Origin of the sequence: Draconibacterium mangrovi, from assembly GCF_010586825.1 — a bacterium.
Classification (GTDB): Bacteria; Bacteroidota; Bacteroidia; order Bacteroidales; family Prolixibacteraceae; genus Draconibacterium; species Draconibacterium mangrovi.
Map to the genome: position 1 here is coordinate 57,672 of NZ_JAAAGB010000010.1, position 87,017 is coordinate 144,688.

Annotated in this window: 74 protein-coding genes (1 of these 74 only partly in view); 33 read left to right on the top strand and 41 right to left on the bottom strand. The window is 41.5% G+C overall.

The window, feature by feature from the left end:
* A protein-coding gene (gene sufC, locus G4420_RS19690; RefSeq protein ID WP_163325661.1) for a Fe-S cluster assembly ATPase SufC crosses the window boundary here: on the top strand, positions 1-369 show its end. 384 nt of this gene lie to the left of the window's left edge; 369 of the gene's 753 nt are visible here — the last part of the coding sequence; the start codon falls outside the window, past its left edge; its stop codon occupies positions 367-369.
* A gap of 1 nt (position 370) precedes the next feature.
* On the top strand, positions 371-1,738 hold the full coding sequence (sufD, locus tag G4420_RS19695) for a Fe-S cluster assembly protein SufD (RefSeq protein ID WP_163325662.1): 1,368 nt from the start codon (positions 371-373) through the stop codon (positions 1,736-1,738).
* A 42-nt stretch (positions 1,739-1,780) separates the two neighbouring features.
* Here the strand turns inward: sufD and G4420_RS19700 are convergent, their stop codons facing one another.
* Complete coding sequence (locus tag G4420_RS19700; protein WP_163325663.1) at positions 1,781-2,377, bottom strand: hypothetical protein; 597 nt, start codon at positions 2,375-2,377, stop codon at positions 1,781-1,783.
* A gap of 134 nt (positions 2,378-2,511) precedes the next feature.
* On the opposite strand from G4420_RS19700, the gene G4420_RS19705 reads away from it, so the two are divergent.
* Entirely contained in the window at positions 2,512-3,729 is a 1,218-nt protein-coding gene (locus G4420_RS19705) for an aminotransferase class V-fold PLP-dependent enzyme (protein ID WP_163325664.1), read from the top strand.
* Positions 3,730-3,820: 91 nt separating this feature from the next.
* Here G4420_RS19705 and rbr read toward each other — a convergent pair whose 3' ends face one another.
* Positions 3,821-4,396, bottom strand: a complete 576-nt coding sequence (rbr, locus tag G4420_RS19710; protein ID WP_163325665.1) for a rubrerythrin — start codon at positions 4,394-4,396, stop codon at positions 3,821-3,823.
* 165 nt (positions 4,397-4,561) lie between these two features.
* Between rbr and G4420_RS19715 the strand changes: the two genes are divergently transcribed.
* Positions 4,562-4,984: a SufE family protein gene (locus tag G4420_RS19715; protein ID WP_163325666.1), complete on the top strand. Its 423-nt coding sequence runs from the start codon at positions 4,562-4,564 to the stop codon at positions 4,982-4,984.
* Positions 4,985-4,996: 12 nt separating this feature from the next.
* The gene (locus G4420_RS19720; RefSeq protein ID WP_045031823.1) at positions 4,997-5,302 is read left to right on the top strand and encodes a metal-sulfur cluster assembly factor; all 306 of its coding nucleotides are present in this window, start codon (positions 4,997-4,999) and stop codon (positions 5,300-5,302) included.
* Between the two features lie 66 nt (positions 5,303-5,368).
* Here the strand turns inward: G4420_RS19720 and lon are convergent, their stop codons facing one another.
* The 6 genes from lon to G4420_RS19750 all read right to left on the bottom strand — a co-directional run bounded on the left by lon (position 5,369) and on the right by G4420_RS19750 (position 12,672).
* The gene (gene lon / locus G4420_RS19725) at positions 5,369-7,822 is read right to left on the bottom strand and encodes an endopeptidase La (RefSeq protein ID WP_163325667.1); all 2,454 of its coding nucleotides are present in this window, start codon (positions 7,820-7,822) and stop codon (positions 5,369-5,371) included.
* 264 nt (positions 7,823-8,086) lie between these two features.
* The gene (locus G4420_RS19730) at positions 8,087-8,350 is read right to left on the bottom strand and encodes a type B 50S ribosomal protein L31 (protein ID WP_045031818.1); all 264 of its coding nucleotides are present in this window, start codon (positions 8,348-8,350) and stop codon (positions 8,087-8,089) included.
* 156 nt (positions 8,351-8,506) lie between these two features.
* A complete protein-coding gene (locus G4420_RS19735) occupies positions 8,507-9,673 on the bottom strand; it encodes a GNAT family N-acetyltransferase (protein WP_163325668.1) in 1,167 nt (388 codons plus the stop codon).
* 50 nt (positions 9,674-9,723) lie between these two features.
* Positions 9,724-10,887 carry a GNAT family N-acetyltransferase gene (locus G4420_RS19740; protein WP_163325669.1) on the bottom strand — a complete coding sequence of 388 codons (1,164 nt, stop codon included), beginning with the start codon at positions 10,885-10,887 and terminating at the stop codon, positions 9,724-9,726.
* 126 nt (positions 10,888-11,013) lie between these two features.
* Entirely contained in the window at positions 11,014-11,784 is a 771-nt protein-coding gene (locus tag G4420_RS19745; RefSeq protein ID WP_163325670.1) for a Bax inhibitor-1/YccA family protein, read from the bottom strand.
* Positions 11,785-11,967: 183 nt separating this feature from the next.
* Positions 11,968-12,672 (bottom strand): DNA alkylation repair protein, encoded by a 705-nt coding sequence (locus G4420_RS19750; RefSeq protein ID WP_163325671.1) that lies wholly within the window; start codon positions 12,670-12,672, stop codon positions 11,968-11,970.
* Between the two features lie 137 nt (positions 12,673-12,809).
* Here G4420_RS19750 and G4420_RS19755 point away from each other — a divergent pair, with 137 nt between their 5' ends.
* From G4420_RS19755 to G4420_RS19835, 17 genes are all read left to right on the top strand, one after another.
* Positions 12,810-14,156, top strand: coding sequence for a lipopolysaccharide biosynthesis protein (locus G4420_RS19755; protein ID WP_163325672.1), 1,347 nt, complete (start codon positions 12,810-12,812; stop codon positions 14,154-14,156).
* Positions 14,157-14,158: 2 nt separating this feature from the next.
* The gene (locus G4420_RS19760; protein WP_163325673.1) at positions 14,159-15,709 is read left to right on the top strand and encodes an asparagine synthetase B family protein; all 1,551 of its coding nucleotides are present in this window, start codon (positions 14,159-14,161) and stop codon (positions 15,707-15,709) included.
* Positions 15,710-15,758: 49 nt separating this feature from the next.
* The gene (locus tag G4420_RS19765; protein WP_163325674.1) at positions 15,759-16,883 is read left to right on the top strand and encodes an AI-2E family transporter; all 1,125 of its coding nucleotides are present in this window, start codon (positions 15,759-15,761) and stop codon (positions 16,881-16,883) included.
* 194 nt (positions 16,884-17,077) lie between these two features.
* Positions 17,078-18,238 carry a cytochrome c3 family protein gene (locus tag G4420_RS19770; protein ID WP_163325675.1) on the top strand — a complete coding sequence of 387 codons (1,161 nt, stop codon included), beginning with the start codon at positions 17,078-17,080 and terminating at the stop codon, positions 18,236-18,238.
* 32 nt (positions 18,239-18,270) lie between these two features.
* Entirely contained in the window at positions 18,271-21,210 is a 2,940-nt protein-coding gene (locus G4420_RS19775; RefSeq protein ID WP_204273763.1) for a TAT-variant-translocated molybdopterin oxidoreductase, read from the top strand.
* A 6-nt stretch (positions 21,211-21,216) separates the two neighbouring features.
* Positions 21,217-22,602 carry an NrfD/PsrC family molybdoenzyme membrane anchor subunit gene (gene nrfD / locus G4420_RS19780; protein WP_163325676.1) on the top strand — a complete coding sequence of 462 codons (1,386 nt, stop codon included), beginning with the start codon at positions 21,217-21,219 and terminating at the stop codon, positions 22,600-22,602.
* Entirely contained in the window at positions 22,595-23,092 is a 498-nt protein-coding gene (locus tag G4420_RS19785; protein ID WP_163325677.1) for a DUF3341 domain-containing protein, read from the top strand. The genes nrfD and G4420_RS19785 overlap by 8 nt, the downstream gene beginning before the upstream one ends.
* Positions 23,093-23,094: 2 nt before the next feature.
* A complete protein-coding gene (locus G4420_RS19790) occupies positions 23,095-23,811 on the top strand; it encodes a c-type cytochrome (protein ID WP_163325678.1) in 717 nt (238 codons plus the stop codon).
* Positions 23,812-24,013: 202 nt separating this feature from the next.
* Positions 24,014-25,174: a quinol:cytochrome C oxidoreductase gene (locus G4420_RS19795; RefSeq protein ID WP_163325679.1), complete on the top strand. Its 1,161-nt coding sequence runs from the start codon at positions 24,014-24,016 to the stop codon at positions 25,172-25,174.
* A 678-nt stretch (positions 25,175-25,852) separates the two neighbouring features.
* On the top strand, positions 25,853-26,452 hold the full coding sequence (locus G4420_RS19800) for a hypothetical protein (protein ID WP_163325680.1): 600 nt from the start codon (positions 25,853-25,855) through the stop codon (positions 26,450-26,452).
* 21 nt (positions 26,453-26,473) lie between these two features.
* Positions 26,474-27,922 carry a flotillin family protein gene (locus tag G4420_RS19805; protein ID WP_163325681.1) on the top strand — a complete coding sequence of 483 codons (1,449 nt, stop codon included), beginning with the start codon at positions 26,474-26,476 and terminating at the stop codon, positions 27,920-27,922.
* A 130-nt stretch (positions 27,923-28,052) separates the two neighbouring features.
* A complete protein-coding gene (locus G4420_RS19810; RefSeq protein ID WP_163325682.1) occupies positions 28,053-28,976 on the top strand; it encodes an ABC transporter ATP-binding protein in 924 nt (307 codons plus the stop codon).
* A 10-nt stretch (positions 28,977-28,986) separates the two neighbouring features.
* Positions 28,987-30,330: an ABC transporter permease gene (locus G4420_RS19815; protein WP_163325683.1), complete on the top strand. Its 1,344-nt coding sequence runs from the start codon at positions 28,987-28,989 to the stop codon at positions 30,328-30,330.
* Positions 30,331-30,605: 275 nt separating this feature from the next.
* Positions 30,606-31,517: a cysteine synthase A gene (gene cysK / locus G4420_RS19820; protein ID WP_163325684.1), complete on the top strand. Its 912-nt coding sequence runs from the start codon at positions 30,606-30,608 to the stop codon at positions 31,515-31,517.
* Between the two features lie 233 nt (positions 31,518-31,750).
* Positions 31,751-32,221: a DUF302 domain-containing protein gene (locus G4420_RS19825; protein ID WP_163325685.1), complete on the top strand. Its 471-nt coding sequence runs from the start codon at positions 31,751-31,753 to the stop codon at positions 32,219-32,221.
* A 25-nt stretch (positions 32,222-32,246) separates the two neighbouring features.
* A complete protein-coding gene (locus tag G4420_RS19830; RefSeq protein WP_163325686.1) occupies positions 32,247-32,555 on the top strand; it encodes a heavy-metal-associated domain-containing protein in 309 nt (102 codons plus the stop codon).
* Positions 32,556-32,668: 113 nt separating this feature from the next.
* Positions 32,669-32,821 carry a hypothetical protein gene (locus G4420_RS19835; protein ID WP_163325687.1) on the top strand — a complete coding sequence of 51 codons (153 nt, stop codon included), beginning with the start codon at positions 32,669-32,671 and terminating at the stop codon, positions 32,819-32,821.
* A 54-nt stretch (positions 32,822-32,875) separates the two neighbouring features.
* On the opposite strand, the gene G4420_RS19840 is transcribed toward G4420_RS19835, so the two are convergent.
* From G4420_RS19840 to G4420_RS19915, 16 genes are all read right to left on the bottom strand, one after another.
* The gene (locus tag G4420_RS19840; protein ID WP_163325688.1) at positions 32,876-34,075 is read right to left on the bottom strand and encodes an ABC transporter permease; all 1,200 of its coding nucleotides are present in this window, start codon (positions 34,073-34,075) and stop codon (positions 32,876-32,878) included.
* A gap of 5 nt (positions 34,076-34,080) precedes the next feature.
* Entirely contained in the window at positions 34,081-35,262 is a 1,182-nt protein-coding gene (locus tag G4420_RS19845) for an ABC transporter permease (RefSeq protein WP_163325689.1), read from the bottom strand.
* 1 nt (position 35,263) lies between these two features.
* Complete coding sequence (locus G4420_RS19850) at positions 35,264-36,250, bottom strand: HlyD family secretion protein (protein WP_163325690.1); 987 nt, start codon at positions 36,248-36,250, stop codon at positions 35,264-35,266.
* A gap of 27 nt (positions 36,251-36,277) precedes the next feature.
* Complete coding sequence (locus G4420_RS19855) at positions 36,278-37,804, bottom strand: TolC family protein (protein ID WP_163325691.1); 1,527 nt, start codon at positions 37,802-37,804, stop codon at positions 36,278-36,280.
* Between the two features lie 60 nt (positions 37,805-37,864).
* Positions 37,865-38,443: a TetR/AcrR family transcriptional regulator gene (locus G4420_RS19860; RefSeq protein ID WP_163325692.1), complete on the bottom strand. Its 579-nt coding sequence runs from the start codon at positions 38,441-38,443 to the stop codon at positions 37,865-37,867.
* Positions 38,444-38,614: 171 nt separating this feature from the next.
* Complete coding sequence (locus G4420_RS19865; protein ID WP_163325693.1) at positions 38,615-39,553, bottom strand: sugar phosphate isomerase/epimerase family protein; 939 nt, start codon at positions 39,551-39,553, stop codon at positions 38,615-38,617.
* A gap of 212 nt (positions 39,554-39,765) precedes the next feature.
* The gene (locus G4420_RS19870; RefSeq protein ID WP_163325694.1) at positions 39,766-42,051 is read right to left on the bottom strand and encodes a patatin-like phospholipase family protein; all 2,286 of its coding nucleotides are present in this window, start codon (positions 42,049-42,051) and stop codon (positions 39,766-39,768) included.
* 90 nt (positions 42,052-42,141) lie between these two features.
* Positions 42,142-42,318 (bottom strand): hypothetical protein, encoded by a 177-nt coding sequence (locus tag G4420_RS19875; protein ID WP_163325695.1) that lies wholly within the window; start codon positions 42,316-42,318, stop codon positions 42,142-42,144.
* 60 nt (positions 42,319-42,378) lie between these two features.
* Positions 42,379-43,149, bottom strand: a complete 771-nt coding sequence (locus tag G4420_RS19880) for a LytR/AlgR family response regulator transcription factor (protein ID WP_163325696.1) — start codon at positions 43,147-43,149, stop codon at positions 42,379-42,381.
* Between the two features lie 92 nt (positions 43,150-43,241).
* Positions 43,242-44,312 carry a sensor histidine kinase gene (locus tag G4420_RS19885; protein ID WP_163325697.1) on the bottom strand — a complete coding sequence of 357 codons (1,071 nt, stop codon included), beginning with the start codon at positions 44,310-44,312 and terminating at the stop codon, positions 43,242-43,244.
* A gap of 16 nt (positions 44,313-44,328) precedes the next feature.
* On the bottom strand, positions 44,329-45,723 hold the full coding sequence (locus G4420_RS19890; RefSeq protein WP_163325698.1) for a TolC family protein: 1,395 nt from the start codon (positions 45,721-45,723) through the stop codon (positions 44,329-44,331).
* 155 nt (positions 45,724-45,878) lie between these two features.
* A complete protein-coding gene (locus G4420_RS19895; RefSeq protein ID WP_163325699.1) occupies positions 45,879-48,926 on the bottom strand; it encodes an efflux RND transporter permease subunit in 3,048 nt (1,015 codons plus the stop codon).
* A complete protein-coding gene (locus tag G4420_RS19900; RefSeq protein WP_163325700.1) occupies positions 48,926-49,999 on the bottom strand; it encodes an efflux RND transporter periplasmic adaptor subunit in 1,074 nt (357 codons plus the stop codon). Before G4420_RS19900 ends, G4420_RS19895 begins: the two co-directional genes overlap by 1 nt.
* A gap of 246 nt (positions 50,000-50,245) precedes the next feature.
* Positions 50,246-51,016, bottom strand: coding sequence for a glycosyltransferase family 2 protein (locus G4420_RS19905; RefSeq protein WP_163325701.1), 771 nt, complete (start codon positions 51,014-51,016; stop codon positions 50,246-50,248).
* 99 nt (positions 51,017-51,115) lie between these two features.
* The gene (locus tag G4420_RS19910; protein ID WP_163325702.1) at positions 51,116-52,237 is read right to left on the bottom strand and encodes an adenylate/guanylate cyclase domain-containing protein; all 1,122 of its coding nucleotides are present in this window, start codon (positions 52,235-52,237) and stop codon (positions 51,116-51,118) included.
* Between the two features lie 10 nt (positions 52,238-52,247).
* Positions 52,248-53,411 carry a Pycsar system effector family protein gene (locus G4420_RS19915; RefSeq protein ID WP_163325703.1) on the bottom strand — a complete coding sequence of 388 codons (1,164 nt, stop codon included), beginning with the start codon at positions 53,409-53,411 and terminating at the stop codon, positions 52,248-52,250.
* Between the two features lie 222 nt (positions 53,412-53,633).
* Here G4420_RS19915 and G4420_RS19920 point away from each other — a divergent pair, with 222 nt between their 5' ends.
* Genes G4420_RS19920 through G4420_RS19930 form a run of 3 tightly spaced genes read left to right on the top strand, consistent with a single transcriptional unit; the run spans position 53,634 to position 58,936 of the window.
* The gene (locus G4420_RS19920) at positions 53,634-57,242 is read left to right on the top strand and encodes a BamA/TamA family outer membrane protein (RefSeq protein WP_163325704.1); all 3,609 of its coding nucleotides are present in this window, start codon (positions 53,634-53,636) and stop codon (positions 57,240-57,242) included.
* Positions 57,239-57,865 (top strand): phosphoglycerate mutase family protein, encoded by a 627-nt coding sequence (locus G4420_RS19925; RefSeq protein ID WP_163325705.1) that lies wholly within the window; start codon positions 57,239-57,241, stop codon positions 57,863-57,865. Before G4420_RS19920 ends, G4420_RS19925 begins: the two co-directional genes overlap by 4 nt.
* A gap of 60 nt (positions 57,866-57,925) precedes the next feature.
* Positions 57,926-58,936 carry a DUF6268 family outer membrane beta-barrel protein gene (locus tag G4420_RS19930; protein ID WP_163325706.1) on the top strand — a complete coding sequence of 337 codons (1,011 nt, stop codon included), beginning with the start codon at positions 57,926-57,928 and terminating at the stop codon, positions 58,934-58,936.
* Between the two features lie 15 nt (positions 58,937-58,951).
* On the opposite strand, the gene G4420_RS19935 is transcribed toward G4420_RS19930, so the two are convergent.
* From G4420_RS19935 to rlmH, 4 genes are read right to left on the bottom strand one after another with little or no spacing between them, the layout of a single operon-like run.
* The gene (locus tag G4420_RS19935) at positions 58,952-59,422 is read right to left on the bottom strand and encodes a DUF6565 domain-containing protein (RefSeq protein WP_163325707.1); all 471 of its coding nucleotides are present in this window, start codon (positions 59,420-59,422) and stop codon (positions 58,952-58,954) included.
* Positions 59,423-59,445: 23 nt separating this feature from the next.
* Complete coding sequence (locus tag G4420_RS19940) at positions 59,446-59,844, bottom strand: phosphoribosyltransferase (RefSeq protein WP_163325708.1); 399 nt, start codon at positions 59,842-59,844, stop codon at positions 59,446-59,448.
* A gap of 15 nt (positions 59,845-59,859) precedes the next feature.
* The gene (locus tag G4420_RS19945; protein ID WP_163325709.1) at positions 59,860-63,543 is read right to left on the bottom strand and encodes an ATP-binding protein; all 3,684 of its coding nucleotides are present in this window, start codon (positions 63,541-63,543) and stop codon (positions 59,860-59,862) included.
* Positions 63,544-63,546: 3 nt separating this feature from the next.
* Complete coding sequence (gene rlmH / locus G4420_RS19950; RefSeq protein WP_163325710.1) at positions 63,547-64,020, bottom strand: 23S rRNA (pseudouridine(1915)-N(3))-methyltransferase RlmH; 474 nt, start codon at positions 64,018-64,020, stop codon at positions 63,547-63,549.
* Positions 64,021-64,264: 244 nt separating this feature from the next.
* Between rlmH and G4420_RS19955 the strand changes: the two genes are divergently transcribed.
* Together G4420_RS19955 and G4420_RS19960 are read left to right on the top strand one after the other, a co-directional pair.
* Positions 64,265-64,681 (top strand): DUF4783 domain-containing protein, encoded by a 417-nt coding sequence (locus tag G4420_RS19955; RefSeq protein WP_163325711.1) that lies wholly within the window; start codon positions 64,265-64,267, stop codon positions 64,679-64,681.
* Between the two features lie 8 nt (positions 64,682-64,689).
* Positions 64,690-65,613 (top strand): YihY/virulence factor BrkB family protein, encoded by a 924-nt coding sequence (locus G4420_RS19960; RefSeq protein WP_163325712.1) that lies wholly within the window; start codon positions 64,690-64,692, stop codon positions 65,611-65,613.
* Positions 65,614-65,716: 103 nt separating this feature from the next.
* On the opposite strand, the gene G4420_RS19965 is transcribed toward G4420_RS19960, so the two are convergent.
* The 12 genes from G4420_RS19965 to dapF all read right to left on the bottom strand — a co-directional run bounded on the left by G4420_RS19965 (position 65,717) and on the right by dapF (position 78,493).
* Positions 65,717-66,598 (bottom strand): rhomboid family protein, encoded by an 882-nt coding sequence (locus tag G4420_RS19965; RefSeq protein WP_163325713.1) that lies wholly within the window; start codon positions 66,596-66,598, stop codon positions 65,717-65,719.
* A 30-nt stretch (positions 66,599-66,628) separates the two neighbouring features.
* A complete protein-coding gene (locus G4420_RS19970; protein WP_163325714.1) occupies positions 66,629-67,357 on the bottom strand; it encodes a rhomboid family intramembrane serine protease in 729 nt (242 codons plus the stop codon).
* A gap of 171 nt (positions 67,358-67,528) precedes the next feature.
* Positions 67,529-69,424, bottom strand: coding sequence for a DNA mismatch repair endonuclease MutL (mutL, locus tag G4420_RS19975; protein ID WP_163325715.1), 1,896 nt, complete (start codon positions 69,422-69,424; stop codon positions 67,529-67,531).
* Positions 69,425-69,462: 38 nt separating this feature from the next.
* Positions 69,463-69,771, bottom strand: coding sequence for a hypothetical protein (locus G4420_RS19980; protein ID WP_163325716.1), 309 nt, complete (start codon positions 69,769-69,771; stop codon positions 69,463-69,465).
* A gap of 67 nt (positions 69,772-69,838) precedes the next feature.
* Positions 69,839-70,987: an iron-containing alcohol dehydrogenase gene (locus tag G4420_RS19985; RefSeq protein ID WP_163325717.1), complete on the bottom strand. Its 1,149-nt coding sequence runs from the start codon at positions 70,985-70,987 to the stop codon at positions 69,839-69,841.
* Between the two features lie 10 nt (positions 70,988-70,997).
* Positions 70,998-71,306 (bottom strand): putative quinol monooxygenase, encoded by a 309-nt coding sequence (locus tag G4420_RS19990; protein ID WP_163325718.1) that lies wholly within the window; start codon positions 71,304-71,306, stop codon positions 70,998-71,000.
* A 68-nt stretch (positions 71,307-71,374) separates the two neighbouring features.
* Positions 71,375-72,898, bottom strand: coding sequence for a carbon-nitrogen hydrolase family protein (locus G4420_RS19995; protein WP_163325719.1), 1,524 nt, complete (start codon positions 72,896-72,898; stop codon positions 71,375-71,377).
* A 125-nt stretch (positions 72,899-73,023) separates the two neighbouring features.
* Positions 73,024-74,088 (bottom strand): magnesium/cobalt transporter CorA, encoded by a 1,065-nt coding sequence (gene corA, locus G4420_RS20000; RefSeq protein ID WP_163325720.1) that lies wholly within the window; start codon positions 74,086-74,088, stop codon positions 73,024-73,026.
* Positions 74,089-74,310: 222 nt separating this feature from the next.
* Positions 74,311-75,621, bottom strand: a complete 1,311-nt coding sequence (der, locus tag G4420_RS20005) for a ribosome biogenesis GTPase Der (RefSeq protein WP_163325721.1) — start codon at positions 75,619-75,621, stop codon at positions 74,311-74,313.
* A 129-nt stretch (positions 75,622-75,750) separates the two neighbouring features.
* Complete coding sequence (gene era, locus G4420_RS20010) at positions 75,751-76,635, bottom strand: GTPase Era (protein WP_163325722.1); 885 nt, start codon at positions 76,633-76,635, stop codon at positions 75,751-75,753.
* A gap of 227 nt (positions 76,636-76,862) precedes the next feature.
* Positions 76,863-77,633: a polysaccharide deacetylase family protein gene (locus G4420_RS20015; protein WP_163325723.1), complete on the bottom strand. Its 771-nt coding sequence runs from the start codon at positions 77,631-77,633 to the stop codon at positions 76,863-76,865.
* Positions 77,630-78,493, bottom strand: a complete 864-nt coding sequence (gene dapF, locus G4420_RS20020; protein ID WP_163325724.1) for a diaminopimelate epimerase — start codon at positions 78,491-78,493, stop codon at positions 77,630-77,632. The genes G4420_RS20015 and dapF overlap by 4 nt, the downstream gene beginning before the upstream one ends.
* A 167-nt stretch (positions 78,494-78,660) precedes the next feature.
* On the opposite strand from dapF, the gene G4420_RS20025 reads away from it, so the two are divergent.
* Positions 78,661-79,890, top strand: a complete 1,230-nt coding sequence (locus G4420_RS20025) for an LL-diaminopimelate aminotransferase (protein WP_163325725.1) — start codon at positions 78,661-78,663, stop codon at positions 79,888-79,890.
* Positions 79,891-79,966: 76 nt separating this feature from the next.
* Here G4420_RS20025 and G4420_RS20030 read toward each other — a convergent pair whose 3' ends face one another.
* A complete protein-coding gene (locus tag G4420_RS20030; protein WP_163325726.1) occupies positions 79,967-81,169 on the bottom strand; it encodes a pyridoxal phosphate-dependent aminotransferase in 1,203 nt (400 codons plus the stop codon).
* Between the two features lie 235 nt (positions 81,170-81,404).
* Here G4420_RS20030 and ald point away from each other — a divergent pair, with 235 nt between their 5' ends.
* The 5 genes from ald (at position 81,405) to G4420_RS20055 (ending at position 86,857) form a co-directional block, all read left to right on the top strand.
* Positions 81,405-82,517 (top strand): alanine dehydrogenase, encoded by a 1,113-nt coding sequence (ald, locus tag G4420_RS20035; protein ID WP_163325727.1) that lies wholly within the window; start codon positions 81,405-81,407, stop codon positions 82,515-82,517.
* Between the two features lie 300 nt (positions 82,518-82,817).
* Entirely contained in the window at positions 82,818-83,621 is an 804-nt protein-coding gene (locus G4420_RS20040) for an ion transporter (RefSeq protein ID WP_163325728.1), read from the top strand.
* Between the two features lie 148 nt (positions 83,622-83,769).
* Complete coding sequence (locus tag G4420_RS20045; RefSeq protein WP_163325729.1) at positions 83,770-84,564, top strand: thymidylate synthase; 795 nt, start codon at positions 83,770-83,772, stop codon at positions 84,562-84,564.
* Positions 84,565-84,576: 12 nt separating this feature from the next.
* Positions 84,577-85,080 (top strand): dihydrofolate reductase, encoded by a 504-nt coding sequence (locus G4420_RS20050; protein ID WP_163325730.1) that lies wholly within the window; start codon positions 84,577-84,579, stop codon positions 85,078-85,080.
* 37 nt (positions 85,081-85,117) lie between these two features.
* Entirely contained in the window at positions 85,118-86,857 is a 1,740-nt protein-coding gene (locus G4420_RS20055; RefSeq protein WP_163325731.1) for a M14 family metallopeptidase, read from the top strand.
* The last annotated feature ends 160 nt before the right edge of the window (positions 86,858-87,017 follow it).

An 87,017-nucleotide genomic window follows, 5' to 3' on the forward strand; every position in this document is an offset into this window, starting at 1 on the left:
GATTTGGTTGACATGCATACCAAATTAACCAACCGCATGGTAAACGAAGGATTCTCGGGTGGTGAGAAAAAGAAAAACGAGATTTTCCAGATGGCACTGCTCGAGCCGAAATTAGCAATTCTTGATGAAACAGATTCAGGACTTGATATTGACGCACTGAAAACAGTAGCCAACGGAGTTAACGCGCTAAAATCGCCTGAAAGGTCGACAATTGTGGTAACCCACTACCAGCGCCTGCTCGATTATATTGTGCCTGATTATGTACATATTCTTTACCAGGGGAAAATTGTAAAAACTGCCGGAAAAGAACTGGCTTTACAACTGGAAGAAAAAGGGTACGACTGGATTAAATCAGAAAACGGAAATTAACATGAGCGTTTTAGTTGACAAAGCAGATTTATCGCTAAAATATACCGCGCATTACAACGAAGTAAAGGATGAGCTTTTTGCCAACTCGTCCGATATTTTGAACGCTCAACGAAATAAAGCGTTTCAGAACTTTGTTTTGCAGGGTATACCTACGCGACGAAATGAAAATTATAAATACACCAACCTGAATCCGGCGTTTATGCCCGATTTTAAATTCATCCACACAAAGGAAGAAAAGAAGGCAGATCTGGGCGAGGTATTTCGTTGCGATGTTCCGCAACTGAACACCAATCTTGCACTGGTTTTTAATGGTTGGTTCTACAAAAACGAAACAGAAAAAGGAGATCTTCCGGAAGGTGTTATCCTCGACAGCCTCGACAGTATTTCGAAAGAAAGACCGGAGTTGCTGGAAAAATATGCCAGCCTGGCAAATGTTGAAGAAGACCCGATGGTAGCGCTGAATACAGCTTTTGCCAAAGATGGTTTTTTCCTTTATGTTCCGAAAAATGTAGTGGTTGAAAGTCCGATCCAGATCATTAATTTGTTGCAGGACAAAAAAGATACATTCTCTACTCAACGGAATTTTATTCTTGTTGAAGATGGTGCTAAAGTTCAGGTGTTGTTATGTGATCATACACTGAATTTGAACCAATACCTGAATAACTCGGTAACCGAAATTTTTGCCGGCAATAATGCTGAGATTGAGTTTTACACCTTGCAAAACCAGCACAACAAAGCCACAAATATCAATTCGGTATTCATCGATCAGCAGCGCGATTCACGCGTTACTTCGCACACTGCGTCGTTACACGGTGGATTGATCCGTAACAACCTGCAATTTGCGTTGAACGGAGAAAATGCCGAGGCTCACATGTTTGGAATGGCTTTTATGGACAAGAAACAACATGTCGATAATTTTACTCAGGTTATTCATGCTGCGCCGCATTGCGAAAGTAATCAGATCTATAAAAACGTGCTCGACGAAAAATCAACCGGTGCTTTCTCCGGAAGAATACACGTGGTTCGCGATGCACAAAAAACAAATGCTTTCCAGCGCAACAACAACTTGTTGCTGACCGACGAAGCAACCATGCAAACAAAACCTCAGCTGATTATTGATGCTGACGATGTAAAATGTAGTCACGGTGCAACAGTTGGTCAGATTGATGAAGAAGCATTGTTTTACCTGCGTGCCCGCGGAATTAACGAAGATCAGGCACGTTTAATGATGATGAATGCTTTTGCCCACGAGGTTGTAAAAGAGATCAAACTGGAGCCACTGCGCGACCGTATTGACGAACTGGTTAACAAACGCCTGAAAGGCGAAGTTGCCCGTTGTCACGATTGCGCTTACCAGTGCGATTGCTAAATATAGGACGACTGAGCAGGTGACTTGAAGTCACCTGCTCAGTTAATCCTTCAACAATCCAAACTCCCGCGCCAACTCTCTATTTATCAGGTCACCATTTCTTTTCCCTGAATAATCCAAAAACGACGAAAATTCCCAATCATCCAAACGGCTTACTAGCTTTTCATTTATTGGATTCTCATGAATATAATCAAACAGAACTTGAGGATATTCTTTTTCGGGATCCGCGATATTTATGATAGTTCCATACTCCGATTGAAACCAAGCCGGAGTGTTGCTATTAATGTCTGTCACACAAATTGCTTTTGTTCTGTTTTGAAATAAACTACCTGTTCTACCTTCCTGAATATTTATGGCTCGCGTATATGAACGAAGAACAACAGCAAGAGAATCATTAAGATTCCTCTTTTTGGACAGTCTTGATTCCCTATGAACAAAATCAATTTCAAGCTTCTTCACATAAACCATCAAATGGAAATGATTGGGCATTAAACACCATGCCAAAATATCGCAATGCGGCAGCAAGTGAGTTCTAATCTTTTTTAAAAAGAAGAGATAATTCTTCCGCTGAAAGAAAATACGCTGCGAATTATTACCTCTGTTATAAATATGAAATATATGATCAGGCGCAAAGTTCATAAGCAAATTAAGAATCAGATAAATAGGTATGATATAAATGTTGATTCCATTAAAATTACAAAATCTTTTGCACCTTTGCATAACATCGACTGAGCAGGTGACTTTGAGTCACCTGCTCAGTAAACAATGATTCTATGAATTACGATATCGAAAAAATCAGATCATATTTCCCCATTCTTCAGCAGAAAGTATACAATAAGCCGCTTGTTTATCTCGACACGGCTGCATCGGCGCAAAAGCCGGTCCAGGTGCTAACAAAATTGGAGCAATTGCACAACGAGTACTATGGTAACATTCACCGTGGTGCGCACTATATGGCTGATAAAGCAACAGCTGAATATGAGGAAGTACGGGATAAAGTACAGGAGTTTATTAATGCTGCTTCGCGCAAAGAAATAATTTTCACAAAAGGAACTACCGAAAGTATTAACCTAGTGGCCAGCAGTTTTAGCGAAAAATATGTTTCGGAAGGCGACGAGATCATCGTTTCGGAAATGGAGCACCACTCCAACATTGTTCCGTGGCAAATTGCAGCCGGAAGACGAAATGCTAAAATCGTAAAACTTCCGTTTAACGACACCGGGTTGCTCGAGATAGAAAAGTTGCCGGAACTGATCACTTCGAAGACAAAGTTGATTGCAGTTAATCATGTATCCAATGTATTGGGGACAATAAATCCGATTGCAGAGATTATTGAAATAGCACACAAAAACAACGTGGCTGTTCTGGTTGACGGAGCACAAGCATCGGCACACATAAAAATTGATGTGCATAAACTCGATGTTGACTTTTATGCCTTTTCTGCACACAAAGTTTACGGACCAAACGGTGTGGGTGTATTATACGGAAAAGAAAAGTGGCTGGACGAAATGCCACCATACCAGGGTGGCGGACAAATGATATCGGAAGTGTCATTCGACGGTACAACGTTCAACGAGATCCCATACAAATTTGAGGCAGGTACGCCTAACATTTCTGGGCTGGCAGCTTTTGGAGCAGCAATTGATCTGGTAAACGAAATTGGCGTTGAAAATATTGGCCATTACGAACACGAGTTACTGGAATATGCCACCGAAAAACTAAAAGCCATCTATGGTTTGAAGATTTATGGTGAAGCGCCTCAGAAATCAGGAGTGATCTGTTTTAATATCGACGGAGTTCACTCTTATGATCTGGGAATACTGATCGATAAAATGGGTATTGCCATTCGCACCGGACATCATTGTGCTCATCCAATAATGCAGCATTTTGACATATCGGCCTGTGCGCGCATTTCATTCGGAATGTACAACACAAAAGAAGAGATTGACATTTTCATGGAGGCTCTGAATAAAGCAATTATGATGCTTTGATTTCAGCGCTCAGCTAAAAAGAAAATGCCATCCGGATTGAACAAGCAATCGGATGGCATTTTTCATATTGGAAATTCCACAAAAAGTAAGCTTAATAATTTGTTTCTTTAATTTCGAAATAGGCCTGTGAGTGCTGACAAGCCGGACATAATTTCGGAGCTGCAATTCCTTCGTGAATAAAACCACAATTACGGCATTTCCACACCACTTTATCACCACGTTTAAACACTTTCCCTTCTTCAAGATTATTGTACAAGGTACGGTAGCGGTTTTCATGTGCTTCTTCAACACGGGCAATCAGTTTAAATGCCATGGCAATTTCTTTAAAACCTTCCTCTTCTGCAACCTTTGCAAATTCGGGATAAAGTTCTGTCCACTCTTCGTTTTCACCGTCGGCCGAAGCTTTCAGGTTTTCCATGGTAGTACCGATTTTTCCGGCTGGGTAAGTGGCTGTAATTTCAACCATGTTGCCTTCTAAAAATTTAAAGAAACGCTTGGCATGCTCCTTTTCGTTCATCGCTGTTTCTTCAAAAATGGCGGCTATTTGTTCCAATCCTTCTTTTTTGGCTTGTTTTGCAAAATAATCATAACGCATACGTGCCTGAGACTCACCGGCAAATGCTTTTAATAAATTCTGTTCGGTTTTTGTACCTGCTAACTTTGTCATTCTTCTCTTGATTTTTTAGTTTTTCTGTTCAAAAGTTTAAAGATAATGATTTCGACATTTGTAAACTATACAAAAAGATAGTTTTGAATTAGTCTGAATAAACGGCTTCCAGCATTGTCATAAACAAGAAATTTACGATCTTTGCTAACTCTTAAAATGATATTTATGAGCATGGAAGAAATTCAGCAGGAGATAATTGAAGAGTTTTCGATGTACGAAGACTGGATGGACAAATATGGCTACCTGATTGAATTGGGGAACGATTTGGAAGAGCTTGACGCCAAAGATAAAAACGACCAGAACATTATAAAAGGATGTCAATCGCGGGTGTGGTTGGTAGCCGAATTGAAAGATGGTAAAATATATTTCAAAGGCGAGAGTGATGCCGTTATCGTTAAAGGTTTGGTGGCACTGCTTCTACGCGTTGTTTCGGGCCGTACACCACAAGAGCTGCTTGAAACAGAGCTGCACTTTATCGACGATCTGGGCCTGAAACAACACCTGTCGCCTACCCGTTCAAACGGTCTGCTTGCCATGGTAAAACAAATTCGTTTATACGCTGTTGCTTATAGCAAGATTGCAGGATAAGGAGGGAACGAAATGGATAAAAGAATAGATTTAATTATAAATAACCTGAAAGAGGTTTACGACCCGGAAATACCGGTAAACGTATACGACCTGGGACTGATTTACAACGTAGATATTGACGAAAATAACCAGGCTAATATTTTAATGACACTTACCGCACCGGGCTGCCCGGTGGTTGATGTGTTGGTTGATGACATTACCCAGGCCGCCCAATCGGTTGATGGTGTAGAAAAAGTTGATGTAGAATTAACGTTCGAACCGCCGTGGGATAAATCGATGATGAGCGAAGAAGCCCGACTTGAACTGGGATTTTTTTAACAATAAAAAAAAGGGCTGCAATTTTGTAATTGCAGCCCTTTTTTTTATAACTCGATTCAACCGTTCTTATTCAATCTTCATCGGCTTATCTACTTTAGCCTTTAAAAGTGCAATCTCAAGCACATCCATAATGGTATTTACAAAGTGGAACTTCAATCCTTTAATGTAAGCCTCTTTTATATCCTCAAGGTTTTTCTTGTTCTGCTCCGAAAGAATGATCTCAGTAATGCCGGCGCGTTTAGCGGCAAGAATTTTCTCCTTTATACCACCAACCGGGAGTACTTTCCCGCGCAGGGTGATCTCGCCTGTCATTGCCAGGTTTTTCTTCACTTTACGCTGCGTAAATGCCGATGCCAGCGATGTTACCATGGTCACCCCAGCCGAAGGACCATCTTTAGGAATAGCTCCTTCCGGAACGTGAACGTGTACATTCCACTTTTCGAATACTTCAGGATTCAGATCCAGCTCATCAGCGTGCGATTTCAGGTATTCGTGGGCCAGCATTGCCGACTCTTTCATAACATCGCCCAGGTTTCCGGTAAGTGTTAAAGCTCCTTTACCTTTACTCAGGCTGGTTTCCACAAACAGAATCTCGCCACCAACAGCAGTCCAGGCCAAACCTGTTACCACACCGGCAAATTCGTTACCCTGGTATTTTTCTTTTGAATACTCGGTAACACCTAAATATTCGCGCACATCAGCTTTGGTCAGTTTTTTATTGTACGATTCCTCGAAAGCAATTTTCTTGGCAACACGACGAATCAGTTTTGCCAGCTTTTTATCCAGCTCACGAACACCACTTTCGCGGGTGTATCCGTCAATAATCAACTCGATAATATCTTTTGGGAAAGTAATATCTGATTTCTTTAACCCATGATTCTCCAACTGTTTTGGAATCAGGTGACGTTTCGCAATCTCTACCTTTTCTTCTAACAGGTAACCGCTTACTTCAATGAGTTCCAAACGGTCGCGCAAAGGCGGTGCAATCGTACTCAGCGAGTTGGCCGTAGCAATAAACATCACTTTCGACAAGTCGTAATCATGCTCAATGTAGTTATCATGGAACTCGCTGTTTTGCTCCGGATCAAGTACTTCCAACAGTGCTGAAGCAGGGTCGCCATGAAAATGTTTCGACACCTTATCGATCTCATCCAGGATAAACACCGGATTCGATGATTTTGACTTTTTAATATTCTGAATGATACGACCCGGCATAGCACCGATGTATGTTTTTCGGTGTCCGCGAATCTCCGACTCATCATGCAAACCACCCAAACTCATTCGTGCATATTTGCGGCCAAGGGCGCGTGCTACCGATTTTCCTAACGACGTTTTTCCAACTCCCGGAGGGCCGTACAAACAAAGGATCGGCGCTTTCATATCGTTTTTCAGTTTCAACACGGCCAGGTGCTCCAACATACGTTCTTTCACTTTCTCCAGTCCGTAGTGGTCTTCATCCAGCACTTTGTTGGCGTGTTTCAAATCGAAATTATCCTCAGTATATTCATTCCAGGGCAAATCGAGCAAAGTCTGACAAAACGTGAACTGCACCGAATATTCGCCGGCGGCCGGGTTTAATCGTCCCAGTTTTTCCACCTCGCGATGGAAAAATTCATCCACATCTTTGGTCCACTTTTTCTCTTTCGCCTTTTCTTTTAGCGCATTAATTTCCTGCTCCACGGGGTTTCCACCCAGCTCATCCTGAATGGTTTTCATTTGCTGGTTTAACATGAACTCACGCTGTTGTTTGTCCATGTCGGTTTTCACCTTTTTCTGAATATCATGCTTCAACTCCAGCATCTGCACTTCTTTCACCAAAAAGCTAATGGCTTGCACACCACGGTCTTTCAGGCTTTCAATTTCCAGCAACTTTTGTTTGTCGTCAACATTTATATCGGTGTTCGAACAAATAAAGTTGATCAGGAAAGTTGAGTTTTCGATATTCTTAACGGCAAAAGTGGCTTCGGGTGGCACATTGGCCGAGAACTGCGCAACCTTAATCGACAGGTCTTTCAGCGAACCAACAATGGCGTTAAACTCATTGTCATCTTTCGATGTAATATCGGTTAAGGGTTCAACCGATGCTTTAAAATAAGGCTCTTCGCTAACAATCTCGTTTATTCTAAAACGGCGTTTCCCCTGAATGATAACAGAAGTTGATCCGTCGGGCATTTCCAGCACCTTCATAATTTCGGCCACTGTACCAATCTCGTACAAATCGCCTGCTTCGGGTTTGTCAACCGTATAATCTTTTTGGGCCACGGTACCCAGCAATTTGCTTCCCTGATTAACATCGCGAATGAGCTTCAACGATCGCTCGCGGCCAACGGTAATTGGCAAAACCACCCCCGGAAACAAAACAGTGTTACGCAGTGGCAAAATCGGAAGAACCGATGGTACTTCCACATTCTTTAAATCCTTGTCATCGCCATCGGCAATAATTGGAAGAAAGTCTGATTCGTTATCCATCATTCCCGATCCGAACATTGTTTGAAAAGCTGTATTTTTATATTTACCCATATTTCTTATTTATTATAATGACATTCTGTCGCTAAACAGACAGAACAGGCAAAACATTGCCGGTTTTATGTGCAGGGTACAATAACGCAATTGCCATGCCATTTAAGCAGACCGCTTACATTGTCGGTTTGTTCACCTGAATTCGGGAAATAACCCGACAAAATTGCATTAATACGTTTTGGGGAACGACATTTCTGAACGTATAGAAATAAAAAAAGCATTCATCAAAACGACGAATGCTCTTCTTTATATCGGTAAGAAATATTATTTCTTTCTGTTTTCCATGTGTTTACCGTAACGGCTCATGAATTTATCAACACGACCTGCAGTATCCACAAGTTTAGTTTTACCAGTGTAAAACGGGTGCGAAGTGTTAGAAATTTCCAGTTTGTAAACAGGGTATTCAACACCGTCGATAGTCTCAGTCTCTTTTGTATCAACAGTAGAGCGGGTAATAAAAGTATGTCCGTTCGACATATCTTTGAATGCTACCAATCTGTATTCCGTTGGATGAATGTCTTTTTTCATTTTGCTTTATTTTTTTATTGAATGGTTACACTCTCTTGTGCAATCCATTCGAAAATTTATATTTCTACTCTAAATTTCGGGCTGCAAAGATATATATTGTTTGCAACTTTCCAAAAACTTATTCTATTTATTTGCTTATTAAACAAGTTGTTAAAACTACGAAATCAACGGTGCTTTTACAACCTTCTTACTCCGGTCGAACATATAGCGCATGGTATAATGCGTTTTGGCCTTTTTAGCGCCTGTTGCTTCGTAAATTGCAATAATTTTCGGGTTAAAATCACCTGCCCACGACAGCTCAACTTTGGTGTAATGTTGGTGCGATTTCTTTTTCATAATCTGCTCCTGGTGCCAGAAAATTCCGGACTCGATTCCTGCGCGCTGGTATTTTGGGTCAACCCCCATCAGGAAGATTCGGGTTCGGTTCATCACCTTTTTCTTTTTGTAATAAAAGAACTTTAAAATACCGGGCAAATTCAGTTTTCCATTTAGTTTTATCAGCAGCTGATTAATGTCCGGAATCATCACAAACATAGCAATCGGCTTATCCTCAGCGTACGCAAACCAGATCATTTCAGGATCGAGAATTGCTTTCGACTCGGTCAGAAAATCATACAGATCATCCGGATCGAGCGGTTTGTAATGCTCGTGGAACGACCAGGCTGCATCGTAGATTTCGCAAAAATCTTTTACGAACTTATCGGTTTGTTTAAAATCGAAATGTTTGAACTGATATTGTGGTTTTTTAGCCACCCAACCGGCAATTTTCCAGAAACGTTCGGGAAACGGAACGGTATAATCGAGGTGGAAACAATACTGCTCAAAATACACTTCGAAACCAAATCCGCGAAACAGCTTTTCGTAATACTTTGGATTGTAAGGCATACCAAAACCTTGCGGCATAAAACCGTCAACCAGCAAACCCCAGTTTACGTAGTTCTCGCCAAAGTTTATCGGGCCGTCCATGGCTTCCATGCCATTTTCTTTGTTCCAGTCGGCAGCTGCTTTAAAAAGTGTATTGGCTGCTTCCTCATCGTCGATGCACTCGAAAAAACCACAGCCTCCGGTTGGTTGCTCGTAAGTTTTTGCCAGGTTGAAATTTATAAATGCAGCAATCCGGCCAATCAGTTTGCCATTATCGTCAAGCAAAATCCAACGAATAGCTTTTCCGTTCCTAAAAGTTTTGTTCTTTTTCGGATCAAATATACTCTCAACCATCCCCTGCAAAGGAGCGGCCCAGTTCGGATCATTCTTATAAATTATGTGCGGTAACTGGTGGAACTGTTTTTTCGTTTTCTTGTCAACGACTTCTAGTAACTGCATTTCTCAAATTTGTCGCAATAATAGTTTAAAAAAAACAATAAGTATAAATTTTATTCAATAATCGGTGCCCTTACAAATTCTTTATCCCGGTCGAACAAATAACGCATTGTACGGTGAGTTTGAGTACGGTCGGCACCAAACGATTTAAACAGGGCATTCATCTTTGGATTAAAATCTCCAATCCAGCTCATTTCCATATCATTGTACCATTTTTTTCGTAGCATTACTTTCTTTAAATGATGGAAAATTGCCGATTCAATTCCTTTTCCCTGATAGCCCGGTACCACACCCAAAACAATAACCCGGCAACGTGTAATGGTTTTACGTTTTTTGAGATAAAGCAACTTTAAGCCCTGCCATAAACTCAGCTTGCCGGTTTTTAATTTTTGTAGAATCTGGTTCAAATCAAGTATCTGCATAAAAAAAGCAATGGGTTTTCCGTTGTGATAGGCATACCAAATAAATTCCTCATCAAGAATAATTTTAGCCCCCGATAAAAGATCTTTCAGCAACTGAAATTTAATTGGTTTATAATTATCGTGATTCCCCCATGCTTTTTCATGAATTTCGATAAAATCGCGAATAAACTTGTCCTGGTTTTTAAATGAAAAATGCTCAAACGAATAACCAGGCTTTTTCGCCACCCATTCTGCAATTTTCCAGAACCGATCGGGCAAATCGGGATTGGTAATGTCGAGCGAATAACTGTATTGTTCGTAATAGGTTTTAAAACCATAGGCGGCAAATAAATCGTTGTAGTACGGAGGGTTGTAATTCATTCCAAACGTTTGTGGCCGAAATCCGTCCTTTAGCATTCCCCAGAAAAAGAAATTCTCATCGAAATTTACCGGGCCATCCATGGCTTCCATGCTTTGTTCTTTCAACCAATCGCGAGCTGTATCAAGTAGTTTAAATGCTGCTTCTTCATCATTAATACACTCAAAAAAACCACAACAGCCGGTGGGCTGATCGTAGCCCGAAGCATAATCCTCATCGTAAAATGCGGCAATTCGACCAACTAATTTTCCATCGTTTTTTAATACCCACCGCCGGGCATCGCCTTTTTTGAAACGGCCGTTTTTTGCCGGATCAAAAGTATTTTCGATCATCAGCCGAAGCTGGGGAATCCAATTGCGATCCTTCTTATAAATTATTTCCGGGACTTTATGAAACTCGTCTACCAGGTGTTTGCCGGTAACCTGAATAACCTCCATAGCCTTTCTGGTTTATGCTTGAACAATATTCGAAAATAATACTTCGGCAGTAAAAATGAAAAAGGACTTACCCTTTTCAAACAGAATAAGTCCTCTTTTAAAATTGAGTTGAGGTGTAAACTGGTATTAGTCGCGGCTGGCAATTTTCGACAGCAGACGCAAAATCTCGAGGTACAACCAGATAAGTGTTACCATTAATCCAAAAGCCCCGTACCACTCCATGTATTTTGGAGCACCCGATTCGGCTGCCCTTTGGATAAATGCAAAATCGAGTACCAGATTTAATGCTGCAATACCTACAACAAACAGGCTAATTCCGATACTGAGTGGTGAATTGCCGTATAAAAATGACATTTCGGCACCAAACATTCCAGCAATAAAGCTGACAAAATATACCAGTGCAATACCGGCCGTAGCCGCAAAAACACCCATCATAAATTTTTGTGTTACCTTAATTATTCCCGAGCGGTACAAAAACAGCATCACCATAAAAACGGCAAGTGTCAGCATAACGGCACGCATTACAATTCCGGAATACTGCATCTCAAATATGGCTGATATTCCGCCTAGGAACAGCCCTTCGAAAATAGCATAAATTGGTGCCGAAATACCCGAACTCTTCGGGCGAAAAACAGTTACCAAAACAGTAATAAAACCGCCAATAGCGCCAACAGCCAGCCACGGCCCCACTGCCGCCAAACCGGCTTCCGGGTTTGTGGAAACAGCTTCAAAAAACTTATTCCAGGTAAATACCGCACCGGCAATTACCAACAACAACATTAATGCTGTTTTATTTACAGTTCCGTTTACAGTCATTACATCCGACTGTGCTGTATAACCTGTGTTAAAAGTTTTTTCTTTTAAAACAGGATTTGAAGATTTTGTAAGATTCATCATTTTAATTCAATTAAACGTTCAATGCCCGGTTTTTAGCTTTTACCGAGACGTGACAAAAATAACAAACAACCTGCCACGAAGTTTCAGCATGACAGCTTTGCAGTTAAAGAAAGTTAATTCCCCAAGTTGCGAGACGCGAGTTGCGAGTTGTTAGCCTCCAGTATCTAAAATCCAGCATCCAGACTATTCCTGAAACTGTTCCTGAAAATACTCACTGGTTAATTCTTCAAACAAACTCTCGCCAAGTTTCACCGCATTTTCCGATCCGCTCAACTGAAATTCTTTCGCCAGCTCTATGCATTGTTCATTCAGCATTTTCGAGCGGGTTCCCATTCCAATTACCGAACGATAGATAGGCGTGTATAATTTTTTGTCTTTTGCCAGTGTTGTCAGTTCCTCGAAAAAAGGTTCAAACATTTCGTCGATGGCTTTTTTGTCAGCTATTGCCAATCGCCCAATCAGGTGAACTCCGGTAAAACGCACCAGGTGTTTTTTGCCACGGCACCACTCCAGCGCTTTCACAAAAGCAAACTTGCTTTTCACCCATAAATTAGTTGAGGACTGTTCGGCAATCTCGATATTCTCGAAACTTTTTGTCCAGAAATCCATCTGTTCTTCGCTTACTTCCTCCGGATTATCAATTAAGGTGGCCAGAATCATCGTTTCGCGCCATTGTTTGTTCCAAAGTTTTAGCGCCAGCAAATGATCGGCTTCGTATGATTGGGCAATTTCACGCAAATCGAGCAACGACACTCCCCAATTCATTTTATACGAAATCCCGCGTTCATTCATCGCTGCCGCAACTTCTCCGCTTTGCCGAAGTCGGATCACTTTAATCAGTTGCTGAAATTTCTTTTCCGTTTCGTGGTTATCGAGAATAAAATCCATTATTGCTATTTCCCATTTTACTATTCAACGAACAAAAATATAAAAAGCACCAGTATTTCTTTGTTTTCGCGAAAAAGCTTAATCAAAGCAATTATTTTTATGATATTTACATCAAATGAGACACCTGTTTTTAGTGCATGAACTTCTCCAGTTATTTCAGAAATAGTATTCGCCGGTTTAACCAAAGTGAGTTTTATAAAAACATTGCTTCGCTGTTTACCGGAATGGTGCTGGCACGTGCGGTTCCCTTTGTTTTTGCGCTGGCGATTGCACGGCTGTATGCACCCGAACAGTTTGGCGATTTTGTACTTTACCTCACCATTGCTTCGGTACTTTCTATCATATCCACCGGCAAATACGAAAAGGCAATTATACTGGTTGAAACATCAGCGGAACGCAAGCTTATCGGGAGTTTTGCACAGAAAATTAATGCCGCCGTTAACTTAACTGCGCTGGTAATAGTTGGCCTAATCATCCTGGTTTGGCAACCCGAGACAAGCCAAAAACTGCATATCCTACTTGTTCCGTTTTATGCCTATTTTTTTAGCGCCATTCAATTGATCCGGAATATTTATATCAGCAAAAAACAGTTTAACCGACTCTCGGTTTTAGAAATTACGAGAGCAATTTTAACCGGTGTTTTGCAATGCGCATTTTTTCTGTTTCCGGCAACAGGATTGTTTTTAGGTGCCGTTGTCGCTCAACTTTTTACATTTTTCATTTTCTCATTTCGGGTTGATGAAGCAAGTTTGTTCCGCCTCGGGAAATTTAAGTCGGAAGAAAAAGCACTGGCGCAGCGTTACATTAAATTTCCAAAGTTCTCGATCGTTTCGGAAGTAATGAATTTTGTAAGCAGCCAGCTGCCGGTCTTTCTTTTTAAACCATTTTTTGGCGACAAAATGCTGGGACTGTATTCTTTTTCGCACCGATACATCAGCGTGCCGGTTCAGCTGTTAAGCATTTCCATTTCCAGTGTTTATATACAGAACGCCAAAACGCTGGAGCAAACACCGGCCAAATTAAAAGAACTTACCTACTCACTCTTCCGAAAACAAGTGTTGCTCGGCATCATTCCATTTGCAGTACTTGGTTTTTGGGGGCAACAAATCTTCTCCATTTTATTTGGAGACGAATGGGCATTTTCCGGTTACCTGGCCCAGTTTATTGCACCCTGGCTTTATTTTGTAATGCTGGGTTCGCCACTTTCGGCCATCCTGATCGTTAAGGAAAAACAAAACGTATCGATGTGGTACAACATATTTTTACTGATTGCCCGGATTGCCAGTTTACTAGTTGGGGGATTAATTCTTAAAGATGTTGTGTCCACCGTGATTTTGTATAGTTTGTCGGGCGTGATATTTTTTGCATTTCTAACGATTTACTCCTTGCTTTTGGCAGGCGTAAATTTGAAACAAGCGGGAATCTACTTTTTTAAAATGGTACTTTTGATTATTCCAATTGCACTGCTTAAAATTTGGTTGTAAGAATGTTGTATCTCAAAAAATATAATTGGTCGACTGAAAAAAATGTCAGTGTTTCCGGCTTTGCCTGGCTGGGAGAAGATTATTTCTGCGGACAGGATTTTGTAGCGCAGATACAAAAACTTACTTCTGATTTAGGGCAATTTAAAGATTTTGTTTCCCGATTGAACGGACAATTCTCCATCGTTGTAAACAATGAAGAAGAAACATGGGCTAAGTGTTGCCACACCTGGAGTTTTCCGCTTTTCTATAAAATCGACAACGGTAATTTTTCCATCAGCGACCAACCTGAACAGCTGCAACGAACAGATGAAGACAAAGAAATTGATGCTTTTGCCTCCTCCTATTTTTTACAATTTGGCGTAACACCTTTTCAGCAAACGTTAAAAGCAACTATCGCACAAATTCAACCGGGTGAGATTGTCTGCTTCAAAAATAAATCAGGAAATGTAACTTCTGATTTTGTATTTCAACTTCAGCATAAACCAAATGCAGAACAAACTCCCCAGGATGTTGAAACACATTTCCGCAACGTTTTTAAAAAGTACTTCAAACAAATAAAAAATAAACAGATATTATTGCCGCTTACCCGGGGCTACGACTCGCGTTTACTGGCTTGCCTGTTAGCAGAATTCGGTCATAAAAATGTGCTGTGTGCCACATGGGGAAGAAAAAATAATACGGAGAAACAAACCGCCCAAAAAGTGGCCAAAAAACTGGGATTTCAATACCAATTTATTGAGTATAATGAGGAGCTGATCGATAATTTTAAAAGCGACCCGACATTTACCGACTATGCAAACTATTCCGGTCACTGGTCATCGATGCCGTATTTGCAGGATTATTTTGCAGTAAAATTGCTTAAAGAAAAGAAACTCATCAACGAAAAAGCAGTTGCACTTCCCGGTCATCCCGGCGATTTTTTAAGAGGGGCACATCTTAATAGTTCAATTCTTGATCTTAAAGCATCAGAGTTGGGAGCAACGCTTATAAAAACACTGGGAACTTCACTGCCGGCGAAACCTGATTTTAGAGCTGCATTGCAAAAATACCTCGAAGAAAATCGTTTCATACAGAAAAGTCTTACACCGGCTGAAGCATACGAAATCTGGGATTTACAAGAGCGGCAATGTAAATTTATCAGCAACTCGAACCAGGTTTATGCCTATTTCGGAGTTAATGTTTTAATGCCGCTTTTCGATAAACAAAGTCTTCAGTTTTTTGCCGGAATTGATGCCCGAAACAAAAACAGAGAACACCTTTACAACAAAACGCTCGAAGATTATTTTTTCAAAAAACACGGGGTTGATTTTGATTTGAAACAAATCTCAGATCAGAAAGACTCAAAATTTCAAAACCTAAAAACCCGGCTTATAAAAGCAGCTCCTCATCACTTAAAAACCTTGTACTACCCCATGAAAGACGGAATATTTTACCGCGAAATAACCGACCAACTGCGGCGAGATATAACAATGAAACATCCGCTAAAACCCCATTCGTTTAATGCCTACATAGTTCAGTGGTATTTGCATTTTCTGGCTTCTCAAGCCAAATAACAAATCCGTTCATCCCAAATTTGGTTATATTTGTTAAAAACGAACAAAAATGATTCAACTTAAAGGCTGGACACGCAATACGCTATTTATTGTCGGACTTCTTTTCATCATTTTTCTGTTGTGGTATTTTAGTGCCATCGTCACCTACATTCTTATTTCGGTGGTGCTGTCGTTTGTTGGCCGCCCGCTAACCCGCTGGCTAACAAAAATTAAATACAAACGTTTCAAAATTCCCAAAGGGCTGGCCGCTTTTGCAACCCTGGTAAGTTTATGGATTGTTTTTATTTCCTTTTTCAGATTCATTATCCCGCTCTTGCTAAGCGAGGTTGAAACCCTGTCGCAAATTGACTTTACGCTCGTTCTCGACTCCATTGAAGAACCCTTACTGAACCTGATGCACTTTTTCAGTAAGGACACCGTGAGTATCGAATCGAAGAATTTTATGGATATTGTAACAGAAAGTTTGGGAGCTGAAATCGATTTTTCACAAGTATCGAATTGGTTTGGGCTGGTTGCCGGAACCATTGGAGAATTGCTGATCGGTTTCTTTTCTGTTTCGTTTATCACCTTTTTCTTTTTGAAAGAAGAAACCATGTTTAGCACCTTCATTATATTGTTGGTTCCTACTCATTTAGAAGAAAAAGTAGCCCACATACTCAATTCTATTTCTTACCTGTTACGTCGGTATTTTATTGGCTTACTTTTAGAAGTTTTTATGGTAATGCTGCTCGATACCATTGGCCTTACCATCGTTGGAATGGAATTCAACCATGCGGTTGTAATTGGGTTGTTTTGCGGGATGTTTAACGTTATTCCGTACCTGGGTCCTTGGATGGGGGCAGCACTTGGTTTGCTCATCGGGGCTGCTTTACATATTAATCTCGATTTTATGAATGAAGTTTTGCCAACTTTAGGCTGGATGACAGTGGTTTTTCTTTCGGTTCAGGTAATCGACAATGTTCTTTTTCAGCCACTTATTTATTCCAGCAGCGTAAAAGCACACCCTCTCGAAATTTTTCTGGTAATTATAGCTGCCGGAAGTATGGCCGGAATTATCGGAATGATCCTGGCTATTCCGGTATACACCATTATTAGGGTAATTGCTGCTGAATTTTTCGAGAACATGAAACTGGTGAAAAAGCTTACCGAACACCTCGAAAAAGAGAAAAATTAAAACTAAAAACCCGTAACCAATCGATATTAAAAATCGAAACATCATTTCCCATAAATGTAACCAATCATATTTTTCAAACATTCTCAGCTATTTAACGTAAAAAATTTAATTCTTTCAGAACCTTAAGGTCTTTTTATTGTTAATAGGATAAGTCTGGATAAAAAGGCCTTTAATTTAATACTAAACTTAACAGAATGAGAGAACACTTCTTTTGGGGAGGTTTCATGAAAAAAACGCAAATTTTCATATCCCTGTTCGCATTTGTTACCTGTATTTTGCTTTCAACTAATCTGTATGCCGATTCATCCGAATCTGTTGTAACCGAAGGACATTCGCACGAAGATGTAAAACGTGGAGAACGTTTCTTCAAAGGATTATTACCCTTCGATCGGGAGTATTCGTCATGTGTTTCCTGTCACAATCTAAACCGGGTTGACACACTCAACTGGAATCCTTCGGCAATGGATATTGCAATTAAATATGTTGACAAGGATTTTGAATCGTTTCAAGCCTCGGTATTGAATCCAGTAGGTGTAAAAATGGAAGCTTCGCATGTTAATTTCGATATTTCGGAAGAAGATCTAAAAACAGTAAAAATTTATTTAGACAATTTGGCACACACCGGAGTTCCTCCGGCAAAACCAACGCATTACAATCTTATTCTATTTCTGTTTTTAGGTTTATTAATTACCTGGGCAGTTGTTGAACTGATTTTTATCCGAAAAATTAAACTGAAATTCATTCCTTTAATAATATTGCTTGGCGCTTTTGGCTGGCAGGTAAAAATGATTGTTACCGATGCCATTAAATTAGGCCGCCAGGAAAATTATGCGCCCGATCAACCCATAAAATTCTCGCATAAAGTACACGCCGGCGAAAACGGCATTGATTGTATGTATTGCCACACAACGGCAGAACAAAGTAAATCGGCAGGAATACCGGCAACCAACCTTTGTATGAATTGCCATATTCTGATTCGAGAAGGAACAAACAGCGGCAAGTTTGAAATTGCCAAAGTAGTGGATGCCGCAGAAAACGGGCACTCAATTGAGTGGAAACGAATTCATAACCTGCCCGACCATGTTTATTTCAGCCATGCCGTGCACGTTGGTTCAGGCAAACTCGACTGTATGCAATGCCACGGTCCGGTTGAGGAAATGGATATAATGGAACAACACAGCGACCTATCGATGGGCTGGTGCGTTAACTGCCACCGCGATACCGAAGTTGACTTTGGCAATAATGGCTATTACGAACATTACGTGAAGTTGCACGAAGAAATGAAATCGGGAGCGATCGACTCGGTAAAAGCAGCTAACATTGGCGCCAATGATTGTATGCGCTGCCACTATTAATCATTCAAGTTTAAAGCAGAATCAAACAAACTATGACAAAATATTGGAGAAGTTTAGACGAGTTGAATAATCCGGTTGAGTTTAAACAAAACGAAATTAAACTGGAACTGGATGCCAAGCGTGCTGTAATGAAAAAGGCGTCAGGCTCATCAAGACGCGATTTTCTTAAGACTTTTGGATTTAGCGTTGCAGCGGCAGCAGTTGTTGCCAGTTGTAAAAAGCCGGTAGACAAGGCGATTCCTTACCTGGTAAAACCTGAAGAAGTAACACCTGGAATGGCTAATTATTACGCCTCTAGCTATTTTGAAGCCAACGAATATTGTAGCGTTTTAGTGAAAGTGCGCGACGGACGCCCCATAAAAATTGAGGGTAACGACCTGTCGTCAGTTTCGCAAAAAGGTACTTCGGCACGTGTGCAGGCGTCGGTTTTGGATTTATATGACGACGCCCGTTTTAAAACACCATTAAAAAGAGGCGAAGCAACCAACTGGGAAGAAGTAGATAGCTATATCACAAAAAAGTTAGAGCAACTAAATAATGATAATAAAAAAGTTGTTCTACTCACGTCGAGCATAATTTCGCCAACAACAATAAAAGTAATTGCGAGCTTTCAGGAAAAATATCCGAATGTTGAGTGGGTAAAATACGATGCCGTTTCGGCAAGTGGAATATTGGAAGCCAACCAACAAAGTTTTGGAGCAGCACTCGTTCCTGACTACCGATTTGAACGTGCAAAAGTAATTGCCAGTTTTGACGCCGATTTTCTTGGTACCTGGCTTTCTTCAACCGAATACACAAAAGGTTATGCAGCCGGAAGAAAAGTGCTGGACAAAGGCGATGAAATGAGTCGTCATTATCAGTTCGAGTCGGGAATGACATTGACCGGATCGAATGCTGATGTTCGTGTACCGATAAAACCTTCGGAAGAAAAGACAATATTAACAGCGCTGTATTATCAATTATTGCAGGCAAAAGGCTTTATGACCATCGCAGCACCGGGCAGTCCGGTTGATGTAAAAGGATTGGCTGAGGACCTGCTGGCAAACGAAGGAAAATCTCTGGTAATTTCGGGAAGTAACGATGTAAATATCCAATTGATTGTAAATGCCATTAATAATCTTTTGGGAAATTATGGTTCAATCATTCTATTTGACAGACCATTAAATACACATCAGGCGATAGATGCCGATTTTGAAAAGGTAATCAGCGGATTAAAAAATAAAGAAATTGCAGGCATGCTTTGCTGGGGAGTAAACCCGGTTTACAATCATCCAAAAGGAAAAGAGATAAAAGCACTAATCTCAGGTGCGGAACTCTCGGTTTCGTTTTCCGACAGAAAAGATGAAACAACTGCCGCCTGCCATTGGGTGTGCCCTGCACCACATTACCTTGAAGCATGGAACGATGCCGAGCCGAAAAAAGGACTTTTCAGCTTGTCGCAACCTACTATTTCAAAACTCTTTGACAGCCGACAGATTCAGGAAACGCTGTTAAAATGGACCGGCAAAGAGCAGCCTAACTATTACGAAATTTTAAAAGCAAACTGGGAAGAGAATTTTTCCAGTTTACAATCAAAATATTCCGATTCCCGGTTATTCTGGAACGATACCTTGCAAAAAGGTGTTTTCGAAACAGAGCTAACTGCTGAAACACCTTTGTATAGCGAAATTGGATTAGAAAATGCTTTACAACTTGGCGGTGAGCTATCTCAGGGCTGGGAAGTTGTTTTCTACCAGAGTATGGCTTTGAAGGACGGAAGTGCTGCGAACAATCCGTGGTTACAGGAATTGCCCGATCCCGTTGCAAAGATCAGCTGGGATAACTTTGCCGCAGTTCCGGTAAAATGGGCCGAAGAAAATGGAGTTCAGAATGAATCGGTAATCACCATAAACGGAATTGAAATGCCCGTTTTTGTGCAGCCCGGACAAGCACCCGATACCATTTCAGTGGCTTTGGGTTACGGCCGCGAAGTTGCCGGAAAAGTTGGCGACGGTGTTGGTAAAAATATGTATGCACTGACATCGATACAAAACAATGCTAAACAGCTTTGGATTAGTGGTGCTGATGTGCAGACCACAACAAAAACTTTCGAACTGGCGCTGTCGCAAACGCACCATTCGATGGAAGGCCGTCCAATTGTTCGTGAAACCAATTTCGATAAATGGCAACTCGATCCGGCTTCGGGTAATGAAATTCGTCAGGAACATCTGGAACATCACGTTTCGATGTATCCCGAGCAGGAATTTAAAGGTCATCATTGGGCGATGGCAGTCGATCTGGGAAGTTGTGTGGGATGTGGAAACTGTTCCATCTCTTGCCAGGCTGAAAACAACGTGCAGGTAATCGGTAAAGAACAGGTTCGCAACCGCCGGATCATGCACTGGATTCGTGTTGACCGCTATTTCTCAAACGATGCAGAAAATCCGGATGTATATCATCAGCCGGTAATGTGTCAGCATTGCGACAATGCACCGTGTGAAAATGTTTGTCCGGTTTCGGCAACTCCACACAGCGAGGAAGGCTTAAACCAAATGGCCTACAACCGCTGCGTGGGAACAAAATATTGTGTGAACAACTGCCCGTACAAAGTGCGTCGTTTTAACTGGTTTCAGTATGTGCAAAATCCGGAATTCGATTACGCATCAAACAGCGATTTGGGACGTATGGTTCTTAATCCTGATGTTACCGTTCGCTCTAGAGGAGTGGTAGAAAAATGCTCGTTCTGTGTACAACGCATTCAGGAGAAAAAAGCGGAGGCAAAAGTTGCCGGCAGAATGCTAAAAGACGGCGAAGTACAACCGGCCTGTGTTCAATCTTGTCCGGCCGACGCACTGGTTTTTGGCGATCTGAACGATGAGAACAGCAAAATAAACAAGTTGTTTAAGAACGAGCGCAATTACCATTTACTGGAAGAGTTGCACACCCTGCCATCGGTAGGATATTTAACTAAAGTAAGAAACAAAAAAGCATAAACGCCTATGTATAATTCAGCCGTAAGGGGAAAGCTAATTGATGGCGAAAAGTCGTTCAGCCAGATCTCGAAGGAGATATTAGCACCCATCCACGCCAAAACGCCGCTGTGGTGGTATGCAGCCATGATGGTGAGTTTGGGCATGTTCGGATTTGGTTTGTATTGCAAATACATCACCGTTTCAACCGGAATTGGTACCTGGGGAGTAAACAACTCGGTAGCCTGGGGTTGGGCCATCATCAACTTTGTTTGGTGGATCGGAATCGGACATGCCGGAACAGCATTTTCCATTTTCCTGCTCATTTTACGGCAAAAATGGAGAACTGCCATTAACCGTGCAGCAGAAGCGATGACCGTTGTTGCCGTTTTCTGTGCAAGCCTTTTCCCGCTGTTACACATGGGGCGTCCGTGGTTGTTTTTCTTCATTTTCCCGTATCCGAATACGCGTGGTCCGCTTTGGGTGAATTTTAACTCACCGCTTTTCTGGGACTTTGTGGCCATTTCAGCTTACCTGCTTATTTCAGCAAGTTTCTGGTATTTCGGTATGGTACCTGATTTTGCAACGATCCGCGACACGGCAAAATCGAAAATTAAAAAAGCTGTTTACGGATTTTTTGCCTTCGGCTGGACAGGATCGAGCCGCGAGTGGCTGCGTTTTGAAGGCCTGAGTTTTGTACTTGGAGGAATTGCTGCTGTATTAGTTGTTTCGGTGCACTCGATTGTATCTACTGACTTTGCTGTTTCGGTTCAAGCCGGATGGCACACCACCATCTTCCCGCCATACTTTGTAATCGGAGCAATTTTCTCGGGATTTGCCATGGTGCTCACCCTTGTTATTACGATGCGTGGCTTATACAATATGAATGATTTTATTACCGACCGACACGTTGATGCGGTTTGCCGAATCCTGATATTTATTTCGCTGATTATGGGAACTGCCTATATGACCGAGATCTTTATTGCCTGGTATTCGGCTTCGGAATATGAGACTTATATGTTCTTTAAAAACCGTTTGTTTGGTGATTATGCGTTCCAGTTTTGGGCTATGTTTACGGCCAACGCTGTGATTCCGCAGTTGTTCTGGTTTAAAGCGGTGCGCAAACGCATGTGGATCGTATTCATCATTTCCATCATCATCAATATCGGTATGTGGTTCGAGCGCTTTAATATTGTGGTTACCACGCTTAGTCGCGATTACCTGCCGGCTGCTTGGGCCAACTACTCGCCCACCTATGTTGAAATAGGATTCTTTGTCGGTACACTCGGAATGTTTTTGGCCGGAGTACTGTTGTTCTTCCGCTACATTCCAATGATTGCCATCTCTGAATTAAAAAGTGTGGCAAAATTCGACAAACCAAATAACGGACAACTAAAAGCAAAAAGTCATGAGTAAAAAATATATCCTTGGCGTTTTTGACGACGAAGCAACTTTAGTTGATGCCTTTGAAAAACTAAAAGACAAAGGAGTAATGCCGGTTGAGGTTTACACGCCCTACCCGGTACACGAAATACTGGAAGGAATGCCCATAAAAACACGCATTACACATGCAGCATTCTTTTACGGATTGTTTGCAGCACTGGGTATCCTCGGATTCCTGACTTATGCAGCGGTAATCGACTGGCCCTTACGTTACGGAGGAAAACCGTTTAATGCCTTCCCGTCGTTTATTGTGGTAACTATTGTGGCAACTATCCTCTCAATAACCTTGCTTACGCTCTTTACCTTTTCGGCGCGGGCGAAAGTGTTTCCCGGCAAAAAAGCTGAGATCTTTCACGAGCGGGCCACCGACGATAAATTCGTTATGGTCTTCGACGAAGACGGTATTGCAAACGACAGCGAGTCGTTAAAAGCAATTCTAACTGAACATGGTAAAATTGAATAATTATGAACTCGATAAAATCCATTAGAAAATATTTTGCACCGTCCTTTAGGGCGGTGAACAAGCATGGACAGCAGCTTATTGGAACTTTGAAAATTGTTATTTTACAAGTTAACAATTTTCAAAGTTTCAATACCAAGAAGCCAAGCACTGTCCACACCGCCCTAAAGGACGGTGCAAAATTTGCCTTTTTACTTTTAACTTTTGCCTTGATTTCATCCTGTGATTACAACCGCCGAACAACAGGCTGGCAGTATTTCGATGATATGGTTACCTCGCCGGCTTACGAGAGCTACACGCCCAACCCGAATTTTGCCGACGGAAAAACCATGCAACCGCCTGTTCCGGGAACAATCCCTCGTGGAACGGTTCCTTATGCTTATCAAAAAACCGATGAAGACCGGGCACTGGCAGCAGCCACACTGGTAAACGAGTTAGAACCAAGCAAAGAGAACCTGCAACGCGGCGAAAAAATGTATGGTATTTACTGTATGCAATGCCATGGCGAAAAAGGCGACGGACAAGGCTCGTTGTATGTAAGCAAAAAGTACACCTACCCACCGGCCAGTTTGTTGAGCGATAAAATGATGGCCAGCCCTGAAGGAGATATTTACCATGTGATTACAGTAGGCTTTGGAATTATGGGCGAGCACGGTTCGATGATTAAACCAGACGACCGCTGGAAAATTTCGATGTACGTAAAAGAGGTATTACAGAATTGAAGAGTTTAAAATGAGAAATACTATACCATACCCCATTGGCTGTAGCCATTTCCCCTCACGAGGGGAAACATCTTTGAAGCAGGACAGAGCGTAACATGTTTCGCACCGGCTCAATTAAAAACATGCTCCCCTTTTGAGGGGAGCTCCCGACAGGGAGAGGGGTAAACTAGTAACAGATTGAAAAGAACAAAAAGAAACAGATATGGAAGACCGATTAACACTTTCCAATAAGTTTAAAATTCTCACCTACGCATTAATGGGTGTTGGTGTAGTTTCGTTTGCACTGGGTTTTGTTTTTGATGCCGAGCGCACCTGGGCAAACTACCTTTTAAACAACTACTATTTTGTGTCGCTGGCCATTGGTGCTGCCTTTTTTGCCGCCATCCAGTACATTACACAATCTGGCTGGTCGGCCATGTTTAAACGCGTGCCCGAAGCAATGGTAGCTTATCTTCCCTTTGCAGCGGTGTTCTTCCTGATTCTGTATTTTGGAATGCATTCGGTTTTTGAGTGGACCCACCACGAGGTTGTTTCGCACGATCATATTTTGCAGCACAAATCGCCATATTTGAATGTGCCGTTCTTTTTTGCACGCGTTGTTGTATTTTTTGCTGCGTGGATTATCCTGTCGAAAGTATTGCGCAAATTATCGCTAAAAGAAGATGAAGTTGGCGGCATGTATTATTTCCAAAAATCGGAGCTCTATTCCAAGATTTTCATTTTTGTGCTCGCGTTTACATTCAGCCTGTTTTCGGTTGATATGCTAATGTCGCTCGAACCACACTGGTTCAGCACCATGTTTGCCGGAAAAAGTTTTATGGCCGGAGTTCTGCACGCCTCATCTATAATTGCACTGATTGTAATTATACTGTCGAAACAAGGTAAATTCTCGCTACTCAACCACAGTCACCTGCACGATTTTACCCGCTATATTTTTATGTCGAGTATTGTTTGGGGTTACTTTAATTTTGCCGAATTCATGCTCATCTGGTACGGAAATATCCCGGAAGAAACATCGTATTTTGTGCACCGATGGCATGGCGTTTACAAAATCCTGTTCTTTGCCAATATCATTATCAACTGGGCAATCCCGTTTTTGGTGCTGATGCCACGCAAAAGCTCAAGGAGCAAATTGTTTATGATCCCGGTTATTCTGCTTCTGATTATCGGACAATACACCGAACTTTACTATATCATCTGGCCGGCAACGGTTCACGAAGTTAAGTTTGGCTTGCTCGAGATCGGTACTTTCCTGGGTTATGCCGGATTATTTTCGTGGGTAGTTGGCACAACACTTACCAAAGCCAGTTTGGTTCCGAAAAATCATCCTTATATGGAAGAAAGTATTCAGCACCATTTCTAAAATGCCTGTATCGCGCGTAGCTTAAGGCCTCCCTCAAATTACCGCTGCCCAATCCAAGGCCTTTTCCTTTGGTTTAAGGAAGAATTCTGCCCAATAACTGAGGCCGGAATATAATACTGTTAGCAATTCTGACCTTATAACAACAACTTTAAGAGATAAAGAAATCGAATTTGACCTTATATATCGGTTTCCTTTTGTATTCTGTGTGTGCGAATAAGTTATGCATTGTTTTCCAAATGCCCTTGTGCACGCCAAATGCTTTTGGAATTCATTTCCTGGTTTATTTCGATACATGAAATATATTTTGAATAATATGCATAAGCTTTTCTTACAATTGAAATAGGCTTCGCTAACACAAAACACGGTCTGTAAAACAGTAAATAAAGGAAAAGCTGTAAATAATTAGGTCACTTTAACTTAGCGATCGGTTGTAAATGCGTCATAAAAGGTCAGATTACAACATTAATACACCGCAAAAGAGAAACAACAGGGCAGTAAGGTGGGAAAAACATGCAGAAACAAGATCGGCAGGCGATAATCAGCAGAATAAGCGTTCCAGGAAACGATCACATTTAGAAATCGTCGTTTTGCCTATAAAAATCCCCCAGTCCCAAAATATTAACTTGGAATAATTGAGTTTATGTTTACTTTTAAAACATAAAACCAATAATTATTCCCATGTTATTAAACTCAATTCTCCCTAATTGGTCGGAAATCAGCGTATTCGAACAGGCTTTCTGGATCATCGCCATTCCGGCTACCGTTTTTTTTCTGCTGCTATTAGTTTTAACCATCTTCGGCGGAGATGCCGATGCAGACGTTGATGTTGATACGGATGTTGACGGTGACATAGCTGGCGATTCAATTCCATTCCAATTTATTTCATTAAAAAACATTGTTGCTTTTTTTACTGTATTCGGCTGGTCGGGCATTGGCTTTATCAGTATGGGCTTACCCCCCGGACAGGTTATTCTTTTCTCAACCTTATGTGGCCTTACAATGATGTTCCTAATGGCCTCACTGTTCTATTTTATGTCGAAACTGGCTGAAAACGGAACACTGCGTATGGGAAATGCCATCGGCAAATTAGGTGAAGTCTACCTGGTAATTCCGGCCAAACGAGGAGGAATGGGAAAAGTGCAACTGAATGTTCAGGGATCGATGCGTACACTCGATGCCATTACCGATGATGAAGAAACTATTCCTACTTCTTCAATAGTTCAGATACTAAATGTAATTGATGATCATATTCTCCTTGTTCAAAAACAAGGCAATTAATAACCCTTTTAATTAAATTTTATGAACGATTATTTTGTTATTCTTCTAAGCATTGCTGCTCTTTTTGTATTCATCATCATCGTAGCAATGATGCGGCGTTACAAACGCTGTCCTTCCGACCGTATTTTGGTTGTTTATGGTAAAGTTGGCAAAGGAGCAAACAGCGAAAGCCGCTCTGCCAAGTGTATTCACGGTGGTGCAGCCTTTATCTGGCCGATTATTCACTCTTATGCCTTTTTGGATTTAACACCAATTTCTATTGAAATCAATCTTAAAAATGCGCTAAGTAAACAAAACATCCGTGTTGATGTGCCCTCGCGTTTTACAGTAGGTATTTCTACCGAACCAAACATTATGAACAATGCCGCTGAACGACTGCTCGGACTTACGCAGGAGTCAATCAGCAACCTGGCAAAGGACATTATTTTTGGTCAGTTGCGTTTGGTTGTTGCCACAATGGATATTGAGGAAATAAACAGCAACCGCGACAAATTTCTTGCAGCTGTGTCATCGAATGTTGAGGCAGAACTCAAGAAAATTGGGTTGAAACTGATCAACGTGAATGTTACCGACATCAACGATGAATCAGGATATATTGAAGCTCTTGGTAAAGAAGCGGCAGCAAAAGCGATCAACGATGCTAAAAAGAGCGTAGCCGAGAAAAACCGCGATGGAGAGATCGGTCAGGCAGAAGCTCTGCAAGACCAGCGTGTACAAGTTGCAAGTGCTGATGCAACGGCTGTTGAAGGAGAAAACATTGCAAAAGTTACTATTGCAAATTCAGATGCCGACAGACGAGAAAAAGAAGCTGAGGCAAACCGACGGGCCGTAGCTGCCGAAAAGGTAACTGATGCAAAAGCATTGGAAGAAGCCTATGCAGCCGAAAAACTGGCAGAACAAGTTCGTGCCGAAAGGGACAAAGCTACCCAAATTGCCAACATTGTAATTCCTGCCGAGATTGATAAAGAAAAAGTTCAGATAGAAGCAGAAGCAGTGGCTGAACAAACGCGCAGAATTGCAAAAGGTGAAGCCGATGCCATTTATATGAAGATGGCTGCTGAAGGTAAAGGTATCTTTGAAATCCTGAGCAAACAAGCCGAAGGTTTCGAACAACTGGTGAAAGCCGCCGGCAACGATGCACAAAAAGCAGTACTAATGATGATTGCTGACAAATTACCGGAACTGGTTGCAACGCAGGTTGAAGCCATTAAGAACATTAAAATTGACAAAGTTACTGTTTGGGAAACCGGAAACGGAAAAGACGGAAAAACATCAACGGCTAACTTTATGCAAGGAATGCTGGGTTCCATACCTCCTCTCGACGATATTTTTAAATCGGCAGGCATGGAACTTCCCAACTATCTAAAAGGTGATACTAAACCTGAGGAACCTGTTACCGAGGAATCTGAAGTTTCAGCAAACAATGACGCTGATTTTGACGAACCGGAAGTAATCGACCCTGAAAAATAGACATTCATGTAAAGAATAGTTTGATTCACCGGTTTTCTTTGGGAAACCGGTTTTTTTATGCCTTTATTTATTTTTTAAAACCAAACCCGTAATTTGCAAGGGTTAAATCTTACTATTCAATAAAAACAATATGGAATTATTCGAAGCGCGCAATGTAAACAAGGTTTTTGCCAGCACTCAGGCATTAACCGATGTTAGCATTTCGGTGAAAGAACAAAGTATTTTTGGTTTGCTTGGCCCCAATGGCGCGGGCAAAACCACTCTCATCCGCATTATTAACCAGATTACCGCCCCCGACAGCGGTGAGATATTTCTGAACGGAAGAAAGATGAACAGGACAGATATCTCCCACATTGGCTACCTGCCTGAGGAACGCGGACTGTACAAAAAAATGAAGATTGGCGAGCAGGCAATTTACCTGGCTCAGCTAAAAGGCATGTCGTATCGTGATGCATCGAACAACCTGAAAAAGTGGTTCGAGAAATTTGATATCATGCCCTGGTGGAACAAAAAAGTGGAAGAGCTTTCGAAAGGAATGCAGCAAAAAGTGCAGTTTATCACCACCGTTGTTCATCAGCCCAAACTGTTGATTTTTGATGAGCCTTTTAGCGGTTTCGACCCGATAAATGCCAATCTGCTGAAAAAGGAAATTCTGAACCTGAAAGCAGAAGGTGCCACCATAATCTTTTCCACACACAACATGGGTTCGGTTGAAGAACTGTGCGATCACATTGCGCTGATCAATAAATCGAAAAAGATTGAAGACGGGCCAACCGACGAAATCCGAATGAAATACAAAACCAACATTTTCGACATAAAATACCGGGGCGAGTTCCGAGAAATCGATTTGGCTTTGGGCAACGATTACAAAATCATCAGTCACGATGAGTCGGATAAGGCAAACACCTTGAAAGTGCAATACATGAACGGAAAATCAAATAACGAATTGTTGTCGTCCATTATGCCGGCAGCCGAAATTCTGGCATTTGAAGAGCTTATTCCGAGTATGAACGATGTTTTTATTAAAGCCGTTGAAGAGTCGAACAAAAACTAAACAAACCGTCATGAACAACACATTGCTAATATTAAAACAAGAATACCTTAAACGGGTAAAAAAGAAATCGTTCATCATATTAACCATCCTGATGCCGTTTTTAATTGCCGGCGTTTACGGACTGGTCATCTATTTCTCGATAAAAGACGATACGGAAGAACGCACCATCGCGGTATACGATGCCACCAATTTATTTCTTGGCGAATTCAGCGAGGAAGGCACAACGAACTACCATTTTATTCCGAAAAATGAATATGAAACATTAAAAACCAATCTGAAAGGCAGTGGTTATTACGGCCTTCTGTTTATTCCATCAGATATTTATTCGAATAACCAGGCGCAACTTTTCTCCGAGAAACAGTTGCCGTTTGAATTGACTGAACAAATTGAGCGCAAACTCAGCCGTTTTATCGAAAATGATAAACGCCAAAAAGTAATCGAGGAATCGGGCATCCCCGATCTGGAAGAACGCCTGAGCAAAACACGAACCAGTGTAAACCTGAGCACGCTTAAGGTATCGCAATCGGGCGAAACCAAAAAAAGCTCATCAGTAGTGGCTTTTATTGCCAGTTATGCCATGGGGCTGCTCATTTATTTCTTTGTGTTTATGTACGGCGCCATGGTTATGCGCAGTGTAATGGAAGAAAAGAAAAGCCGTATTATAGAGGTGATCATCTCATCGGTAAAACCCAGCCAGCTGATGGCCGGCAAAATTATCGGAACCGCATTGGTTGGCCTCACACAGGTTGCTATCTGGCTTGTTTTAGGAGGCATTGGACTGGTAGTGGTACAGAGTCTCTTTTTCACGCCCGAAACGGCACAGCAAATGGGACAAAGTATTATGGAATCGCAGGGGCAAATGAACCCGGCAGCCATGCAGGCCGCCCAACCGAACCAGGTTAAGGAGGTTATGGAAATGATTGGCAACCTGAATCTGCCACTTATTTTGTTCGCTTTTGTGTTCTATTTCCTTGCCGGTTATTTATTGTACAGTGCTTTATTGGGTGCTGTTGGTGCCGCTGTCGACAACGACGAAGATTCGCAGCAAATGGTATTCCCGGTAACTTTCCCATTAATCCTTTCGATTATGCTGCTGTTTCCCATAGCAAAAAACCCGGAAGGCCCGCTGGCATTTTGGTGTTCCATAATTCCGTTCACTTCACCGGTGGCTATGATGGCGCGTGTTCCTTACGAAATACCTGTTTGGGAACTATTACTTTCGATGGGCCTATTGGTGCTGACAACCATCGTGTGCATTATGGCAGCTGCCAAAATTTACCGAATTGGGTTACTGATGTATGGTAAAAAGGTAAATATTAAAGAACTGATTAAGTGGCTTCGGTATAAAGGATAGCTACAGAAATAGTAGGTTTTCTTAACAAAGAAGTGAAAAACATGATTTTTTTCATATTTATTATTTAGAATAAATAAAAATTACATATATTGCACCCATTATGAAGAACACCGGTAACAATATGATGATGTGTTGTTGTTTCCTGAAAAACGGGAAAGGTGTTGTAGTGTTTTAACTTGAGCTAAATTGCAAGATTATACGAGGCCTTTCCGTGAACGGAAAGGCTTTTTTTTTGTTAAAAGAATATTTACCGAAATAACTCAATAATTAAAAAAATGAAAGCTAAGAACATTTTAGAGACCATTGGCAACACGCCACATGTGAAAATTAACCGCCTCTATCCGGAGGACTACGAAGTTTGGGTGAAAGTTGAAAAAACAAACCCGGGAGGAAGTATAAAAGACCGTATTGCACTAGCGATGGTAGAAGATGCGGAAAAGAAAGGGATATTAAAAGAAGGTTCGGTGATTATTGAACCTACATCAGGAAATACCGGAATCGGATTGGCATTGGTGGCAGCCGTAAAAGGTTACCGACTAATTCTTACCATGCCTGAATCAATGTCGTTGGAGAGAAGAAGAGCTTTGAAAGTATTTGGTGCCGAATTGGAACTAACACCAAAAGAAAAAGGAATGAAAGGTGCCATTGCCAGAGCTGAAGAACTGGCCAGTGAGCTGGACAATGCCTGGATTCCGCAACAGTTTAACAATCCGGCAAACGTGGCGGTACACCGCGATTTTACCGCACAGGAAATTCTAAATGATTTCCCTGAAGGTTTTGATTACCTCATTACCGGTGTTGGTACCGGAGGCCACATCAGTGGAGTTGCCGAAGTTTTAAAAGCAAAATTTCCGAACCTGAAAGTTTTTGCCGTTGAACCGGATTCAAGCCCGGTAATTGGCGGTAAAGATCCCGGTCCTCACGGAATTCAGGGAATTGGTGCAGGTTTTATTCCGAACAACCTGAATACCGAACTTCTTGACGGAACAATAGAAATCAGCAAAGACGAAGCTTTTGAATACGCACAAAAAGCAGCAAAACAAGAAGGTTTGTTTGTTGGTATTTCATCGGGTGCATCGTTGGCAGCAGTTGCCAAAAAGATTAAGGAGCTTCCGAAAGGATCGCGGATTCTTACCTTTTCGTACGATCATGGCGAACGTTACTTATCTATAGAAGGATTATATTAAAACTAACTTCAATATAAAACAAGGGGATCATTCGAAAGAGTGGTTCCCTTTTTATTTCCGAACATTTAAGCCCCATCAATCAAATCTATCAAACAAAAGTTTACTCTTGGTTGTTTTTTCTTAAATTAACAAAACTAATAATGAAACGAGCTATTAAAGTATCCCTTTAAAACACAGGGTTCTAACTAAGCGAGTTACATGAGTTACCTTAAAGAATAAACAATTATAAACGAATGAAAGGATTAACTATGTTTTTAACCGGATTGATAGTAGGAATACTCTTCACCATTATAATGATAGTGGTTATTTTACCCAAACAAATGTTTGTAGTAAACGAAAGTAAACTGGATTTTGACGAAACAGTTGCAGCCATTGAACAATCGGCGAAAGATAACAACTGGAGCATGCCGCATTTATACGATTTACAGGCAACTATGAAAAAACACGGTTTTGACGTAAAACCTGTTAAAGTTTTTTCGCTGTGTAAACCCGATCATGCTTACCAGATTTTAAGCAGCGATCAGGAACGTGTAGTTTCGGCGTTAATGCCATGCAGAGTGGCTGTTTACGAACGAAATGGTAAAACCTATGTTTCGATGCTGAACTCGGGCCTTTTCTCAAGATTTATGGGCAGCAAAGTAAAAACAGTTATGGGAGCCGCCAGCGAAGAAAATAAACAAATACTTGCCCCGGTTATTCAATAAGATCACATAAAAACTAAAAAATACCATGAAGAAACTATTTTATCTAATTGCCCTGATTGGGTTTGTTGCCTGTAATTCAGGAACACAAAAAAGTACCGAAGTAGCACCACCCGAACAACTGGTTGAAGCCACTATTGATATTGGCGGATTGCATTGCGATGCATGTGTGGCTTCGGTTGAAAAGGGAGTAAATACCCTAAATGGGATAGAAACTGTAAAAGTGACACTCGCAGATTCGACTGCAATTGTAAAATACAACGCTTCTGCTGTGTCTATCGAGGAAATTGAGAAAAGCATCGAAAAGCGCGGATACACTATAAAAGCTGTAAAATAAGCAACACGGAACAAGTAAAATGCTATTGTTCACAATGTTCGGGTGATAACTCACCTCCTTTTTCGGCATAATATTTGTAAAATTCCGTACATTGCATAAAAGCCTTAGAAACAATGAAAGACAATTTTAAGAACGGAAAACCGGAATTACAGGAAACAGGTGCGGTGTGGAATGTTAAAATCGACATCCCCTCTTCGGTTTCTACAAATTCCATTCGGCTTTATAAAAAAGCCAAAAAGCTGAAAATGAAAGTTATTCTGAATTAAATAAAAGCTTTGATCATTGAGGTCAAAGCTTTTTTTATTCTATTACTTCAGTTGTCACTTTTTAATTTTCCCAACATACAAACGAATATAGAAATAAGCAATTGTCAGAATGGCGTAACTCCCCGCCTGTAAATACAACTTTAGCACTTCTGTTTTAACCTCTGTAATTCCCACACCCATTGTACGCAAACGCAAGTAGGCAGGAACAGTAGTTGTTCCGGGCAGAATTTTGGAAAGACCTACTAACCAATCGGGCATGGCAGACACAGGCCACGAAATACCGCTTAAGAATAAAGCGATCGGCGACAAAAACATCATAAATACAATAGCCGACTCGCGATGTTTAAAGAAGGTCGACAATCCAATTCCGAAGAAGATTACCGCCAATAAAAACGGGAATAACAATATCAGTACATCAAACATATTGCCTTTATCGGGATAGTTAAACCAATCGTGAATAATGATCAATGCCAAGCAAATATTAAATGCAGAGATGAGCAAGTAAGCTCCAACTCTACCCAAAATCAATGGAATAATTTCGCGTCTGCGTTTGTTTTCCGGCAACCTGAACGGTGATCCTTTTGACTCGGAAAAGGTACCTCCCATAATTCCAATACCAATCAGTAATGTTTGCTGTATGATAATGATGATCAATCCCGGCATGATAAAACTACCGTACGAACCTGCCGGAATGTAAAGCATGTGCGTTTGAATACTCAGCGGACTGGCCGAAACTTTTGCCTGTCGCAACGATTTCCCTTCGGCAAGGTAATGTTGCACTCTTACTCCTGCCCCAAAATAAGCATTCACAGTTTGTGCCGCCGTGTAGAATGTTTTGTATTTTAACAGGTAACTACCATCGGCGTAAATAGCAACATTGGCCTGTTTTGTCGATAGAACATTTTTCTGAAATCCTTTCGGGATAAGCAGAACACCATCTATTTTATTGGCCATAAAAAGTTCTTCGGCCTCTTTCAAACTTTGCGGATTATAAGAAACCTCAACATCACGCGATGCATCCAACATATTTGTGTATTTCCGGCTGGTAGCTGTTTGATCTAAATCCACAACACCAATTGGCAAGTCGGTAAGCACTTCGTTAAAGTATCCGAAAGAATACAACAAAGGATAAATTAGCAAGGCACCAACCAAAATCAACACAGCCCCGCTATCTGAAAAAATAGCTTTCAGTTCATTTTTAAAATGAAAAGCCATTAATTCGAAGCTGTTTATTTTATTCTTGTCTTTCGTCATAATTCCTATTGTTTTCCCCAGTGTTTCGGATCGCTCAGGCTCTTCTTATACATTTTAAATACAGCCATTCCCGATAGCATAAATAGGAGAATGTAACACAAATACGGCAAGGCTTCTTTTATTGGTGCTCCGCGTAACGATTGTGAAATAAAAAGTTTCTCCCACCAGGTAAATGGGAAGATCGCCGTAATCATTTTTACAAAAGGTATCATTCCTTCTATCGGGAAAGTAAGTCCCGAGAATGTTATTCCCATCATTATGTAAGCACTGCCCACCGACAGCGACAATCGTAGATTTTTTGTTAAAGCAACGAATATTAATCCCAGCATTTGGTAGGCAAGAATTGTAATAAACTGACCGCAAAAAATGATTACAAAGCTGCCATTTAACGGCATGCCTTCAACCTCATAGAGCAGGTAAGCAATCAGCATTGCGATACCGGAATAAATTATGGTATAAGGAAACAGTTTCCCAACAATTGCCATACGCACGCTGTTGTTTCCTGCTTCTAGCAGACTTTGCCCGGTTCCACGTTTCAATTCATTTCCGAAGGTGTAAACCGAACTCATAAAAGCAAACAAAAACAAAGTAAAATAAAGCATTGCCGAGTTAAGGAAGTAGGCATAATTTGTATACGGATTGAACAAGACATGCTTTTGAATTTGCACAGGAACAACCCGCGCCATGGCTTTTTGAGCATTGTTGCCTTCAAGTGCCAGTTTTTTAATCTGAATTCCGGCCGACAAAGTATTCAACGTAGTTAAAACCGAACGTTGTACAACTCCTGCAACTGTTACGTTTGTACCGTTGATGTAAACCGGAACAGGTGCTTCCATTCCCTGAAATACTTTTTTCTCCAAATCATTGGGCAATACAACAATGGCCTGAACAACACCTTGTTTTAACCACTCCTGTGCCTGGTATATATCCGGTGCGCCGGCTACAATCTCCACATCGGGCGAGGCGTTTAAAGCATTTCCAACTTTTACGGAAAGTGATGAATTATCCTGATCGACCAAAGCAATAGGTAAACGTTTTGCCGCTCCTTGCTGAAAGATAAAAAAGAGCAGCAAAATACCCGTGATCGGCCCGATTAAGAGCAGAAACCGATAGGCTGGATTTTGCTGAATCCGCCTGACCTCACGAATCATTACTTCAAAAATAGGATGTCTCTTTTTCCCGTTCATTTTATTTCGTTTCGGGTAAAGTAACAACAGCTGTCATTCCGGGACGCAAACCTTCTATTTTATTCACCGGACGCGCCTCAACTTCAAACGATTTTAAATCGAACTCCCCCGAAGTTTTTGTTGCATTCCAACGGGCAAAATCAGCCGACGGGCTAATGTATTTTACTTTGAATTCGAACTCCTGCCCATCAAGACCGGGGATTTTAGCTTTAAACACACTTCCCATTTTAAAATGAGTCATATAATCTTCGCGGATGTATAGTGTAACCCAAATATCGTTTAAATCGAGTAGGGTTACTACCGGGAATCCTGTTGAAACCAACTCACCATCTTCAACATTCACTCCCGAAACCTCACCATCAGCAATGGCGTTAATTGTTGTTTCTTCCAGGTAAGCTTCCACCTCAGCAATGGCAGCATCGGCACGTTTTACCATTGCAGCTGCTGCGGTTTTATCTTCTTCGCGTGCTCCCTTTTCGGCTTTCTGCCAAATGGCTTTAGCGGCATTTGCAGTTTCGCGGGCGGCTTTCATCTGCGTTTCAACCTCATCGCGTTTTTGTGCCGGCACCACTCCTTCATCGTATAAATTCTGAATACGTGCAAATGTCTTTTCAGCAAACTGGGCAGCTGCTTCGGCTTTTACATAAGTGCTGTAAGCTGCAGTAATATCCTCCTGTTGTGCACCGTTTTGTGCTTTCCGGCTTTGAGCACTTGCAGCAGTGCGGGCGGCATTTGCATTGGCCAGTTTTGCATTTATCTCGGGGCTGTCGATAGAAAAAATAAAGTCGCCTTTTTTTACGATCTGTCCTCTGTCAACAGCAACTTTCTGTATTCTACCCGGAACTTTTGAGGCAATATTGTATTGCTGAGCCTCAACCTCTCCTTGCAGAATTACAGGCTCGGGTTTGGTTACAACAATAAATGTGTACACTATAAATGCTACGATAGCTACAAGTACAATTATTGAGCTTAACGTCTTCTTGTTCATGATCTATGTTTTTTGCTTTTGTTTTTCTTAAAGTGATTCGGTTACGGTATTTTCTCCACTTGAGAAATCGATGTATTGTTCGGGAACACCCGCTGTTTGAAGGAAATTTGCCAACCCAACATCATAATTATATAAAACACTCAGTCGTAATGTTTTTACCTGCAATACTTTTGTGTTCGCCTCCACCACATCGGTTGAAGTTGCTAGTCCCTCATTGAAGGCAGTCTCAGTACTTTGTCGGTATTCGTTAGCCAGCTCCAACGTTGTTTCCAATTCAGTTTTTTGCTCCATCTGCATTTGCAATTCGTTGTAGAGTTTTACCAAATAAGCTTCCAGATCGTTGTTGGCTTTTTGTTCCGCAAATTCTACCTGGTTGTGCAAAGTTTCGCTGGCCAGTATGTTGTTCTTGCGGCTCATGCCCTGAAACAAATTCCACTTCATTCCAATTCCAAGCTCCCATTCGGGCATGTATGGCGAAAAGTTTTTGTCGGCAATGTTGTAATTACCCATTGCTGCAATCGTTGGTAAATATTCGTTTTTTTCTATTCGGTGTTTTATCTCAACAAGTTCCTTTTTCCCCTGTATCTGTTTTAGTTGAGGGTTTAATTCTTTGGCACGATCTAACCATGCTGCCAGACCTGTTAATTCGGAATTGATAAACAAATTATTGGCGGGAATAACCCGCCCCAACGAGTCGGTAGCCAATGTTGCTCTTAAGCCGGTTCGCAATATTTCAACATTCCGAACGGCCTGTTTTGCTTCGCGTTCGGCCTCATTTTTTGCCACCTTGGCATGAAGCAATTCAACCTTGGCTATCATTCCGTTTTCGAATAATTTTTTTGCATCGTTGTAATGGTTCTCCATACTTTTCAGCATCTCTATACGAAGTTTTTCCACTTGTAAACCAAGGGCAAGACCATAGTAACGCGTAACCAGTTCGGTGAGTAAAACACCTTCGGTGTGGCGCAATTCCTGCTGACTAATCCCCAGATTCACTTCGGCAGCCTGGTTGGCGCCGTTTATTTTGCTTCCTGCATAAATTGGCATCGCGAAACTCGCTGTCAGTAAGGCAAAATTCTTGTCCTGAATAATTTCATCCCAGTCGTGTGCTTCAATGGCTTCACCTCCTTCAAGTAATTGCTGACGTACGATTTGGGTACTCATTTCGTCGCTTAAATAAGGATAAAGCGCATTGGTTGCCGGGTCAGGATTTGGAACGCCGCTAAAAACACCATAGTTGCCCAATGTTTGGTACACAGGTGAAATGGCTTCGCCCACAGGAGTTAGATCGAGATGCAAAGGATCGGACATGGCCATTGCCGTTGCATTTAACGAAACCTGTGGCAAACGCATACCTTTCTTCGATTTGATCTCGTATTCTTTTTGCCTGATCTGTTCTTTTTGGCGCAACAGGGCCGGATTTTGCTCCAGCATTATTTGCATAGCCTGATCGAATGACAACAATTGTTCGTGTGATTGCCCGTGAACCGTTATTCCCACGGCCAAAAGAACCAGTAATAATAAGACTGTTTTCTGTTGTTTAATTGTTTTCATTTCTATTCTGGTAAAATGTATTTTGTTGTATTCTTAGAAATTCAATTCTATTGTTTTTGCCTATTTCAAAAACTTAAAAATTAGTTTAAGCAAATGCTGAATATCCTCTTCTGCTATAATATCCCGATCGTTGTATTTGTATTTTTGATTGATAAACTGAATGGTGGTAATTACTAATATCAGGTACAAATCACTAACGATGAGCGTCTTGTCTAAATCGTTGCCTGATCGTCCCAGTTCCATCAATTTTTCAAGCAGCATTTGTGTATTTTCCTGAATATGTTTATCGATTACGAAATTATAATCGTTGGTAAGCACATACAAAAATTTCACCCGGATTGGCTCCTTGTTTGCCAATTCAACAAAATGGCGAATTATATTTTCGATGGTTTCATGAAAAGGGTTACCCTGCTCGATCAGTTTTTCGAACATGCCGAACACTTCGCTGTAAACCTCTTGTAAAATAGTGTTTACGAGTTCGTATTTCCCTTTGTAATGCATGTAGAAATAGCCCGAAGCCACTTGTGCATCCTTTGAAATAAGTGCTACCGAAGCGCCTCCAAAACCATTATCAACCACCATCTTCATGGTCGACTGTTTTAACCTTTTAATTTTTGTTTGATCTGTAATCCGTGCCATATCTTCGAATTACTAAATGAACGTTCATTCATTAATGCAAATGTAATTGCTTTTAAGAAATGACAGGTGGTTCTTTTACCGAAATGATGAAGTTTTAGGATGAAATAACATTTAGAGGCACAAAAAAACCGGATTCAAATGAACCCGGTCTTCAGATAAAATATTGTTCGTTTAAACAAAAAGCTTCGCATTAATATTATCGATACTTGCTTTCACACCTTCGAAAGGTTTACCATTACCCTGGTTGTCGTCTTCCACAAAGAAGTATTTCATACCTGCAGTTTCGCGTGCATCTAAAATACTCTTATAATCTGCAACACCAGCGCCAACAGAAACAATATCGTCTTTGTCAACGGTATAAAATGGTTCAACAACCTCGTCGCCCATACCTTTAAAGTGAAGCAATTGGAAACGTCCAGGATATTTGTTGAACATTTCCACAGGATCCTGACCCGCTTTCAATGCCCAGTAACAATCCAGCTCCATAGTAATCAGGTCTGCATCCATTTCTTTCAGGAATACATCATAATAAGGTACGATTCCGTCGGTTGGTTTAAACTCGAAATTATGGTTGTGGTAACCAAATTGAATACCTACATTTTTCATGATCTCGCCAACTTTATTCCATTCGGCAATCATTCTTTTGTAAGTTTCTATATTCCTGTCTTTTTCTTCAATCCAAGGCTGAACACAATATTCAACACCAATTTCGGCATGCGCATCGGCCATTATCTGGGCACTTGCAGTAGTAATACCTTCTGCTTCAACACTGGTATGGCTACTAACCACTTTCATACCATTGTCTTCCACCATTTTCTGGAATTCTTTTGGTGCTACGCCATAAAATTTACCATCGGCATACGAGGCCATTTCAACATATTTATATCCCATGTCGGCAATCTTCTTCAACGAACCAGCCGCATCAGCTGCCATGGCATCGCGAATAGTATAAAGCTGCAGGCCAACTCCCATTCCGGTTGCAGCCTTAACAACCTCTGCAGCCTGTTCAACAGGTTTTTTACCACCCGAGCCGCATGCATAGGTTCCGAGTGCCAAAACACCAACAGTACCTGCCGTAGAAATCCTTAGAAACTCTCTTCTATTCTTCATGATTTTTTGTTTTTAGTTAGTTATACTGATATTAATATTTATTCAAATTGAACGCTCAAAATAGTGAGTTAATTTTTGAAAGCGTCTAAAATTATAAAGATTTTGCAGAAAATACCAAAATCGGTTAAATATGTCGCTTTAACACAAAAGCAATTTAATACAGATCAGCGTACCTGTTTTGCGTTTATACTTTGGAAAAAGACGGATAGAAATTAAAACGGAAATCCCAGACTAAAATGAAAACGCGACTCGTTGTCCTGATTATTACCCGATATTAATAACTGCATCGGCCCCATAAGCGAATCGTACTTAAATCCGAAACTATAGCCCCAAATATTATCGCCAAATGGCTGTGTTGTCAGATGTTCGAACAAATCTTCGTAAGTACTCGCGGTGGCAGCTACATTAACTTTTGTAGTTACGTATAGTCCCGAAGCGATTTCCCAGCTTAATGATGATTTTGCAACCGCATAGTTGTAGGTGTAAATTTCAGCAAAATTAAAGCCTGCCAGGTCTTTAAACTGTAGCTTGCCGGGGCCAAACTGCGATCCGCCCAACATATAAATCCCGTTGGCACCTGAATCATCGGTGCTAAATCCTGCTCCCACCTCGAAATTATAGGTAAGCTTGCGGGCAAACGTTGTATACCAGTTATGATCGATCGTTAAAGTTGCATATGGATCATTAATTTCCCCGATTAAATAATCTCTCGGTTCTGCAGTATTTAAGTTCATTTTGCTGTTGGCCGACAAAATATGCTGAAATCCAATATTCAGTTTTATACCTCTTTTCGGGAAATAAAGATCGTCGGTGGTATTTACCTTGTAGTACAACTGATAACCCCAGTCGTGCGATTTCAGGTAATCGAAATCGGTTTCCGGATAAATCGATTGCAGATCGGCTCGTGGTGTTAAACGGTTGTATTTATAAAATGCATTGCCCCCTAATTGGTGATTCAAACCAAACAAATACTCCAGTCCGTACCCCCCGGCGAAATAACCCTTTTTGTAGTTACCAAGCCGATTGCCACCATCGTAAAACGGAAGTTTAAAGCTGTAGGTGTCCATAAAGAAATAGTCGGACAGGCGTTGTTTCTTGCCAACGAACTTATTCAACTTGATTTCCATACCCGGGTTTTCGGCAATATTAAAGGAGACTAACATGCGTGTTGCCGGAGCAATCATATTTCGCAATGTAAAATTGGTGGTAATCCCAACCCCCAGATCATCGTCGTAGCGTGGAGCGAGCTTCACCATTGCTCTTGGTCTTTCTTTTACATGAAAAACAAGAATATAACCTTCACTGTTCCAATCTCTTTTTAGCGAATAAGTCAGCTTCCCGAAATGCATGGAGCCATACATAAAATCAATGGCTTCCTTAATATCTTCTGCACTAATCCTATCACCAATTTCTATTCCCGATTTCGACAAAACAAAATTCCTGCTCAAATACTTCAACCCCGTTACTTCCATTCCTGTAATCCTGATCTTTTCAGGTTGCGGAATTCGATTTACAGCGTTGAATTTTAAGTCGTATTTATCGGCCAGTGCTTTTATTTCATTCCATTTTCCCCGGGCGGCATCTTCGCCAATCTGCTGAATTTCCTGTCCTTTCACAAAATCGGCAGCTGAATAATCATGCAGATCCGGGATGATCAATACATCGCATTTTGAAAACTGTTCTTTGGCGTCAACAATCCCACCAAGAGCTATCGACCGCTGCAGAATATCCGTCATCGACCTGATATCGTCAGCAGTAATATCTTCCTGAAAGCCGACATAAACCCCAATAATTATATCGGCGCCCATATATATGGCTTCCTGAACCGGAAAATTGCGGGTAACTCCTCCGTCAACCAAAAGCATCGAGTCCATTTGAACCGGTGAAAAAACGGTTGGGATAGACATGCTTGCACGAATCGATTTCACCAAATCGCCGGAGCTGTGTTCAATGGTTTCTCCCGATATCATATCAACCGACATACAATGAAATGGTACAGGCAGTTTGTTAAAATCTTCTTCTTCGGTAAGGGGCCAGAGCAGTTCGGAAAAATAAGCTTCAAGATGTTGCCCGTCAATAACACCGGCCGGCAGGTTGATCCTTTTTTCACGTATCGGAATATCGAAAAGGTATTTCTTTGTTTCTTCCTTTTCGTCCATGGCTACACTTAACAGCCTTTCTTTATCGGTTAACAACACATCCCAGTTGGCGTTTTTATTGATATCAGAAAGCTCATCCGCCGTATAACCAACAGCGTATAAACTGCCCATAATACTTCCCATGCTGGTTCCGGTAATAATATCGGGTCGTATTCCGGCTTCTTCAAGCACTTTTAGCACACCAATATGCGCCAAACCTTTTGCTCCTCCTCCGCTTAAAACCACAGCGACTTTGGGCTTTTCAACATTATTATCTTCTTGAGAATAAACAGGAAAAACAGCCAGTAGAAAAAATACAATGGCTACTAATTGATTAGTTGTGAGGATAGAATTTTTCATGCCCGAATGGCTTATTTAATTTCCTTTTTCCTGCGCTAAAATAAATACAGGCCCCGAAAACAGTTCAATACAATCCTGACCCGGTTTATATTAATCGCATGAATTTAAGAAATTAACCAATTCGTGCACATCTTTTTTCGACGAAAATGGATAACCACCATTGGTTTGCAGAGAGTAAATATTGTGATATAAAATACTCTCCTTCTGGGGTGTAGCATCTTCAATCATTGCAATCGCTTCCTGGTATAACTGGTCTCTGTACTTCATTCTATTTTGTGTTTAACTGACAAATATATTATTATCTGATAGATAGCACCGGGAATTTACTTATTTACCAACCCATTCCTTGAATTCGGTTGCCTTTAAACGGCTAATTGTAATGGGTTCGTCAAAAGGAGGAATGAGTCTCAGAATCAACTTCCCGCCAAAATGATTTTCGAATTTCCGGATGGCATTAATATGCACAATCGAACTTCGGTTGGTGCGAAAAAACAGATCAGGGTCGAGCTGTTCTTCCAGCTTTTCAATGGTTAAATCAATTACATGTTCTTTGCTCTGGAAAGTTACGGCTGTTGTTACGCGGTTTTCGGTGTAAAACCAGGCTACATCTTCCACATCGAGTTTAAAATACGATGTTGCCCCGCTAATGAGAAAACGCTTCCGGTATTTCTTTTCGCCTGATGTTATTGCCTGCAGCAGCTCTTTATAATCGGGAGCACTTTCCGACTTTTCGTTTGATACCAAAACCATGTGTTCGAGTTTCTCAACAGATAAACGAAGCTTGTCTTCTTTTATCGGTTTTAACAGATAATCGATACTGTTTACCTGGAAAGCGCGCAAAGCATATTCGTCGTAAGCCGTGGTAAATATTACCATACTGGTTACATTTACCTGGTCGAATATGGAGAAACTGATACCATCGGTTAGCTGAATATCCATAAAGATTAGGTCGGGTGCCGGATTATTTTTCAGCCAGGCAACCGTGCTCTTTACACTTTCAAACCATTCAACAATTTGCCAGTCGGGCCGCAGTTTTTCAACCATTCCCCTTAGCAAACGATAGTTGTGTAACTCATCTTCAACAATAATAACTCTCACACTCTGCTTTTTAATTATACTTTTCTTCGTTTATCGATTTTGCGGCTCAATATCTGAGTTAAATTTCAATTTATCTGTAACTCAAATCGCATTCACAATAACGGTACTTTCACTTCAAACCAGTTCTCATCGTACTGAACCACAATTTCTTTTTCTGTCAAAATCTCATAACGCCTTACCAGGTTCCTTAATCCTGTTTTAGTAGAATAAGAGGCCTCTCTCCGATTCAAACTATTGGAAACCACCAAATAATCACCCTCAAGGTATACCTTAATCCGAAGCGGTGTTTCCCGGCTTGTTATATTGTGTTTAATTGCATTTTCAATGAGCAACTGTCCCGTTAAAGGGGCAATTTCACGGTCCTTGTTATCGTTTTCCACATGGGTTGTCACATTTAAACCCTCACCTAACCTTTCTTTATGCAAGGCACAATAGGCTTTCATAAAATCGAGCTCCTCGCCTAACTTCACCAATCGTTTTTCTTTACTCTGCAAAACATACCTGTACACATCGGTAAAGTTTTCGGTAAACTCCACGGCCACATCCGGATTGTAAATAATCAGCGATTTTAACACACTCAGGTTATTGAAAAGAAAGTGCGGATTTAACTGGTCTTGCAACGAGTTGTAGTCCATGCGCAACTTTTCGCGTTTCATTTCAGCAATTTGCTCCTGCGTGTCGAACCATTTTTGAGTAAAACGGGCAATTGTAAGTGAATTGGCCACCATTTGCACAAAAACCAATCCGGTAACCATTCCCATAATTACCCCTGAGCGCGATTCGCCAATACCCAGTTTAGGATCGATGAAATACATTATCGCACGATGAGCAAAATAAAGGAATAATATTCCCACCGTAATCTGTAAGAAAAGCCGCAACTTTATCTTTTTTGGTACAGGCAGAAAACGCTCCAGAATATTATCGAGAATAATCTGCAACTCGGCCGCAACATTAAAAGCAAGAATTACTACCACATAAATTACAAGTGGTATTTTAATATCATCCTTGGCGGGAATATGTGTAACATAAGAAATAAAATGTAACACCAGTACAGCAATAATGCTAATGATAACAAAGCGCCCCAGAACACTGACGGGCTCGTAACTGGGCAACCTCATCACAAGGTTTTCCTTTTTCTTGCTATGTAGTTCTAAACACTTCATTTCTTTCTTAACGGTCCTAGTTTTCTTCTTCAGGCATATACAGGTTTCCGGTTACACTTTGCCACCTGGTTTTAAGCACCTCGAAACTGGCAATAGTTTGAGTTAGCTGCGCTTTAGCCTGAACCCACTGCGCCTGTGCATTCAACATATCGGTGGTTGTATTTATGCCCACCTCAAAACTGGCCTTGGTTTCGTTCATACTTTCCTCGGCCTCGGCAACACTTTTTTGCGCCAAAAGAATGGATTCGTAAGCTTCCTCAACCTGCACCTTTACCTGCATAACCTCAAGATTAATCAAATCATTTGTATGTTGCAAATCTGTTACGGCCTGTTGTACTTTTAATTGCGCCGCACGCTGTTTCTTTTTTCCTTGTCCCCACTGGAAAATCGGGATAGAAACCTGCGCCGCCAGCATTGGCTGAAAATCGATTTCCTCGTACAGATCTTTTACCCAGTAACTGGTATATTGTGCGCTAAGACCAACGGTTGGCAAATAATCGGCACGTGTAATTTTAGCATCCAACTCTGAAATTTCTTTTTGCTTTTCAAGAATTTTAAGCTCGTTTCGTTTATTACCAGCCTGTGTCAATCCATCTTCCAGATTAAACAATTTTACTTCGGGACTTGCATTGTGACTAATTTGAATTTCAGTATCAAGTGGCTGACCCAAAATCTGATTCAAATACATTTTGGCCACTTTTAAACCGTTTCGCGCTTTTATCAGGTTCAAATCGGCTTCGTTTTTCTGTACAGTTACCCGCAGTTTTTCACTTGCCGGCTGCAATCCAACTTCGTACATCGCCGTCATTTGCTCTTCAAGTTCGGTAAGCATCTTAATGTATTCGTCTGCAATTTTGATATTCTCTTCAACTGTTGCCACCTGCCAAAAAGCCTTGTCAGTTTGCTCAATAACTTCCGAATACTTCATATTCAACGCCATATCGGCAATAGAAACTCCGGCATCGGCCTGCTTATTCGAGAAGCGAATTTTTCCGCCGGCATAAATCGCCTGGTTAACTTCGAAACCACTATTTATCAATGTTAAACTTCCCAAATCGATATTCGTTCCGGGGCTCCACACATCGCTGGGTCCCGAGAAATTACCATTTATTGCATCTTCTTCGCTGTTGGCCGTTTGTAGAAAATGACCGGGTATACTTATCGGATCCATTCCCGGGCGGTGCATCAACGATGACGAAAAACCAACCGAAGGCAAATAAGCCGTTCTGGCGACTTCCTGGTTTACCTGCGCTTCGCGGTTTTGTAGGGCCGCATTTTTCAATTCCTTATTGAAAGCAATAGCTTGCTCGCGGCATTCTTCCAGTGTCATTACTTTTTGTGCAAAAGTGTTACCAAATACAGTTAGCAAAACGATAACTGTACTGGCTATATATTTAAGTAATTGATTCATTCCTATTTATACTTTTTTGATTGAATTCATTTTTCTTTTTTAGAAAAGTTGACCCCGATTTTTACCTAACCACAAGGATTAGAAATTGTCGTCCCCCATCGACATATAAAAAACGGGGCAACTTTTTCTATCTCTGTCTACATTCACAATCACAATTATGCTTTTGTCGTTAATTTACTTCCATCAACACGATACAAAACGGTGTAAAGCACCGGAACAACTACAAGGGTAATTATCGATCCAACTGCTAAACCGAACATGATAACGATGGCTGTTGAGTTAAACATCGAGTCGGTGATAAGCGGTGCCATACCCAAAATTGTTGTCAGCGAGGCCATCATTACCGGACGCAAACGCGATAACGCAGCATCGATAGTTGCTTTCAAGCGATCTTTTCCTCCCTTGATGTTCTGGTTTATTTCATCGAGCAGAACCACCGCATTTTTTATCATCATACCAATCAATCCCAAAGCACCGATGATTCCTGCAAAGGTGAGGTACACACCTGTAGTTGCCAGACCCAGAACAATACCTACAAATGCAAATGGCACCACCAGGAAAATGATTATTGGTTGTTTAAGATTATTAAATATGCCGATGATTATAATCGCCATTAAGCCGATTGCAAGCGGCAAGAACATAAACAGCGCCGAGTTGGCTTCGCCTGAACGGGCAGTAGCTCCTTCCCAGTGCAGTTCGTATCCTTCGGGCATATCAATTGCTTCAACTTTAGCTTGAAATTTCGCCTGAACTTCGGCAGCTGTGTATCCGTCGGCAGCGTCGCATTGTGCTTTAATTGCCCGTTTATTATCTAAACGATGTATCAATTCGTAGTCCCATGTTACTTTCATGGTATCAACAATTTGCGACAGTGGCACACTTTCACGGCTTTGCTGTCCCCAAACCGGGATATTCAGCAGTTGCTCTATATTATCAGCCACTTTGTTATCGGTGCGCAATACGATCGGCAGCATTTTATCGCCTTCGTAAATGGCTCCGATTGGTCGTCCGTCAGTGGCTACCAAAATGGAATTCCCCATATCTGCACGCGACAATCCAAGTGGTTGCGCACGTTCAACCGAATAAACAGGAACAATTTTTTTGGTTTGATTTTTCCAGTCGTCGGTAACATTTACAGCCGATGGCTCTTCTAAAAAAATACGTTTTGCCTGGTTGGCCAAATCCTTTAATACAGCAGGATCGGGGCCAATAAACTGCGCCTCAATATCGGCATCGGCAAAAGCTGCTCCGTATTCCATCACCCGAACAAATGCATTCGGATAATTCTCATTCAGGTAGTTTTCAATCTCAGGGATTAATGTTTCTACCCTGTCGGTATTGTTTGTTTCAACAATAAAATCGGCATAGTTTGCTCCACCTGTTTGCATATGACGCATTAACAGGTAACGCGCGGGCGGACGACCAACAGATCCGGTAACCGCATGCACACCATTCATGGCCAAAATATCTTCCTGAATTTGTTTTACATCGTCTTCAACAGAATCAATATCGGCTCCCTGTGGCAGGAAGTACTCAATAAAAAACTGGTCATAATCTATTTTCGACATAAAGTCGACTTTTACAAAACGGAACGACCAGAATGCAAAGATCAGGATTGCAAAAGAACTTAGTGCAAACATGTATTTATTGCGTACGGCCCATTTCAGGAATTTCCCAAAACTCTTGTACAAACCTTTATCGTAAGTTTCGGCATGTTCACCTTTCGGACGTTCTTTTCTGTAGAAATATTTTGCGTTAAACGGTGTCTGTATCATCGCAAAAATCCAGCTTAAAGTAAGCGAGATAATCAGCACGGTAAACAGTGACGATAGAAACTCACCGGCCTCGTTTGGTGACATGCGCAATGGCAGAAACGCCAGAATTGCAACTGCCGTAGCCCCCAACAATGGCAGCGCGGTCTTTTGTGCCGTATTTACAAAAGCTTTGCTTCGGTCCATGCCCGATTTCAGGTCGACCAGAATTCCATCAGCAACAACAATAGCATTGTCAACCAACATACCCATGGCCAAAATAATAGCTGCCAGCGTAACCCGGTGCAATGGTAGGCCTATGGCCAACATCACAATCAAAGTTCCCATGATGGTAAAAATCAAACCGCTTGAAATAAGCAGTCCTGACCGGTATCCCATGGCAAACATCAGCACTACAATTACAATACCTACCGACATGGCCAAGTTCAACATAAAGTCTTTTACTGCATCATCAACGCGGTCGGGCTGATAATACACCTGGTTGATTTCGAAACCAACCGGCAATTCTTTTTGTAATTCGGCCAGCTTTTCATCCAGTCGCTCCCCCAGTTTCACCACGTTAATTCCACTCTCATTCGATAAACCCAGCGTTAAACCGGCTTTATCTTTGTAGAAGAGTGCTGCGTTTTGTGGCTCGAGGAACGATCTTTCAATCGTCGCAATATCGCCCAAACGGAAGTTTCCTCCGCCGGGGACCTGAATCAATAGATTTTCAATTTCTTCAATCGAAGTTATTTTTTGCCCCACTCCTACACGGATCGATTCGTCGCCTGTAACAATCGATCCCGGGTTGATAATCGCCGTTTCGTTTTGAATAGCTGCAGCAATGAAGAGCGGGTTTACACTTAAGCCTGCCAGCTTTTCAGGAGAAAAAACAATGTCGATGGATTCGGTTTTTTCACCAAAAATCTGCGAGCGGCGAACACCATTAACGCTTAAAAGCTCGCGTTCGATGTATTCGGTGTATTTTACCAACTCATGATGCGAATATCCGTCGGCAGTTATGGCGTACAAAATTCCGTAAACATCGGCAAAGTCATCATTTACAATTGGATCCATAGCTCCGGCCGGCAACGAACCTTTTGCATCGTTAACTTTTCGTCTCAGGTGATCCCAAAGCTGCGGCAACTGCGGCGTTTTTACCGTTGGCTGAATGTAAACGGTAATGATCGACAAACCGGGGCGCGACACAGATTGTATCTCATCGATATTTTCCAGTTTCTGAATGGCTTTTTCCAGCGGATCGGTCACCTCCAATTCAACTTCGTGCGCGGTGGCTCCTTGGTAAACGGTAATTACCGTGGCTGCCTTAATCGGAATCTCGGCATCCTCCAGTTTCCCAATATTATTGTAAGCAATTATACCTCCCAGCAATACTGCTACCAGTATGGTGGAGATCATTGCTTTTTGATTCAGTAATTTTTCCAGCATTACAACAATCCTCCAATATTAGTTACCGATGGTGTTTTAATGGGTTGAACTTTTTGGCCTTCCACCAGGTAATGTACTCCGGCAGTAACAACCTGTTCGCCGTTGTTAACGCCCGATACAATATTTACACGTCCCTGGCTCCCGTCAAGCGAAATTTGAACTTCGCGCTTTTCAATTTTACTTGTTGACGGATTGAATACCCAAACGTAAGTGCTTGTTTTTTCGTGGAAAACTGCCGAAGCTGCCACCGATAACTGATTTTGCTCGGCCGTGTTATAAACGGTGACTTCCGCTGTCATTCCCGGAGCTACTGCCAAATCATTTTTATTCTCGAACGAAAATTTCACTTCGTACAAACCATCTTGCATCGCTTTTTCGCTAACGCTAAACAACTTTACCGGCAAATTGCTGATGCCCGCGTTGGCTACCGTCAGATAACTTTCTTTATCGCTTTTTACACGCTGAAGCTGACTTTCGGAAACCGATACCACGGCTTCAAGATGCGAATTGTCGATAATTGAAACAATCGGTGTTCCTGCTCCAACAGTTTGGAAATTCTCAACAAACTTTTCGTAGATATAACCTGAAAACGGGGCTTTCAGCTCGGTGTCGCGCAATTGGTTTTGTGCATTTTCGTAGGCTGTTTTTGTCATCAGGTACCCCGACTTGATCTTTTCAAAAGTATTTTCCGGAATTTTGTTTTGCTCAATCAGTTGTTTGTAACGCAGGTACTCACTTTCGGTCTGCTCAAACTGGGCTTTTGTGGTTTCCACCTGCAGTTTGTAATCGCGTTCATCGATTTCGGCAATAACCTCGCCTTGTTTTACGTAATCGCCTTGTTTTACATTTAGTTTTAACAACGGACCTCCAACACGAAAAGAAAGCGAAGTAAGACTTTTCTCCTTTATCTTACCGTTTAATGTAACCGAGTTCTGAGTTACCCCATCGGTAACGGTTTCGATCTTTACATTTTTAATGGTTTCGGCCACGGCCTCTTCTCCGGTGCTGCTTTTGCACCCGGTAAAAGCAACCAAAGCAGCCGCTAATACGAACACAATGTTTTTGAATTTCATCTGTATAATTTTTATTATTTTTCGATAATCTTAAAAATTAAAATTTGACAGATGGAACCGCTCCGTCTGTCGCTCTCACATAAAATTTGTTCATTCTTATTGTGTAATTTTTGAATGAAAAATTTCATGTTCGTTTCATACTATGCTTTTTGATATATAATCTAATCACGCGACAAAATTAATTTCCCTGATTTTTAAAGACTTACATTTTTGCACCGAATGATAAAATGCCTTCCTGAAATGCCTTTAAACAGGTTCAACACTTGTAATGCGTTCTCTCAGGTGCTTCATATACTTGTTCAACTGCAACTGAACACTTGAAATGGTTGATTGGGTGTAATTTTGTGATTTCTGGATATTGTTCTGCACACGCTTTATCATCAGGTCGAAATTGGAGATCATTGCATTGGCAATTTCTTTATCGCCCTCGTGCCTCTCCTTAACTTTTCCGCTGTCAGATTTGCGCACTGCCCGCTCCAATTCGTGTAGCGACTGATAGCTAACCCTTTTTCCCAAAGCCTGATAATAAATGGTTAAAAATGCTTCAACCCCAAAAAAGATTTCTTTCACATCTTTTAAAATGGGAAGTAAATCAGCTCTTAGCATGGCTTTTTCGCCCATGGCCGTTTCATACGGATTAGTGCCATAATTAATGGTAAAACTGGCGGGATTGCCAATAACCATGTCAGCCTCATAATTTTGAATCGGGGCTAACATGGCGGTGAAATGATCCTTGCGTAAATGAACCAAATTGGCATTGATAAACAGCACAATTTCGTTGCTGGCATACTCAACGCCACAGGCCATCGCATAACTCTTTCCATGGTTTTCAGGCAGCTTTAAATACTCGAAATGATAATGAGAAACCAGGGTTTTCAGAACATTCTCAGTTCCGTCGGTCGATCCGTCGTCAACTACAATCACCTCGGCTTCAGGGTTGTGTTTGCAACACGAAGCAACCACATTAAAAATGGTTTCCTCTTCGTTGTAGGTACAAACAATAATGCTTGTTTTCATCTGTTTTCTGTTTTCAGAAGCGAAGATAAAACGGATTACGGGGGGTATGCGAAAGGAAATTCGTGAAATGCTAAAACTAAGGACTGGAATGAAAACGACCTAGTTTTCAGCTTTATGTACCTCGTAAATCTTTATGGAATTTTTCTTACCAAAAAACTTAATCAGGTCGACGTATTCAATTTTATATTCTTTGGTGGTTTTAATCAGTTTTACAGCAAATTCGCTGGTTACCAATATCTTTTTCTTGTAGCGTTTACACTGTTTTTGAATGCGTGCGGCAGTGTTTAAAACATCGCCGTGAAAAGCCAGCTCGCGTTTTATCTCGCCCACCTCGGCGGCCATTACTTTCCCAACGTTTAACGATGCTGTAAAAACGGGCATCATTCCGTAATGGGTCTCAAAATACTCTCGGCGTTTACTCAAGGCTTTTTCGTACAGGTAATAAAAATCAACCGCACTTTTATACGAGGATTCCCGTTTGGTAGTCCACGACACCACCACCTCGTCGCCAACAAACTGATAAACACGTCCCCGGGTTGCCAACAACGAATTGGAGACACATTTAAAACAATCCTGAATAAAATAGCTGTATTTTTTGTGCCCTAATTTTTCGGCCACTGCAGTAGACGACTGCAAATCGAGAAACATAAAGATCAACTCCTCTTCGCGGGGTTTCTGGTAGTATCCCATCATAATTTTCCCGAGCGGCGCATAACCAACCTGCTGCAAAAGCGTGTTGATCAATTGATAAACGTAGCCTCCAACAAACAATACTATAAGAAAAAAGAGGATGGTTGAGTTGAATAAAAACCGTGGCAAATGCGATACTGACTCGATAAAACTCAGATCTTCGGATACACTGTAATGAACAATTCCTAAAAGAATGCTTATAACTAAAAAGATAAGAATGTCGAGAAAAACAACCCCCACCGCCAGCTTGCGCATTTTGAAGTTTCGAACCAGGTTCGGGTAAACCATATTAAGCGTAAACCAACTTAATGTAGCAAAGAGCGAAATCACTACTGATGACCACAAAATCTCATCAACCAAAAAGCTCATTCCTTTTGATAACATATCGCCCATATGGTCGTCGCGGGCACCCAGCATGCGCATAAAAATGGCAAAGCGGATGACCACATTCCAGTAAATCAAAGTAAAAACCAACAGTTGAAACTGATGTCGGCGTACCGAGCCTTTATATGTTCTTTCAAGTTTTGGCATTAAGCAGTTTTTACATGATTTTTGAGAGGTACTGCACTAAAAATGTAAGCACTGCCACCACAAAACTCACCATAAAAACGCGGTATGAATACCTCAACAGTTTATATTTTTTAGCCAACACTTTTCCCAGGTTATATTGGTCTTTGGTTAGTGTTCCGTACAAATAATCATAATCGCTCATCATTTCTTTAACGCCCTTTTTATATTTCTCGTAAGGCATATTTACAAAGTTGCCAAAAAACAGCAGGTTCAGTTTCCGCTTTTTCAGGTCTTCATCGCTGTATTGTCCCGATCCGTACTTTGGAATTACCGAAAGAATGGCAAATACCAGCGATATTAAACAGCCTACAATAAGTATAATTCCGGGAATGAGGAAATTATGCTCGCTGGTGCGCAAAGTCAGTGCGCTTGTACTCATTAGCACCGATACCAGCACAGCGTTAATGGTAAGCATTATATTGGCTTTATTATCGGCTATCGAGCTCAAATTAATTTGGTTGCGAGCCGTAAGCCTGAACATGGTTTCAATTCCACGAGCTGTACTTTTCTGGGTGTGTGTCGGTAATTCCGGAGCTTTGTCGGCCGACAGTTTTTTGATACGATTCTCAACTTTTTTGATATTCTTTAAGCGAACCGGCTCAAACGTATTCCTCGCATATTCGGTATGGAATTTTATGCCCAGAATAAAATCCAACGTTTGTTTCCAGTATTCCAGTTTCGAGCATTTTCGTTCAACAAAATTGCACATCTCTTTCCGCAGCAAATTCGAGATTTCCATAAAATTGTCCATTCCTGCATGCGCATGATCGGCGTCGCCAATAATTTCTTCGAGCAATGAATTTTTGGGCGCTCCCATTTTTGTCGCCCTAATGCACTTTTCCACTTCAACAATAAAAGCTTCATCCATGCCTTTTTCGGCAAGAAATTGTCGGGCAATTTTACAGCTTTCTTCCTCGTGGTCTTTTAACGAAACCGCGTGACCGATATCGTGAAACCAGGCTGCCACCACCACAATATCCTTTTCTCTTTCGCTCAGTCCCTCAGCATCGGCAATGGTTTCCGACACCTTTGCAACCAGCCGGGTGTGCTCAATAGAATGGTAATTCAACAAAGCCGAAACTTTCTCTTCGTAATATCGGGTAGCAAATTCCTTAACCTCTTCAACAATTTTCATCAGCTATCAATTTTAGTAATTTCTGAATATCCGGAAACGGCCACTTCACAAAGTATAGCTCCTATTTAATTTTACTGAAGTTAAAAATAACTACTTTTGAATCAATGTAAACAATATACACGGAACTTTTATTTTTTAAACTTTTTCTTAGCCGGGATTTTTGTCGGATTTTGCAACTATCCTCTGAGCTGCTTACTGCAAAGCATTAACAACTTTGTTCTGATGAAAAAAGACCTGATTAAAATTAGCATCGTTTTTTTTGCATTTATTGCAGGCTGTTATTCTCCTGCATTTGCACAAAACAATATAAGTTACAGCGTATTTCTGGCAGGAAATACATCTCCCGACGAAGCTGCCAAACCTGATGATTTCATTAATGAATTAACTAACGTTCCACAGCCACATGCTTTTGTTTACCTGGGAAATTACTCCGATTACAGCATCAACGGTGATGAAATGGAATTCAGCTTTTACCCGCAAATAAAAAATAAAAACACACCCTTACTTTTTGCGAACGGAATTAAGGAATGGTACAGCGGAAAAAAGCAGACTAAAAAGGTTACCAAAGCCATACACAATCATTTCCCGGATAACGAAGTATACACCAACGACTGGGGCTGCCCCGGCCCAACCGAAGTTGAGCTAACTGATCAGATAACTGTAATTCTTATCGATACCTACTGGTGGCTTACGGCACTCGACACGCGCTATGGAAAATGTGGGATCGAAGAAGATGAAGATGTTTTTATCTGGTTGCAGGATGCGCTGCGCAGAAACAAAAATAAAACGGTTATTGTGGCCGGGTTTCACCCGATAGAATCGGTTGGCCCGCACGGAGGTAATTTTTCAACCGCCGCGAGTGTTTTGGGATTTCCGTATGCTATTTACAAAAATACGCTGGGTGGCAGAAACGACCTGGTTCACCCCGATTACCGGAACCTGCGCCAGCAAATGCAAGCTGTTTTTCACGAATTCCCGAATGTAATTTATGCATCGGCGCTCGAAAACAGTCTGCAGTATATTAAAACCGACAACATCCACCAGGTAATCAGCGGATCGATGGTTAAACAATCGTACGTTAACAGTAACAAAGCAGATTTTGCAAGCAGCAGCGCCGGCATCTCACGCATCGATATTCATGAAGACGGCGATGTTACTCTTAACTTTTTTACAGTTGAAAATGGAACACAAACACCCGTTTTTAGTCGCCTGCTATACTCCTTAACACCAGAAACAGAGGAAGACTTAACCGCCAAACGACAAGAGCTTTTTAAAGATTCAACACACTCCTCTTACGCCAGCCTGCAATATCAGGCTACAAAAAGTTACGAAAAATGGATGGGTACGAATTACCGCCAGGTTTGGGAAACGCCTGTTGAAGCCCGAATTTTTGATATCAGCAAAGAAAAAGGTGGACTTACCGTTTTAAAACGGGGAGGTGGCCAACAAACCAAATCGCTGCGTTTGGAAACCGATGAAGGCCATCAATACGTGCTGCGTTCGCTGGAGAAATTTGCCGAAGGAGCACTCCCCAACGAAATGAAACCGACTTTTGCCAAAGATATTGTTCAGGATCAAATCTCTGCATCAAATCCCTACTCGGCAATGCCGGCAGCGGTTTTAGCTGAACATGCAGGCGTTTTCCACACCAATCCCGAGGTGGTTTATGTGCCGCAGGATCCGTTACTTAGACAATACAAAGAAGACATGCAAGGCGGCTTGTTTTTGTTTGAAGAACGACCGGCAAACGATAGAAGCGACCTGAAAAGTTTTGGCTACTCGGAAGACATTGTTGGTACCGACGATGTACTTGAAAAAATTATAGAAAGTGAAGATCACCAGGTGGATCAACAGGCTGTTTTGCGCGCCCGCCTGCTCGACATTTTTATTAACGACTGGGACCGTCACGACGACCAGTGGCGCTGGGCTTCGTTTGAAGAAGGCAGTAAAACCATCTATCAACCCATTCCGCGCGACCGTGATCAAACGTTTTTTGTAAACCAGGGAATTTTACCCGGATTTGCATCGCTACCCTTTATTTTGCCAAAGCTGCAGAACTTTCAGCCACGCACAAAAAATGTGATCGGATTAGGATTTAACGCCCGCTATTTCGACCGGACTTTTCTGAATCAGATGGAATGGGAAGACTGGCAAAAAGCCAACACCGAACTGATGAACCGTATGACGCCGGAAGCAATCGAAGAAGCGATGGCTACTTTCCCAAAAGAAGTACAGCCAATGGTAGCCGACTCTACGGCAAAAATTCTGCTCGAACGAAAAAAATACATGGAAGAGATGGCCCGCGAGTTGTATCTCTACCTGGCCAAACGAATAAATATTCCCGGAACGGATCGTAAAGATCTTTTCGAGATCAAACGAAAAAACGACAACGAAACCGAAATAAGTGTTTACCACATAAAAAAAGACGACAGCAAAGGGAAACTCATTTATCAGCGCACCATTAAAACCGATGAAACACACGAGGTGGTTTGTTACGGGCTCGATGACGAGGATCGTTTTGAGATCAGTGGAGAAGTAAACAAGGGCCCCATCATAAGAATTGTTGGTGGCCAGGATAAAGATGTGGTGGTAAACAATTCGAAAGTGAGCGGCATTAAAACGGAAACGCTGGTTTACGACCTGCTAAAAAGTACCGAAATTGAAGGAAACGGCAGAACGAATGCCAAACTCACCAACAACAAAATTATACACGAATACGATAGGAAATATTTTAAACGCGACGTGGGAATGCCATTGGCCAGCGGTGGTTACAATGCCGATGATGGTGTTTATATTGGCTATGGGCGGTCGTGGTATAAGCAGCGATTCAGGCGCGATACCAAAACATCGTTACTGGGTGAGTATTCCATTGCAAATACCTCTTTGAATTTGAATGCACAATACGAGTCATTGTCGACAAACAATGGTTTGGATGCTATTTTTGGCGTGGATGCAAGTACCGAAAATTACACCACTAATTTTTTCGGCTTCGGAAATAATTCGACATACACCAACAGTGGCTACGACGAGGATTATTATAAAGTAAAACAGCGCAGAATGGTTGCTCAGTTCGCTGTTCAGAAACGATTTGGCGAGTCGGTTTGGGCGCGTTACAACGAAGATGACGAAAATAAAGACCACCCGGTTAATGAGCACAAAATAGGACTAACGGCGCAGTGGCAACTAAACGATACCAAAGAAGAAGACGATAAATTTATTACCGACTTTGATGAAAACGGCCTTTCTCCGGAATACCTTAGCCAGATTCATTATGCTGTTTTAGGTGGCTATTACGGGTACCAAAACCTGAACAAAGATTTCAGGCCAACGCGGGGTTTTGTGGTGGATGCATCGGCCAACCGTTACATAAACTTACAGGGCGACGAACCCGATTTTAGCAAAATTAGCGGGTCGGCTGCTACCTTGCTGAGTTTTACCAAATATCCGCGTACTGTTTTTGCATTCCGAGTTGGTGGTGAGAAAATATTTGGCGATTACTTTTTTCACGACGCCGCAATTTTAGATGGCAAAACAAATCTTCGCGGTTACCGAAAAACCCGGTTTTACGGCGATGCAAGCGCCTATTTTAACTCTGAGCTGCGTTTTAAAGTCATCGATTTTAAAAACTACCTGCTTACCGGGGAACTAGGCGTACTATTATTCGACGATGTTGGCCGTGTGTGGTTTGATGGTGAAGAATCATCAAAATGGCACAACGGTTATGGCGGGGGAATTTGGGTGTCGCCGTTTAAAATGGCCATCATAACTGCCACCCTAAACAAAAGCCGTGAAGAAACGTTGGTTCAATTTAACTTTAGCTTTTTATTTTGAAGGCACTTACTCAATGCATAATCGTTCTGGTAATCCTTTTATGTGTGCAACAATCGGTGGCACAGGAAGTGATTTTGATTCGGCATGCTTCAGTAAAACTGGAACGACATGGCTGGATGGGTGCAAAAAAAGCTTCGAAAATGCGCGATGCTTACGACACGGCCCCGATCAGTCAGTTCGATCCGGATACGGTATTAAACAAAGTTCCAAAACGAATAACGGATACGGTTTATGTTAGTGGTCTGTCGCGTTCAATCGCAACGGGATTAAAACTTTTTGGCGATTCGGCAACAATTGTGTCTTTGCAAGAACTCAACGAATTTGAGATGCACATGGTTTGGCTCCCCCTGTATTTGCCCTTTAAAGTGTGGACTTCTATATCTAGAACAACGTGGTTAATGGGGCTGGAAAAACCGGGAACAGAATCGTTTCAGGAAGCCCGTGAGCGTGTAGATGATGTTTGTTCTTTTATTGAAAGAAAGGCAGAACAAAACAAACAGGTAATAATGGTAACACATGGATTTATAAACCGAAACATCGCGAAAGAGTTGGAAAAACGCGGTTGGCAGGTGGTACAAAACAATGGTAAAAAAAACCTGGGAGCCACCGTTTTAAGAAAATAATTGTATCAATTGTACGTTAATAGGCTTGTGAAATATTTTTTAGCATTCATCCTCAGTTTTATGTCGGTGGCAGGATTTGCGCAGGATTCACTTTCGCGCGAAGACTGGACGCCCTATTTTGAAAACAATTTGCCTACACGTTTTTTGTACCTTAAAATGGAAGGCCCTTTTCAGTACAATATTTCATCAACATCGGAACTACCAGAAATTGGAGATGGATCGGCAGAAATTACAGGGAACAGGACGGTTACTGCGCGTTTAAAATTCCCCATTCTGAATAAACAAAGGGTAAAACTAACCGGAGGATTTCGCTATGTAAACGAGCAGTTTTATTTTGAAGATATAAAACCCGGCGACTACCCCATGTACGTGGGACTTAATGACAGAGGCTTGCGACGTTTAGGTTTTGACATGAAAGGAATGTTTCATTTGCACGACAATCATTCACTTGTTGTGCAAACCGATTGGAGTCTGGCAGGCGATTTTCATATTCACAACAACAAATACTTTTCTTTTGGCGACTTGCTAAAATCCTCACTGGCGATTGGTTATGCCACCCGAAAAGACCTGAACACCTATTATGCTTTCGGAGCCTATTTTGGCTACACTTTTGGAGATCCTGCAATTTACCCGGTTTTTAATTACTCAAAACGCTTTGCAAATGGAATTGGACTGGATTTACTTCTGCCCCAAGGATTTAAGGCCTGGAAACAGATCAACGAAAGATTTTATGTAGTTTGCGATGCCGAGATATCGGGAACCAGTTACACCGTACGTGTCGACGATACCATATTAAATGAAACTGAAAGTATACAGCTACGCCAATCCACCATTGATGCAACGGTTGGAATAATTACTCAAATAAATAAATGGGTTGGTTTTGAGGCGAAATTTGGTTACTCAAACAACATTAACTTTAATATTACGGAATCGAACTTTAAACCTGGAAGCACTTTGCCGCGCCCGGATACCGACTATCTGATCAAATCCACTGTTTCCGGTGCTCCTTATGCAAGTGTGGCTTTGTTCTTGTCGGTTCCCAGAAACTTAATGGATCGATGTATTGAATAACACTCCTTTGCTGATTTAAAAGGATTCATCAAGCTCGCGCACAATATCTTCCATTACTTTAACGACAGAATCGCCAATTTCGGTAGCACCATCAATTATTTTATCCAGATCCTCGTCCAGATCTTCATCAATGTATTTCTGAACCTTATCGCCAATTTTATTTACGTCGTCCTTAAAAAGTTCACGCAGTATATCTCCAACACTTTCCTTGTTTTTTAAGGCATGATATTTAATGATCAATCCTTTAATTTTTATCTGATCTTCAACCGTAAAATCGTCGCGGTATTCGAGGTACCACTCCGAATTATACTTTTCGAATTTCTCATCGGCCCACTCCCAGTCTTTCCGGCCATATTTTTTGTGGTTGTTCTCTACCCGCTCAACAAAACGTTCAAACCGGTCGAGATAATCTTCTTTCGTTGTTGGAGCAGAACATGCAACCAAACAAACCAAACAACACACTATCAAATATTTTGAGTACTTCATTTACAGTTCTTATTTCAAATAAATTAGGGTTTCCAGGGCCATTTTACGCAATCTTTAATTTCGGGAAACAGCACATAGTCAGCTCTTCCTTTCATGGCACAGGTTTTTACATCTAAACCTTTTAACTGTTCAAGTGCTGCCTCCATGGTTTTCCCCGATACCGATACATCGTCGACCAACAAAATACGTTTCCCTTCCAAATCCCAGTTGGCTTTTTCCAGTACTTTAGGCTCGTTGTAGCGCGGATTATTTTCGTCATCGCGGTAATTCATTGTCATCACCAACAGTTCGGCATCAAGATGATAGGCCACCATTGTTGCTGCCGGAACACCGCCTGTGCCAATGCCAATTACCACATCAATTTTGGGAAATTCAATTAGTCGCAGTCGTTCTGTTATTTCTTTAAATGATAGTGAAACCATGTTTTTCTTTGTTTTCTAATTTTTCAATGTTTGCTCGTATACCGGAATTTCAAGAAAGAACGTTGTGCCTTTTCCCATCTCGGTTTCGAACCAGATTCTGCCGGCAAAATTCTCAACGATATTCTTTACAATCGAAAGTCCTAATCCCATTCCACTGGTTTTGGTCGTAAAACTTGGGCTAAACAACTTATCGCGCAACTCGGTATCAATTCCGGAACCGTTATCTTCCACCGAAATTACTGCCATGTGATGGCGTCGGTCCAGCCTGATTTTAATCCGTCCTTTTCGGCCCTCGGGAATGGCCTGAATGGCATTTCGAATCAGGTTTATAATTGCCCGCGACAACTGTTCCCTATCTGCATTTACTTCAAGATTTTCGTAGCCGTTCGAATCAAATTTAATGTCTATTTCACTGTGCGTTCCATACAGATCGATCGATTTTTTCAGCTGCTCGGATAAACAGAATACCTGGTTACGGGCCGTTGGAATTTTTGCAAAGTTCGAGAACTCGGTAGCAATATTCGAAAGGTTGTCAATCTGCTCGATAAGTGTTGAGGTCACCCGATCTAAAAACTCGTTATACTCTTCGTTTTTTCCTTTGGCGCGTTGCAAATACTGGATGTTCAGCTTCATCGGTGTTAGCGGATTTTTAATTTCGTGCGCAATTTGTTTTGCCATTTCGCGCCATGCCGATTCCCTTTCCGATCGTGCCAGCAAATCGGCACTCACTGCCAGCTCATCAACCTTTTTATTGTATTCCCGAACCAGGCTTCCAATTTCGTCTTTCCGGTTGTACTGAATAGGCTCGTTCCGTTTACCCAGCTGCATTTTTTGCAGGTTCTCCTGAATAACAACCAGAGGCCTTGTAATCTGGTTGGCTATAAAAACTGCTGCAATAATACTGGCCAAAAACAGTAATACGTATAGGTTGATGAACGCCACAATAAAGGTGGAAATCTCCTGGCTGTAGTTATCCTGCCTGATAAAATAAGGCAGGTTAATTACGCCCAGGTAATCGCCAAAATTATTGATAATTGGACGATACGCCGACAGGTACGACAGCTTTCCGATATTCTCGGGCTGGAAATAACTGATAGAGTAATTCTGATACACTTCGTAGTTGGCGCGGGCATTTATGCGCGACGATACCAGTCCGCGCTCAAAAATCTCGAAACGCGAAGAAGCGATAAGCGCCCCGTCAATTCCGTAAATATTAATATCAGTTCTGAAAATGTTGGAGAGTTTTGCCAGCTCCTCACGCATCCATTCTTCCAGTTCCGGCGTTATCTCGTGTTTGTCGGTCAGGCGCATATCAATTTCTTCCGAAATCGACTTCATTTTCTCATTCAAATCGTCCTGATGTTTCTGCCGGTATTCTTTTACATTGTAGAAAAGCGTAACCCCGGCAACAACCATTAACGAAATAAAAACAATGGAGATAATAGCCGCCTGTATTTTAAATTTCAGATCGAAAAATACCTTTCTTCCCCGAATCGACCGATTAAGGATCATTAAAACAACAAGCAGTGTAAGAAAATAAAATACAAACAAATAAGGAAAAGAAATGAGGTAATCGATAGGTGTTAGCAGCTCTCGCGAAACAACCACATAGTTCTGCTGGTTGGTACGATAAACCAGGTGTTCGTATTTTCCCTGACGAAGAAATGAAAACTCATCATCCGATTTCAAGTAAACGTGTCCGTTGTAGTTGTAGTTGTAATCGCCATACTTATCGGCAAGTTCTCCGGCATAATATTTTGCATAATTGAATTTTCGGTATTTCTCCGGACGAGTCATCGATTTATCAATCAGCAACTCGGGGAAACCAATGCCTTCGAACAATAAATCAGAATCCAGATCGATATAAATTGTTATGCCTTCACCTCCATCAACCAAAGGATAGTGCAAACGGCCGGTGTATGAAATCCTTCCGTTCATATTGTCCATAAAATAAAAGTTCGTACCGGGAATTTGAATTCCTTCCGATTCAATTTTGTCATTCAAATAAGGCATGCACGACACTTCATAATCATCAGGAGGAATAATCAAATTACTTGCCTCGCGACACACCAGAATATTTAAGAGGTACTTCCTGAAATAAGTGTTGAAATAAGATTGCCGGATGTGTTCAATTGCATCGCCATCCCTATTTTGAAGTAACAAAGTTGGTATATCCGGATCCTTTGTAATCTGCTCTTGTATTTCGGTCATAAATACTTCCGCAGCCGGATCGCGCTCAGCAACCAGTGTCACAGCCAATAGTTTCTGCTGTCCTTTATCCATTTTGCTGATAGTACGGTTAATTACAACCAACGAATAAACAGAAACCACCGCCACATAAATAATCAGATAACTTAAGGTAAAGGTTTGCAAATAATGCCGTGTTATCAGCGAAGAAAGTATTACGCAAATAATAAATAGCAACAGTGCGTAAATAGATACATTTTGTACAGCAATATATTGTACCCCTGCAAAAAATAAACTAATTACCAGCGTTAACAGAACCAGTTGGTAGAGTTTAAAATTTTTGAGTGTTTTTTCGTTCAGCCTGATGGTAAAAAATACAACTCCCAAAAGCAACAAACTGATCGAAAAAATGCCCAAAACACTTTGTGGCGAGATATCGATAATCTTATTCAGCGCAAATGAAACGGTTGAATTATAGATGAGTTCCTTTATCAAATTATCGACCAATAAATACAGGCTGGCATTAAAAATTAAGAGCAGGATTATGATTATTTTACGGGGTAAAACTGAGTTCCTCTGTAAATCACGAATATTCAGGTCGACCGCGAAATTGTAAATCCAAAACAGGAAAAATAAGGCCAGGAGAAAATAATCGCCCAGCGATGGCAACCACTCGTTTATGGCAAAATAATCGGGGCTAAAAAATCTTAGATGGAAGAATACTTTCGGGACCTGAAAAATGAGGTGAATCCAATACACCACAAACAACGCCACTCCCAGCGAAACCAGTTTCAGGAAAAACGGTGCATCGTTGTCTACAAATTCTTTTCGGAAATAAAAGAGCAGTAAAATAAGCCCTATAAAATAAATGGCCCCGGGAAAATACAGCTGATTGGTGGTACACAAATAATTTCCGTAGGGCAAAAGTGTAAACAGGTAATCGCCTTTCAGGTCGACAATATCGTAACCGTGATTGAATTTTTCTGTTCGTATAATATAATCGTTGGGAAGCTTGTAATTTTTAAAGAAATTATTTTGCAGGTACTTGTTTTCGTAGGTATAGTTGCGTTTTATTAAATGAAAAACCGCTGCCGTATACTCACCAACATTCATGGTATCAACCAGATAATATCCATTTGGCAATTTTGCCAGTCCACTGGTTTTTGGCAGATCATCCAGGCGGTCGTAAAAAGTAATTCCTCGGTCGGACCAAAAAAACAGTTCATTATTTTTAAAAACCATCGCAGCAAATCCGGTTTCGCGGATAAGTGTTTCATCCTGGCTAAAAAATTCGCTGATATCCTCATCCAGTTCGTCTTCAATCAGCACTTGTTTAATTTCCTGCAGCTTATGCTGAAGCTCTGCTTCGCTTGCCAACAGCTGAGTCTGAAAATCGTCGATAAGTTTGGTTTCAGGATTTCGCCGCAGCAAACCATTTTCAAGAATGGCTGCCACTACCAAAATACCGATGGCTAAAATGAGGAAAGTATATTTATTAAGTTTAACCAACATTAGCTATTCATGATGATATGGTTCGCCTTTCAAAATTGTCATTGCTCTGTATATTTGTTCTACGCACAACAATCGCACCATTTGATGCGAAAATGTTAAGCGCGACAGTGAAATTTTTGAACTGGCATGTTTATACACTTCTTCAGAGAAACCGTATGGGCCGCCCACTACAAGTATCAGCTCTTTTGGCCCGCTTATCATTTTTTTCTCTAAAAACTGCGAAAACTCCACCGACGAAAACATCTTCCCTTTTTCATCGAACAAATGCAACTCCTTGCCAGCCGTCAGCTTTGAAAGAATAATTTCGCCTTCTTTATTTTTTTGTATCTCCGGGTTGGTATTCTTTCCCTTTTTGATATCGGGGATAACTTCCATCTCGAAACTGATATAATGTTTCAGGCGTTTCAAATATTCGTTCATCCCATCGCGTAAATAGGCCGCATCAGTTTTACCAACAACCAGTAATGTAATCTTCATTTCACAAAAATCGTTTATATACAGAAGTTATCGTAGTTTGCCAGACTTTATCCAATTCTCAAACTTTCGGATAGACAAAATGGCGCCAACACATAATCCTCTGAAGGCGAATTAAATATAATTATGTTTCTACAACAATCGCCCAATTGATTTTTAATTTTATAAATTTACAGTAAAAATATGCGTATAAAAGTGTTTTTGCATAGTTTTTGCTTATTATGCAACACATATACTGAATTAAAATATGATGAGAAATTTTAAACATATATTTTCAATTATTCTGATATTTTGTAGTTTCCTTGCAGGAGCTGCTCATTTACCTCAGGATAAAAAGGTTCCGAACGAAATTAATGTTGGTTTGGCAACCGGAGATGCAAAAGTACTCTCCTCTTATTTTAACCAAAACGTAGAACTCGTAGTGCTTGATAACGACAATGTATACAGCAAAGCCCAGGCCCAACAAATTGTAACCAACTTTTTCAGTAAATTCCCCCCGATAGAAAAAAATGCTTTTAGCATTATTCACGACAGTGGAAAAGAGAATGCACAATACGTAATCGGGAAATTAAAAACAGAAAAAGGCGATTTCAGGGTTTACTTTTTGCTGAAACAAAACGATGGCAAACAATACATTCACCAACTACGAATTGAACAACAATAATGGCCGTTATGGCATCGGAAAAAATCACTTTTAAGCGAATTAAAAAGCTGAGCGAAAGAGCCGTTGAACACGCCAAACGTATTTCGCTCCCACTTTTTGATGGTGTGCCTGTTTACGATGTATTGTTATTTTTTTGGAGAAGCATTGTAGACGGGTCTATAACCACGCGTGCATCAGGTATTGCATTTTCCTTTTTTATTGCACTTTTTCCCGGTATCATTTTCCTTTTCACTCTTATTCCTCTCAGTGGATTTCAGGATGAGCTATTTGTAATTATTCAGGAGATAGTTCCGGTAAGTGTCTGGCCAACAATAGAAGAAACCATAACTGAGATAGTGATGCGCCCCCGTGGAGACTTGCTGTCGCTGAACTTTGTTATGGCACTAATTTTTGCCACCAATGGTTTTGTTTCGATGATGAGCGCTTTTGATGCTACCGTGCACAATATTAACCGCCGGAAATGGTGGAGCCAGTATATTGCAGCAGCTCTTATGCTCGTAGTTTTTACCTTAGCCCTTACTGTCGCCATTGCCCTGTTAACCGGAGGCCAGATGTTGATCAATTACCTCGACCGCATTGATATTATTCAAGACAAGTTTCTGGTGTATCTGTTGATTGTAGGTAAATGGATAATAACGATCACGATCTTCTTTTTTGCCTTTTCATTTCTCTATTACATGGCGCCGGCCAAAAAAACAAAATGGCGTTTTATCTCTGCAGGAGGAACACTGGCAACCGTACTTAGTATTGTTGGTTTTGCAGGCATGTCGTATTACCTCAATAATTTTAGCCAATACAATAAGCTCTACGGCTCTATCGGAACGCTGCTGGCAATCCTTTTTCTGATGTATGTAATGTCGTTGATTTTGCTGATCGGATTTGAGCTGAACGCGAGTATATACCAGGCACACACCTACCAAAATGAGGACTAGGAAAGGATGAAGGATTATTGCTTAAGGATGAAGGATAATGTAGAGCTTTTCTGAAATAACAATCAATCTTTTCAATCTGAAAACTAAAAACTGCGACTGCAAACTATTTCTTCCCTTGTTTAAAAAGCAGCTCCTTTTCTTTTTTGGTTAAACTCTCGTAACCCGATTTTGCAATTTTATCAAGAATACGATTGATCTCGTCTTGCTGCTGGTGTTTCTGACGGTTGTATTCATGATCGTCTCGCGGAGGTTTTCGGTAAGTAACTTTCATTTTACTTTTGTGCTTAAAAAGTCCGCCAAAAAACCCGCCAATTTTATTCACTAAATTAACCAGTCCCGCTCCCATATCTTTTCCTTTTCGCAATTGATAAATATAAAACCATCCCCAGAAAGCACCACCCAAATGCGCAATATTACCACCGGGATTTGTTGAAGAAATACCGATTACGGATAATAAAACGTAAAAAGCAGCTACATATTTCAATGGAAAACGACCGATAAAAAACAGGTGTATCTCGCGGTTGGGATCGTAAAAAGCAATGGCCACCAAAACAGCAAAAATGGATGCGGAAGCACCCAGTAATAAACCGTTAGTAGAACTAAATACAGGAAGAAGATTGTAAGCGATAACATACAAAAAGGCGCCCCAAAGTCCGCCCATAATATAAACGCCCAACAGTTTGCCTCCTTCGAAATGATAAAGAAACAACTGACCAAACCAGTACAGGCCAATCATATTAAAAAAGAGATGAATAAATCCCTGGTGTAAAAACATGTAAGTTATCGGTGTCCATGGGCGTTGCGCCAAAACTTCGGTAACCGAAGGAACTGATAACCACTGATACACCGGCAAACTTTGTCCGCTCAGGTAAAAAAATACCCCAATGATTTTCAGCAAAAGAAAAACACCAATATTTATGTAAATCAACCGGGTTAATACCGATCCTTCTTTAAATGTTCGTTTTATATCGCCTGCAATATCCACTCCCCTGGTTTTTAAAAATCTGTATATTCGTTAATAAAAACGGTTGGAATGTTTGTTCCAGTATTTGATCATAAAATAACCAAACAACATTCCGCCCAGGTGGGCAAAGTGAGCAACACTTCCCTGAATTCCGGATACGCCAAAGAACAATTCCAAAGCACCGTAACCAATTACAAAATATTTGGCTTTAATGGGTATTGGCGGAAAGAGCAACATCAGCTCGGTATTTGGGAACAGCATTCCGAAACCTAACAAAATGCCGAATACTGCCCCCGAAGCACCAACTGTTGGCGTATTCATAAATGTTGTGATCTTTTCTGAAACTGTACCGGGAATATATTTCCCCTGTGCTGCAATTTCTTTGAAATAAGCCAGCTGATCGGGTGCAACATGCGCAACAGCCACTTTATACTCAACATAAGTAACCAGCAGCTGTATAAGCGCTGCCCCTACTCCTGTAACCAAATAAAAAGTAAGGAAACGTTTGGCCCCCCAAACGCCTTCCAGCACACGTCCAAACATATACAACGCAAACATATTAAAGAAGATATGCCCAAATCCCGGCGTACTGTGCATAAACATGTAGGTGAAGATCTGGTATAACCTGAATTTTTCAGAAAGCGGGAAATACAAACCAAGAATGGAATACAGATCAGTTCCGGCTTGTTTTAAAACAATGGTGGCAATAAAAAACAACACGTTGGCAAGAATCAGGTTCTTTACCACTGGTGGCATATTTAAGGCTGGACGATAATTCATTCGTATATTTTTTAATATTTCAAAAGTAACTGATGAAAGCCGGAACTCAAAAGCCCGGAACTTGTACTGTTACTTTCTGAATTTAACATTCTTCGTTTGTTTATTGTTTTAAGGCAAGTGAGTTACAATGACCACGCCAATATTTTAAAACGTCAAATTAACGACAATCTGTCATTTTGAAAAACTTTTTTCGATATCATATGTCGAAATAATGGTCAACACCTTTTTCCCATCGGGCGAAAAGTTGGGTGTCGCACAGGCAAATAAATTGTCAATAAGGTGATCCACCTCTTCCTGTTTCAGGTCGGTGCCATAATCCATTGCCGAAGCTTTTGCCAGCGAAGCAGCAATTTGCTCCCTTGCTTTTGAGCGCGCATTTACAGGCGATGTTTTATATTCTTCCAATAACCTTTCTACCACCAGCTCTGGCGAAGAAACATCCAATACGCCCGGAGTCCCGTTGATAACGAAGGTATCTTTCCCAAACTCGCGAATATCAAATCCCAACGACAACAGATCCTCCAGAATCGATTTCAGCAAAGCCGAATCGGCAGGATTGAGTTCTATGGTTTGCGGAAACAACTGTTGCTGGCTGGCCACTGAATCCGTTTTTAGTACCTCCATAAATTTTTCGTACAGGATGCGTTCGTGTGCGCGTTTCTGGTCGATAACCATCAAACCCGATTTTACAGGTGTTAATACATAACGCTGTTTCAGCTGCAAAACCTTTTTACCACTGAATTGCCCCGGTGCATTGGCATACAAATCATCAGTTCTCAATGCACTTTCGCGATATTCCGGCTCGGGTTTTAATTTCAATTGCGCTCCCTGGTAAAGATCTTCCCAGTTATCCAGGTTTTTCTTTTCCCTTCCTGCGCCGGGCGAAGCGCTTCGTCCCTGGCCGGCAGAATCCTTCTCGAACGGCGAGTAACCGCGTTCGGCAAACTGTTTTTCGTTGTCAAAAGGGTTGTAATCGGGATTGATTTGAATCTCCGGGAAACGCACTCCTTCACCATCCTTTTTCGGAACAGGAATATCGATGCTTCCGCTTTGGTCGAAATCAATTGACGGCACAACATTGTGTTTTCCTAACGATTCGCGTATCGACGCATGAATAATCGGCCAGATATCGCGTTCGTTTTCAAATTTTATCTCAGTTTTTGTTGGATGCACATTAATGTCGATCGCTTCCGGATCGAGCTCCAGAAACAAAAAATACGACGGATACGTATCGGGCGGCAACAGCTTTTCATAGGCCTGCGTTATGGCTTTATGAAAATACGGATGTCGCATAAAACGTCCGTTCACAAAAAAGAACTGTTCGCCCAATGTTTTGCGGGCGTATTTCGGCTGACCAATGTAACCGAAAACCTTTACAATGCTGGTATCTTCATCTACATTTATCAGGCTTTGGTTCAGGGATCTTCCAAACACATCAACCAAACGTTTCCGGTAGTTGGATGGTGGCAGATCATAAACTAGTGAGCCGTTATGAATCAACGATAATTTAATGTCGGGATTGGGCAGTGCTACCCGCTGAATTTCCCAGATAATATGTTTTAATTCGGTTGAATTTGCTTTCAGAAATTTGCGACGTGCCGGCACATTAAAAAACAGGTTTTTAATCATAAAATTGGTGCCGTTATTGCATCCTGCGGGTTCCTGTGTTTTTACTTCGGAACCGATAATATGAATAAAAGTACCCACCTCATCGTCGGCTTTTTTGGTACGCAGTTCCACATCTGCAATAGCGGCAATCGATGCCAGCGCCTCACCACGGAAACCCATAGTGCGAATGGCAAACAAATCGTTGGCCGAACGTATCTTTGAAGTAGCATGACGTTCGAAAGCCATCCGTGCATCGGTTGGCGACATTCCGCTTCCGTTGTCTGAAATATGAATAAGTGTCTTCCCTGCGTCTTTTATATTGATGGTAATTTCAGTTGCGCCCGCATCAAGAGCATTCTCCACAAGCTCTTTCACAACCGATGCCGGTCGCTGAATAACTTCTCCGGCAGCAATCTGATTGGCTACTGCATCGGGTAATAACTGAATAATATCGCTCAAGATTAAATCTTTAGAAATTTGTACTACGAGGTTCGCTTTTAGGCAAAAAAGTCGGAAAAGAAGAAAAGATAAAGCACCAGTGCAAGTATTATTACAATCCACACCAGACGGCGATTTTGTGCTCTCCGGGCCGATTCGGATGACCGGGCCCAGCCATCTCCCGTTCGAAACTGACCTTTAATGTTCGGACGATATGGACGATTGCTGTCCTTTTTCTCATCAACAATCCCCAACTCCTCCTTTATTCGGCGTTCCCGCTCGTCTCGCTCGTCCTTGTCGGGATTCCAAAAACGTGGTGTGATACTAAATCGTTTTGTTCCCGGTGTATGAAAAAAATTGCCAATCATCGCGTTCTGTTTATTGTACAAAGATAACTTTTATTCTACAAAAATTGTTCCGATAACGGATTGTCATTTACAACGACCGCTCCAAAATGCGAAACAACTGCTCATCTGTCAGTTCTACCGGATTCCCTTTCATACTACTTGCAACTTTTGCTTTTTCAACCAGAACCGGAAAATCTTCTTTTTTCAATCCGAATTCCGATAACGACGGAATTTGCAACTCGTCCACCAATTCCGCTGCCCAAATTGCAGCATCGTTTGACATAGCTTTTTCGTTTCCGGTAAGGATTTTTGCCAGCTCATCAAATTTCGAGCTATCGAGTTTATTTTCCCGCAAAGCCTGAATATTCTCTTCAATTACTGCCGACATCAGGCAGGCACAAACGGCACCGTGCGGAATAGGAAACATCCCTCCCATTGGCCCGGCAAAACCATGCACCGCACCCAGTTTTACATTGGCCAGTGCCATTCCTCCCAAAAGGCTGGACATGGCCATATCTTCGCGAGCCTCTTTATCGCTGCCATTTTTATATGCTTTTTGTAAAGATCGTGAGATTCGTGTCATTCCCTCGCGGCATAGCATATCGATAAAAGGATTGGCCTGGTTCGACACAAAGGTTTCGAGCAAATGAGTTAAGGCATCAACGCCGGTGCTGGCGGTTAATGCCGGCGGCATCGACCAGGTAAGAACCGGATCAACAACCGCGATATCGGGATACATGAAATTACTTCGCAAACTTACCTTTACATTGTTTTCGGGAGATTTTATTACCGAGTTTTTGGTTACCTCAGCACCGGTTCCGGCCGTTGTTGGGATGGCAATACATGGCAAAGGCTTTTCTGTCAGAGGTTTCCCGCGCCCAATTACTTCCAGGTAATCGAGCAATTCGCCTTTGTTAGTTGCCAGGGCAGCAATTGCTTTTGCACCGTCGATAACACTTCCTCCACCAAAACCCACAACTACATCACTTGCATGTTGGCGCACCAGCTGAACACCGGACTCAATTAAACCAGTAGTGGGTTCGCCGGGCACTTTAAAAATAATGGTATTTGTTCCCGGGCTGAATTTCGCCATTAATTCTTCGGCCCGCGACGAATTTTTCCCCGTTACCAAAACAACTTTCTTCCCAAAACCGGCAACAAGGCCTGGAACTTTCTCCAGCGAATGGTTTCCAAAAATAATTTGCCCCGCCGTTGCAAATGAAAAATTAACTGCCATATTTTTTGTCTTAATCCCAGCCTTCTTCGTCGGGATGTACATTATAAAATTTTAGTGCCGACCGTGGCTCAGCCATCATGTCGGCAACGGTATCGCGCCACTTTTGATAGTGCGCTGTCTCTTTGTGTTTTGCCGGATCGTCGGCCGTGCGATACACCTCCACTAATACAAAACGCGTAGGGTCGTCTTGTTGTTCTACAAAATCAAAACGGGCAATTCCCGGTTCGTTAATACTGTTTTTTGCATTCTCGATGGTGGCCGCTTTAAACGCCTCGATACAATCTTCTTTTACATGAACAAATACGTGAACGATAAACATAGTTTTTTATTTAGCCGGGAACGAAAACTTAGCAGTTTCCGCTCCCAATTTTTATGTCATAATTAGATTTAAATCTTCTTTTTCAGCTGGAACAAGTCCTGCCGACGGTCTTTCAAGTTTCTTACGCTGCCAAACTGATTTAGTTCGCGCAACAAACCGATATCCACATCGGCAATCAGAATCATTTCGGTATTTGGAGTAGCTTCGGCTTTTATTCCATTTACCGGGAAGGCAAAATCGCAGGGCGTAAATACCATCGATTGTGCATACTGAATATCCATATTATGCACTTTCGGCAAGTTGCCAACACTTCCGGCAATGGCCACGTAACATTCGTTTTCGATGGCACGTGCCTGCGAGCAGTTTCGCACGCGCGAAAAACCGTTTTGCGTGTCGGTTAAAAAGGGAACAAACAAAATATCCACTCCTTCATCTGCCAGTAAACGGCTCAATTCCGGGAATTCCGAATCGTAGCAAATCAACACACCAATCTTTCCACAATCGGTATCCAGCGCTTTTAAGGTATGCCCTCCCTGCATGCCCCAAATTTTTACCTCATCGGGTGTTACGTGTAGTTTTTCGTAACGCTCGGTACTTCCGTCGCGGCGACACAGGTAACCCGCATTATACAACTTGTCGTCCACCAACTCGGGCATACTGCCGGTAATTATATTGATGTTGTAACTAATGGCCAACTCCGAAAACTTTGCGGTAATAGAGTCGGTGTGTTTTGCCAGGTCTCGAATGGCTTCCGGCTCGGTTAAGTGGTTATTTTCGGCCATTAACGGCGCATTAAAAAACTCGGGAAAAAGGGCAAAATCGCAACGGTAGCCCGAAACGGCATCGATAAAAAACTCTGCCTGAAGCATCAGGTCTTCCAGCGTTTTATAAGGGCGCATTTGCCATTGTACCAAACCCAAACGAACCACTGTTTTTGTGATCTCCGGCTTTTTGCGTGGTTTCTCGTAATAAATATTATCCCACTCCAGCAATACGGCATATTCATTCGAGTCGGTGTCGCCTTCCAGATAACCTTTTATAATTTTTGCCGGGTGAAAATCGTTAGATATCTGAAAATTCAGCACCGGATCGTGAATCTCTTTTGTACGCACCTTTTGAATGTACTCTTTAGGCGACAGTTCATCCTGGTAAAGGTGATAATTCGGAATCCGTCCGCCAAATGCAATTCCCTTTAAATTAAGCCGTTCGCACAACTCTTTACGGTAATCGTACAAGCGGCGCCCCAGGCGCAATCCACGAAATTCGGGTTTAATAAAAATATCAATCCCGTATAACATATCGCCATTGGGCGAGTGCGTCTCAAAAGTATAATTCCCGGTAATTTCCTTGTAGGTGTGGTTATCTTCAAACTTGTCGTATTCAACCACAATGGCAAGCGCACAACCGGCAATCTGACCGTTTACTTTCAGTACTACCTGTCCCTCGGGGAAACGATCGATAAGTGATTTTATATGATGTTCTTTCCAGTAGGCGTCGGGCATGCTGGTGTACACCTGAATCATTGCCTCTTTGAGTTCCTGGTAATCATCGAATTTTAAATACTCCAGTTCTATATTATCAATGTCCTGCATATTTGTTTTCTTTTGGTTAAACTTTATCTGTCTTCCTCTTAAAATACAATTTCTTGCAGATTTCGAAGAAGAACACTGATTAAAAATTTAATTTCGGCTATACGTGCAAATGGCGTGAAACTTATTTACAACCACTTTTTTCGTTTGAAATAAATCAGTAATCCACCTCCCAGAATTAAAATAATTATCCAGAAAACCAAATAACTATACTTTAACTTTAGCTCCGGCATGTATTCGAAATTCATTCCATAAATGCCGGCAATAAAGGTTAGCGGAATAAATATCGAAGCAAAAATGGTAAGGGTTTTCATCACCTCGTTCATCCGGTTGCTCATGTTCGAATTGTAAATATTCAGCTGGTCGGAAGTCATGCTGTTGTACATTTCAACAGCCTCGGCACACTGAATGGTCAGGTCGCTTAAGTCTTTCAAAAAGGCAAAATTCTTTTTCTGAAAAAACGAGTCTTCGGTACGGAGCAAGGTTGCAATAAACTCCCGCATCGGGCGCACTGCTTTGCGTATGAAATTCAGTTCTGTTTTAAAACGGTAAATCTCTTCCACAATTTTAGAGTCCATGGTTCTAAAAAGCCGTTCTTCAATATCTTCCACCTGCCGGCCAATATTTTCAATCAGAATGGAATAATTATCAGCAAGGGCATCCATTAAAGCATAAGCCAGGTAATCGTTTCCGCTTATGCGTATTCGGCCTTTACTTTTGCGAATGCGCTCGCGAACCACTTCAAAAAAATGAGCTCTCTGCTCCTGCAAAGTCAACACATAGTTTTCGCCTAAAATCAATGTAACCTGCTCGGCATGTATCCGGTAGGCATCCTTCCCCTGAAGCAGGATTTTCATAATAAAAGCATCGTAGTGCTCACCATTCTCGTATTTTGGCGATTGGTCGGTATTCAGCATATCTTCGAGCAGCAGTGATGGCAATTTAAATTCTTCACCCAATTCTTTAATCATCTCCAAATCATGCAGCCCGTATATATTTATCCAGTTTACTTTACCTTCTTTAAATTTTTGCTGTGCCATTGCAATCGAGTCAACCGTTTCCTCCAGCAATTCATCTTTATCGTAGGTGATAAACTGAATTTCCGACTGTTCCATTTTTTGTCTGCCGATTAAAACCAGCGAACCGGGAACTGCTCCCTTTGCGTTTGAGCGATCTTTTAAAAAACGTGCCATATTATTTCTTTTATGCTTCGGGATTTAACACCATACAATAACCAATCCCAAAGAATTTTAGCCAATTTAATAAATTAATTGCTCTTTATCGCAAGCAGTTTCCCATCTGCACACTAAAATTTTTGGGCACTAAAACACAAAAAAAATTCCACCTGCAAATCATGCAAATGGAATTTTTCAACTTCTAACTTCGGCCTTCCGACTTCGAACTTCAAGCTCCTTCTATTTCTGTCTGAAATAAATTTGTACAGGAACGCCGGTAAAATTGAAGTTATCGCGCAACTGGTTTTCCAGATAACGTTTATATGGCTCTTTTATATACTGTGGCAAGTTGGCAAAAAAAGCAAAGGTAGGCGTTGGCGATGGCAACTGCGTACAATACTTAATTTTTATGTACTTGCCTTTTATCGATGGTGGTCCGTAGTTTTCAATCGCTTCAAGCATCACTTCGTTCAGTTCCGAGGTTTTAATGCGTTGTTGGCGATTTTCGTGTACCTCCATTGCCAATTCCAGGGCTTTATGTACCCGTTGTTTTGTAAGGGCCGAAATAAAAACAATGGGCACATCGGTAAAAGGGGCCATTCGGTTATGAATTTCCTCGGTTATCTTTTTGGTTGTCATGGTATCTTTATCAATCAAATCCCATTTATTCACCAAAATAACCACGCCTTTTTTATTTTTTAATATCAGATTCAGGATGTTCATATCCTGTGCTTCCACACCGCGTGTTGCATCAATAAGCAACAAACAAACATCTGAATTTTCAATTGTACGCACCGAGCGTAAAACGGAGTAAAACTCCAGGTCTTCGCTAACTTTTCCCTTTTTACGCAGTCCGGCTGTGTCAACGATCATAAAATCGTGGCCAAACTTATTGTATCGGGTATGTATTGAATCGCGGGTTGTGCCGGCCACATCGGTTACAATGTTACGGTCTTCACCGATCAATGCATTTATAAACGACGATTTACCCACATTCGGGCGGCCAACCACAGAAATATGTGGCAACTCGTGTTCCTCTTCCAACGATTCTCTGTTCGGGAATTTGGCAACCAGGGCATCCAGCATATCGCCGGTTCCACTTCCTGTCATCGACGAAACACAATAGATTTCGCCCAATCCCAAACCGTAAAATTCCTGCGCGTCCATAATTCGATTATGGTTATCGACTTTGTTTACAACCAGGATAATCTCTTTTTTGCTGCGTCGTAAAATATTGGCGATGGCATCATCCAGATCGGTAATTCCCAGTTCCACATCAACTACAAACATAATTACATCTGCCTCATCAATGGCCAAATGCACTTGTTTGTTGATCTCTGCTTCAAAAATATCTTCCGAATTTACCACATAACCACCGGTGTCGATCACCGAATATTCAACGCCAATCCACTCGCCTTTTCCGTAATTACGGTCGCGGGTAACGCCGGCTGTTTCGTCAACAATGGCTTTACGCTGTTCAATCAAACGATTAAACAACGTTGATTTCCCCACATTCGGGCGTCCTACTATAGCTACTATTCTGCTGCTCATTTTTTGTTCCTTTTTGTTAAGGGCTAAAGCCCATGTTTACCGGAGGTTTTTATCGCCTCCGACTTGAAAGTCAGGACTGAGGATATCTCTTTTAATACTTCCTACTCCAGCCTACCGTCTTCTGACTTTTTAAAATTTATCGTATCCAAATTGTTTCAACTGACCGTCTTTCTCGCGCCAGTCTTTGGCTACTTTCACATACAACTCCAGAAAAATTTTCTTATCGAAAAACTCTTCTGCATCAGTTCGTGCTTCTGTTCCCACACGTTTTATACTTTTTCCCTGATGGCCGATAATAATTCCTTTCTGGCTTTCGCGCGAAACATAAATTACCGTACGGATATTGATAATCTTCTCCTCTTCTTTAAACTCTTCAACCTCAACTTCAACCGAATAAGGAATTTCTTTTTGGTAATGCAGAAGAATCTTCTCGCGAATAATTTCCTGCATAAAAAAGCGCTCGTTCCGGTCGGTTAATTGATCTTTCGAGAAAAAGGCCGGGCCTTCGGGCAAGTGCTCCAAAATACGATCGAAAATCTGTTCGATATTAAATCTTTCGAGTGCCGAAATCGGAAAAACATCCGCTCCCGGGAAAGTGTTCGACCAGTGATCGTACAGTTTTAATACTTCTTCCTGATTCGACAGATCGATCTTGTTTAGCAACACGATTACCGGCATGTTCGACTTACGTACTTTTTCGATGTACTCCGGATTTTTGTCTACCTTTTCTTTAACATCGGTAACAAAAAGAATCACGTCAGCATCGATTAAAGCCGTATCAACAAACCTCATCATTGATTCCTGAAGCTTGTAACTGGGCTTCAGAATACCGGGAGTATCGGAATAAACAATCTGGAAATCTTCGCCACTTACAATGCCTTTTATGCGGTGGCGTGTGGTTTGCATCTTTTGGGTGATGATAGACAGTTTTTCGCCTACCAGTGCATTCATAATTGTTGATTTACCCACATTCGGGTTGCCAACAATGTTCACAAATCCTGCTTTATGTGCCATTATTTCAAACTATTAGGTGTTCCATCCCTTTCGGGATTTCTCTGTTATTTTTTAAAAATCGGCACAAAGATAATCTAATTCAACAAATTGCGCTCACACCGGCATAATATTTTGATTTTCAATGCAAAAGTTTCACACAGGCACTATCAATCAGAAATAACCTCCGTTTTACTTCTGACAATATTTTTTTGAATTAATGATTGCCGGCTGAAATACCGTGAATGCAATTATTGATTTTCTTTCACGTACTTCATTACATTTATAAAGGAGTCGCTGTAAAGATCATCACTGTTTTCACTAACATACTGGAGCAGTTTTTTATGTACATCAGTTGCAGTATTTAAATAACCACCGCCCACACTGTGAAACATGAAAACCACAATTGTTCCGTTTGCTTTGGCTTCCTCAACCTGAGCGATCAAATCATTAATATCCGGATCAACCGATGTATAACTTGGTGTTTTCCATGTTTTATATCCGTCCATGGTCTCCGGGATGGGACCATCGCAACGGGCAGCCACAAATATACTTTTTATTGAATCGGTAAAATCCACTCCGTTCGCAACAAAATGACCACAGGTGTATCCGTATGATCGTTCTGTATTCCCGTCAACAGCTTTTAGCAAGGTGTTGGCTGTTTTTAACTCGGCAACAATTTGTTCGGGAGTATAAGTTCTCAGGTCGTACTCGGGTTTTACCCAATCCCTCCCTGTACCATCGCATGGATGAAACAAGGTGTGGTTTCCCAACTCGTGTCCTCGCTTTGTAATGGCTCGCCACTCTTCGGTTCGGTTATATAAACTTGGTGATTTGCCGGTGCAGAAGAATGTTCCTTTCAAACCAAATTCATCCAATTGCGGAACGGCAATATCCAAATGGCAATCCAATCCATCATCATAGGTAAAAACCACAGCCGCTTTCGCGCCATTTGGCCATTCAAACTGTGCATTTGAGCTGAATGCAAAAACAGTCAGCAATACGATCAAAAGTGTTCTCATAGCTCCAGATCTTCAATTAATTCAGCACTCAATATTCCTGATCCAATTTCGCGTACTTCGCCGGTCATGCGGATTTCCCAGTCTTCATCAATTTCGATGGACAGATCACCACCCGGCATTTTTATGGTTAAGTTTCGTTCGGTCAATCCACGTTTTACAACGGTACAAGCCACTGCGCACGATGAACTTCCTGATGCCAGAGTCCAGCCCGCACCGCGCTCCCAGATCATCACTTCCACTTCGTTTGGCGAAACAACTTTTGCAAATTGTACATTTATACGGTTCGGAAACATCGGATTCGTTTCAATTTGCGGCCCGAAAGTTTTTATTTCCTTTTCATCCAATTCGTCTTTTAAAACCACGCAATGCGGATTGCCTACCGACACGCAGTTAATTTCGTATCCACGGTATTCCAGTTCCAGTGTCTCACCGATGCATTCCTCTTTTTCGCAATTAACAGGTATTTTTTTCGATTCAAAAATCGCCTTTCCCATATCCACTTTTATAGTGAAAGCTTTGTTGTTTTTCTCCTCAATCACCTCTGCCCGCACCAATCCGCCTGGCGTTTCAATGCTAAATGATTTTGATAAGGCAAAACCATAATCGTACAAATATTTGGCAAAAATACGTAAGCCATTACCGCTTTTCTCTGCCTCCGAACCATCGGGATTCAGAATACGCAAACCAAAATCAGCTTTATCGCTAGGCACTTTCAAAAGAATGCCATCGGAGCCAATTCCAAAGTGAACATCACAAATACGAATTATGGCTTTTTCTGTTAATTCAAAAGTTATCTCATCCTGGTTTAAAACGATATAATCGTTGCCCAGACCGTGTGACTTTACAAAGAAGTTTTGCATCTCAAAATAATTTTTCCACAAAATTAACAGAGTTTGCCCAATCCTCAGCAGGCAACAAGCATTAAATTAATCTAAATAACCACAAAGGAATTCGCCGTAAAAATACTTGCCGATAGTTTTTTTTATCTTTACGCTCCAATTTGGAACATAGTATAAAATAGACAGATATGGCAAAAATTAACGAGAATTACCTGAAACTTCAGGCGGGGTATCTTTTCCCGGAAATTGGGCGCAGAGTGAGCGAATTCATCGAAGCCAATCCCGATAAAAAAGTAATTAAAATGGGTATCGGCGATGTTACCCAACCATTGGTCCCCAGTGTTGTAAAAGCTTTTCACGAAGGCGTTGACGAAATGGCGAAAGGTGAAACTTTTAAAGGTTACGGACCGGAACAAGGTTATGCGTTCCTGCGCGAAGCCATTGCAAAACACTCGTACCAGGAGAAAGGTATCGATATATCGGCGGATGAGATTTTTGTTTCTGACGGCTCGAAATGCGACACCGGAAATATTCAGGAGATTTTTGGCAACGACAATAAAATTGCGATTTGCGACCCGGTCTACCCGGTTTATGCTGATACAACGGTAATGAGCGGAAAAACCGGTGCTTGCCAGGCAAACGGTCATTACGAAGGAATAATTTATATGCCTTGTACAAAAGAAAACGGCTTTATTCCTGAGCTGCCGACTGAAACTCCTGATCTGATTTTCCTTTGCTACCCGAACAACCCAACAGGAACAGTAGCTTCAAAAGAAGAATTGAAAAAGTGGGTTGATTATGCCATCGAAAAAAATGCGATAATTCTTTACGATGCGGCTTACGAAGCTTTTATCACCGAAGATGGAATTCCACGTTCGATCTACGAAATTGAAGGCGCGAAAAAAGTTGCCATCGAATTCCGCAGTTTCTCAAAAACAGCAGGTTTTACCGGAACACGTTGCGCGATTACCGTTATTCCGAACGAGCTGGTAGCATACGATTCAGAAGGACAAGCACACCAGGTAAAAAAATTGTGGAACCGCCGTCAGTCAACCAAATTTAACGGCGTTTCTTACCCGGTTCAGAAAGCGGCTGCTGCCATTTACACCGAAGAAGGTAAAAAAGAGGTAGAAGAAGTAATTACCTACTACCTGGAAAACGCCAAAATAATGCGTGAAAGTCTGGCCGAAATTGGCTACGAAGTTTACGGTGGTGTTAATGCTCCTTATGTGTGGGTGAAAACCAAAAATAACATGACATCGTGGGACTTTTTCGATAAAGTTTTAAACGAAGCGAACCTGGTTGGAACTCCAGGATCCGGTTTTGGCCCTGCAGGTGAAGGTTATTTCCGCTTTTCAGCATTTGCCGACCGTGAAAATGTACTGGAAGCAATGGAACGCGTTAAGAACTTAGCGTAACAAGTAAGCAAATAAAGAAAAACCGGACTGAGAACAGTCCGGTTTTTTTATGCTATAAGAGTTCTATTTTTAAACGTTAACGTTCCTTTCTTCCGGGATAAACTTTTAGCGCCTCGGTTAAAATCTTCAAACAAACGCCCAAATCGTTCTTGTTCAACACATAAGCAATTCGCACTTCATCCTGCCCTTTATCCGAGCCGGTATAAAAGCCCGAAGCCGGTGCAAGAAAAACGGTCTGTCCTTCGAATTGAAAATCGGACAATAACCACGCACAAAATTTATCGGCATTATCAACCGGCAAACGCGCAACGGTATAAAATGCTCCCATTGGGATTGGAGAATACACGCCATCGATGCGGTTCAGCCCGTCGATCAAAAACTTTCGTCGCTGAACATACTCGTTGTAGTTATTCAGCATGTATTCCGGATCGGCATCCAATGAAGCTTCGGCAGCAATTTGCCCAATAAGTGGCGGACTCAAACGTGCCTGACAAAACTTCATCACATTTTTCTTCACGGCTGCATTTTTGGTGATCAGTGCACCAATTCGCAAACCACATTCGCTGTAACGTTTCGATACAGAGTCGACCAAAACAACATTCTGCTCAATTCCTTCCAGGTGAAAAGCCGAAATATAAGGAGCGCCGGTATAACAAAACTCGCGGTAAACCTCATCGGAGAACAAATACAGGTCGTATTTTTTCACCAGGTCGCGAATGGCATTCATTTCCTGCTGGGTGTACAAATAGCCGGTTGGGTTATTCGGATTGCAGATCATTATCCCCTTGGTTTTGGGAGTGATCAGCTTCTCGAATTCTTCGATTGGAGGTAATACAAATCCTTCTTCAATGTCGCCCGGAATCGATTTAATCTTAGCTCCGGCAACAATTGCAAACGCTTCGTAGTTGGCATAAGCCGGTTCGGGCACAATAATTTCGTCGCCCGGGTCGAGACAACTCATAAAAGCAAAGGTTACCGCCTCGCTACCTCCCGAGGTAACAATGATATCATCAGCCGTAACATCAATATCAAATTTGTGGTAATATTTCGCCAGTTTCTGACGAAACGACAAAATTCCTTCACTCGGAGTGTATTCCAGAATTTCCCGGTCGATCGACCGGATGGCCGCGAGTGCTTCAGGAGGCGTTGGCAAATCGGGCTGACCGATGTTTAAATGGAACACTTTAACCCCTCTCTCTTTAGCTTCATGAGCTAACGGAGCTAATTTCCTGATTGGTGAATCAGGCATTATCCTTCCTCTGTCTGATACTGTCGGCATGTTATATAATATTTTTTAAAAGCAAGCAAAGATAAGATTATCAAACTGAAAACAATAATCTAAAATTTCAGACAAATTAATATCTTATTGCAAACTTAACTTGCAATTTCTAAGTATATGATGTCATACATGTTACTTTTACAATAAATTGTTCCAAATCCTGAGCATTTATCATGTTTTAGTCATAAATAGTGGTCTATTTTTGAACTCAGAAAAAACTCAAATATTTACTGTAATGATAATTGGAGTACCAAAGGAAATTAAAAATAACGAAAACCGTATTGCACTTACACCTGCCGGTGCTGCGGAGTTGGTTAAACATGGTCATGAAGTATATGTTCAGGCCGGAGGTGGCATGGGTAGCGGTTTCCCTGATGAAGACTATATTGGAGCCGGAGCCAAAATGCTTCCAACCATTGAGGAAGTTTACGGCATTGCCGAAATGATCATCAAAGTAAAAGAGCCGATTGAAGAGGAATATAAGCTGATTAAAGAAGGACAAATTCTTTACACTTATTTTCACTTTGCATCGTGCGAGCCTTTAACACATGCCATGATCGCAAACAAATCGATTTGTTTGGCTTACGAAACTGTTGAATTGCCTGACCGCTCGCTTCCGTTGCTTGTACCAATGAGCGAGGTTGCCGGTCGTATGTCAATTCAGGAAGGTGCTAAATACCTTGAAAAAACTTATGGTGGTTACGGTGTACTTCTTGGTGGAGTTGCCGGAGTTCTTCCTGCTAAAGTTTTGATTATTGGTGGTGGTATTGTGGGTACCGAAGCAGCTAAAATGGCTGCCGGATTGGGTGCCGATGTTACCATTATGGATGTATCATTGAGACGCCTGCGTTACCTCGACGACATTATGCCTGCCAACGTAAAAACGATGATGAGTAACGAGTTTAACATTCGCGAGATGGTCAAATCGCACGATGTTATTATCGGTGCTGTTCTTATTCCTGGTGCCAAAGCGCCACATTTGGTAACACGTGATATGCTGAGCACAATGAAACCGGGTACTGTTTTGGTTGACGTTGCCGTTGACCAGGGTGGATGTTTCGAAACTACACACGCAACTACGCACGCCGATCCGACCTATGTAATCGACCATGTATTGCATTACTGTGTGGCCAACATGCCGGGTGCTGTTCCGCGTACTTCAACAATTGCGCTTACCAATGCTACACTTCCTTATGCTCTTGAAATTGCTGGCAAAGGATGGAAACAAGCATGTATCGACAACGAGCCATTACGTAAAGGGCTGAATGTTGTTGACGGGAAAGTGGTTTACAAAGGCGTTGCCGAAGCTTTCGACTTGCCTTACGAAAGTGTTGAAACCGTTCTCTAAAAACCAATACGAAATAATTTCAAAAAGCCTTTTCCATTTATTTGGGAAGGGCTTTTTTATGCGTGATATATTGCTACTGCTCATTCACTTGACTGCAGAATTTTTTTCACTTGACATCTCTTTAGACCTCACTTGTGTCCGTTTAAAAGATCACTTGACATCTTTTTATACATGACCTGACGCTTCTATAATTTCATCAAGTCCATTTTTTTTCGAACGTCTTAATCTTTGCGAACACGCCTTTTGTTCAGATTCGATTTTCGAAATTAATAGTATCTTTAAATCACAATTTTGCTGTAGATGAGTAAAACCAAACAGAAGATTTACGAGATTATTTTTGAAGCCGACACGCTGGGTGGCAAACTATTCGATGTTGTTTTGCTGGCCGTTATCCTTTTCAGTGTAGTGCTGGTAATGCTCGAGAGTGTTCCTCAAATTCGTGAAAACCACCAGCCGTTGCTTCGTATTCTGGAATGGGCCATCACCATCGTTTTCACCATCGAATATGTGTTGCGCATTGCCATAATCAACAAACCATTTCGTTATATTTTCAGTTTTTATGGCATTATCGACCTGCTGTCGGTTTTACCAACTTATATCGGATTAATCATCGTTGGGTCGCATAGTTTGGTCGTGATTCGGATTCTCCGCTTACTGCGTGTTTTCCGTATTTTAAAACTTACACGATACACCGAGGCAGGCCGCTCACTGGCAAAAGCCATTTGGAACAGTCGCGAAAAAATAAGTGTTTTTATCTTTTTTGTAACCATGTTGGTCATTATTATCGGAACGGTTATGTACCTTGTTGAAGGCCCGCAACACGGTTTCACCAGCATCCCAAAAGGAATATACTGGGCAATCGTTACCCTTACCACCGTTGGCTATGGCGATATCAGTCCCGGAACGCCATTCGGACAATTTATTGCCAGTATTGTAATGATTATGGGTTACGCTATCATTGCCGTTCCAACGGGTATTGTTACTGCCGAGATTATCAATCCAACCAGCGATAAAAACACACAGGTTTGTCCGCAGTGTCTACATCCATCGCACGACGACGATGCTGTTTTTTGTAAGAAATGCGGTTCGCGGCTTAATCCTTAACCCTGAAATTATTGATAGCATCACCGGGAGTGATACTCTCACTAAAAATGTGTCCGTTAACAACCTCAGTGTAATTGTGAATATTTAAACTGCGGAAATCGGAAGCAGTTCTTTTTGAACGATTATTTTTGTGGGAAATATTTGAAAAATGAGGCAGTATTTAGATCTATTGGAAACTATTTTAGAGAAGGGAGCGGTTAAAGAAGACCGCACGGGAACAGGAACGATCAGCCGTTTTGGACACCAAATGCGCTTTGATCTGAGCGAAGGTTTTCCGATGGTAACAACAAAAAAACTGCACCTGAAATCGATTATTTACGAATTGCTTTGGTTTTTGAAAGGCGACACTAATGTAAAATATTTGCAGGATAACGGGGTACGTATCTGGAACGAGTGGGCCGACGACGATGGCAACCTTGGACACATTTACGGCTACCAGTGGCGCAGCTGGCCAACACCCGATGGCGGCCACATCGACCAGATTTCGCAGGTAATTGATGCTATAAAAAACAATCCCGACTCGCGACGCCATTTGGTTAGCGCCTGGAATGTTGGTGAACTCGACAAAATGAACCTGCCACCGTGCCACATACTTTTCCAGTTTTATGTTGCCGACGGAAAATTATCGTGCCAGCTGTACCAGCGCAGTGCCGATGTATTTTTGGGCGTTCCTTTTAATATTGCATCTTACGCATTACTAACCATGATGATGGCACAGGTTTGCGATCTTGAACCAGGCGATTTTGTGCATACTTTTGGCGACGTACATATTTATTCCAATCACATCGAGCAGGTTAAATTGCAGCTATCGCGCGAACCCCTTCCGCTGCCGCAAATGAAGATCAACCCGGATGTAAAAAGCATTTTTGATTTTAAATTCGAAGACTTCGAGTTGGTTGGTTACCAGTCGCACCCACACATTAAAGGAGCTGTTGCCGTTTAAAACAATTTTAAAATGACAAATACAATTCAAAAAAATATCTCGATAATCGTTGCTATTGCCAAGAACTTTGCCATAGGCAAAAACAACGATCTGCTGTTTCATTTACCAAACGATTTGAAACGTTTTAAAGAAATTACCAGCGGACACACCATTATTATGGGGCGAAACACACTGTTGTCGCTACCAAAATGGCCACTGCCAAACCGCCGACACATTGTTATTACCGATAAACAAGACGATGTATTTCCAGGATGTGAAACGGTTTTTTCCATTGATGAGGCTATTGAAAAAGTGAAAGATGAAAAAGAGGCTTTTATCATTGGTGGCGGAATGATTTATAAACAGTTCTTCCCGGTTGCCGGCAAACTTTACCTTACGCTGGTGCACAAAACTTTTGATGCCGACACCTATTTTCCCGAGGTTAATTATGCCGAGTGGAATGAATTAAAACGCGAAGATCTGCACGACGAAAAGAACAATTTTGATTATTCTTACCTTGATTTAGAACGAAAATAATTTTGCGTTTGTAGCCTGGCTACTCAATTATTACATCATGAGAAAAAAAACTGCTTTGGTTGTAGTGCTGTGCGCTGTCAGCCTGTTTTTGTTTGCCCAAAAACCACTGTTGAACCTAAAGTACGAGCAAAATTACACGCCTACTTACGACGAAGTAATTGATATGCTTGAACTGCTTGATGCGAAGTACGAAAATGCAACACTCGTTGAAAATGGTTTTACCGACATTGGCAAACCATTACACACCTTCATTATTAACAGTGAACCGGAATTTGATCCTGAAAAAATTAAAGCACAGGGAAAAACAGTTTTGCTCGTCAACAACGGAATTCACCCGGGCGAGCCGGAAGGAATCGACGCCAGTCTGCAGTTTGCCGACGATATTCTGCGGAATAAAGATGGGATGAAAAAGTGGCTCGACAATACGGTAATTGTTATCATTCCAGTGTACAACATTGGCGGACACCTGAACCGTGGCAAATACAACCGCGCCAACCAGGCCACACCTTACGAAACCGGGTTTCGTGGAAATGCAAAAAACCTTGATCTGAACCGCGACTTTGCCAAATGCGATTCGGAGAATGCCCGGTCTATAAACAAGATTTTTAATGAATGGGATCCTGATGTTTTTCTGGATACCCACACAACAAACGGTTCCGACCATCAATACAGCATCACATTAATTACGCCTTTTCCCGATTATTTTCCACCGGCGCAGGAGCAATTTCTGCGTAACCGGATGATCCCCGATATTTATAAAAAAATGGAAAAGGGCGAGTATAAGCTGATTCCATATGTGAACTGGGTTAATTACCAGCCGCTGTCAGGAATTCTGCTATGGCAGGATTCGCCGAGGTATTCATCGGGTTATGCCAGCCTTTTTAACTGCTACGGAATGATGACTGAAAACCACGTGTATAAAGACTTTGCCGACCGCGTAAAATCGTGCTACCAGTTTATTATTGCATTAAGCGAGTTCACGTCCGAGAATTCGGAAGAAATTATTGCCAGCCGCCAACAAGGAACCGAAGAACTGTTAAAGATGCCTACCTACCCGATTACCTACCAGGTAGACACCACGCAATACAGCACATTAACTTTTGATGGTTATGAAACCAGCGAAGAAATTATTGACAAAGTTACCGGCCTGCCACGTTTTGGCTACGACCGTTCGAAACCGCTTTCGAAAGAAATCCGCTATTACGATACCTACAACGCGGTAGAAGAAATTACAATTCCGGAATTCTATGTTCTTCCACAAGGCTGGACCGAAGTAATTGAAAGATTAAAACTGAACGGCATTGAAATGATATCGCTAAAAAATGATACGCTAATGGAAGTAACGGTTGATTATATCGACGAATACTCAAGTCCTAAGCAACCGTTTAACGGTCATTATATTCATAACGAAGTGACTACCAGAAGTGAGGTTCAACAAATAATGTATTACGCCGGCGACCTGCTGATTCCGGTTCGCCAGCGCAAAATGAAATACATTCTGGAAATGTTGGAACCCAAAGCAATGGACTCATTTTTCCGCTGGAACTTTTTTGATTCCATTCTTGACCAACGCGAATATTTTTCGTCGTATGGATTTGAAGAAAATGCGCTGAAATATCAAAATGAGCATCCCGAGTTTAAAAAGCAGCTGGAAGAGAAACGCAAAGCCGATACGGAATTTGCAACGGATCACCGGGCACAGTTAAGCTACATTTACAACAACACCGAATGGGCTGAAAAAACCTATAAACGTTATCCGGTAGCAAAAATCTATTAAAAGAAAAAAAGGATCACCCGAAAAATCCGGTGGATCAATTTAGATATTGAATATTATTCCGTGCCTGCCGAATTCTAAGATAAAAACAACAGAATTATAAAAAATTACAGATGTTGGTGTAAAGGGACAAATGGAGTCTTTCTTTTAACAACTGCAAAAA

Bases quoted from the DNA above. Each gene is read 5' to 3' on its own strand.
- sufD (WP_163325662.1), top strand. From the start codon at position 371: ATGAGCGTTTTAGTTGACAAAGCAGATTTATCGCTAAAATATACCGCG.
- G4420_RS19700 (WP_163325663.1), bottom strand. From the start codon at position 2,377: ATGAACTTTGCGCCTGATCATATATTTCATATTTATAACAGAGGTAAT.
- G4420_RS19705 (WP_163325664.1), top strand. From the start codon at position 2,512: ATGAATTACGATATCGAAAAAATCAGATCATATTTCCCCATTCTTCAG.
- rbr (WP_163325665.1), bottom strand. From the start codon at position 4,396: ATGACAAAGTTAGCAGGTACAAAAACCGAACAGAATTTATTAAAAGCA.
- G4420_RS19715 (WP_163325666.1), top strand. From the start codon at position 4,562: ATGAGCATGGAAGAAATTCAGCAGGAGATAATTGAAGAGTTTTCGATG.
- G4420_RS19720 (WP_045031823.1), top strand. From the start codon at position 4,997: ATGGATAAAAGAATAGATTTAATTATAAATAACCTGAAAGAGGTTTAC.
- lon (WP_163325667.1), bottom strand. From the start codon at position 7,822: ATGGGTAAATATAAAAATACAGCTTTTCAAACAATGTTCGGATCGGGA.
- G4420_RS19730 (WP_045031818.1), bottom strand. From the start codon at position 8,350: ATGAAAAAAGACATTCATCCAACGGAATACAGATTGGTAGCATTCAAA.
- G4420_RS19735 (WP_163325668.1), bottom strand. From the start codon at position 9,673: ATGCAGTTACTAGAAGTCGTTGACAAGAAAACGAAAAAACAGTTCCAC.
- G4420_RS19740 (WP_163325669.1), bottom strand. From the start codon at position 10,887: ATGGAGGTTATTCAGGTTACCGGCAAACACCTGGTAGACGAGTTTCAT.
- G4420_RS19745 (WP_163325670.1), bottom strand. From the start codon at position 11,784: ATGATGAATCTTACAAAATCTTCAAATCCTGTTTTAAAAGAAAAAACT.
- G4420_RS19750 (WP_163325671.1), bottom strand. From the start codon at position 12,672: ATGGATTTTATTCTCGATAACCACGAAACGGAAAAGAAATTTCAGCAA.
- G4420_RS19755 (WP_163325672.1), top strand. From the start codon at position 12,810: ATGAACTTCTCCAGTTATTTCAGAAATAGTATTCGCCGGTTTAACCAA.
- G4420_RS19760 (WP_163325673.1), top strand. From the start codon at position 14,159: ATGTTGTATCTCAAAAAATATAATTGGTCGACTGAAAAAAATGTCAGT.
- G4420_RS19765 (WP_163325674.1), top strand. From the start codon at position 15,759: ATGATTCAACTTAAAGGCTGGACACGCAATACGCTATTTATTGTCGGA.
- G4420_RS19770 (WP_163325675.1), top strand. From the start codon at position 17,078: ATGAGAGAACACTTCTTTTGGGGAGGTTTCATGAAAAAAACGCAAATT.
- G4420_RS19775 (WP_204273763.1), top strand. From the start codon at position 18,271: ATGACAAAATATTGGAGAAGTTTAGACGAGTTGAATAATCCGGTTGAG.
- nrfD (WP_163325676.1), top strand. From the start codon at position 21,217: ATGTATAATTCAGCCGTAAGGGGAAAGCTAATTGATGGCGAAAAGTCG.
- G4420_RS19785 (WP_163325677.1), top strand. From the start codon at position 22,595: ATGAGTAAAAAATATATCCTTGGCGTTTTTGACGACGAAGCAACTTTA.
- G4420_RS19790 (WP_163325678.1), top strand. From the start codon at position 23,095: ATGAACTCGATAAAATCCATTAGAAAATATTTTGCACCGTCCTTTAGG.
- G4420_RS19795 (WP_163325679.1), top strand. From the start codon at position 24,014: ATGGAAGACCGATTAACACTTTCCAATAAGTTTAAAATTCTCACCTAC.
- G4420_RS19800 (WP_163325680.1), top strand. From the start codon at position 25,853: ATGTTATTAAACTCAATTCTCCCTAATTGGTCGGAAATCAGCGTATTC.
- G4420_RS19805 (WP_163325681.1), top strand. From the start codon at position 26,474: ATGAACGATTATTTTGTTATTCTTCTAAGCATTGCTGCTCTTTTTGTA.
- G4420_RS19810 (WP_163325682.1), top strand. From the start codon at position 28,053: ATGGAATTATTCGAAGCGCGCAATGTAAACAAGGTTTTTGCCAGCACT.
- G4420_RS19815 (WP_163325683.1), top strand. From the start codon at position 28,987: ATGAACAACACATTGCTAATATTAAAACAAGAATACCTTAAACGGGTA.
- cysK (WP_163325684.1), top strand. From the start codon at position 30,606: ATGAAAGCTAAGAACATTTTAGAGACCATTGGCAACACGCCACATGTG.
- G4420_RS19825 (WP_163325685.1), top strand. From the start codon at position 31,751: ATGAAAGGATTAACTATGTTTTTAACCGGATTGATAGTAGGAATACTC.
- G4420_RS19830 (WP_163325686.1), top strand. From the start codon at position 32,247: ATGAAGAAACTATTTTATCTAATTGCCCTGATTGGGTTTGTTGCCTGT.
- G4420_RS19835 (WP_163325687.1), top strand. From the start codon at position 32,669: ATGAAAGACAATTTTAAGAACGGAAAACCGGAATTACAGGAAACAGGT.
- G4420_RS19840 (WP_163325688.1), bottom strand. From the start codon at position 34,075: ATGACGAAAGACAAGAATAAAATAAACAGCTTCGAATTAATGGCTTTT.
- G4420_RS19845 (WP_163325689.1), bottom strand. From the start codon at position 35,262: ATGAACGGGAAAAAGAGACATCCTATTTTTGAAGTAATGATTCGTGAG.
- G4420_RS19850 (WP_163325690.1), bottom strand. From the start codon at position 36,250: ATGAACAAGAAGACGTTAAGCTCAATAATTGTACTTGTAGCTATCGTA.
- G4420_RS19855 (WP_163325691.1), bottom strand. From the start codon at position 37,804: ATGAAAACAATTAAACAACAGAAAACAGTCTTATTATTACTGGTTCTT.
- G4420_RS19860 (WP_163325692.1), bottom strand. From the start codon at position 38,443: ATGGCACGGATTACAGATCAAACAAAAATTAAAAGGTTAAAACAGTCG.
- G4420_RS19865 (WP_163325693.1), bottom strand. From the start codon at position 39,553: ATGAAGAATAGAAGAGAGTTTCTAAGGATTTCTACGGCAGGTACTGTT.
- G4420_RS19870 (WP_163325694.1), bottom strand. From the start codon at position 42,051: ATGAAAAATTCTATCCTCACAACTAATCAATTAGTAGCCATTGTATTT.
- G4420_RS19875 (WP_163325695.1), bottom strand. From the start codon at position 42,318: ATGAAGTACAGAGACCAGTTATACCAGGAAGCGATTGCAATGATTGAA.
- G4420_RS19885 (WP_163325697.1), bottom strand. From the start codon at position 44,312: ATGAAGTGTTTAGAACTACATAGCAAGAAAAAGGAAAACCTTGTGATG.
- G4420_RS19890 (WP_163325698.1), bottom strand. From the start codon at position 45,723: ATGAATCAATTACTTAAATATATAGCCAGTACAGTTATCGTTTTGCTA.
- G4420_RS19895 (WP_163325699.1), bottom strand. From the start codon at position 48,926: ATGCTGGAAAAATTACTGAATCAAAAAGCAATGATCTCCACCATACTG.
- G4420_RS19900 (WP_163325700.1), bottom strand. From the start codon at position 49,999: ATGAAATTCAAAAACATTGTGTTCGTATTAGCGGCTGCTTTGGTTGCT.
- G4420_RS19905 (WP_163325701.1), bottom strand. From the start codon at position 51,016: ATGAAAACAAGCATTATTGTTTGTACCTACAACGAAGAGGAAACCATT.
- G4420_RS19910 (WP_163325702.1), bottom strand. From the start codon at position 52,237: ATGCCAAAACTTGAAAGAACATATAAAGGCTCGGTACGCCGACATCAG.
- G4420_RS19915 (WP_163325703.1), bottom strand. From the start codon at position 53,411: ATGAAAATTGTTGAAGAGGTTAAGGAATTTGCTACCCGATATTACGAA.
- G4420_RS19920 (WP_163325704.1), top strand. From the start codon at position 53,634: ATGAAAAAAGACCTGATTAAAATTAGCATCGTTTTTTTTGCATTTATT.
- G4420_RS19930 (WP_163325706.1), top strand. From the start codon at position 57,926: ATGTCGGTGGCAGGATTTGCGCAGGATTCACTTTCGCGCGAAGACTGG.
- G4420_RS19935 (WP_163325707.1), bottom strand. From the start codon at position 59,422: ATGAAGTACTCAAAATATTTGATAGTGTGTTGTTTGGTTTGTTTGGTT.
- G4420_RS19940 (WP_163325708.1), bottom strand. From the start codon at position 59,844: ATGGTTTCACTATCATTTAAAGAAATAACAGAACGACTGCGACTAATT.
- G4420_RS19945 (WP_163325709.1), bottom strand. From the start codon at position 63,543: ATGTTGGTTAAACTTAATAAATATACTTTCCTCATTTTAGCCATCGGT.
- rlmH (WP_163325710.1), bottom strand. From the start codon at position 64,020: ATGAAGATTACATTACTGGTTGTTGGTAAAACTGATGCGGCCTATTTA.
- G4420_RS19955 (WP_163325711.1), top strand. From the start codon at position 64,265: ATGATGAGAAATTTTAAACATATATTTTCAATTATTCTGATATTTTGT.
- G4420_RS19960 (WP_163325712.1), top strand. From the start codon at position 64,690: ATGGCATCGGAAAAAATCACTTTTAAGCGAATTAAAAAGCTGAGCGAA.
- G4420_RS19970 (WP_163325714.1), bottom strand. From the start codon at position 67,357: ATGAATTATCGTCCAGCCTTAAATATGCCACCAGTGGTAAAGAACCTG.
- G4420_RS19980 (WP_163325716.1), bottom strand. From the start codon at position 69,771: ATGATTGGCAATTTTTTTCATACACCGGGAACAAAACGATTTAGTATC.
- G4420_RS19985 (WP_163325717.1), bottom strand. From the start codon at position 70,987: ATGGCAGTTAATTTTTCATTTGCAACGGCGGGGCAAATTATTTTTGGA.
- G4420_RS19990 (WP_163325718.1), bottom strand. From the start codon at position 71,306: ATGTTTATCGTTCACGTATTTGTTCATGTAAAAGAAGATTGTATCGAG.
- G4420_RS19995 (WP_163325719.1), bottom strand. From the start codon at position 72,898: ATGCAGGACATTGATAATATAGAACTGGAGTATTTAAAATTCGATGAT.
- corA (WP_163325720.1), bottom strand. From the start codon at position 74,088: ATGGCACGTTTTTTAAAAGATCGCTCAAACGCAAAGGGAGCAGTTCCC.
- der (WP_163325721.1), bottom strand. From the start codon at position 75,621: ATGAGCAGCAGAATAGTAGCTATAGTAGGACGCCCGAATGTGGGGAAA.
- era (WP_163325722.1), bottom strand. From the start codon at position 76,635: ATGGCACATAAAGCAGGATTTGTGAACATTGTTGGCAACCCGAATGTG.
- G4420_RS20015 (WP_163325723.1), bottom strand. From the start codon at position 77,633: ATGAGAACACTTTTGATCGTATTGCTGACTGTTTTTGCATTCAGCTCA.
- dapF (WP_163325724.1), bottom strand. From the start codon at position 78,493: ATGCAAAACTTCTTTGTAAAGTCACACGGTCTGGGCAACGATTATATC.
- G4420_RS20025 (WP_163325725.1), top strand. From the start codon at position 78,661: ATGGCAAAAATTAACGAGAATTACCTGAAACTTCAGGCGGGGTATCTT.
- G4420_RS20030 (WP_163325726.1), bottom strand. From the start codon at position 81,169: ATGCCGACAGTATCAGACAGAGGAAGGATAATGCCTGATTCACCAATC.
- ald (WP_163325727.1), top strand. From the start codon at position 81,405: ATGATAATTGGAGTACCAAAGGAAATTAAAAATAACGAAAACCGTATT.
- G4420_RS20040 (WP_163325728.1), top strand. From the start codon at position 82,818: ATGAGTAAAACCAAACAGAAGATTTACGAGATTATTTTTGAAGCCGAC.
- G4420_RS20045 (WP_163325729.1), top strand. From the start codon at position 83,770: ATGAGGCAGTATTTAGATCTATTGGAAACTATTTTAGAGAAGGGAGCG.
- G4420_RS20050 (WP_163325730.1), top strand. From the start codon at position 84,577: ATGACAAATACAATTCAAAAAAATATCTCGATAATCGTTGCTATTGCC.
- G4420_RS20055 (WP_163325731.1), top strand. From the start codon at position 85,118: ATGAGAAAAAAAACTGCTTTGGTTGTAGTGCTGTGCGCTGTCAGCCTG.